This window comes from Legionella donaldsonii (genome assembly GCF_900452385.1).
GTDB classification, from domain to species: domain Bacteria; phylum Pseudomonadota; class Gammaproteobacteria; order Legionellales; family Legionellaceae; genus Tatlockia; species Tatlockia donaldsonii.
Genome location: NZ_UGOA01000001.1, coordinates 471,529 through 562,500 on the forward strand (window position 1 = coordinate 471,529; position 90,972 = coordinate 562,500).

Sequence of the window (90,972 nt, forward strand, 5' to 3'; positions counted from 1 at the left end):
TGCTTCTTATTGTCAAAAGCAAAGTGGATTTGGAGCAGGTCATCCAAATCCTGCAGGCAGAGTTTCCCTATCTGAAAATTTCTTGAAAGACGTTCTAATGGTTTCCTACCCCTCATGAACTATCTATGTCCTTCTGTTTCAGGTCAGGGCTGGAAAACTTGGTGTTGCTACGTCTTGATTGTCTTCCGTTGTGTGTTCAGTAGCGGGTATCTTTCCTGCCACTGCAGATTTTGCTATTGCTACTGGCGCTTTAGTTGTTACTACTTGTTTTTGTTTTACAGGGTAAAGACAATGTTGTCTTGATAGATCTTCGATCTCATCGGCCGCTTTTTCCAACCGATGTGCAAGATCAAAAATAGGGGCTTGCTCCGGGTCACGCTGATAATGCCGGATATTATGCATTCTTATCTCGCTGAGGGGCGTAGTAGCAGGGGCTCTAAATAAGGTTAGGCCTGGTGTATTGCGATAATACCAAGGTTTAAACCCAGTTAGATCCGGTAGCGCCGGGTAGGAGTGCCATGGGTAAAAATCGGTGGTACCTGATGACCAGCTAATCATAACAGTGGGTTTTTCACCCCTAATCAGTTCGACCTTTTCAATAACAAATTTCATATAATAAGACCACAAAAATTAACAAATCTCCAAATTGTACAATAATTGTTAATCTAGGGCAATTTTTCTAGTACTATTTGGGCAAAATGCTCTATTCGAGAAGCAAGAGGGCGATCCATCGTTAAGTGTTTATTAAGAAAAAGCCAATGCAAATAACGAATCGCCAGGGATTCATTTTTACTGCCAGTGGGTTTCTGTTGAGCGGCGAAACATTGATATAGACGATGTTGCTGATACGCTTCGGAGTCAAGTTCATCACGTAATATCTGTTGATAAAAGGTATTCACCCAATCGTCAGCACTACTTTCTTTCAATTGCTGACGGACTGAACGCAAGGTTTGGGTTATTTTTTCATGCCAGTCGTTGATGCAATGGCAGGCATTTACTAATTCCGATTGGGATATTTCTTCGACAGCATAAGCCAGCCAGCAACAAAGCAATAACAAGTTAACATTGAGGCCTTCCTGTTGCTGAAAAGCCAGGCAAGCCTCTTTAACTTGTTCGTCGCGATAAACCTGCAAGGAAAATTGCCAGAAGGGATTATCCAGCGACGTAAACAGCGATTGGGTTATATTGGATTGTGCCATAGATTTTTGTGGATCAGGTTAGCCTTGTCTTAATTCAATGACTGTAACATGTAATGCTTCCTGGCCAATATTTAAATCCTGATGCGCTTCTTTACCCTGAGTAACACTTAGATAAATGGGTTTTTTCGGATGCAATTTTATAAAGGTTTCTTTTCCTGACTGATAAATAACTTTAAGGATGCCGCTTTCTTCCGGGATGACGATTCGAGCAAATTGATGGGTATGGAAAGGTAACTGTTGTTTAGGGCAGATCGTGGTTTTCCAGACTTTGGTTAGCTTATTTTCTATTAACAATTCACGTTTTGTCTCGCAGGTTGAGGTGGCTGCAGACACAAATTGATTCGCCAAAAGCAAAAGTAAAGCGGTTAATCGCACCATTTCTCCACTCCTGTGAGCTGTTCTGAATTTTAAACAAGCCAAAACATAGCATGAATAAATGCTCATTGAAATAGCAGTTAATATTTTATTAATAAAAAAAGATTATATTTGTTGCATACTGTTTTTTTTATGTGCGAATTATTATGGGAAGAAAAGCATACACCACCGCTGTAAGATTTTTGCGTGATGTGACTCAACTTGATTTTTTTGGTTGGGCTGATGATGATTTGCAAGTTGATGCAGTCGCTTATGTCTCCTATAAAGAGTTTGAAAAATGCGCTTTAATCTTAAAAATTCCTGCAAACATTCGCCAAAGGATGTGTCTTGAATTCACCCCTCATTTTTTAAGAATTACCGTTCCTAAAATCAATGTAAAACCGATGAGTACCGAGCTCGGTAAATTCATGCTTGCGACAATCCCTTCGATGACAAAGATAAAAGATCCTTTAACTGAGCAGCGGATTATGCGGGTAGCGACGGTAGCGACACCGACGGGAGGCTTCACTCAACTTGCACCAAGAACGGTTAAAGAACAAGTTGGTCTATTTGCAAGGCATGTGGGCTCAGCCTATAAACTCATGCTTAAGCAAGGAGCCTTGCTTCCTGACGAGGCTGCTATTTGCGTACTACCCGAATTTTATAGTCATTGCAGGAGTGGAGAGACTAGCCGATTGTTCATGCCTTATGATACGCAACAGCAATTGCTTGCCGGGTATTGTGCTGTCAGTAAAGAATTTCCTGAATTGTTAATAATGGTCAATATCACGGCTACTACGAAAGATAATGTGGTGGATGAGTTGGGGAAGTCTCTTGAACACAGGGCCAGACTACAAAAAACAAATATATTGTTTGGCATTAAAAATGGAGAGGTCGTTTATATTAACTACAAAGTCAATAAAGGGCCGGCTGACATTCCTGAGGATGAACGGTTATCGGTCGAATCAGAACGCAATTCTTATTACCATGCAACTGCAGATAGACGGGTTATGAAACTCGATTACCTCAAACAATTTAAGGGGATCACCTTTGCTGGTAGTGTATGCATCGATGCTGCTGAAGGAGTGATCGGAAAATACCTGAGTAAGCAATTCCCTTCGTTTAGTGAAGATGAGTTTGGCCCGGCAGTGCAAATCATTTCCTCCAGCTCAATGACTTTATCACAAGGGTTTAAGAAACGTAGTGATCTTGTTAATTCGGATAATGGCGCCCAACAGATTGTTACCCCTAAAACAGGGCAGGGTATACTCATTCAGGCCGATGGGCACAATACCTTAAAGCGTTCTGGTGTCTGGATAGTTGACGGTGAAAATTTAATTTCTCAAACGCCTGTTGCTACCGGGGTTTTGTCTGATAAAACAGAGATTAGTGCTTATTCAATAGGGGTTAACCTGGTTCATAACAAATTGCATGATGTAGTAGGCATTGATATTGATATTGAGGAAGAAAGTTCAACAGCACTTACTCAGGGGATTGTTGCCCTTGGTGCATAGCTGATCAAACAATTAATTGTCCGATTTATTTTAGGTCCTATGTTGTGATGTAGGTCTCGTTAATAATTCTGCAGAAAAACTAACCTATTTGCTGTGATCATTGCTTCTTGGGTGTCATTGTAGCTTGTTGTTTTTCTGCTTGTTGCTCCTGTGTCAGGCTATCTTTATATTGAGTAATTGAATCAATAAGTTCAATCAAACTAATCGTCTTCTTGTCGTAACTGTAGGCATTGGCAAATACCTTATCGAGTAATTTATCAGAGTTTTTCTTTTCTTCTTTCGGTGTCTGAAATAAATAGGTTTGTCTCGTGGAGTAGGCGTCAATTGATTTTTTCAATGTATCAAAAGAGATATCCTCGGTAGAAAGATTTGATGCCTGCAGAAGAATTGTTTGAATCATTCTGTCCAATATATTTTTAGCAGGATCTTTGAGATTGTTATCTTTAAGTAAACTTATCATTGTATTCATGACGGCATTACTTTCATCATACGCTTTCAAAAAATCATCTTTGTGCCAATAGGCCCTTTCCTGACGATAAACTTTATACATTAATATTAAAGGATGCAGCGTGTTATGATTGAGAGACTCATTATATTCTAAATGTTTGCCAGCAAATTTTAGATGTATATTGATGCCTTCTTTTTCTATTTTTAAAAGCCCCTGTTTTTGCAATTCATCGACAAAGTTGCCAAACTCACTGATCTCTTTTGTGGATAGTTTATTGGGTTGGCTTAAATAAACCATGATTTCTAATAATTGCGCAGCGGGTGGTTTTGCTAAAATGGATTGATAGTGATTAACCATTTCTTCAATACGCGTAAAATATTTTTTATAGTCTAAAGGCTTGTGTAACAGCATTGTAGATCGTCTTGTGAGCGGAGTACGCTTGTGATTTGCGTCAGGCAACAAGTCTGGATCGAGGCCTATCGCTTTCCAATCTTTTTTATTCTCAACCATATCCAGCATCACTAATAGGCCTACCGATGATGGCCCAATCCCTTTGATAAGGATTTGTCCATAGGGTTTACCAGACTCAATGTCTGGTAGTTGAAGCGTATCAAGCATGGTACAAAAGTGGACAATCCCGGGCGCAGACAAAGGATCAACTTCATTCGATTTAAAATAACGAAAATCAGCATCAATCCAGATCCAAAGCTCATCAGACCAATCAATCCCTGTTTTGCCGCGAATAATATCTGCAAATCGCAAAAGGCCATGTCGAGCATAATCAGGCATGGATGAAACAACATCACTATGGTATTTATCATGCGCAAATACACCAAGATAAGTATCTAAAGGGCTATTATGTACCGCACCCGGATCGGGTGTATAAGGATAATATAAAAATGCCAAACGATGGTGACGCTCTCTATACGCTTCTTCAATGTCAGTCATGGATTTGACACCGAACTGCGGCTCTATTGGTATATAATTGTCTACACCATAGCGCAATAGACCAATTGCATTTCGTAAACCGCAAGTTGGGATCAGCAACGGTAACTCATCGCTAATTTTTACGCCATTGAGTTTGTTAAAATGTTCAGCCAATTGATATGGAATTTCTGTCACCGCGGATTCGGCGAGAACATTCCGTGTCAATTTTGCAGTAGAGGATGTAATAACAGTATAAAAGATTTGTTCTGATGGCGGTAATTGCACTACTAAGCGTCGGAACTCTTCATAGGCATTATTTTCATTCACGGATTTTAAACGACCTGGCTGATTTAACAAGGGTAGCAGAAATTTTTTTGCTTCTTCAGTAAACAGCCCATCCTCATCAAGTATTCGATTAATACTGGTAATATAAGGTTGCGGCGATTGAAGCATTTCAACCTCTCCAGAGCGGTTTCTAAATGGCCGCAATCCAGGGCGCTGCCGTTGTGACTGATACAATTCGAGTAAGGTCAGTAATTGTTGGGCTTGCATACCATGACTATAATTTGAGTCATATAAACCAACAACAATTTCGGGAAACGTTGGATCTTTTAAAAATTCTTTTAATTCTGCAAATTGATCGTTATGTCCTGTATCATCAACATTTCTAAGTCCATTGTTAACTAATCGTGCTAATTCTTTGATTTTACTAATATTTACTGATTTATAAATAACATGCTCTTCGTCCTTGATATACTTCTTATGTAATTCAGTGATGCGAAAGAATTGGTCCTTCGTTAATTTAGTCTCTTTATATAACTCATACGCGCATTTGATTGCATTGGGTTGATGTAAAATGGTTTGTACAAGATTAGTATGCAATCGTTTTTTTCTTGCTGCCTCTTCCAGTATTTTTTTGACTTCCTTATCAGAGCGAATATTAGCCATCAATTTGGCTTGCGGTGGAAGATGAGCTGATCCTGCCTGTACTTTTACTTTAGTATCGGTTGACGTTTTTTTACGCCAGAATTGCTGTATTTTTGCAACGGATATTGGAGCTTGTCCACTTCCAGTTGGTGCAACAGGTGCATTATTGTTATTAGTATCCGATGAGCTGCTTTGCTGAGTGACAATGACCTGAAGGCGCGAGTTGATAGGGCCGAAATAAGGATTGCGCTTAAAAAATTCTTCCCAAGTCACTGGGGTGTTACTGCTGGTACCCATAAGACAACCATTTTTTTAAGTCGTGGCTTACTATAGTTGTTAATTATTAAGCAAATCTTAACTATCTATTTTATTATAGCAAATGCCCCCCTCCCTGCAGGGGAGAGATGTAATCGAGTAATATTTACAAGCCTAAAATTGCGCGACCCACTTAGCGAAGCTTTCCATATAGTGACGTAAAAACGCTTCTGTTTTGTCCTGGGTCAGATTGCCCTCTTTATCGAAAAGCGTATTAACGCTGCCTATATAAGCTTCGGGTTGTTGCATGCAGAGGATATTTAAAAATACGAAGGTTTGACGCAGGTGTTGGTTGGCACCAAAGCCGCCGATTGCACCTGGAGAGGCGCTAATCACTGCGCCTGGTTTACCATCCCAAACACTTTTACCGTAGGGTCTTGAGCCTACATCGATGGCATTTTTAAGGGGGGCAGGGATGGAGCGGTTATATTCCGGGGTAACAAATAAAAGACCCTCTACCTTGCTGATTTTTTCCCGAAAAGCGACCCATTCAGCCAAGGGGCTATTTTGATCATCTGGATCCTGGTTATAAAGCGGTAGCTGTCCGATTTCAATGATTTGCAAAGCAAGGGAAGAAGGGGCAAGTTCGATTAAGGTTAAAGCGAGCTTGCGATTCCATGATTCCTTGCGCAGACTACCTACCAGTACGGCAATTTTTTTAACCATCACAACATCCTTATTCAATTACCTTGACTGAATAAAATAATCGGTAAAAGATAGAAATTCAATGCGTTGCAACTATTAATGATTATCCGATATATTTTTTGCCTGAGTCACTGCTTATTCCGCTTCGCAACTTAACACCTTAATCGTCGGTTTCTGCGAAAGGTTTCCAGATAGTTGAAATCCTATTGACTGCGCTTTACCAGGAAGCAAACCGTTACTCGTGTCGGAAGGTTGCGCGCTTAAGGTAAAAATTCCTTCGGACTCTACCAGGGACGCATGATTACCAAGCCAGTGGTTAACAATCATTGGATTGGCAATTTCGTCAGGATTAAAACTCAATTTAAAACTAAAATTACGGATAGGTTCTTGACTGGTATTGGTGATCGTCCCTTGAAATACTGCGCCACCCTCCCAGCGATTTTGTAAAGCTAAATTGACAGTACAGTGTTGATCATTGGAAGTAGTTCCTGCCTGGTAAAAAGCATTAAGCACTATTTCCGAAGGCTTGGCTGGTAATACCAGCTTGTTATCCGTTTTCTCACTGACCAGTGTGTAGGTCTTCTCAAGATAATGAACTGTATTGGGAAGTTCAATGTGATAGGTTTCGATGCCAAAAGTCCCTGTTTTGCTATTGATAGTTTGATTGTAAATCAACGTGGTGCAATGGCCTTGCTCAACGACACAATTGATCGTCTCTTGACGATTGAATGCTGAATGAAATTGAATAGTGGCAGCGACAGTTTGATTATTCACTGGCTTGCCACTTTCATCGAGTAGATTCATTTGATAATCGATCGTTGATGCAGGTTGAGGCCCTGTTTGCTCGCCTTCCAGGGAAATAGTTAGCACATTGTTTTGACCTTCAGTAACCTGAAAAGCGATAGGAGAGGTACTCGATTTAACCCGGTAACTTTGATGAGCCTGATTATCCAATTGATAGCTGTCTGCCAGCAACAGGTGGTAGGTTCCGCCAGCCAGATTGAATGAACATCCTTCATAGCTGCAAGTATACGATTGCCCCGTTTCCTGCAACCTGAGTTCTGCCGCACCAGTTAAGTTGAAGCCAGGATCAGCAAAAGTGATAGACAACTTTCCTTGATCTATTTTCTGGTTAAATAACTGATGTAACAGTTTTTGGGCTTGCAGATCAAGTTTGGCAGAATTGGGATCGATCATGCTGACCGTATCGCCCAAATAGCCTACTGCCCAAAAAAACAGATTATTTTGCAGATTGTTTTTTTCCAGATAAGGAATCAATGCCTTTTGAAAAAAGGCTAATCCTTCGGTGCTTTTCCATGACGCTTCTCCCAAAACTACGGAATAACCCGCTTTTTTTAAGAAGCCCCAACTCCAGTCAAATCGCAATTCACTTGGTTTGCCGGGGGCGGATTCCCAGGTAGCAACCTCGCGCGGGTAAACATGGGGTGAGAAAATCAGATGCGCATGGCTGGCATTTTCATCGCCCATTAACCAGGTTATCGCTGTCTCATTTAAACCCGTTGCCTTCAACTGTTGAATAAATCCTGCTCTGTCAAAACGAGCGTTCCCTTGCCGGGCTGGATTCTTTGCCAATAGCGTTTTGAAATCTTCGCCCCAATTGCCCTTGAACTCCAGGCGCTTGGTATGAGCGATGCAATTCGCTGGATCATTGATAATTGCATAAGCTTCATCAGGGATAAGTTCCTCATTTTTCACACAGATAACGGGTTGATCAGGATCGCCTGAACCGGGCCCAGGGCCTTCAACAAACAAGAGTAAATCAGGATTATTTTGCTGAATGATTTTAGCTGCGGTAGCGATAACTTTTATCCAGGCAGGCTGACTATTATTATTGCGATACCAATGGAGGGCATAGGGTTCATTAAAAATATCGATACCAATGACATTGCTGAGGTCACGGGCTTTAATCTCCGCCAGTATTGATTTTAAATCGGCTTCATATTGATTCAGGTTATACACGGTACCGTCCCGATAGTTATCGCCATAACCATAGCCATGATGAATATCAATGAGGACTTTGACATTATTTTTTTTAAATTCGGCAAGGCTTATCCAAAAGGCCTCTTTGGGTGACACGGCGGCAGCACAGTTTGGGCCTGTACTTGCCCAGGTTTTACAAAAAACACCATTCCCTTTGGTGGGCTGGGCTTTGTTGCTAATGGATTTATTTAAATCGACAGACGACGCCGTATCGTAGAGTACACCTGGTTGAATGGGGACACGAACAGTTTTGAAATTAACGCCTGTGGAATGATCAACCCCACTATCAATAAAATCCCACGGATGTACCAGAGCATCCAGCATCCCATAGGTTTTATTATAAGAGGTTGGGATATCACCGACTGCATAAAAGGGATGGGAGGCTAATCCCTGGAAAATTTTAGAATCTTGAAACCCTGACCAGGAGATCCCATCAATGCTAACCGGCTTGTTATTGTTATCGTAAATCACCGCGTTCTGGGTGTAAAAAGCGTAGCACTGAACCGAAACTAAGAGAGTGAATAAACTGCCTATCAGTTTTTTGACTACCATTCTTTTTCCTCAACGTTAACGGATAGGATTTAATCGGTCGATTGGGCTAATAACGCGCTGATAAGCAATTCATTGTGCCGAGAAGAACCTCTATCAATTGGACTTGTTTTATACATCAAAGGGCAAAATATAACATAAATTTGCCCCTTTAAGTGCATTTTTAGAGCAAATTAGCTTAAAGGAGAGGGCGTTCTAGGTGGGTTCAGACTTCGTTCTGTCGGGTATAGAGACTGCGTTTTCTTTTTAAAAGTCGTCTTTATTCATTTCTAGAACCTGCCATGGCTAATCTCGCAACCCTACCCCTTTCTTCAACAAGACCATATTGAGGGCACTTAAAAGGATTACCATGAAACCAATGATCAGGATTGCAAACCAAATATTGACTTCCTGCTGACCAATCATGGCATAACGTAAGGCGTTGACGATGTATAAGATCGGGTTCAGATGCGAGAGCTTTTCCCAAAAAGGCGGAAGCATACTGGTCGCGTAAAAAACACCCCCTAAATAAATCAATGGTGTCAGAACGAAAGTAGGGATGAGCATCACATCATCGAAATTGCGGGCGACCATCGCATTGGTAAATCCAGCCAGAGAGAACAGGGCCGATGCTAGAAGAACAATAAAAAGTGTCAGCGGTAAACTGTGGAAATCCAGATGGACAAAAAAACAGGACACAAGAAAAACCAGGAGCGCAACGATTAACCCTCGTAATACACCACCCAGTATATAGCCCAACAGGATAATACCATTGTGCATGGGGCTGACTAACATTTCTTCAATACTTTTTTGAAAGCGCACATTAAAGAGCGAGGTCGAAACGTTACTATACGCATTGGTAATGACCGACATCATAATCAAACCGGGTGCAATAAACTCAGAATAACTAGCCCCTTGAATGGGACCAATGCGTTGCCCCATTAAACTGCCGAAAATCATAAAATATAACGCGGTAGTGATGACCGGGGGTAAAAATACCTGCGAGGCGATACGGAACATCCTGACCAGTTCCCGCCTTACCAGCGTATAAAGAGCAATCGTTTGTTGTTTAATGGCCATGTTTAATAAGATCCAGAAAAAGCTCTTCCAAGCGGTTGGTTTTATTACGCATACTATGAATGCGAAGACCGTGCTGCGTTAATACCGAAAAAACCTCATTCAGTGACCAATTATTATCGACGCGTAATTCAAAGGTATAGTTATCAACCAGGTTTGTCACGAAAGGTTCTATCACCGGCAACTCCTCGATGGGGCTTTCTGTATTGAATACAAAGGTTTGATGCCTTAACGTTTTTAAGAGAGCATTCATCGAGGTGTTTTCAACAATGCTGCCCTGGTCAATAATGGCGATATGTTTACAAAGCTGCTCGGCCTCTTCGAGATAATGGGTCGTGAGAATAATCGTTGTTCCCTGTTTATTCGTTTGAGTTAAAAATTCCCACATACTCCGACGAATTTCTATATCCACGCCTGCAGTAGGCTCATCAAGGATTAAAACCTTGGGTTGATGAATCAAGGCTCGGGCAATCATGAGCCGGCGTTTCATCCCACCGGATAAGTGGCGCACAATCGAGTTCCGTTTATCCCATAGGCCAAGTTGTTTCAATAAAGCTTGGGCATGGGGTTTCGCCTGGGCGCGTGTTATTCCATAATAGCCGGCTTGACTGATTAAGATCTGCTCGCAGGTTTCAAAAATATTAAGGTTAAATTCCTGAGGGACTAATCCCAGGCAGGATTTAGCCAACTCGGGTTTTTCATCCAGATCATGACCATAGATATGGATACTGCCCGAGGTTTTTGTCAGTAAGGTGGTTATTAAACCGATGGTGGTCGATTTTCCTGCCCCATTAGCACCCAGCAACGCAAAAAAATCACCGGCCTTGACTCTTAAATCAATGCCTTTTAAGGCTTCGACACCATTCGCATACGTTTTACGCAGCTGGTTAATTTCTAGGGCGTACATAAGAATCTTTGGCAAGCAAATCTCTATTATACACAAGAAGTTGGTTATGAATAATTAGAGAGTAATTTCTTTAGGGATTTTGTTTGAAGATTGGTCCGGATTGCTTCGCTAACCCTTGCAAAGACGGTATTTTCAATGTTGTCCGTACAGGCATTGAATCATTACGTGACTAAGGACATCGACCGTGTCTTCATCCAACCAGTTATGCTATAGCGGGTTTGTCGGGTTGGGCAAACCTCGTGGGGTAGTTCACTGTTAAAACAGACAAACCGGTTCCCACAAGGAAGAATTGACGTGATGAGCTGATCGTTCAGCCCATAAAGGTTTAATTCTCCAGCAAAGGACTCTTGCCAGTCAGCATTAAGATAATAAACACAAGAAATCCGCCGCTCTTTGGTTGTCGCGAATTGATCAACGTGTTTTTTATAGAAAGCCCCCGGTTGGTAAATAGCAAAATGGGTTTCAAAGTCGACCAGGCCTAGAAATAGCGTTTGATTCAGCCTGTCTGCCAGCAGGTTAATTTTATTGAAATAGGCCTTGATGGATTGATTGGCAGACTCTTCATCTAACCAGCAGATTTGGTCGTTACGAATGGCGATGTGATGGCCAGCTCCGAATTGACGGCCTATTTTTGCACTTTTGAATTGGCCCTTCGCGTGCATCTCGTTAGCGATGGCACGCAGCGTTTGATAATCCTCGAGAGGAAGAAAATTATCAATAATATGGAAGCCCTGGGTACAGATCTCATTTTCCAGTTGGTCGGTAATAATCAACGGTTGTCTACAAGCGGTTGAGGGTAGCAAATTTTAATCGATGTTGGCTGAAAAATACACGCCTACCTGTTGGGTGATAGAAATTGATACCTCGTTGATGTTTGTTTTTCTCCGTTTGCCATTTTTAAAAAGCGAACACTTTATGAGGGAATTATGATAAAATTTTGCCCATTTCTATTTAACTCCAATAAGAATTCCCGTGAAAAAGACAATTTCCCTCAAAACAGTTTCGCAGATACACCAAGCCATTCTCAAATCAAATCATATCTCAGAAGCTGAAAATAAACTTGGTGTTAGCGTGGTACTGGCGGCCTTCCTTAGAAAAGCAGCCGATTATAAGGGATTTACCTTGTCTTTTGAGACCTTATCAACACTCAGCATAGAAAAAGCCAAAGAGCTATTTGGTAGTGATTACGATAAACCGGTAATTCTAAAACAAGGATCAGTAAGCGATTATAGTCTGCAAGAGATTCATGTGCTGGCAACGAATGATAAAGATAAAAGTCTATCTTCCCTGGCATTCGAATTAGGATTAGGCCGTGACAGCCTGAAACGAGGCTTGGCTCGTTATCAATACAACGGCCGTGCCCTTACCTTTAATCTTTTAAAGACAATTAGTCTGGAAGAGGCACCAACACTCTTTGGTGACTCTTATACGGTAAAATTTTCAAAACCCAAAAAAGCCTCCGCTCCTACCTGGCGGCAGGTTCATTCTATGCTCGCCGATTGTCGAGCGATTGATGATGCAGTTGTAGCATTAGGTGTCAGCATTCACAGTTTACAAATTTCTTTATCCAAGTTTCGTTACAACGGAGAGAAGCTTCGCTTGATAGACCTCAAAACAATGTCTGTGGGCTCAGCTGAACAGGAAGTATTTAAAGATTTTTATGATAAACCACATACAACGGGTAACAAATTAAACAAAGAAGTGGATTTAGCCACTATGTGGCAGGCTATTCTCAGGAAAAAGACGCTAACCGGGGCAGCAGGGGAAATTGGTATTTATCCTAACTATTTAACCAAGCGTTTAAAGGGGCTGCATGTAGATGGCATAAAACTCACTGTCCAGCTAATTATAGACAACCCAAAATTAATAGATACCCCGCGCTTTATGTTAGAAAACTGTCTGAAATTAGAGCAATATAATGATTTGCAATTAGCTATTTATTCCCCGCAAGCCGCACGAGAAATCCTAAAAGCAGCCATGTCCCTACTCCAATTACAACGGGAACAAATTTGGATAATAGAAACAGCTCCTCAGCCAACTTTAATCATACCCACCTTAAATCCCGCCGAGACTCATGTCATCCTCCTGGAGCATTTTAAACGCAAAGAATTCCTTGCCAATGATGTAGAAGGAATAGAAGAGAGTTCTTTTTCGCCTCCTATATTGGAAACCAGCGAGCAACAAAGCGCTGTGCCGCCTTTTCCTGCTGGTTCACCAGATGCCACCGCAATGTTTTTTTCTCAGGCCCAGGCAAGCCCCGATGGAGAAGCAGGTGCTCCTGATACCGTTGAAACCGAATCAGAATTTCAAACGGTAAGAATAGGCTCTTTTACTCTTCCTGTACTCGAATTGAGAAGGCAATACAGCCCTACTTTCTTCAGCAATCCTAGCCCTTCAGAAAGAGGAGAGGAGCCTTTGGCAGCAGAAGAGCCAGATGCTCCCTTGGAAACTCAAACCAATTATTCCATGATGCAATTATTGGCTGAAAGGTATCGTTCAGGTCATGCAAGAGTAGAAGGATCCTGTTTAATCTTTTCAATCGATGAAAACTTAAGGGAACCAATGTATCGAGCACTTGCCGAGACTCACACGCTGGCGCTTTTTAATTTGACAATCATACCGCAACAAGAAACGGTCATTTTGAAATTAGCAGAGCCTAATGACGATGAAGCCAGAGATATTTTTTCTTGCTTTGGTGAAGTGCTCGCTACTTCCTACATGAGTCAAAACGAAAAACCCAAGAGGGAAAACGAAGAACCCAAAGCATTGCAACCGAAACGTTCGGCTGCAAATAATGAGGATGGTAAAAAGAAGTCCCGCTTGGAAGAGGAAAGTTGCCTGGAAGAGGAGTGTTTCTATGAAAGCTTGCCTCGCCCATTCTAGTTCCCATTCTTAACAATGCTTTAGCTGGTTTATTTGCCTAATTGCTTTGGAGCATTTTATAAAGACTGAGTGCATTTTCTCTGGCTTGATCATGATCAACGATTGGTTTTGGGTACTTCTTGCCAATTAAGCCCGTGACGGGTTGCGGCGCTAACCAGGGTTGATGGATCCATTCGCTTGGCAGTTTTGCAAGTTCTGGCACCCATTGCCGGATATAGTTTCCCTGAGGATCAAATTTTTTACTTTGGAGGATGGGATTAAAAATGCGGAAGTAGGGGGCCGCATCAGCACCGCTTCCCGCTACCCATTGCCAACTGGCAGAGTTATTTGCCAAATCTGCGTCCAGCAGGGTATCTAAAAACCAGGCGGCACCCTGTCGCCAGTCAATCATTAAATCTTTCGTCAGAAAGGAAGCAACAATCATACGGACACGATTATGCATATAGCCCGTTTGCCATAGCTCACGCATCCCGGCATCAATAATGGGATATCCCGTCATGCCCTGCTGCCAGCAATGTAGGCCGCTGTCGTCGATTTGCCAGGGAAAATCGTTAAATTCGGATTTAAAATTGCTATGGGGAAGTTCTGGAAAATGATAAAGCAAATGATAGGAAAATTCCCGCCAACCCAGTTCTGCTAAAAAACGGTCTATTGACGCTGAATCGATATCCTTCGCAAATTGCGCTTGTTTTAATGTTCTCCAGAGATGCCAGGGGCTCATTTCACCAAAATGAAGATGGGGGGATAACCTGGAAGTGCTATCCAGCTCGGGAATATCACGTGAGGTTTGGTAACCGTTTAGGGCGTTATTGAGAAAATGATCCAATCGTTTTTGCGCACCGTCCTCTCCCGGTTGCCAATAGGTATGAAAAGCCGCCGCCCAGTTTGGTTTTTCAGGTAATAAATTCCAGTCTTGCAAGGGTTCGCTATCAAGAGGCGGGGTGGAGGGGTGGCCTTGTTTAATCATGGGCTCTGGGATATTCATTGCTGTGAGGCAATGCCGCCAGAACGGTGTAAACACCTTGAAATACCCCCCGCTTTTGTTTTTGATGGTCCAAGGCTCATTAAGCAGGCTACCATTAGAGCTTAGGACGTTAATCCCTTGCCCGCCCAGCGTTTTCTTGATCAAGCTATCACGCTGGATTGCAGAAGGTTCATAGCATCGATTCCAATAGACTGTATCGACTTGAAACTCCTGGCTTAGCTGAGAAAGGATGTCTATTGCTTTGCCGCGACGAAGCAATAATGTTAGGCCCTGCTTTTGCAGGCTTTCTTCCAGGGCCAGCAAACTATGGTGCAGCCACCATTTTTGAGCGCTGCCCAGGAGGGTTTGGTCATCCAGAATATAAAGCGGAATGACGACAGGGTGATTATTGCAAGCCGAGATAAAGGCGGGATTATCATGACAACGTAAATCCTGTCTAAACCAAATAATTGCTGCAGACATTGATAACCCTTTCATTATTTTATAACGTTACAGATTATCACAGTTGTTAATGCTTTAAACGGTAAGCAATAGGAAAGAATATGAAAAAGCGGATTCTGCTCGGGGTTTCTTCTTGTCTTCTTGGTGAGAAAGTTCGCTTTGATGGGGGACACAAGCGTGATAATTATATCTGTGATCTCCTTTCCCATTATGTTGATTTTCTACCTGTTTGTCCGGAAGTGGCTATTGGTATGGGTATACCCAGACCGGCTATCCGTTTGATTGGCGAGGCTGGTTCTCCGCGCCTGGTGGAGGTCAAAAATCACCAACGCGATTATACGCAGCCGATGCTGGACTTTGCCCATGAGACGATGAAGACACTCACTACGATTAGTGGTTATATTTTAAAGAGCAAGTCACCTACCTGCGGTTTAAAGCGGGTGAAAATTTACCGGGGAAAAGAGCAGGCGCCGCTATTAGGGGAAGGTTTATATGCCAGTGTATTGAAAAAGACATTTCCCTATTTGCCCATTGAAGAAGAAGGGCGATTAAATGACGCGAAGATTCGGGAAAATTTTATCGAAAGGCTTTTTATTTACCATGACTGGCAAGTCACCATGGAGCCTGGTTTTACCGGGAAGGAGTTAATTAACTTTCACACCCGTCATAAGTTAACCTTAATGGCTCATCACCCGCATAAAAGCCGGGAGCTGGGGCGCCTGGTCGGTACACTGGATAAAGAGAATGGCTCGACGTTAATGCTTGAGTACCTGCAAGGTTTGATGACCATTTTAAGCTTTATTGCAACGCCCGCCAAGCATGCCAATGTCCTGCAACACTGTTTGGGGTATTTCAAAAAGGTCTTAAGTGCACAAGATAAACAAGAATTACTGAACACGATTACTAATTATCAACGCGGGCTTTTGCCGTTAATTGTGCCTATCACGTTATTAAAACACCATCTAAGCCACCATCCACAACCCTATCTGGAAATGCAGAGCTATTTGTCTCCTTATCCTGAAGAGCTAATGCTACGCAATCACATCTAAACATCCTGCCCATAGCAACGTATTTGGTAGCCCGGTTGCGCGCAACCGGGTTTCCCGATTTAAAATTCTAATGAACCAACGCATTTTCCACGGCTTGCCGCAGCATCGTCGGCAAAATTGGCTTGATGTAGATATGGTTTGCCCCCAAAGCCAAACACTGTTGCCCCAAGGGTTCGTCGACATGGGCTGAAATGACAATGATAGTGGTATCCTTATGCAAAGGATTCGCACGAATCAATGGCAGGATTTCCTCGCCTCGCTTATCCGGTAATCCCAGGTCCAGAAGGATGCAATTAAAGAATTGGTTGGTCAGTGTTTCCAATGCTTGCTGCGCTGTTTCTGCCAACGTTAATTGATAGTCGTTGCTCAATAATGAACGGTATATTTGCTGGCAAATGAAATTGTCTTCAATGATTAATAATTGTGTCATGATTGTCCTTTTCATAATCTGTTGTAAAAACGGTCATTTAATCCGGTTACGGCGCTTCCTCACGCCGTCCTCTTATTCTCCCGTGCCTCCTTTACGCGAAGGCGGTGAATCTCCGGTTTCCCACCTGCCTTAAGCAGGCGATCCGATTTCCCCATAACGTATACCTTTAGCTATCGCTTCTGCAATGTTTTTACACGCCAGTTTTTGAAAAATGTTATTGCGATGCCACACCACCTGCCGTTCCGACAAGGCAAAAAAGGTGGCAATCTCTTTAATACTTTTCCCTATAGACGATAAATACAAACACTGCTGCTCACGTTTGGTTAAACGTCCATCGATACAAAGCGGCCGCTGCACCCACGCCAGTGACAACAAGGTCTGCACTTCAGCAAGCTGCTTGTTGGTAGGATTTGGATTACCCAAATAATTTAAGTAATCTTTCGCAAAGGCTTTAAAAAACTGGTTTTGTTTCGCTGTATAGTAATGAATAAAATCTTGTTTGTTAATCCTCTTAGGTTCCATGTTTTTCTCCAACGTAGGTTGGGCGTCTCACCCAAAACGTGTCGGGTCAAGACCCGACCTGCATTAAAAAGAACACGAGCAAGAGGCGCGACTGTTCCTACCCGTGCAGTGAGTATTGGAAACAATAGTGTTCGTTTAGCAATTCACCTGCGCAAATAGCTAACAAAACCTAAAGGTCACGTCGAAAAAAGGGGGATTTTATGTCGTTTCTTACGAAGGAAACGTTGAAAAAAGGAATGCAAATGAAATAACATGACATCAGCCATAATTTATCTCCGAATAGATTGTGGTCAGCTGGTAGCGGGGGAGTGCCATCCCTCCTATCAGCGCTTTTAGTGCATTTAAACTTAAAACGCGTTTCAATCTTATTTTATTCCGCGGTGAGTTGCAACTGGAAAATGGATGTGTTTTCAGGGGCTCACTGTGGAAGTCCAAATCCGTTACTTCATGCTAATAAGAACTCTTGGTGTAATACACTGGTCTGGTTTGCTTAAGTGTCATTCTTCTTTGGAGAGTCAATTTAGTAGTTAAAACTATGGATGATAGAGAGGGGCGGTAACTAAAACGGGGAATTAAGCAACTTTGAATAAACTTTTGGGTGTTTGAGGATTGACGGTGCCCGAGGAGGGCACCTAATTTGGTTAAATTTTCATAGTTAAGTCATGACTGGTAATCGATGAGTTAATTCACTGCCGATAGGCCTCTCCGTATCATTAGTAACGCTGATGTCCGAAGCGAGCGTTTTAGATGGCTTATCAAAAAGTCTATAAACTCCGTTTATATCAGATTGTTTTTCGTTTGAGGCGTTTTTCTTATAGGTGCTCTCTATCTGATAAGTCATATACCCAGCTGTGACTAATAAAGCCAGAGGCCATGAAAATGCCGCTATAGTAATGACAAAAGCTGGTCCTGCAGTATTATAAGCCAATCTTTTCCAAAACTCATTGTAGGCTTGACTAGATTGATTTGTCAGCTGCTTCATTAAGCTACGATGCTCGTCACTATCTTCAATAGCACCGTTGGCTATTTCACGTTGAATGGCAATAGTTGATTTCGCATAATTCTTGTATTCATCAGCAGTAGCATAGAGGCCATTACCAAGCATGCTTAAAACAGCAAGTCCCAATCCACCCGAAAGGACAAGTGATGCTCCAAAGCCTGCGACAATAAGGCTTGCAGCCAGGATGTTGGCAGCATAATATGCACTTTGTGCTTCCCACTCGTCATTTAGCATATCAATCTGTCTTTGAACAACAGTAAGTTGTGTAGATTGAGCAGGCAATGTTAATAAATCCCTTTCTTCTACCAACTCTGAGAGGCGATGTTTGTATTTTCGAGCCTCAAACAACCATTGTGCAGTTAGAAGTGCGGCATCAAACGCTAAAAAGACTAAGGTGGCATTATTAGCTGCGGTATCTGAGATATGGAATTGTTTATTATAATTAGTCAGTAAATTGACCGTTCCCCATACGGCATCATTGAGCATGCTAAAGCCACGTTTCTCCATTTCCTGGATAAAGACTTGCTCGCTCGATAACTCATTGCCAAGCTGGGCTTCAACGATATACCTGGTCATTGTGACGAGATCAATCATAAACCGCAGAGCATAGATACCAACACTTAAAACATACAGAACGGGTTGAGGCTTCTCCAGCATTTTTAGAAAATCATTGGGGTTATAGTGAGGCCCTTCCTTGATATTTAATCGGTTTAAATAATCAGCAAAGCCGTTGGCTTGAAGGAAGGCCACCATCTCTTTGACAAGACCGCGACAATAAATCCAATAGATACGATAGGAATTCACAAGAGAAAGATTGCCTCTTAATTGAGAGGAGCTACTTAACGAACTTCTTAATCCATAAAGACTATGAGCCAATTTATTTCCAATAAATGATGACGTAATTGGTGGCACATTGGTTTTACCGGCCTTTGAATTTGGATTTCTAAATGAATCAATTTCTTTTTTCTTGCTTTGGAGGTCGTCTAATTTTTCTCGAACATAATAAATTTGATAGTAAGCAATCATCAAATCACACAATTCAGCCATATACTCTACGGCATCATTGTTGCGATCATTTTCCCACTTCTTTTTATTAGAAATAAACAATTGATACAGCGATGAAAACTCGGCGTCAAGCTCATTTAAACTAAAATCATCTGTTTTAAAATTGAAAGCAGAGTCAGTTTTTTTCTCTTTTTTAAAGAAGTTATTTTTAATTTGCTTTAGCTGAGGAGCCATATAATTACCTTATTTCTAATGAATCGATGGTCTATTAGTTTTATCAATCAATTATTAAGGAATTATTAAAAAATGAGCACAGTGAAGATAATTTTTCTACTTTTTTAAGATTTACTCGCGTCAGCGCATTATTATTGCCATTTTATTATCAAGTTCATGTCAGAAGTGCAAAAACCGAACAGGCCAAACAAAAAGATTGACTAAATTTTTAAATTTCTTTCAGAAGAAGGGGGATATGATCAGGTTGGCAATTGGATGCCAGCAGTTAGTAAACAATTTCAACACTCATTGTGCAGTACCATCTCAGAGAAAACAGGGAACCCCTACCATGTGCCTAAGCGTACTGTAACAAGAAGAGGTATACATGGGGGGCTGTATCACTATCCTTGTTACTATCTAGAATCTTCTATCTAGCTTTTCCTTGTTTATCCTCGTACATTGCTGTATCGGCCTCTTGAAGCATTTCGTCTATTGACTTATCAGTATCATATGAAAAATGAGCGACCCCAGTACTGTATTCAATATTGTAGGGTTTGTGCAAGGTAGTATTCGCATTTTTAATATTTGTCTTAAAACGTTTTAAAATAGTGTTAATTTCATTGTCATCGCAATCGACCAACATAGTGACAAATTCATCCCCGCCGAGTCGAGCTATCACATCACACTCTCGAAAAGACTCAAGCATGATTTGTGCAAACAGTGTTAACACAAAATCACCCTCATGATGTCCATATTTATCGTTGATTATTTTAAATTTGTTCAAATCAAATAATAAGAAAGCCATCGGCTTTTTATGTCTTCGGCAAATTTTCATGGTGTGGTCGGCCAATGTTAAAAATCCCCGCCTGTTAGAAATCATCGTCAACTCATCCAATGTGGCTAATTGTATCGATTTAATTTCTTGCTCTATCATCCCACCTAAATCCTTGAGCAGCTGCTGGTCCTCATCATTCATTTCTCGTGGATTAGAATCTATAAGACATAAAGTGCCTAAAACTATCCCTTGCCTAAGTTTCAAAGGATAGCCTGCATAAAAGCGTATATTTGGGTGATTTATTACTAAGGGGTTATCAATAAAACGGACATCTTCAAGCGTGTTTGGTATGATAAATAAGCCCTCTTGATTAATAGCATGACCACAAAAAGAAATTTCCCTAGACGTTTCAGAAGCATCGATTCCCTGCGCAGATTTAAACCACTGGCGATTTTCGTCGACTAAACTCACTAATGAAATCGAGACGCCAAACAATCTTTTAGCCATTCGTGTAACACGATCAAATCTTTCTTCGTGGGAGCTATCGAGAATTTGTAGTGCTCTTAAGGCATGTAAGCGCTCAGCTTCATTCTTTGGTAATTTAGGCTTTATCATTTAAATATCCTTATATAAATGTCATATTTAAACGCCTATAGCAAAAACTTTAAATCAGCGGGGTAGTAACTGATGATTTATAGTGAAATCAGTTACAAATTTATTGTGCTTCTTTTATCCAAAACAATCAAATTAAGTATACTTAAAAACCTTCAATACAACAAATCACACATCTATACTAGGCATCGTTATATATGGATCCAGGACGGGATGCAAAAAGTAAACGTAGCCTGGGTGGAGGTCTGCAGGGTCGTAAACCGGGTTTCACTTTGTTTCACCCAGGCTACTTGCTATCACCTTCCCAAGCGACTTATTTAAAAATTGCTCATACTTTGGGAGGTTCTTATATATCGCTCGGGAAAATCCCTTAAATAAAGCCAGACTGAGTAAATACGGAATTCACGTTTAGAAAATATCATGCAATGTATGAGTCATTGTGCAAATGGGGGGAGGGCTTGAGTTTTGATTGTTGAATACAAGATTCAAGCCCTGACCCCGGGGTTGGTGTTTTTGGCAAAGACATATTCCTTTTGTTAAAGGAATATATTTATTTTACGATAACTGCAGTTATCACATTTACTCTATCTGCTTTTTGTTTAACGGTTTTTTCATGCGTCATCCTTAGTATTCAATCTTTGTTTTTATGTTGATTTTTTGGCTTAATGTTTTATGTACTGGACAACGATCGGCAATCTGCTCGAGACGTTCTTTCTGTAAATTGGATAAGTTACCTTTAACAGTGACGGTGCGTTTAATTGTTTCCATATAACCTGTAGAGTCATCACACTCATCACAATCCTTTTGATGCAGGCGCGCATGGGAAAGCTCAACCTGGACAGAGTCCAATGGCCATTGGTTTTTATTGGCAACAAGACGAATGGTCATTGCTGTACAAGCACCCAGGGCAGCCAGAAGATGCTCATAAGGATCGGGACCGAGGTTTTGTCCACCGGCTTGTTCTGGTTCATCCGCTAACCACTGGTGATCGTCGCTGTAGACTCGTTGTGTAAACATGTGGTCCTTTTCCTCAACGACAACATGGCCCTCATCAACTGATTTAGACTGTTTTTCTTCCGCTGGCAAGTTAACAAGATATCGGCTTGCCCAGGCAGTGATTACTTTAGCAGCATACTGAGCGTCTTCTTGCCGACCCAATAAATGATCGGCTTTATCCAGACTAATAAAACTTTTAGGGTGAGCGGCTGCTTTATAGAGTTTTTCTGCCTCATCAATGGATACGATTTTATCAATGGGTGAATGCATAATCAGTAAGGCCTTACCTTTAGTGCTTTTAATCGTTTGCTGATATTGATCAATATCCTCAAGAAACTGTTTTTTAATTGAAAACTGCTTTGGGCCCAGGTGGACTTTGGCACTGCCTTTGTTTTCTATTTCAGTCAAATCAGCAGAAAAATGTTCTTTGACATGGTGTGCCGTTGCGGGTGCGCCAATGGTCGCAACCGCCTGGACTTCTTTAATCTGTTTTGCAGCCAGCAAAACCGCAGCGCCACCCAGGCTATGACCTATAAGCATGACGGGTGCTTGATACTCATTCCGTAAAAAATCAGCCGCTGCAACTAAATCGTCTACATTAGACGAAAAGTTTGTTTCAGAAAAATTCCCTTCACTACGCCCAAGGCCAGTAAAATCAAAGCGCAATACGGCAAATCCATTTAGGGCCAGCTCTTTGGAGATGCTTCGTGCTGCTGCTATGTCTTTCCCACAGGTAAAACAGTGTGCGAATAGCACATAGCCGAAGCATTCACTTACAGGTAGCTCAAGCTTACCTTCAAGTTTTATATTGTTACTGTAAAAATAAATAGTTTTTTGCATAGAATTTCCTTATTAAACTTATCTTCCCTGGAGTACTTTTCTGGCTCGATAGATTAATACAAATGCCTTCGTTTATGCTACTTTGAGCATGTCGCATATTTCATCAAAAGACAATTGTTCAAAAGAGGTCATCGAGCTGTATTTCTGAGGATGAAAGCAAATTATAGGCTTTCACGAATTGAAAGCATCATGAACGAATTAATAAACTATCACGGCTTATCAAGTTAGATACCGATGCTATCAACATTACGCGGATAGTTTTTCCCTTTTTTCTGTAAAAACGTAATTATTTTGCTCAAACTGAAATAATCTTTTGCAACGGACCGGGCTGTTTTATAAGATTAGGATTTAAACTTAGGCAAGAGTAACAGGTGACCTTTAAGTTAATTGCTTGATGGATGGTTCACCGATTGTTCTTCCCGCTTACGGCAGGAGAGCGTTAAGCTCAGCATGATTGGGTCTATTGACCGATGTGTTCAATTACGAGATAATATGAATCTTTTATAACCAATCTGGTGTTTTAGTTTCTTTTTTGCCACCTAACGAAAGCCACACCTTTTAGAGCAATTTTGTTAAGAAAATGAAATACGTAATCAATGCAATAAGTATTTGCATTCTTAGCCATAAGTGGAGACATCATGCAATTAAGTCCTGGCGGCCAAACCCTGATTAGAGTGAGTGAGAGTGATATTGTCGATGGTTCTTGTCAAATTCCTGCCGGTATTACAGCCATTGGTAGTGCAGCATTTTATGGGTGTGTCAACTTAAAAGCGCTAAGCCTTCCTGCTGGGATCACAGCAATTAATGCTGCAGCATTTCTTGACTGTATCCACTTAAAAACGATAACCCTTCCTGTTGGGGTCACAGCAATTGGTGCTACAGCATTTGGGGGCTGTAGGAGTTTAGAAGTGATAACACTTCCTGCTGGGGTTACGGCCATTGGTGGTGCGGCATTTTCTGGGTGTGCCAACTTAAAAATGCTAACACTTCCTGCTGGGGTCAGAAGCATTGGTGATAGTGCATTTCTTCGTTGCAACAGCTTAGCCTTAATTATCATCGCTAGCGATGATGAGACTGAGATAGCGCGAATAACTCACTTACTACCTGAAGAATTAAGAAGCAAAGTTATCTCCAAGAGTTTATTGGATGAGATTACTCACTTTCAGGAGCGACAATTAGCCAGGCTTCTATCCACACCCCAAACCAATCGTCTTTATCGTTTCTTTCATGATAATAACCTGTTTATGTCTAAACTTGTGGAAAAAAATGAAGCTGGACAAGTAATAAAGAAAGCGTGTATTAAGTTGCCAGACGATATATTTTGGCATATCAATGAGCAGGCAGTTGGTGCTAATCCTTATTACCAACAGGCACACGTTGCTATTAAGCGTGAACCCCTGCCTAAAACAACACAGGCGTTTGAGCGCTATAAAGAGCGCCTGGACGAGCTAGTCATGCAGTACATTGTAAAAGCCATGGAACAGGCACAGCGTTTCATGCCTAAAACGCCTGGCGGCGCTAACGAAGAGGTTACTGTGTGCGCCCCCGCTGTTTGATTACGTTAGAAGGACTCGCGAAAAAGAGTAGCATTAGCCTAAATTGATGCTTTGAAGAGAGCAGGTTAATGCGCGGCGCTAGCAAACATAATAAGTCGATAATCAGACCTAATGATATAACCGTGTAGAACGTTAGATTAAGGCCATTAATGGCCTATAGGAGGCTGTCTGGGAAAAGGGTTATGATCTGTATTAAGCATAAGTAAGCTGTCAGCTTTATGGCCGTTAGCACACAGTTTCTCACTGATTTTTAGCAGTAAAATACTATGTTTGTTTTTAATAATAACAATTAAGAACTGTAGCATTGAAATAATAGTTGTTGCTGATCTAAGAATATTTGCAACGATAAAAAACAACCCCATCTATAATCCTCGCATCATTAGACCAGATGCGAGGAGCCTATTTAGTATTAACGGTAATTTAATCGTTATCTTCTTTAGAAAGCTTACCGGTTGTTGCATCGATTTTTACCTCAAATTTCTTACCTTGAGCATCTCGGCCTTTAACTTCCCATTGACCATGTTCAAATTCAATTTTTCGGATATTTGTATATCCTGCTTTCTCAGCGGCCGAAAGCGCTTGTTGAATACTTACTTTGGGTTGAGATGAGCTTGCAAAAGCAGCGGAACATAAAAAAGCTATTGATGATAGAAAAATTGTTTTTATTTTCATATTGGATCACGCAATCGTTGGGAATTTAAAAATTAACATTTAATCATTATTCTGTAAATAAAGGTGTTTAGATAAGGTTTATAAATAGTAGTTTAAATGAATACGACGAGCAGCAAGTCCAATAAGAGCAATAACACAAAAGCAAGCCCCCATATAGAATGTAAAAGATGGGCTGGCGTATTCCCACAAAAATCCAGCTAGCATGCTGGCTACCAGCATCATTAACCCACTTGCTAAATTAAAAAATCCATAGGCAGTACCACGTAAATCGATAGGTGAAACATCGGCTATCATCGCAGCCAATAAACCTTGAGTCATGCCCATGTGTATCCCCCAAAGAGAAGCACCTACCATAACAGCTATCCACTGATTAATTGCAAGCAGTATATCGGCAACCATTAAGACCAATAGGCCTATTATTAACAGCCTGGAATGACTCATGTTATCAGCAAGTTTGCCGAATGGATAAGCAGAAACAGCATAAAAGAAACTCATGATAACCATTACAAACGGTGCTGCAGCAATTGACATCCCAACATTCATTGCACGTAACACAAGAAACGCTTCACTAAAGCGGGCAAGGGTGAAAATTGCTCCAATTGCAACAAGCCACCAATAAGCCCTACCTAAACGAGATAAATTTTGACGCTGAAGCGGATTGATGCGCTTTTTATTCGGCTTCTGGATTTTTGGTTCAGTTACCCCAACAATAAGGAGTAAAACAGATAAAACTCCAGGAATGACTGCAATCCAGAATACTGCTCGGAAATGATTAGCAAAAAATACCATCAATCCGCCTGCTAATAAAGGACCCAGTACTGCACCTATTGTATCCAGTGATTGACGAAGCCCAAATGAACTGCCCCTTAGATGACAGGGTGCAATATCAGCAACCAGTGCATCACGAGGAGCACCTCTGATCCCTTTTCCTACTCTATCGAGTACTCGGGCACATAAAACAACACCACTGGTCGGTGCTAAGGCAAACAATGGTTTTGATAAAGCACCCAATGCATAGCCAATAACAGCGAGCGCTTTTCTTTTACCTAAATAATCACTCAATATACCTGAAAAAATTTTCACAATAAGTGCTGTGGATTCTCCTACCCCTTCAATGACACCAATTGTAAAGGTGCTTGCACCTAAGGTAGTTGTTAAAAATAATGGCAATAAGCTATGAATAATTTCTGATGAAATATCCATTAGCATGCTGACAAATCCTAAAATCCAGATGCTTATCGGAATCTGTGATAAAACAGAATTTGATTTATTATTCATGGTGAGTACATGGTTTCAGTTATTTATTTATAACACTCAGCGAAACAAAACGTCGATTTTTTTAGTCGAATCTCGATTTAAGCATGTAACAATCTATTAAAACTTAGCCCCCTTTGGATGTCAGCCACAACTCTATGATAGGAGGGAAGTTTCCCTTCATCGTTTATGCGCTCTCTCTTTTCTGCTATGGGTGTTGAGAAATTAGGTGGTGTTGCTTAATACGCTGCATTATATTTATAACGTTAACAGGGCTGTGACATTACCCAAAATATCTGGGAGATATTATGGAAATTATTTTACCTGATCGAGTGAAGCTTCATTATGATCAAGCAGGTTCTGGCCATCCGACGTTTATTTTTGTACATGGTGGTGGTGCAGATACATCACATCTTGCGCCCCAATTTAATTTTTTTTCTGCTTATGGTACGGCTATCAATATAGATTTAAGAGGATATGGAAAAAGCGATAAACCAAGAAAATATGGGACTATTGAGCAATATGCCGAAGATATAGCACATCTTTGCCAGCATTTGGATATTAAAAACCCCATATTGATTGGCCATAGCATGGGTGGCATGGTCGCTGTAGAATTTGCAGCCAAATATCCATTGCTTCCTTTAGCTATTGTTTTAATCAGTTCTGGAGTATTGTTTCCTAAGGCAGCCTTGGACGACGAAGAAAATGTTCTTCGAGGTCTTAAAAGCCCCACTTATCGTACCGCCATTCAAAAACTGATTGACCAAATTTGCCTACCGTCTGATCAGTTTAAATCTCATATAGAAGACACTTTTTTTGCAATTTCACAAGCTCAATGGATCTCACATTTTGAGACAATGTTTGCTTGGAATAAAATAGCCCCTAATCGTGTAAAAACTTGTAAATTACCCATGTTATACATTGAAGATAGTGGTGGATGCTATAGTGATTTAACTCTTTTTTCAAAGCTTTGCCCTCAACTAATTATCGGCAAGGTTGTGGGTGCAGGCCACTTTCCGACCTTAGAGGTGCCCGACCAAGTGAATAGCATGATAGCGCATTTTGTAAAAATATATATTACGAACAGAGGTCTATTAAAATAGTTAGTCAATTAACAGGATATTGCCTCACGCTGTATACCACACTTGCCAATAATTCACACAAAAGAGCAATATTTCCAGATTAGAAAGGGGGGCAATAAACCCTGGTTGGAAAACGTTGCAAAATTATGCTCGCGCTTGTGGGTTTGAAAGTTCGGTAAAGGTTAACGATTTAAATTCAGAACGCCATAGAACATAAATGACAATTTCTGATTATTATGGAGCAACATTTCATTGAGGGTTAATGGATCTTCGCTGCCAAGCTTCTTTCGATAGCTCCCATACTTCGTGCTCTTTAAAGACAGGATCTACAACTTTAGCTGGTTTGATATATAACAATCGAGCTCCCATTTTATCTTTAATTCGATGAGATGGGCCATTACCTACGGCATTGGTGAAAACCATTTTTTCAAACCCCAGGACGTCAAAAGCGTAGTTTGTAATAGGAACTAACGCTTCTGTCATAATGCCTCGACCCCAAAATTTCTTGCCTAACCAAAATCCACGGTTATCTGGATTCGCTATGCGCCTCAGTTCAATAGCACCTATCAATTCGCCAGGTGATTTTTGGAGAAATATACCCCATAGCCATCTTTCTTTACCTAAATAAGGAATGATTTCTTGGTTTAAATAATCCCGAACACCTTCAGCAGGGTATGGCCATGGCACAGAGGCAGTTAAATATCTTATGACCTCATAATCTATGAAATATTTTTCATAGTTTGGTAAATCCGCCTCAGTCATTTCACGAAGAATCAAGCGCTCAGTTTTAAACGTTGGGATCATGTTACTTTCCAATTAATGATGAGTATAAATAAGCGATAGAGTGTAGCTTGGAAATTTTTAAAACCTGACCAATTTATTCGATTTCGCGCTAAACGCCAAACAACCAAAAGGTCGCCAAGAGGAGCAATTGAATATCTATAAGGAATCTCGAAGACTACTATTTCCTCTTTTAGAAACATACATGTCAGAATCAGCAAGAGCCATCATATCTCCAAGTGTTTGATGCTGTTTGGGATCATATTGGATTACACCCACACTGAATTGGATTGTATAATCGTTTGTTGTTGCAGATTTTAATGAATCTTTTAAGCGTTGAATAATACCAGATACATCTTTTTGGTTTAGTCCGGAACAAAATACACAAAACTCGTCACCACCTAAACGTGCGATTACGTCATAATAGCGAAAGTTTTGGAGAAGACAGTTTGCGAAAATTTTTAATACGTTGTCACCTTCCGCATGCCCGAATTGATCATTGATGGACTTAAATTGATCTAAATCAAAAAATAATAAAGTGAAAAGCTGATTTTGACGTTGGCACTTTTGAAATAAATAGGAAGCTAGCTTTAAAAATCCCCTACGGTTAGATAACCCGGTTAACTCGTCAGTCATAGAGAGCTGTAATTGCTCCAAATCCATTTCGACCATTTGAGCAAGATCGTAAATCACATTAGGGTCAACTTCATTTCTTGCTCTAGGCTTATTATCAATTAAGCAAATCACACCTACATTATATCCTTTGATTTTTAAAGGACAGCCTAAATAAAATCTGAAATTGGGTTTCCCCACGACAAAAGGATTATCATGAAATCGCTCATCTTTGGTTGCATCTTCAACGACCATAATTTCATCTGAAAGAATCACATGGCCACAGAATGATGTCTTTCTCGCGGCTTCTTTTATGTCAAAACCTTGTGTAGATTTCATCCATTGGCGCTCTGCCTCTAGAAATGAGATAACAGAAATGGGAACTTCAAAAAGCTTGCATGCAATACGTGTTATTCTATCGAAGCGTTCCTCTTGTTCAGTATCAAGTATTCGTAATTTATAGAGAGTCGCCAAGCGTTTGGCTTCATTTTCAGGTATGTCTGGAGGAATCATATTGTCTCTGCAAATCAATGTAAAATATCCATATAAAACATTATAGTTGCCCTTTCGGGTATCGACAGGAAAGGGGAAAAATTTTTATTAACACCCGAATATAAATGGGCAGGGCTTGTGTAAAACGGGTTAGGGCTTAAAGCTTGTATTCAATAATCAAAAATTAAGCCCTGCCTGAGATTTTCCTACTTGTACAAAGAACCTATTATGTTTTTTTAGTTGTACCTGCTGGTCTTAAACAGTAAGGTGGAGGATTGGGATTAGTTGTTGAACAATTACCTCCCGCAACTTTATTTAATTCTTTAGTGGATAGTTTTTTACCTTGTTTTAGAGGTTTTTCTGATTTGAGTGATTTTCTATTCATAGCAAACTCCACACGGCAGTTCAAAGACAATATTCAGTTGTTACTGTATAATTTTAGTACATATCAGTATCTTTAACATTATTGGTTTGGTATGAGGGTATATCCATCAGAGGTAGGGCATGACTTGGTAGATAATTAGAATCCTGTCAAGAAAAGCAGGGGATATCTGGAACAAAGATCTCCTCAAAAAGATGAACGACTATTCATTCCACGTTACCGGACATGGTTACAAGACCTAAATATTTATCGGATTTGCGAAAGAGTTTTAAAGCAAGAGTTGGCTTTTTTGCCTGAACACGAAAAATTTGAATTTAATCCACATAAATTAAGGCATACTTTCTTGAAGAAAAGTCACTGATAAACAGGGGGGCACGTTGCCCGGGAATTAAGTGGAAATATGCCCATTAAAGTTAGGCCAAGCCTGAGATGCAGGCGACCATAGAACGTCTTTTCGAAGGTTAAACAGTTGATTAGCTCACAGGAGAGGTAAGATGAGATTTATATGTAATATAGATAAAACAGATCGCATAAACCGGATAATAATTGGTTTAGCACTGTGTATTGCGGCACTGTTTGGAATGGGAAAATATTTTTATATTGCATTAGGACTGGTATTGATCATAGAGGGCATTGTTGGCTGGTGCTCTATCCCCTATCTGCTAGGCAAGGTCAAGCGACTGTTCTTAAGACAATAAAAGAACGAACTCTTGCTGGTCTTGAAGCTGCTCAGGGGGCGGCAAAGAGGGTGTGGGGAAGACTACCATTGTTTAACGAGTCCTAAAGATTGGTAGAACGTCTGTTCGACGCACATTATTGTTAGATAATAAGGAATCATTTAAATGGGTTATCAATTAGAGATTATTACGGACACGTCATTGATGGAGGAGCAGAATAAAGTTGTTCGAGAGGGCATCATTAGTTTCAATGAGCCATTTATAGGCAGTAAACCAAAAAGATTTTCAGTTTATGCTAAAGACAAAAATCAGATAATAGGCGGGGCTATTGTTTATGCTCATGCAACGTCAATTTATATCGATGTCCTGTGGGTAGACAATCACTATCGAGGCTCAGGTATTGGGACAGATTTATTAAATGCTGTCGAACAAGAAGCCTTGAAGAGAAACATTAGCGAATCAACTTTAGACACATTTTCTTTTCAAGCTGAAGAATTTTATTTAAAACAAGGGTATACCCATTTGGGAACTATTAAAGATTACTTAGAAGGTTATGACCGTATTTATTTAAGAAAAAAACTGAGATGAAACCAATGAGAGTGGGTTAATTAAAATAACCATGATGACCTCCAATACTGTTTATATCGTGAACAGGAGCCTTTTTACCAGGATCCCAGTCCGGGGGCAAAGGGGTTCCTCATGATAACTAATGCCCCTTTTAATCAGTTAAACTCCAGTTAGTTACTTTAGGAAGACACTCAAATCCTGGACTTGCAAAATAATAACCTTGCATGAGTGAAATTCCATTTTCTTTAAACCACCGAGCTTCTGCGGCTGTTTCTATACCTTCAGCAATAATTTTTATGTTGAGTAGATTTACAGTTAAAATAATTCCTTTAACCATAGCTTGTGTTACTGGGTTAGAATTAATATTACGAACCAATTTAATATCAATTTTAATGAAATTCGGTTGAAAATCAGAAAGCAACCCAAGACCGGCATATCCCGCACCAAAGTCGTCAATGGCAGTTGCAAAACCCCGGTTTTGATAATACTGAAAAATAGTAAGTAACTTTTTGGGATCATGAATTTGTTCACTTTCAGTCACTTCGAAAATAATTTTTCCTAAGGGAAAATGTGCTTTTTCTGCGGCGGCTATAGTAGTTCTTATACATAGTTCAGGTGAGTAAATTGCATTTGGTAAAAAATTAATTGAAATACATTCCTTCATTCCAAGTTTTTGAGCAAGAAAAATACTTCGTATACGGCATTCTTGATCAAATCGATAACGATTTGTATCGTTAACTTTAGAAAGAATCTCTTCTGCCCCTTCTCCTTTTAATCCTCGAACTAAGGCCTCGTATGCAAAAATTTCTTCTTTATTAACATCAACGATGGGTTGAAAAGCGAAGGTAAAATCAAATTTGAGATTAGTTTCACATAATCCACAGGCAGGATTTAGTTGATCCTTTAAAGTCCTTTTTTTCAAAATTAGTTCCTTTTAGGCCTAGAATTTACGTAGCTTATAGGGTTCTTTGCTTTTTACCACGGCATTTAATTGTTTGAGTCCCTGATTACCAAAATAGGTATGACCCTAATCACTATAATGTCTAAAGAAAAGTTCTGACAGACATTTTACAGGACTTTTTTCGGTTAAAAAAAGTATGGCCAAAAAATCGGCTTTAAAATCGGATATCGTTTCAATTCTGGCTTTATATCCAAAAGCCTAAAGTTTTGAAACTTAATTAGCTGCCTTATTCACCATTCTCAATATAATTCGCTGCAAAATTTGCGATTAATATCTACTTCTGCACCGGGTCGTTATATTGACTAAAAAGCTAATGATTTTTTATCAAAGTCTTGGTCTGATTTTATAAATAACTCTCCTTTTGGCCCTGTGTGTACGTAGACCAAATCCATTGAGTAGAGAAGCTTTGAAAGAGGCGCCTTATTTATGGGATTCCAGTCCAAGCGTATGCTTGTCAAGGGCACAATCGTGACTGTAACATAGAGGACGGCTTCATTCTATTTGTTAAAGACTTATATGGCTTGGATTAAGCTGGATACATCACAAACCAGGGCCGAAGAAATCGGTAATGCCTCAACTCATGCGATTGGAGCATTATTAAGTTTAGTCGCCCTTATTTTATTAACTCTATTTGCTGCCTATCAAAATGACAGCTTGAAAATAGTATCAAGTATTGTTTTTGGTTGTACTTTACTCTTGATGTATGTGTGCTCTACCGTTTATCACAGTATGACGGATCCAAAAATAAAACATTTATTCCGTATCTTGGATCATGCGTCAATCTATTTGCTAATAGCTGGAAGTTACACACCATTTTTGTTAGTGACGCTTAATGGCTCTCTAGGATGGACCATATTCACCATTATGTGGTCTTTCGCTTTAGTTGGAATATTATTCAAATGGTTTTTTGTTCATAAATTTGACCTGCTTTCTACACTAATTTATCTTTTGATGGGTTGGATGGCTTTGATCCTTATAAAACCTCTTTATCAATTATTGCCGCCAGGGGGATTAACCTATATCGTAGCAGGAGGTTTATGTTATACGGTTGGTGTTATTTTCTATATTTGGGAGCGATTGATATTTAGTCACGTGCTTTGGCATTTGTTTGTCTTATCGGGGAGTATTTGCCATTTCTTTGCAGTATTATTTTATGTGATCATTGTTTAGTACATTGTACAATAAATGATAACTACTACATCACCAAGGTAATGTAGTAGTAAAAAATGCCTCTCGTTAAAGAGCCATTATATTCTGTGCTTGAGGACCTTTAGCCCCTTGCGTTACAACGAATTGCACTCGCTGTCCCTCAGTAAGCGTTTTAAAACCAGAACTTACAATCTCTTTAAAGTGGGCAAATACATCTGGGCCAGACTCTTGTTCAATAAAACCAAATCCCTTCGCTTCGTTAAACCACTTCACAATCCCATTTACTGTTGTAGACATGTGTATATCCTTTAATTTTTTATTAAAATGCCTTTAATAGGCGAAAGTAGCTGGAAACAGGTCAGCAATAAAACTACAGTACGAGGGATTAAATGAATAAAACGACGATTTGGAGAATGTAAAAAAGACATTTTTCTAGCTGAGGTAATAGTAGTACTATTTGTGTTAACAAGCTAGCTTTATTTTTTACGACGATTAAATTAAATAGCTTCAAAAGGTGGAGGCGTCAGCAAAGACTTCCTCCTTGATGCAAAATCGACAAAGGTCAAATCGCACAATCAGCTGGATTAGAGAAGGAATACTTATCCTTCTATAAAACACAGAAAATGATACTTGCGGTATATCCACAAAATTTTATTCTGATTCCTTTGTAGAAATTGAGGGCAGGGTAGCCAAAGCCCAATCTACATTTAAACGAACAAATGGATAGGGCTTGCAATGTTAAGTTATTCAGTAACGCTATCATGAGCTATATTCGCCCACTAAGGTTTATTGTCGGGGCTCTCATTGGGTTGTTGTGTTTTAATTTCATCAGGTTGATTGGCAACTTCCTTTTTAATCTCGTCTAATTTGTCCTCACTTGAGGTTCGAAATACACGAAAGTCCCAACTACCAGTCGTTCCTCTTTTGTACAACGCCAGACAAGCAGGAATGATTCCTGCGCTCACAAGAGCTAAACCAAGCTTAGCTAAGATATCCCTCCATTCGCTATAATTTTGTAAGTCGCCTCGTGCCCCAGAAATAGCAACGTCACAGCGTCTCTTAAAAGCACTAGAATTCTTAGGATTAGATAAATAGGCCTTTCTTGCGTCGAGAAGGTTTGTGTGGAGCTTTTCGGTAGCCTCTGAGGCCTTCGTTTGTTTATACTGATCAAATTCTCTTTTCTTAGTTTGCAGATCCACTAGCAGCTGATCAAAACCCCTAAGTTGTTTTTTTAATGTTTCACGGGCATTAACTGCATTTCTTGAGTTATCGCTTAAGTATTCAAGTATATCGCTCAAGTCCTGTTCTGATTTAACCTGATTATGAACCTGTTCGTGGTTAGCTTCATAAACAGTAGTGCGCTGCTCTGGACTTAGGAATTCAAGTATATCACGGAAGTCTTTGGCCGATTTAATCAGTTGAGGAACCAGGTTTTTGCAAGCATTATTAACCTCCGTGCGTTGGTCTGGACTTAAGAATTCAAGCACATTGCGAAAGTCTTCGGCCGATTTAATCAGGTGGGGAGCCTGGTCTTTGCATGCGCTGTAAACCGCAGTACGTTTATCTTGGGTTAAAAGTTTAAGATCCTCAAGGAAGTTATAGCTTGATTCAAACCATTGAGGAAGTTGTTTTTTAACATGCTCACTAGAAAGAACCTCAGTGCACTGCTCCGTGCTTAACATAGTAATTACAATATACAAGTCCTTGGCAGATTTAATCAGTTGAGGAATATGGTCTTTGTAGATCCTATAAATAAGAGGATGTTTCTCTAAAGGTAACTCTTGAAGCACACGATACAAGTCCTGAACTGAATGAATTAGTTGAGGTAATCGTGTTTTTAGCTCCTTATCAGAAAGAACCTCGTTGCACTGGTCCAGGCTAAGGCGAGAAATGGCACGCCTCAAGTCATAATCTGATTTAATCAATCGAGGGATTATGTTTTTGCAATCGTTATAAAGGCTAGTTTGCTGGTCTTCACTTAAGTATGACATTACCTCAAACAATTCATGGACTCTTGTAATCCACTGAGGAAGTTTGGCTTTGAAGGCCTCATAAAGAGCAGAGCGCCTTGTTTCATCTAAGCGTTGAAGAATGATATTAAAGTAAATAGGAAGATTACTATTATCGCTAAGCCGAGATTTCATTGTCTCATTAGAAAGAATTTCAACACACTTCTCTGGGCTTAGGAACTTAAGCAAAGTAAACAAATCCTGGCTTGATTGAATCAGTCCCGGAATTTTGTCTTTATAGACTACTTCATAAACTGGAGTAAATTGCTCTGGACTTAAGCCTTTAAATGCATCAACGAGTTCTTGGGACGATTCAACGGTTGGAAGTTGGCTTTTTAATTTCTCACTAGAAAGAATCTCAGCACATTGCTTAGGATCTAAGCAATGCAGGACCTCAGCGAGGTTTTGGACTGATTTAATCAGTTGGAGGATTTGGTCTTTACAGGCGTCATAAACAGAAATAAATTGCACTGGACCTAAGATTTTAAATACAGCAGCGAAGTCATTAACTGTTTTGATCAGTTGGGGAATTTGATCTTTACAGGCTTCATAAACAGCAGGATGCTGCTCTGGCTCTATGTTTCTAAACAAGCTTCGCAGATCTCTAATTGTCCTGAGAATTCCTGGGAGTTCTTTTTTTAATAGCTCACTAGAAAGAACGATAGTGCTCTGCTCAGGACTTAAACTGCAAATTAAATCACTCAAGCCTTCAACGCGTCGATTTGATTTAGTCATCAGTTGAGGTAATTGGCTATCGAATGCCTTAACAACAATCTGAGAGCGCTCGCTATCTAAGGATATAAGTAAGGAAGCAAAGTCTTGTGGGTGAGTCAATAATTTGGGGCCAATCTTTAGCGCTAGTGCATTGAGCAAGGCTTCTAATTTTGCAGGGGGTGTTTCAATACAAAAAATGACTAATTCCTCAACAGTTTCGAAACAGCCATTGATTTGATTCAAAACATCATCAGTGCAAACCTCCCTAATTTCATTTGGAGTTAAAGTAATAATTAGCGGTAAATCAGCTTTGTTTTTAATGGCTATCTGAATATTTAGTTCCTTAATTAATGCTGCTCCAATCTCTACGTTCTCAGAGCCCTCATAAGGTTTTATTGCCTTTGGAGATGTTAGTTCCCCCTCGGATTTCATCATTCCTTTGAACCCTGTGGCCTCTTTAGAGTCAAGAGCGCTTAGAGCGGAAATAAAGTCACTTCTAGCGGTATTAAATGTTTTTTCGAGGCCCTCGATTAGCTTTGCTTTGCTTTCACCACTAATAGAAATCGCACTTAATTCAATTTCATGACCTCTTATAGCGTTTTCAGATCCTTGCCGGCGGGTAGCCAAACAAGTCTCCAGATTCTCTGTCGCATTGAGGTTTTTTGTCCAATCAGAGGCAAGCTCAAGGAGTTTATCGATTTCTTGCTTAATACTGGCAGGAATCTTCGCTTTCAGTTCGCCGAGGGCATTGTAGTACTCCATGAAACGGGTAATTGCCGCATACGCGCCTTGTCCGGCATTTTCTTCCTTACCAACCCCATGAACACTGTTGAAATAAAGTTGGCGATTGAGTTCACGCAAATGCCCCAACAAATTGCTTTTGTCAGACAAAGCTGTTTCATAGTTTGTTTTGGCCTCAAGCAGTTCTTTTGCTAATGAAGAATGCTCTGCAAAACGATTATATTCTGCAGCAACTACAAGGGTCATGTTTCCAGGGATTTTATAATCATAATAGGGATTGCTTAGAGAGTTGGCGGAACTACTGGATACATCTAGCTCGGTGAGCAAATGCACCGGAAGTAAGTAGAAGCCTTTACCACTAATAATATGTGTTTTCAAAATCTTGTGGATATCAACATCCTGCCATCTTTGAGTAGTAGGATCGTAGGTAGGATATAAATCAGGATAAGTTTCAACCACAGATTCTGTACTTACGGTAGGCATTAACACATGGATAACACCCACCAACTCTATATTTTTTCTAGGTTTGCCAGTGTTGATTTCTGCTGTATTTTTCTCATTAACTACCCAGGTTGCGAGATCACAAAGTAGACGAGTCACGCCACTATCCGGTTGCGCTGTGTAAGGAACAGCTTTTCCCTCATTAATACGTGTCCAGTTTTCTGCAAAAAATTGAGGAAGGGCTTTCATTAGATAATCAGCGCTACTTTCCTGGTCGTTTGCCAAAAGAGTCTCTAATCTTTCGAGAGTTTTTAGGGAGTCAGCATTAATTACTTTATCTTTTAATGAAAGAGAGGCGTCATTGCGAGCTTCAAAGGCTTCCCTTAGAGACTTGATACGCGTGCTTAATTCTTGATGAATAGTGGTTGAATCGAACATAAAATTTCCAAATAGAACACATTGTGTCCATTATTTTATCAATTACAAATCGAAATGACAGAGAATATTAGGAATAGCTTGTTTCCAAAAAGGAATAGCTGTGTAATTTCAACGAAGGTTATCGATGAGCGCGGATTAAGTCTTTTTAGAGGTAAGAACAAAGCTTAATTTTACCGACGATAGAGATTTTTATACTAAGCAATTATGAGAGATGCGTAGTGAAATAATTAGTGCGATGAAAACTTATAACGACGACAAAGTAGCCAGTAAAATGACACCCACTGAGGTGAAAAGCCTTTCCCTCTGAAAATCCTGTGTACGCACCTATTGTTGAGAATTACCCCTCGACGAGGTGAGAAACATAAATAGGGCCAGTGCTTGAATTTTGATTTTCTACAAGCACTGGCTCTATTTATTCTCAATCAAAGGTAATATTGCATCAATGGATTAGAGAATTATCAGTCATAGATAATCAGATTGCTTTAGTAGCCAGTTCGGTTTTCACCCAATTATGGCGGAGACGGGTCTGTAGACGAACTGACAAATTTGTGCGGTAGTTGGTCTATTCAAATTTTGTCGGGCTTGGGTAACTCATCAAATCGTTTCAAGTCTGCTAACTGGTCTTCCCAAGCCGAACGACTGGCAAAATAAATATGGGCAGTTGGCTCCAAAGAGCTATCGTTATCCAGTGATCCTGCAGGTAAAACGACCTGTGAATTGTCTTCCTGTCGAGGAAGCGGGCTTCCACAAAGAGTGCAAAATGCACGTTGCTTCCTTGTTCCCTTCAACGCGAAATAAGTGATATTGTTTTCACCACTTTCCCATACCAATAGAGCGTTGCTAAAGAAAATATTGGCTCCGTGGATGGTACCTGTTTCTTTTCTACATCGACTACAATGACATAAATACATCGCTTTCGGTTTTTCTCCGGTGATGACATACCGACAAGAGCCACACAAACATTCACCTGCATATTGATTCATTATCAAAACTCCCAAATTCTCAAGCAAAAATCCCCTTAAGTATACTTCTCTAAAAGTTAAAAAATAGAGAAACGTGAAGCATTAAAGCCAGCCCCTATGTTCGCCGCTGAGTTCTCTCTTGAGGATGGACTTCTCAACTTGGTCTAAATTTGAGCTATTATTAAAAAAATACCTTCTTTGCTATAGGAAAAAAATATGAAAGAGTCTCCAAAGAATCCTTCTAAAAATAAGAAAATCGTTAAAAACGAGGATTTAAAAAATATTTCTGGAGGGGGTTTAAAAGATGCATTCAATCCACCTGGACACAATGAAGATTTGCCTGATCCTGGTGATGAGCTTCGTCGTAAACTTAAAGAGGCGCTTAACCGTTAATAGCATGAATTATTTTAAATAGGCACAGGAAATTTCGACTATCGCAGCTTCATGGTAAAGGCTTGAGTTTTGTATTTAATCATCAAAACTCAGCCCCTAGTGGAAATCACGATAGCTTAGGCCGTATTTGCAATATCACTGGACACCTTGCAGCATTAGAACTTCATAAAAATGACGTCATTTGAAATCGGTTGGATTTTTAGATATTTACTGCGCTATAAAAAATGCGCATTATAGCTTACTCTTTATTTTTGCAATACAGCCTGAAATACTACCCGTAAATGGATTTTACCCATGCGAAAACCAGTTACAATAACTATTGCACTAGTTATTTTGTTTTTTTTAAACAATGCCTACACAGGTATCCCATTATGGACTGTTATACCTGATCCGAATTACCCGACTAGTCTCTATCTCACTTCTATGAGTAAAGCAAATGTCGTCTATACCATCACCAACAAATCACACAAAACACATACGTTGGCGATGCAACCCATTCGAGGGGTAACCCAAATTACTTCAGGGGATAATTGTTCGAGTGTATTCACTTTAGCGTATCAAAAATCTTGTACACTGAGCTTATTAATTAATGGCAATCTTTTGACAGGTAATATACACGGTGGACCTGTTGTTTGTGAGCAGGGAGGTACATTTGAGTGCTATCAACCCAGTTTTCCCAATGTTTTGAATATTACCTTTATCCCTATTGCAAGGTATCTAATTACGCCTGTAGCAGGTGTAAATGGGGCAATTAATCCTGATAATCCGCAGACAGTACTCGCTGGAAGGAGCTTAACGTTTACTGCCAGGCCAAACTCCGGATATCAGGTTGATCAATGGTTGGTAGATGGCGGTATCGTTCAAAAGGGAGGAAGTACTTTTACCTTGGCGCAGATTGATACCAATCATACCGTAGAAGCGACCTTTACCAGAAGCGGCACACTCTTTGCTGGCACAGCCGGTGGAGACGTTTATTTTTCACTAGATAATGGCTTAAATTGGAATACGGCAACAACTCCCTCACCTGGATTTTCAGTCAACAGTGTCTTTGCAACACCGAATACACTTTATGCAGGTAGTGCGGATGGTAAAGTCTACTACTCGACTAATAATGGCGTTACGTGGAATGCAACTGCAGCCGTTCCAGGTGGAACAGCGGTAAAAAGTGTCTTTATTACCTCCATCGGCAATGTCTTAACTATTTATACCGGCACCCAAGACGGGCATGTGTATTATTCTATTGATGGAATAACCTGGAATGCAACAACTAATCCGGGGGCTGGCGCAGTCAATAGCCTTTTTATTACCCCTGGAAATACGCTCTATGTAGGAAGTAATGATGGTAACGCTTATTATTCTACCGATAACGGTACTAATTGGATTCAAATTACAGGGCCTGAATCCAACTTATCTGTCCCCATCCAAAATATTTTTGCGGTCAATAATCAGCTGTATGTCAATATTCGCAAAATTTCCTCCAACAGTACCTTACCAGCCGGAACGGTTGATTTTGAATACACCTACACAAGTAATAGTTTGACGAATACCAACCCTACATGGAATTTATTATCGCAAATAACGTACACCTTATTTGTCAATGCAGATGCCAGTGCAATTTATGCTGGCACGCAAGATGGCTATATATTCTCATTAACCACAGGCGATGAGCTGGGATTTATTACCTATAGCCCTATCTCCAGCTTATTTTTTATAAGTTAATCCAGGGAACTCTTTCATGACAAAACTTAAATTTTTGTTGCCATTGGGGTTTATTGTTATGACTTCCTTTGCGGCTCAAACAACGACTTTAGTCAGTTTACCTAACCCTGGGGCACAGTTACTTAATAAAGCCCGCTTAATTAAGGGGGCTGCAGCAGACACTCAATTCTCATTGAATGTTTGGTTAAAATTACGTAACAAACAAGACCTGGATCAATTGGTTCAGGATGTTTATGATCCTAAGAGTCCACGTTACCAGCAGTTTTTAACGCGCGCTCTTTTTGAAGAAAAATTTGCACCCGGCCAAGAAGCAGAAGAAAAGGTATCTCATTTTTTTCTGAATCATGGGATGCAGGCCAAAATAGTGAATCACAGTATTCGTGTCACAGGTTCTGCGGCACAAATTGAACAGGCCTTGCATGTGCAAATGAACTACTATCGCTATAAGCATAAAGTTTTTCACGCCAATGTAGGCACCCCGAGACTAATACCCGAGATTGCTCAATATGTGGCTGAAATTACAGGGCTAAATACCATACCCGAATTTCAGGAAAACATCGGTCATGCTAAAACGGAAACTCAAAGTACAACTCATGATTTAAATTTCCTCGAGAATAATTTCATCCCTACCGCACTCCCTACTACTATTTCCTTACAAGGATTTTCTGGTGCCAATCTACGAAAAACGTATAACGTAGGTAATATTCCTAAAATTAATGGAGTACGTTTAAATGGCTCCGGACAAACGTTAATCATTGTCGATAAATGCGGTACCAATGGGCCTGCACAAATCTTAAGTGATGCGAATCAGTATTTTAAGATGAATGACATCGCTCCTTTTATCATTTCTGGCCCTGCAAAAAATTTTGCAATCGTGAATCCTGATGGAAGTCCTTTTACAAATTGTCCAAACGCATCCTCGTTCAGCAGAGAGATTGTCCTGGATATTGAAGCGTCACATACCATCGCCTCAGGAGATAATACCGTTTTGGTTTTAGGTACTGATCAGCGAACTACTTTAATGGATGTCATTAATACCCTAATACAGAATAATTATACTATTGCCGGTTTTACCAATGCGTATGTAATATCGAATAGTTGGAGCAGCCCTGAAAGCTTTGATGCGGCACTTGAATCAAGTTTACAGCTTGCTGCCGCTGCGGGAATTAGTATTAACTTTTCTTCAGGTGACTGTGGTGATAATACCTATACCAATGCAGGCAAATGTAATGGCTCGTGGCCTTCAGCCCCGACTGTCGATTATCCGTCAAGTTCAGCCTATGTTACAGCCGTTGGCGCAACCGCTTTGTTTGTCGACAATCATTACAATTATGCTTTTGAAACCGTTTGGGGAACTGTGGAATCGGTCGGTGGGGTATTATCATACACCGGAGGAACCGGTGGCGGAATTAGTCAATTTTATGGGCCAGTTCCCTGGCAAAGTTCGATTAGCAGTTTTACCGCAGGAGGTTATGGCGTTATAAATAATTTTGGCAACCGTCGTGCTTTGCCAGATGTTGCCATGTTAGGTGATCCTCGTACAGGTTTATTGATTATTGCTAATGGGACACAAGTACAAGATGGCGGTACCAGTTTAGCGTGTCCCTTATTCTCTGCAACGCTGGTATTAGTGAATCAGGCACGCAGCCTTCTCAATAAGGCCACACCCATTGGTCAAGCAGCACCTTATTTATATCAGCAAAATAATCTTTTATTAGCCAACAGGGCAATTAATCTTATTATTCCACCGAGCCTAATGATTAATGGCGCTACTCAACCCCCTTCAACATTAATACATAATACACCCGCTCCCGCTTCGTCATTTACAATTGCTAATGTGACCTTTGGCTGGGATTCGTCTCTAACACTTGAGCCAGAAAATCAATTTTGGAATGATGGAGTAGGCGTGGGCTCGCCGAATATCCCTAATTTTGTAATGGCCATGGCCAATATGTAATGGATTGATAATGTAGAAAGGGCTTGAATTTTGTATTTAACCATCAAAACCAAAGTCCTGTACCCATCGTTTTGAAAAGCATGCAGCAACCTTCCAAATGTGAAGTATATATAACGATAAAATTACCGATGTGATACGGTGCTCCGAGCTTGGGAGTAACAAAATAGGTTGGGTGATAAGGTCGGGCACAGGACCCGACCGATACTGCATCAAGCAAGAATGGCTGTTTTCAGAATTGGACCTTCGTCTACGCTGCTTTTTTCTCTCAGCACTGGCGCATAGAGCAATGAGTAACGGCAGCGCAAAAATCGAGAAGCATGAGAGCCTGGGTTCTCTATATGGGAAGGCTCTTCCTCTTGTGAAGGATTTGATAAGTCCTTAAACACCCTTACTTCCTCATTAAACGCATTTAAAAACTTTAAAAAATTAGCAGAAAATTGACAGGTTTCCGACAATTGACTAATTTTTTCCAGTTCCGCTATGATGAGGCTAATTTGCTCAGGATCAGCATTCTTGTCATTGAATCTTGCTGCACACGCAAATTCAACCTTGAGTTTATATAATCTTGCATAAAGGTTGCTTTCCAAATGCTGCATTTTAATTTGCTTGAAATCCAGAATTTCAAGTTTTTCAATCAGCAGATTGGCACGCTTTAACAAGGAGGTATTTTTTTCGTTGTTCGAAAACCCTTTCAATGTATCAACCAACGCCTCTTTTTCTCGATCTAATTTTCCAAGCTCATGGTTCTCCTTTTCCCAATCAATGACATAATTCTCGTCCATTTCAAACGCTTCCTGATTTCTATCCTTTAGAAAACCTGAAACATTATTGAGCACGGAGTCAGTGAGGGCTTTAATGGAATCTTGCAGTAGTTGCTGACGCATGTTCGGTTGATTAGTGGCGCTGGCACTATTAAGCACTTTGCCAAATTTAACGGGTTTTGCCGGTTTTAATTCGTTATTGGTAGGCTCTAACAATTGACTTCTTTCATAACCGTCGTCGGAATCATAAGGGGCAACGGGCGTTTTCAACCTTTCTCTTAACAAGTCATTAAGTGGCGCGTCAATTTCTTCTGATAGGCGGAAAGTGCTGCGATCATCTTGCAATCGCTTGAAAATGTGCATTATTTTCCGTCCGCCGCCTGTCCTCCTGGTCATTTCTTCGCGCTTCTCATCTTTGCTTTTTAACTCAGATACGGTTTTATTACCATCTTCCAGGAACGTGACATCGCGCTGTATTAGAGGCATGGCAGGAATGACCGCTTGTTGGGCATTGAATATTGGTTTTAAGGCCTGACTGACAAGTAGCTCGTTAGACATTTTGTCCAAGGCGTCCTGACATTCCGGTGATAAACTGGCAAAAGTTTTCTTTAAACGGCCAATTTCGCTGCGTGAAAAAACGGATAAAATAGCATGGCAACCGGAGTAATCTTTGAGCTCGTCAAATAGATAATGGGCTACCCAAATCCAGCGCTCAATGATAATGGCTCTTTCTTCAATTGAATTGGCATCCAAAATAAGCCTTCCCACATAATCAGCCAAATTATTGTATTGGGCAGTATTGGCCACAATGCCGGGGGAACTCTTGAAAGCCCAGGGAGAAAATAATTCCGACGCTCGAATGTTTAAAAATAATTCTTGATCAATCCTTGCGATGGTTTGCGCGTAACGTATGACAACTTGCTTATTTAAATTTCCTACTTTGGCTGCAAAAATAGGGTTTGTTCTGATTTTGCTTTTCACTGCAGGATTCATAAGAAAGTCATTAAACGCTTGAAGGTCTAAGTTATTTGCCTTGAATCGGCTGATTAATTTTTTAAGGAGCTCGACGGGATTATGTTCGTCTTTGATTTGTTTCCTTTTGATGCTTATTTGATCAAATAGAGGTTTGCAATCGGGCGGTGCGGCTTGGAACGCTGCAACAAAACCCCTATTAAATTTTTCAAAAGTTTGCTTGCCCTTTGGGGTGTAATTAGCTTGCTTTAATGTATTATAGGTTTCTGCCATTTCTTTATACATGGCCGCGAGTGCTATTTGTTCCTTTTTAACCCGTTTTTGCAGACTATCTAATTCGTTCAGACTAGAAATTTCGGGAAGTTTTTTGCTGAGGTATGCGTTTAGACTCTCGTATTTTTCCAGGTACTTTGCCTGGTATTCAGAAAGTGCAGTAATATGTCGTTTCATTTGCGTTTTCTTCATCGGCTACCTCTTGTTTTTGTAGTTAAAACTTAATGTATAGTTGTACAGTAAGGTATGGCATGCTCCCTTGCAAAAACCTGCTTGAATTATACTCGATTAATTTATAAAGGGTATCTATCCATGCGAGAATAAAATATTATTTTGGTTGTCTAAATTTCTTTTCCTAAAACCCGTAACCGGGAATACGGCGACTTGTAGCAGAAATCTTTCGAAATTAGAGGCCTGTCAAGTGACAATTGAGAGCAAATGGGGGTAGGGTTTAGACTATTAATCCCGTTAAATAGCTTAAAAAAGCTGAGTCTGGAATAGATAATTTTTCAACCTATCTTGTTCCCATCAGCCGCAGCTTTTCCACATAACCTATGTGATTATTCTACAATTTCTGTTACCTTTTAGCTTGTATTATCCATGTCAATATGGAAAACGATTACTACATTATCAAGTTATTTAAAGGATGAAGAAATTGATAAAAAATAAATATGGGCTTCTCTTGGCTTTCGGATTAACTTCGATTGTAGTCCAATCCAGTATTGCTGGTGTGTCAACAGTAAAAAAGCAGACTGTATGGAAAGATCAAGTGGAAAAAACGGAAAGTAGGGTCTGGAAGCCGCTTGTCGCTTTTTCTGCTGGAGCAGCTTTTAGTAACAAAATAGGTCGTTCAGAATTTATTCCTATTAGAGATCCTATTGAGGATCAATTTTTTAGTTACGCTGCAGACCGTTCAACGCAAGGGAAATTTATTTATGGCGCGTCTTTGGGAATAGAATTCTTATTAAATCCCAAATGGTCTTTACAGACGAATGTGAGTTATTATCAACCTATGAAGTTTCATGCCCATGGTATAGTGACGCAGGGAGTGGATACACTATCAGTCGATTCCTTTTCTTATACGTATGATATCCAGGTGCGACAGGTATTATTTGAAAGCAAACTATTATATAACTGGCTCTACCGCTCAATGTCTTTTTATCCTTATGTTTCAGCCGGTATCGGGGTGGGGTTGAATTCAGCCAGAAATTACAATGTCAATATTGTTCCTCCATTCACTACCTTTAGTAATCAATTCACGAATGAGCGAAATACGTCTTTTTCTTACAAAGTAGGTCTGGGTGTTGATTATGAGGTGGCTAATCATGTTCGAGTAGGTGTTGGCTATCGGTTTGCCGACTTTGGCAGAGTTCAACTTGGAAATGCTTCAATTAATCAAGTTCCGACATTAAATAATTTATCACAGTCTCATTTATATACCAATGAAGTATTGGGACAAATAACCGTGGTGATTTAAACGAATCTGGAAAATTTATTGATTTAATGATGACAGGCTTATTTCCACTTTAGAGATAGGCTTGGTACTGAAATAACGAAATCTCTGTTTCATTTGATAACATAACTAACTCAAAGGATGAGTAATGAAATACAACGCTTGTTTTTATTCGATTGGTTTGGCAGGATTTTTGGTGTCGATGACGAGTCATGCCCTACCTTTCACGATTATTCCTCAAGGGACTTTACCTACATCAGTTAGCCGAGGAGGAAGTGTTGATGCGGCCTATACTGTGACGAATAATACGTTAACAACTCGTGTTAATAATTTTGTGAGATGGTTTCCTCCGAATGTGACTCAAGTGCTTGATCCGACCGATCCAACCGTTTGTACGAGACAGTTTACTTTAGGGCCACATAATTCGGTTAACCAAAGTTGCACCTTAAAGCTAACTATATCGGGTGTGGTAAATGGTAATGATCCTGATCCTACGCATCATTTATTCGTTTGTTTTCCCGGAGGAAAAACCTGTGCGGGCCCGACACCGGCTAATTCATTAAATGTGAGTGAAGCGAGTAATGGCCAAAGTCCCACCCGGCTTTCTACAGCGGTAGGGGGATATCAAGTTGGTGCGGATAACTTTCCTCTTGCGTATACCAGTAGTGACAATGGAGCGACGTGGACTGCCTCAGTGCCTCCTACTACAGGTCTTCTGGGAGTAACTTTCTATTTTGGTGTCGGGTGTAATGGAACGTTTTGTTCAGCAGTTGGTTTTTATGTGGATGGTTCTGGAGTCCAACTTCCGGTTTCCTCTTCAAGTTCAGATAGCGGCGTTACCTGGAGTGATCCCTATTTTCTTTCAGTAAATGGTCTTCCTCCTGCTGGGCCAGGTAGTCAAACTTATACTCCAGCTATTAGTTGCTCTGGCAGTAAATGCTCTGCTGTGGGCTTCTATGAAGAGCTTGGAGGTTCTCATAAGCCACTTACTTATTCCAGCTCTGATAACGGTGTTACCTGGTCACAACCCTATACTCCTTCGACAGCCGGTTTGCCAGCGTTACAAAACCACTTTTTGGGTACTGTCAGCTGTACTGGTACGAATTGCACCGCTGCTGGCTTCTACAATACCGTATTAAATCAACGCCAGCCTTTAGTTTATCGCAGTACTGATAATGGGGTGAGCTGGTCGGCACCAATTATCCCTTCTGTGGCAAGCTTACCGGTTGGTAATAGCAATCCTAAAATACTTGGGATAAGTTGCTCTGGAAATAATTGTACGACTATAGGGCAATTTGATGATCCTGTTAACTCGATTCCATTCACCTATTTAAGCTCTGATGGTGGACTGACCTGGTCTGCTGCGCATGTACTATCTATAGCGGCTCTTCCCGCGGGAAATCAGGGGGCAACACTTAATTCGATCAGTTGTGTAGGAAATAATTGTGTTGCAGTAGGATATTATGTTGATAATGCGACTAACAGACAATCGGTTTATTATACGAGTGCCGATCGAGGGGTGACCTGGTCTCAAGCCTTATTTCCACCCACAACAGATATTCCCCTTACTGCCACAGATACAGCCTTATACAGTACTTCTTGCATTAATAATACTTGCTCTGCAGTAGGTTCTTATAATATAGGTGTTACAACATTTCCTTTAACGTATTATAGCGTTGATAACGGCGCAACATGGACCATTTTTTTACCAAGCTTACCCTCCACTCCTGGCACTATTTCCGGTGGTCTTTTTGGTGTAGGTGGCTCACAAAGTGGTGTTTTACTCACCTAGTGATTATCCATTAGCCGGTTTTCTTCGGTGAGGTCAGGGCTTGAAGGTTGTATCCATGATCAAAGTTCAAGCCCTGATCCCATTGCACTGGAAATCCAATTCCCAAATAAGTTGCCCTGTCCGTTCGATGGCCTGCTGCCCCGCAACTAATAACTTAAAGCCAGCCTTTTTTCCTGGGGCATATCTTCAACGACATTTATAGTATTTTTCAGGGTATTGAATACGTAAATCGCGGTGGGGATGACCATTGAGCATATAAGGGTTGTTGCAATTGGAGTACCTAGCATGGTTGCTACTGCGGTTAACGAGCCTAATTCGATTAAAAAATTTGATGTATCTTTCAAAAAAGATCTAATTCTTGGGTTTTCTTCTAAAAAAGTCCTCAATGAAATCCTGCGTTATAACCTGTGGAAAAGCGCCCAAGAAATAGAGTTTGATAATACCTTACGAATATTAGTAATTTCTTCCTCTGACAAATCCCCATCTTTAATTAACGGAAGAAGAAGTAAATAAGAATCATTTAATTCTTAAAACAATTCTTTCTCACCGTCCTTATCAGGGTGATACTTTAAAGCCGCTTTTTTATACTGGCTTTTCAAATTTTTTAAATCAAAATTTTCAGGACCAAAAAGTTCAATTATTCTTTCAAATTTCTTTGGCATATTGAGTTTATCGCTATCACTTATAAGTAGCACATTATAACCTACAAAAATGATTAGCACAGGCGCAACTAGAGGGTCAGGCCATGAATATCCCGTCAAATCGTTGCATGATCAAAATTTGCCCATCCCATAAACTGTATTGAATCGTAGTTGATAGGGCCACTTGTCCGGCTAACCGTACCGCAACCATAGCCAAAATCAAGCCTTGACCACAGGGTACTGGTTACTGAGCTCACTCTTCTCTGAAATTCTTAATTTTCCCTTAATGATGCCTAGATATAGTGTTCCCTAAAGCAGAGTATCAGGCGAAGTAATTAGTGAAATCATCTAAAGGCATTAACAGGTTAATAAAGCTCGATAAAGACTATAAAGACGAGAAAAAAGCAGAGCGACTAATTTCGAGTTTTTGGCAAGAAGTGGAAAACACCGATTTAAAGGATCAATCTTATTTTCAAAATCAAATTCACGCATTAAAACCTTATTATTTTTCACCCATAAAGCAATCGAATTGCATCATCACAATTAACCAGGAAGGAAAATTTATTAATAAGAAAGGCGAGTTCCTTGATGGCCGATATATTTTTATAGTTAATAAGGATAAGCAAATCATTGGATTGCCAGCCAATCCAAGGTTACATCATTCGTTCCTGGCTAATGGCAAAAGGGTAAGGGGTTCGGGATACATGGTTTTTGAGAATGGAAGTTTAAAGGGCATTGATAATGATAGCGGGCACTATAAACCTACAATTAAACAAATGTATGAGCTTTTATTTTATGTTGCGAAGAAAGTTCACAATCAAGTTACGTTTACCGATTATAGCCATCAAGAGGACAATTTTTTTTATAAATTTAACTTAAAACAGATGATCAGTTCTATCAAAAGAGACGGATATGACTTTGAACTGCTGAAGGATAGTGCTGTAAAAATTAGACCTGATGTAGTTCGGTTAGCTAGAACGGATATAATGAGTGAGCGCCTTGCGTACGTAGAAAAAAATATCGCTCAATTAAGATATAATTTAAATGCACGGCTGAGTGAGAATGACCGTTTCGATGAACCTGTTTATCACTATGTGAGTCTAGCCGAAGACAGTGATAACCAAGCCAGTGATAAAGAAAATTCTGATATTGAAGGTTTGATGGCTATAACCAGTGGGGGAAGGCGTTAATACACTGCTTAATTAGGAGTCGACTGTTCGAATAATGTTCATAGCAGTATGATCGGCCAGCCAGCTTGGCCGTCATTGAGCATTGCGTAATCAAGGTTTACTTAAGACCTATAAAGTATCTTTAAATGTTTCTTTCATGCAAAAAACAACCAGCAACATGACCAGGCCTGAAAACATCAGATAAAAACCAGGTGCTATTATTGTCCCTGTTATTTTGATGAGATAGGTTGCAACGAGTGGCGCAGTGCCGCCAAAAATAGCATTCGATAAATTATAGGGCAAGGACATGGCGGTGTAGCGTATTTTTGTTGAAAACATTTCAACTAAGGCGGCAGGAACAGCCCCGTAACAGAGTGAAATTAATATCGCAAACGCAATTTGAGTCAGCAGAGCAGAATAAAAGGTTCCGCGCGTCATGAGTAAAAATAAGGGATAAGAGAACAGGAAAATGGAAATAGCACCACTTGCCAAAATAGGTCTTCTTCCGAATTTATCCGATAAATGTCCGACCCAAGGGATAACAAATAATATAATAACCATACTAATTGAATTAATAATTAATGCGGTATGAAGGGAAAACCTCATATAAATTGTGAGGTAAGTGGACAAATATACAAAACACAAATAGAAACCCATCGCAGGTAAAAACACAAGTAATGTCGCTTTTAAAAGATTTAATGGATGCTCGCGAAAAGAGTCTAGCAAAGGATGCTTGGCTGTATTGCCCGTTTGTTGAAGTTTTATAAAATTAGGTGTTTCAGGCATTCGTAAACGAAGATATAAACCAACGGCTCCTAATACAACGCTAAACAAAAAAGGAAATCGCCATGCAATTTCTGCGTAGGCTGTGTGTTCGGACAAAATACCCGTCAATGCTGCAACGGTCGATCCTAAAAGTAATCCTGCAAAGGCACTAAACATGACTAGGCTGCCATACATTCCACGTTTCTTGGAAGGAGCGTGCTCCAGAATATAAACAATAGAACCAGAAAACTCTCCGCCTACGGCTAATCCTTGTAATAAGCGACAAGCGCATAAAAGAATGCCGGCCCAAATGCCAATTTGGGCATGAGTGGGCAACAGTCCCATAATGACTGTTGATACGGCCATTAAAATAACCGACGTTGCTAAGGTTTTTTTACGTCCATACCGATCCCCAAAATGGCCGAAAATAATAGCCCCTATAGGACGCATTAAAAATCCAACGGCAAACACTCCGAATGTTTTAATAAAGGCTGTTGTTTGATTATCTGTTGGAAAAAACAGGGCAGAGATTACTGAGGCAAAATAACCATATAAAGAAAAATCATACCATTCAAGAAGATTACCAATCATCCCTGGAATAAGGACTTTATTATTTTTAGACGGTAAATCAACCATATTAGCTCCCTGGCCAAGAAGCATTTTTCGTCTTCATGAGGAGGACAATATTGTTACATCATATTGTATTAAAAGGATATTCTTGTCAAACAGCAGAAAATCTCCTCCAAGCCTACTGTCCTTTGTTTTAAAGAGTAGCGTCAATTTGACTCTCAGTGTTAAATTTCTCTGTTTCGAATTTAATGAGGTTAACTAAGCGTCCTAAAAGATACCAAAATCTGGGGTTATAGCCGCATGTTCTTGTTTTTTTGGATTAACTTTTATTTTGCGAAGGTGTTCCAGGTGACTCTATAGTTTTGTTTGCAGCAGGATGCGGTTATAATTCACCTAGTTGTCCATTTTTTTTGCAAAAAGATAGCTTGTCATATATTATGAGCATAGATATAACCAATTAAGAAGAAGAAATGCCAACGCAACTTTGGGATACTTTTCATGCTAAATTTCCAATATTTGCATACGAGCCAGCAGAAAAAATTAAATTCCCCGCCTATGAAAAATCGTCAATCCAATATAATGATAGCCAAGCGATAAAGAAAGAAGTCATTAAAAATGCTTTTAAGGAGTTAAGCGAGGGTAAGGGTTTGCTAAAACAACGTACCCGGGTATCCGATCAACTATCTGGATTTAAGTTTTTTGCAAATCAACTCAACCTGGAAGAAATCAAGGAAATTTTAGCTCATGCGGCTAAAAACAATAAACTCAATACGGACATTGTTCGCTTTACTTTTTCAAGTAGTTTAATAGAGGTGGCTATTGAAGATCTCAAGAAAGAGAATGTTCTTCAAGACAAGCATATTAAGCGCTTGATTGAATTGAGAGAACAATATAAACCTGAGCAACATGAGTTATTTAAAAGTTTAAACTTTCAAAAAATACATCAATTAGTAAAAATTTTGAGAGAGGGGCAGTTAACTAGCCTGGAATTTAAAGAATTATTCGAAGACCCGCAATTTCCCCATATGGTACTAAAGTTAATGGATTCCAAGTTGGGAAAAGGGATAAACTATTCACAATTATTTACTATGCTTGAATTGCATCAAGCAGTAAACCCTCGAAAATCACAGGGTAAAGAATATAAACAATCATTTAGTGACGACGAGAGTCGCTCCTTACCGATTTATCAAATTTTAGATGAGTCAGGCAATTTTACTCGAGAAGCAAGACAATATTTTCTTCCCGCGCTCACCAGTAAAAAAGGTCCCCCGTTAAATGAAGAGGATTTGAAAGAAATGATTTCAAAATTACCTCGATCAGAGCAAATTTTTTACCGATTAAAGCGGGGTACACAGGGCTCACTGGGTCATGCTATTGATACAGAGGGAGCTTTTTATTATTCGGATAAGAACGATAAGCTTAATTTTATGGAGCCTTCTTGTGGGGTAAGAAATGCTTTAGGCCTACTCCGTTACGGCGCAGATTATGCCCCTGTAATCCCACAACTTGGCCCTAAGACTATGGCTATGGTGCACAATGCTCTTAAAGGGGGGTATCGAGTCGGCCAAATGTGTATTGGCTCCAGTTTAACAAAAGGTTTTTCGCCTGCTGAAGTTCATCTTTCAGAAAATGAAACTTTTTTCACGATATTTAAGCACGATGTTTATCATAGTGAAGTCGTTTCACCGATACCCGAATATTGCCGAAAGGGCTTGCTTAAGATGATCGAGGTTGTTTTTGATGGTGCTAAGTTGCCACAGTCCAGCTGGACAAAACAATTGTGGTATTGGGCGGACGCAGATTATCGATTTTTTAAGATGACCAAAGAAGCTAGAAATTGGCTGAGAGATGTACCGCCAGATCAATTAAGTCCAATGGAACAGTTTTGTGTAATGTTGGATACCCGACAAACGAGTGGAATGAGTACCTATGGGGGCTTGATCGAAAATAATCGATTGGGGTCTACCGAAGGAATTCTCGTTCTATTAGATATGGTTGAGCATCCCAAAAAATGGAAAGAGGAGATTGGATTAGATCCGGATGATTTTCCCGATGGTAGTAGGGAACCATTCAATGTTTTGCATGTTCCTCAAAATTATAAAGAGGTATATCGACGGTTAAAAGATACTGCTATGGCAATTCCTGGTTTTTTTGCCAGGGGCAAAGCGGAACAAGTCTTTTTAATTCAAATCCTGGAAGCTTTTCCTGAATTGGAACATAACTTAGGTAAATTAGCAGCGTTTTCGTCACTACTTCAAAAACAGGATGTATTTAATTACATAAAATTATTACCCACGACCCCAACTGCTGCAATAAAGAAAGACTCAGAGTTGTTGAAAAACAGGAATGGTCTTGTTTTAGCTATAAATGGGCAATATAACGAGCATCAATTAGTTGGGTTAAGAAATCTCTTTATGAACACAATGAATAATCTAAGTGTTCTGGATAATATGAATAAGGCAGAATTATCCCGACAAATAACATTTTATAGAGAGTCACACAATAAAATTACGGATTTTATTAGCAATATAAAAGGTGCAGGGTATTCTGACCCTATACTTAATGGTCTAATAACTCAACAAGAAAAAAATCTAAAAAGTGGAATTCTAGATTATGCTTCTATTATGGAAATTCAACGATATTTGTTAAAAATAACTGAAAAAAAATTGGGTTTTAGCCTATTCAGAGGCAAAAATGAAGTACTTGCTTTAGAGTTCGCCCAGAAATGGCTGCCAGAGATTAACACGCTGATAGAATACCTGAACAGCGCCGCAAGTAATGTTTATTCAGAAACTCATCAATCAGATATTGATATTTCAGGTTTATTCACAAACAAATAATTACCTTGGGCATGCTAATGATTTAGGGGAAGGCCTTCAATCAAAAATTCAAGCCCTGCCCCAAAAAAGAAGATTTTTCAAAGAGTTTTAATTAAGGGTCAATCCCTGCAATTCCTTATCCATAGTATTCAGTTCTTGCTCCTCTGCCGTTATCTCACGTGAGAAGAAGCCGAAGTTGCCTACTAACCGGCTGATAGTATTACAAAGTCGAGTAATAGAGGTGATGTTGGCAAATATTTCTGACCAGCTGGAATTCTCTGCTAATAAAGGTTTTTCCCCTGCACAAGCCCTGTGGCACTTCTGTTTAAATTGCTCCCCGTCTATTATCTTGGCAATAAAAAAATCATGACCTGCTGACAACAAAGCGTCATGCAGTTTGATAGCTCGATCTCTGGCTTCTTTGCCAGTGGTCATATCAATGAGTCTCGTGTTAATTCTAAATAAAACGTCTTTAAATTTTTCTTCTGCAAGTGCTAAAGGAGCAGCTACAGGATTAGTTTCCTGCGCAGGGGTTTCACTCTCATTCCCAAGCTCGTCAGGCAACGCCTCCTCAATTACTTCATTCCCAAGCTCAGCAGCCAATTCCTGAATTACCTCCTCTTCATTGGCAGTGGCATTATGAGCCACATATTTTTTTATACCTTGGATCACCTTCGCATGAGTTTCATAGCATGGTGTCAGAATTAATTTCTCCTCTCTTTTATCTCGAGAGAGTACGCTGATTACAGGAAGACCCCTCAAATATAATTCATCGAACTCATACACATAGCTAAACATTCCATTTTCTGGCCAACATAGTAATTCTTGGCTGGCCAAACGACATCTCAAATCGTAATTGACTTGCTCAGTATCAACAACAACATTGATATGAGTAAGGGGCTGTTTGAAGCAATTTAGCTTATCGACAATTGTTTCAAAACGTTTTAAATCATTGGCTAATGTATGTTCCACATCAACAAGTTCGATATAGGAAACCCTTTTTTCAGCCCTAACCAGCCCGGATTGATTATTCGCTGCGATAGCAGCTAGAAGAATTTCAAAGTTGGGATGATTAATAACGTTAGAATTTAACCGCAACCGCCTTATACCAACGTTTTTCTCAAGAATACGGGCTAAAGTCGTGAAAAACATTTCTGTAGCTTCTAACTGAGATAAATCCAGGCAAATGATACTCGTATTATCTTGCAAAGATACCTCTAATAAAGCCAAATTGCATGGCGGTAAAGAAAGCGTTTGCAACTTGCAACCTTTAACCTTTAAGACTTCTGCTAATCGTTTTATTTGCTCATCGGTTACTGCAGTATCACAACTGAAATTTCTAAGATAAGTAGCAGATGCTGTTTGGGTTGGAGCTTCACTCTTTTTCGCCTTAGCATCGGAGCGGATTTTATCCAGCGCGTTATCAAATAATGCCTCCAAATACAATCTTATAATTTCATCCCTTATGCTAAACAGATCAATTACCTTGGCATTCAGTGGTATTTTACCAATCAATTTTTGTTGAATTTCAACAGGAAGTTCCTCGGGACTAATTAGAAATTGACAACCTCGGGCAGCGGCTTGCTCATCCTCTACCAAACGATAAAGTTGTCTTAACGTAAAATGTTCCAAGAGCAAGTGAGTATTTCTTGCATCAATTAAAAGAATGGTTCCATTTCTAACAATGCTTAAAATGGCTTCAAATACTTTATCATCATGTTTTTTAAATAATGGGATAGCTCGAATAATTAGGGCTTCAAGATCTGCCTTTGAAGCAATGGCGAGCAGGAGATCATGGGGAAGATTGGTTTTTGTCTGTGTTCTTCGGCGATGGAAAGGCATAGGTGCTCGTCTCAGTGTAGGTTTTCCCTCTGAAACGATATTTATCAATTCGTTATTGTTTGATAAGTTTAATGTCCTGATAGAGTGGGCTGATTTGATTAACGGCAGTAACGATTTAACCGGAAGGTCAATTTCACTTAAATCCAGCTCTTCCCAGACCGGATTACCAGATAGTAGCTTTGTCATCCACTCTGCAAATTTAGTAGTATTTTGCGGGGAAGTCACTGCGTAATTGATTTTTAATTTTTTGAACTGTCTTATCTGATGCTGAATAGATGGGTCATCTTTTTCTAGGTCGCTATCTACAATGGTTATCCAACAAAGGCCATCTTTATCTGCCTTTTCCAGGGTTTGAAGGTGTAAGGGCATTGCTTTTCTCTTATTATTGACAACTAATCGTAAGGTGGGCTCACTAATGATTTTTTCAGTTTTCACAAAGTGAGCAACTAAAGAAATTTTAATCCACTGTTGACTATATTAAAACATCATTCTATGCGCAAAAATAGTATTTTCCAGACAATAATGAGGGCCGAAATTAATTTTTACCGTTGCACAAAATTCAAGCCTTGACCCATAGTTCACTTATCATCATTCAAAGCTAACGCTCATCCAGTTCATCCAATAGTTTTGCAAACTCAGGATTCAAATCAATAGAGAAACCTGACCATTCTTTAGGTTCCGGGTATTGTTTTAAATAAGCAGCTTTTTGCTCTTCAGTCAGTGCATACCAAAAAGGACGCCAAACATAGTCCATCCAGGGCTGACCAGCCTCTCGCCAAAAAAAATCAAGGGGGCCGAATTCTGGATAGAGAATCCAGGGTGGTTCAATCATTTCCGTTTCTTTCATATCAATTTATTTAAATGGGGTATCAATTGTAACGGATGAGTGTCTCTTCTTACAGACGGGATAATATGGCTGCCAAAGAAGCGTCCAATTCATTACCCCCGCTCTTATAAAGACATCAGGGGGAGGGATTTTCGCTCCCAGGGGATATGAAGAGTTGAATTAATTTGCAATACAAATTTGAAATTTTGATTTATTCTAAAATCCCTTATCTCCATCTATACTGAAAAAAGAGATAAAATTAAAATGGTATTGTTATGCCTCTAAATAGAAAAGTTAAAGACTTTACAGACTCGACAGAGTCGTTTCAGCGCGTATTGGCAGGGAAAGTGACTGTCCAGGATTTTTTTACCAAGCCGGAATTTGCTGAAGACAAAGAAAAATTCATGAGTATCTATAAAGAAGCTATAGGAGAGCGTTCTACGGATAGCCTTTTTAACGATGAAAGTGTAGCGGCAGCCTGGATTGCCAAGCTCAGATTTAATCAGGAGATGAGTGATGAGCAGTTTACAAAACTCATTAATCGCTCCGAAGAAATTTTTAAAGGCAATTTTGATCATTTAAACTTGACTTCAATTACCCCAGAAGAAAATGATAACTGCGCGATTATGTGGGGCATTGAGGCGTTAAACGGAATTCAAGCCTTTGACTCCGGCGCAACCCGTGTCCGTTTACCAGAAGGAGTCGCGCCTAAAATAGTCAAAGCATTAGAGGATGGCGGTGCCTTTGCCAGGGATAGTACCCATGCGACTGGCACGAAACTGGTCGATAAGGGGTTAGGCAAAGATATCGCGCAAGAATCTATGAGGGCCTTCACTCCCAGGGGAATGGGCGCTCTACTGGTTGTTCCCACTTCCCCAGATGGAAGTGGTACGATGGTCAAAACCCCCGACGCTCGTCTCAGCCCACATATAAAAAAGGGGGATTATGATTTACTTTTAAAACGGGAAGACTATGGTTTCAACGATTCCATCACGCATAGCCTTGTCCATTCAAAAGTTGGTTTTTTAAATCATCTAAGAGAAATCAGAAACCAATATCAAGAAGGAATAGCTCTGATTAGAAAAAAATCAGATCTTGCGAAAGATGCCGAAGCAATCCATGGAAAGGGTCCTCAAATTCATAGAAAAGAGCATTTAAGTGAACTGAAAGGACAGTCCAAGACTTTAATCGATATCCTTGAGGCAGGAAAAGAACAGGGATTATTTAGTGATTTTACAACTAAATGGACTATCCGCATAAAATGGCCTCCTTTTGAGAAAAAAATCGTATCAGCCGATCCGAACAGCCGGAAAGGGGTAGGGGATTTTTTACATCAAATAGCTGAAGCTGAAAAAGAAAATCCCGAATTTAAAGAAAAAAATAAGGAAAACCTGAGCAAAGTCAGAGGGTTATTACAACAAGCGGAAGAATTGCGCTCGGGTCCTTTTGAACGGTGTCGTGAAGGCAACGAAGTATTGGTAAACTGTCAGTCAGGTAAAGCGCTATTAGCTGATCCCATTGCCAAAAGTACCGATAACAAACCTGTTAATAGAGAAAAACTGGTTAAAGTCGGGATGGTATCGGAAACTGATCCTGAACTTAGTATGGAAAAGCAAAAAAGTCTGAGAGATTCGTTGAGGGATTTTAAAGGAGATCAGGAGAAAGTTTCTGATACCCCTCAAAACCGTTTTTAGAACTATTCATACTAATGCGGGGCGGGGCTTGAGTCTTTGTATTCAATAATGCCAACTCAAGCCCTGCTCTATCTATTCAGAGCTTAAAATGAGCAATGATAGGTGACAAAAGGACACAATTCGCTGTTAAAATTGACCATCCATGAGTTTTGTAGCTTATATATTTTGGCCAGATTGAATACCAAAAACGTCACATTTTTCTGTATTATTGCCTAATGAAGACTCCTTCATGGATCAAAGAGCTGGGATACAGGATTACTTCATCGCCTGACTCTAAACCACTCTCTATGACTGCCAGATCCGGATTATGGTGTTTAATCATTATTCTCTTCTTATAAGCTCTGTCCCCTTTCACAACATAAACCGCCCAGTTTTCTTCATCCCTAAATAAAGCACTCATAGGCACCACAGGAGAATGAGCCGACTCAAAAAGAACAATTTCTACATCTACCCGATAACCGTCTCCAAGATTCTTCCATAATTCGTAGGGTGTTGTTATATCAATAATGACATTGACCCGCTGCTCTTCTATTCCAAGCGCTGATATTTTCGTATAACCACTTGGTTCAACAACGCGTACACGGCCTTCCAACGGATAAGCCCCTCCCCACCGTCTTATGATTACTTTTGCATGAGGTGGAATTTGTGCCGCATCCTCGCTTAATATATCGGCGACGATCTCAAGACCTACAACATTAGCAATGTCCATAATTTTTGTACCAGGCTCAACGGTGGTTTCACTTTTTTCGATAACTCTCAAAATTGACCCAGTGACAGGAGAATGAATCTCGACCTTCTCTTGGTGATTCATTGTCTTGATATCGGTTCCCGAAAGTGATGCTTTAACTTTTAAAATGTAATGCTCTGCTGCATGTAACTTACGTAATACGGCATTATATTCTTTCTGTCTCAATTGATATTCCAATTGAGTATGTTCTAATTCTGTTTCCGAAACGAAGCCCTTTTTAGCCAATGGTTCCTTTCTTTTCAAATCCGATTCGGCGGTCTTAAGTGCTGCTTCAGCACGAATCGACTCTGCTTTTGCCTGTTCATATAACGCCTCAGCCGTACCTAACTCTTGCTCTAACTCTTGCCTGGCTCGAATATCAAGCAAAACTGGGATTTTTGGCCTTATAGTAGCAATTACCTCATCCTTTTTTACTTTATCGCCTTCAAGCCAATTGATGCGTATAAGTTCACCTGAAACCGGAGAAACAATCGTGTATATTTTTATCGCGCGTGTTTTTGCATCATCTTCAATATACTGAACAAAGTGATCGTACTTTACTTTTGCTGTTTCAACCGGGATGCCTTTATGAGAAAGGATCCAGAGGATAACACCAAAAACGACAATGATTGCCAGTGAATATCCGATTAGTTTTTTCAAATTCAGGTTCATTATCTTCATTAGTCTGTTACCTTTAAGACAGAGGTCAAATTCAGATGGCTTGCTTTACGCTGAATAATATAAAAACTAATTAAACTGGCAAAAAATATAACCATAATTGAGATAATATAAGTTTTAAGCTCTATAACAAATGGAATCTTAAACCAATCGGTTTGCATTAGGTGCAGTATAGACCAGGACAACAGGTACCCTGTGATTAATCCTAAAGGGATAGCAAGTACCATTTCAAACAGGTGATTTAAAATAAGTAACGTTGATACTTCCCCCTGAGTAAATCCTAAAACTTGTAATGTAGTTAACTCTCTTGCTCTTTCTGCCAGGGTAATACTCGCATTATTATAAACGACGCTAACCGCAATAATAATGGCAAAACCTGCAAGAATAGTTGTAAATACAAGGATATGTTTCGCAAAGGTTTCTTCAAATGTCTTAATGATCGATGTTTTAAAAGTAATGGTGCCTATCTTGGGTATTTCTTTTACCTTTTTATACAAATTTTTGATATTTTTTGTGTCTACAGTAATAGCTGCTGTGTTGATTAACCGATCCTCATTTAATAAATGATTAAGTGCTTCAATTTCCATATAAGCAAACATTCCTACATAGTCATTTATAATTCCTTGTACTTTCAATTGAGTTTTTGCTTTGTTCCCTTCAAGTAGTTCAACCTCAAGCTTATCACCAATAGCCAAATGCAGTCGTTCTGCTAACCCTTCGCTGATTAACAAGGCATGTTTGGGAATATTCATTCGATTAAGATTTTTGTCTAATAATAGTTTCAGTTTGTTATTTTCAGGGATACCAAACACCGAGGACAATTCACTTCGATGTTGGTAGGTTAGTCGAGCAGGTACAACACGATAACCTTCGCTATTGGTGACCCCCACAATTTTGTTCAACTCCATTAAAGCTATTTTATTAACGGGATTAATAAAGCTGACGGCAGCCTGTTCACGTTGCGCCATTATAAATTGAGTATTTATGAGATAACGTATAGCGTCTTGCCAAAATAATCCTAGTATTACGATAGCCATTGCTAATGCAATACCTACGCAGGTCAATATTGTGCGTAAAAAATGGCGGAAAATGTACCGGGAAACCATTTTTATACTACTGGGAAGCCGGGAAAAAAAGTGAAATTTTTCAAGGATAGTTGCTCGATACATCATAGGGGTTGGCGGTTTCATCGCTACAGCAGGCATAAGATTTATTACCTGACGAATTGCTCGCAATGCCCCCAGAATAGCAGCTAAAAAACAAAATAAGACTCCAATGATGGCTGCAAGGTAGGAAAAAACATAGGGGAATTTAGGGAATCTAAAATAGTCGGTATATAGATTGGTCATTAAGTTACCAAACCATGCGCCTAATGACACCCCCCCAAGTGCTCCAATAAAAATAATAATCAGGATTATTTTAATATAATGATAGGCAATAGCTAAATCACGGTAACCTAAAGCCTTTAACGTTGCTATTTGCTCGCGCTCTTTACTTATTAAACGCCCTGTCACTAAATTTAATAAAAATGCTGCCACTATTAAAAAAACAGGGGGGATATAGGTCGCAATAATTTTTTGCTGTTTTATTTCATTCGTTATAAAGCGATCGGATATCTGATCTTTGCGTGTATAGCTAATAGTTAAACCATAAGAATGAAAAATTCTTTCTAATTGAGTTATTACAAATTGTTCTGAGGTATGTGGTGCAAGTTTAATATTAATATCATTAAAAGCATCCTGCATTCCAAATGCAGCACTTAACGCCTTTCGATTCATCCAAAAAACACCAAAATGCCGATTGTCTGGAAGCAAATCCTCCCCTCGGATGGCATATACATACTCGGGTGACAAAACAATACCTACAATTTTTAGCTTTTCTCTATACTCATTTAATAAGGCAATAATACTATCACCAGGTTTTAAATTATGACTCTTTGCAAAACTTTCATTGACTACTATTTCATCCGGACGATTCTTATCTGGCAGCCTTCCCTGGTATAAAAATAATTGATTAAGAGCAGATGTTTTATCAGATATTGATATAAAACGGCCTACAGCCGGTTCAGGCATCCAAGGTAAGTCAAGCACGACATCTTCTACAATCCGGGTTTCCACCTGGGCGACCCCCGAAATTTCTGTTATACGCTTTTCTAAATAGTTCGGTGCTCTTTCCAATGAGGCAAATACATCCGCAAAATGATAATTTGAATAAAAATCCTGTTGCGCGTTTTTCAAAGACACATAGGTATTAACTGATGCGAGTAAGACACTCACTCCACTGCAAACCACCAGGGCGATAGTAATAATTTGACTTTTTAGTTTGATAACATCACGCCATAATTTTTTGTTTAATACCGTTACCATTCTAATTCTTCTGGCTTTCGCTTGGATTTATTTTTTAATATTTTACTGATTGAACCATCGGCTATATGAATGACTCGATCAGCCATCTCACTGATCACGATATTATGAGTAATAATCACTACGGTGGTATTCAGCCTCTTATTAGCTAAGGCAAGGGTTCCTAAAACAATTTTACCGGTTTCACAATCAAGTGCTCCTGTAGGCTCATCGCATAGAAGAACATCTGGATTCTTGGCTATAGCTCGAGCTATTGCAACGCGCTGTTGTTCTCCTCCAGATAATTGCGAAGGGAAATGGTTCATGCGATTTTCCAAACCAAGTAATTTAATTGCGTCTTCAGGATGCATGGGATTATCTGCAATTTCGGTAACAATAGAAACATTCTCTAAAGCAGTCAGGTTGGAAATCAGATTATAAAATTGAAAAACAAATCCTATATGCTCGCGTCGATATCGGGTTAAATCATGTTGACTCGATGAAGTGATAATATGATCTTTGTAAATTACTTCACCAGACGAGGGGACATCCAAGCCCCCTATAATATTTAAGAGCGTAGACTTACCACTGCCAGAGGGCCCTAAAAATACGACCAGTTCTCCTTGATATAAGTCAAGGCTAACGCATCGCAATGCATGGATAACGACTTCACCCATTAAATAGGTTTTAGTTAAATTTCGAATAATAAATGCTGGAATGTGTGACATTAAAAATCCATTTATCAGTGAGTATTCTCTTTAGGGTTCCCTACTAATTGTAAACATTTGTATCAAATTGTTGGTTGTTAATTGCATTTAATTACAATCTGAATAGAGTTTGCAAAATTAGTCAATTATTCAAGGCAAAATGACGATACCTACGACTATATAGAATATACTGCTACGAGTTCAATCCAGTCTATTTGCAGATGGTAAGAGGGCGGTGTTGCCTTAGGTCAATGACCCTATCGGCTTAAACCATAGAGCTGTTTGGTTTTGGAGAATAAATACCCTGATTACACTATGCGCCATCAAGGCTTTGGTGGCGCATAGCCCGCAAACAGCCTCCTTTTTGAAAACTAACAGCCATCCATCTTTTCATTTTTTTTACAAAGTTTACAAATCAGTTGCATTCATTCCTTAATCATTCCTGGTTATTATGTAAAGGATTTTTACTAAATAGGAGTTGATAATGGGTCTGTTGAAAACTGCAAAAGAAGGTTTAAACAGTTTATTAGGCGGTGCTAAAGTTACGCTCGACGAAACTTCAAGCGGCCTAAAAAGTTCCGTTGAAAGTTTTATTGGTGATATCGTAATTAGAAGCACTTTCAATCGCGCAAAAACTGGTATTTTAAGTATCTTGAGTGAAGACAGTCCTTCTCCTGCAAGGCTTGCGAAAAAATCAGAACCTACTACTGATGCTCTTCCCACGGTCCCTGCTGTAACAAGCAGTAATGATTTAATGGCCAGGTTAATGGGTAATTTCTCTGAGCCCTTAGCACAAGCTGCCAAAAAAATGGCTGTGCAATTTGATGACACGCTTACCAATGTAGGTGATGAGATCACCAGGGGTTTAAAGCGTACCATTAAATCAAAGGTTGAAAGCATTCAAGCGGATGATGTAGTGAATGGTCTTTCCCAATTCCTTAACGGTTCTTTACAAAAATTGAGCGGGGAAGAAGGGGTTCAAGATAAAAAAGAAGGTGAAAATTCAACGTTCAATCTCAATGGAACTATCCAAATGTTTGGATGGGTCTTAATGTCTGTCGGAACGTTGTTGCTGGCTGGCGGCTTAAATCAGGGAATTTTAAACCCCGCACCTGTTCAACCTGTACCCGTTCAACCTGAACCCGTTCAAGAAGAAGCGCCAAGATTCTCCTGCTAATTCCACAGGGTCAAGTCCCCCATAAAATGGATTTTAGGTGAAAATAAAAATTATTATTGATTTGACCCTAATTTTTCGAATGAACACTCAGATAAGCCAAAACCAGTTCACTTGATGTTGTCAAGCAAATGCATGTACTCAGTTAATCAATGTTCTGCATACTAGTTCAAATTGATTTGGATTTGCTACAGGTTGTCCTGGCCCTCCGGAACTTGCTCTTTTCACTGCTATAAATCGTTAACTCCAACTCACCTCTCTTTTCATTCCTTCCTATTCTTTTTATGCTCATCGAAGAAACGTATAATATCATCTGGATCAAGTTTAAGGTCGGGAAACCGTTGTGTGCCTCCGGAAATATTCTTTAAATCCTCTTTTTTTACAGTTTCTTTATTTCTATTTTTTGAAGGTTGTTTTGAAGACTTTTTCATGATGTTGTCCTATAAAAAGAAAGGTATTTTTTAATCATAGTCTATATTCAACAAAGGCTGAGGCACTGGCCGCAATCGAGGTGCACCTCTAGCAAGTTTTTGAGGCATTCATCGTTTAAAATAATTCAAAACTCGGGAAGCGAATTTTATAACTTTAAATTCACGGGCTTTAAATACGGGGTCAATAGGCGTTTGGAAGAGATGATTGGTGTAATTGGATAAGGTTTTTGCAGCGATAGCCAGTACAAGGTCAAGAATTTGTTTTTCCTGATACCCGGCATGAATAAATTCTTCCACGCTTTTTGGCGAAGGGTTTCCGCGTGACCATAACATTTCGCGCGTAAACTCAATCAGTGTTTGCATTTTTTGATCAGGGACAGGGTTATCATTTCGTATAGCATCGACTGTGTCCTGGGGAACTTTTGCCTGAAATTCGGCAGCAGTGGAATGGGCAGCGACACAATAATCACAGCCATTTTCATAACTGATGACCAAAAAAATAATTTGTTGTTCAGCGGCTGAAAAACCTGAATGCCTGGTGAAATTATTATAAGCGTCCAAATAGGTTTGTAAAATTTCAGGGGCATTGGCCATCGCCCTGAATAAATTGGGAATCATTTTTGCCTCAGTTTGAGAGCGCTCAAAAAGATCCTTAACCCAATCGGAAGAGGCTTTTTCAACGAGGGTTGCTTTCATGGTGTATTTTTCTGTCATATCCATTCCCTTATTTAAGACACAAAAACCTGAAATTTATTAGCAAGGAAGGCAGACTACTCTATTATCATGCCTGAAAGGGGTGATAATATTATCACCTCCCACACTCTCTATATTTAATGATAGCGTATCCTAACTGAGAGATAATGACATGGATGACAAAATTGTTCTAACCGGGTTGATTGGTTTAGTTGCGGCTGTTTTGGTTGGTACTGGAGAATTCTTACTTCACTTTACCAATCAGGGCTATGATTCCAAAATTCCTTATCATTTTATGCTGGATATTTCTCGCAATCGCTTAACGGTCGGCCATTTTATTGCTGTATTAGCGGCGCCGTTGTATTTGGTTGGGTTTTGGCATCTTTATAAAATGCTGGAGCCTGCGGGCGGTAATTTACCTTTAATTACGACCATGGTTATTGGTTATGGCTTTATAATGGGAATAATCTGGATAGGTTCACGGGCAATGATTGGCTCTATTATTCAATCTAAAATTGGCCCATCCGATTTAGCTGCCCTCATTCAATCGTATCAACTCTATGATGAATCCTTACTGCAAATTATTCGTTTTACCACCTTACTGGGGTCAGCAGGCTTTATTTACCTGGTCTTGAATGGCAATACCGCTTATCCGAACTGGATGTGGGTTTTTAATCCCATCTTCTTATTAGTATCGGTCTTTTTAATTTATTTGATTATACCTGCGGTTGGAAAGTACATCATGCCTATTGCTATGAACGTGACCTACACCATTTTTTTCGCACTTTCAACCTACATTGCGTTTAGACTCAGATAACAAAATCGAATGGATTCTGAACCAGATGATTCAGAATCCATTGCATATAGAAGACAAAAGGATGTAAAAATTATTACATGGGAGACTCAGCCATCTCAAACTTAATCGTGCTGTTTATTGCAGGTGCTGAAATAATTTTTTCCTTGCCATTCATGTAATTTACCGTGAGCGACTCAACTTGTTGTTCGTTACCCAAACCAAAGAAAATTTGATTTCCCTGATAAGCGCATAAGCCTTGGGTAGGCACAAAAAACCGTGTTAACGTTTTGCCGTTTGTTAGTTTTAATTTTAAAACTGCCCCAAGTGCCTCTGGTGCATTAGGCATAATAACCTTGATATAATTATTATTTCCGCCCTGGTTAATAAATGCTTTCAAGGGACCCGCTAAATTGGTATAAACCAGATCAGCATAGCCGTTTCCACTGAAATCAGTACTCAATGGTGAAATGGCATAATAAGGATCTTCAGCGTTTGCCTGTTTTTCAATGGATGCATAGGTGTTATTGGGCAATTCCTTTAAAACGCGTCCGGGTAAGCGGAAAATCCAGTGTAGAGGAAACTGGACATAATTTTGGGCGATTACCAAATCTTGTTTGCCGTCGTTGGCGAAATCCTGAAAGAGAACGCCCCAGCCAAATTCGTAATCGGCAGTTTTAGTTTGTTTGGCCACGTCTTCAAATTGAAAATTGCCGCGATTCGCCAGAAAAATATTGTCCCTTAATAAGTACTGATTTTTGTTCAAATCGCCGCGTACAATGAAATTTGGAGGGGTTGAACCGATATTCCACCAATAAAAAGGACCTATGTTACTAAAGAACAAATCGGGAAGCCCGTTGTTGTCATAATCGCCCACTGCAATACCCATGGGATAGGAGTAGACAGCCGAGGTGGGGTTGGGCATATTCTTAAAGGTTAAATTACCCATATTTTTATAAGTCCTGACTTGGCCGGTATCGTGTGCAACCACCAGGTCAAGTTCATTATCCCCATCTAAATCAACAAAGACGCCCTGAAACGTATTATGAATATAATCAAGTCCGGCTGCATCGGTTATATCGGTAAATGTATTGTCGCCATTGTTTTTTAAAAGCAGGCTTTTAGCGCCATAGTTTTTCTTATTAAATATCGTTTGACCTTCTACATAAGCCGGTTTCAGGTACATTGCAATGTAAAGATCAACCGTTCCTTTTTTCTGTAAATCGGCATGTGCAATAGAGATAGGAGCGAATCGTTCATCAATCGCGATATCAAGCTTCTTAACAGTAAAGACTCCTTGATTATTTTCATAAAAATAAATACCGCTGTCTCTGGCTACAAAGAGGTCGGGTAATTGATTCCCCGTTGCATCGACGGCGACGACGGCGTAGGTGGTATCATTGGCTGGTTTGGTTAATCCGGCTTCGTTCGATACATCGATAAACTGGTTATTTCGATAAACAAACAATTTATCGGGCTGATTATAGCCGCCGCCTGCAAACAAATATTGTTCTCCCTTGCCAAGAAGATCGAAAATAGCTGCTCCCATAAATGGAAGGGAGTGATTCTTGTCATATTGATGAGTAAAACCCACATCCACTTCCTTAAAGTGAGGAGTAGATTCGGTATAGGTTTGCTCCGGGTAGGGGTTGGTAGGCCAGGTAATTTTACGGAAAGTAATGGCGAGAACAAGAATGATTAGGAGAGTGAAAATAATTTTCAAGATCATTTCAAGATCCTTCTACTTAGATCTAACTATGTAAATCTTAGTATTTAATGGAAAAAAATCAAATCAATAATCGTTGGCAATCTGGAGAATAACCCAGGGTAGTTTAGTTGTGGAAATGAATAGCTTGATTACGCTATGCTTCAGCAAGGCTTTGGGTGGACACGATGAAAATTTTGGAGGAGGGCTTGAATTTTCCGCCCCGATTCAAGCTTTGTCCCCCTGATTTGTTCGATTAGGGATGGGGTACTTTCATCAAGAGGTTCTCGTTATACTCCCCATCAGAACTCTTATGCGTGCTACTCACTAATCCCTTCCAAACTACGATCAAAACGACTCCCCAGAAAACAATATTTAAAACCCCAGCTTCACCCGCCATATAAATGTAATAAGGGTTTTTCACATTGAATTGATAGGAACAGATTTGCCAAGTGGCATTAGAGGCCGAGTGGAATAGGACGCACGGCCATAGGCTTTGGCTTTTCCAGCGGATCCAGCCTATTGCAAAGGACATTAGTACTATTGTGACTGTAAACAGTAAGGTGTTTATCAATAAATTGCCTTCTTCGTAATAGGTGCCAGGAAAGATAAAGATAAAATGCCAAACAGCCCAGGTGATTCCAGTAAGAAAGAGGCCAGGTCGTAAGCCAAATAAGTTGATGAGCTTTGGTTGTAAAAACCCTCTCCACCCTATCTCTTCAGTCATTGCCCAAAGCAGAGGCCACATGAACATGAATAAAAAGGTGTGATAAATGACAGTATATGCGGGTAGTTTTAAATCCAATGAGAAATACCCTAAACGAGTTGCCAGTAGATAACTGGTTACAATCGCGGCAGCGGGTAAACTAATAGCAATGAGGTACCATTGCACGTTACCCAAGTTAAAAAGACCTAGCTCTTTAAATCCCACCATTTTCTGTCTAGACAAGAGAATCAGGCCTAGTACTACTACGGCAGGGGCAGCTTGTGAAAGCGCATTCGCTAAAATAGAGTTTGAACTGGTTAATAAAAAAGTTAATACGAAGGTCGTTACCGTAAAAGCGCTTATAATTTTTAGTTGATTCATGAATTCTCCGGACTCACATTCGATTAATTCAAGCTAAGAGAGCAAGGATTAACGCTCTGTAGTGATTCCTGAAAACAGTGGCTTTTTCCGGATAATCACCGCAAAGTAATAAGATTATTGAGCATTTTTGGGGTTTTTAAATGCACGTTATAAGTGCTGATAGAAGGAACGGCAATCAACTACCAGCTGACTACAATTAAACTGCGCTCATACTAGACGATTTCGCGTCTATTTTTCAATGGCTAGTTGGCAAGAAAACTCGTTATTTCCTCTGTGTTATCCCCATGCTTGCAGTTTGGGTGCGAATTTCTTGCATCAGTAACCGACGTTCATACGATTGATTTTTAGCAAAAAAAGTATACAAAGAGGCATTATTTGCTTTATCGGCCGAGGTAGTTACTACAAAATCATGCAAGAAACCAATATCGCGCTCACTCCTACACCATGCACCGACTGGCATATCGGGCACCAGTAAATTTAAACCATTCGCAATTAATATCTTCATGGTTTGCTCGGTATACTCTGTTTTCCTTAAAGAAAAAAGGGGGGGTAATCCTTTCCTATTGGGGCTATTAAGGTAGGGGCGCATTAGTTTATGTCCCAATAGCTCCGGAACGTGTAATTGTTTAGATGCAAGGACATGATGCATGATAGTGTCACCAAATGTATTGATGCAGGCAAGCGGTAAATGCTTGCCTTGTACGCTATTGAGCAGAGCAATTAAAATATCAGGACTATTAATACAAGTTAAACTGGATTCGTTATATTTTTCTGGATCATAGGCAAATACGTCACATCCCTCACTAATGAGGTAATTGAGTGTTGAATAATCGTAGTGTTTATCATAACTACTCTTGATAAGCCATTGATCTCCAATACGGTAGCCGTAGGGCGCTTGATAGACAACTAATCGATGATTAATTTGTAATTTAAGTAATAGTGTTTCTATAGTCGGCGGTTCTTTGTTTGCGACAAAAAATAGAAGTGCCAGCAAAATATCAACGTGAGTTTTGAATGGATCAAATGACTCCGGTGTTGGAAACAAAATTTTTAAGGCAAGCCACTGTTTCTCAATTAATTGAGGTGAACTATTTGTATTAGTCGTTAGCAAGCAGGGCCCTAACAACCCTTTTTGTAAGAGCGTTTGACGGACTTCCGAACTATTGATTAAGGCGCTGATATCGCGATCATCGCGATACAAAAGAAACTCATCAATTAACGCTCTACACCATACATCGCTTTCATGACGATTTTGGATAAGCTTGGCTATCTTATTAATTGGCTCCTTTTTGACTACCTCTTTTATTTTATTTTTGTCGTATGGTGTTAATTCATCTTTTCCAAACATTATCATTCCATGAATAAAACAGGCATTATAGAAAGTTGGCTGGTGAATAGAAACGGCAGGACTAACTCTCATGGATACAATAATGAAAACAGTAAATTGGTAGAGGGAGTAACAATGAGATTAACAGGCAAAGATGTCATGCATGCCAATACCACGCAATAACTCATCTTTTACCTACTGGCATTATATAAAGAGGGGTTTCTTCTTTAGGAAGTGCAAGTATTGCTCTAAAAGCGGGCTCATCCAAAGCCCCTATGATAACGGTTCCAAGCCCTAGAGCGGTGACTTGTAAGCACACGTTTTGTGCCGCATGTCCAATTTCCATATGCACATATTGCTTGCCGCGATTGCCATATTTCTTTGTAGTTCTGGCATACACAGCAGTCATTACTAGATTAACTGGTGCAAATTTTATCGCATTTTGCTGCAGAGCGGCTGCTGTTAACGCGGTTCGCTTATCGCCTTTGACCATGAGTTGTAGCGCATGTTCTGCTGGTAAATAATGATAGACCCCCGTCGGTAAACCACGAACGTTGCCACTAACCAAGTAAATTTCCAAGGGGTACAATGCACCTGCGGAAGGTGCTGTACGAAATCCCTCTGGCGAAGTGATACCTTGTGCCGCCCAGAGTAATTGTGATACTTGCTGCAACGTTATAGCATCCTCTTTATATTGTCTTATCGACCGGCGCTGTTTGAGTGCTTGTTCAAGGGAGGTGGTACTGTCATAAAGGGGGGCGGGCAATTTTATTTTGGTCTCAGCGGTCACTCGTGAGGAAGGACTTGGTTTATTAATCTCTGGTATAAACAGACTTAAAATCATCATTCCCGCAATGACAAAGAATAGTATCCAAAGCTTTTTCCTTGAACTATTAGTCCAGTGCATATCTATTTCCCTTAGATGATGTTGTCAGCAAAATCTGAAATATTATTGCCTTGACTTATTTTTGACAGACGACTGACCAATTAACCGCCTGTAAAACACGCCCTCGTGTTCACAAACTCACATGATTTTCTTGCGCTAACCATTCTTTGATTTCACGCTGAGAATCGTTAATCACCTGAATTAATTGATGGTATAATTGTTCTAGCTTGTGAGTGTGGCCCGCTTTATGATAACGCTCTAAATACTGACAAGCATATTTAAGTCGAATTGTTCCACAATAAACTGCGCCGCTTTTAAGCTTATGGGCTAAATCTTCAATCTTATCCCAGTTTTGCTCATTATAGGCGCTTTGAATTTTTAGTGAATCTCCAGGAAGTTCCTGATTTAACATCAATGAAAGCAACTCTCGAAGTACATCTTCATTACCAAGATTAGTTATACCTGTTTCCAGATCAAACAGTGGATAATGATCTAGAAGAAAGAGTTCGTCTTCTGTTTCAGGCAAATCGACGCCTAACGTTTTAGTTTTTTGTATGTTGCATGATTTAATAAATTGATTGATTACCGTTTGTAATGTTGCTAATTGAATTGGTTTACTGATGACCATATTCATGCCTGCCTGTAAGGATTCTGGCTTGGCAGCTATTAAGCCATGTGCGGTTAAGCCGACAATAGGGATAGAGGGTAGACTATTGTCAGTTTCCCACTTGCGGATGGCTCGAGCTAACTCGTTACCTGACATGCCAGGTAAGCCAATATCCGTAAGAATTAAATCAAAATGTTGAGAGGTAGCTAGTTTAAAGGCTTTTTCACCATCCGTCGCTGAAACAAAGCGACAACCCGTTTGTTGCGTAATGGTTTCTACAATTTTCAAAGCAATTAAATTGTCTTCTACCAATAAGAGGTAAGGCGAGTCGCTATCAGCGGGCAGCTCTAAACTAGAGTTTGAGGGTTGAATGTTGATCGGTTCTTTTGAAGAGGAGGTATTGGCAGGTTGAATAGGCTCAGAAATAACGGCATCTTCTTTTTTTCCGATAGCCATCGATAAGGTGAAATAAAAGGTAGTTCCCTTTCCTTCCTCGCTTTCTAATTGAATTTTGCCGCCTAGAAGAGAAACGTACTTTTCAACAATGTGTAATCCCACGCCATGGCCATGATATTCTCCTTTATAAGAAGGGGAGATGCGATAAAATCGTTCAAAAACCTTGGATTGTAATTCTTTAGGAATACCAGTGCCTGTATCCGTGATTCTAAAATCAAGCTCTATGCGTTCATTAGTCTTTGAACGCTGGGAAATGCCTATTAGGACGCGTCCATTTTCTGTAAATTTTATTGCGTTACCCACTAAGTTAAGTAGAATCCGGTGTAATTTAAACCGATCTGAGACAAGAAACTGAGGGATTTGTTGATCAATTTTCACCTCTAAATTTAAGTTTTTCTGGTAGATCATAGGCTGTTCCAGCCGAACAATACCTTCAATACTTTGGCGAAGATCGAACGTTTCCTGATGGATATCTTCTTCACTGACCTGTTCAGCAGAAACGACATCTAAAACGCCATTAAGTAATTTTAATAATTGCTCACCACTTTCATTAACCCAACGTGCATACTGTTTTTCTTGAGGATTACCGGCACCTTCTTCCAGGAACTTGGACATCCCAATAATACCACTTAAGGGTGTACGGATATCATGACTCATGTTTGCTATAAATTCTGTTTTTGCCTGATTAGCCGTCTCGGCTAATAGTCTCGCTTCTTTTAAAGCCGTGATATCGACCGAAATTCCTGCAACCCCCACTACTTTACCTGTATTATCTCGCAGTGGGACGCGACTTGTTAAAAGGTTTAACACGGTATTGTTAATATGAGGAATAGGGGGATCTTCAATACCAAAAATGGGCTGACCTGTCGTCATAACGTGTAGATCATCATTTTTTAATTTTTCAGCAAGACCATTAGGCCAATTGCATAACACTGCAAGCTCCTCATAGGATTTTCCTTTGAACTGCTCACGAGTCATGTTTAGCATAGATAATACATTTTGGTTGCAGCCTAACATTAAGCAATCTTTATCCATCCAGTAAACATTACACGGCATATTCTCAATAAGGGTTTCCAAGCGAAATATTTCGTTATGCTGTTTTTTAATTTCATAATTAGTTGTTTGCAAAATTAGGAAATTGGTATCATTAATTTTGATTCGCTCAATAAGCCATGTCAGACTGAGTTCCTCTCCTGCATTCGCGGGAATGGAGTGAATTAAGTTCGCGCCCAAAAAACGCTGCCAGTCCTGTTTGGAAAAACAATTTTTAGTAGATTGAAGACAGAATTCATTAAACGATTTACCTAGCGCTTCCGCTGCTGGGCAATTAAATAATTTTTCAGCTATGGGATTATAAATCACAATCCTCGATTCATGGTCTAAAAGAATGATGGCTTCCTGACTATGCGCCACGAGAAACTGCGCGAGTTGATTATGAATAATTAAGTCGTTGTGATCGATTTTCACGCTAGTATGTTATCCTTATGCCATTTTGGTAAGTAACAAAGTAATAAGTACTCGGAGTTTTCCTGGTAATCAATTTATTGTATTTCTTTTGAATTATATACCATTGAGGATCCTAATATGGAGATAACCACCTGCCTTATTGGTGAAGATAGTTTAGTTATTCAGTGTGGTGATCAACTTTTATCTCGCAATCATCGCATACACTTGGTTATTTCGCCACTGCACAGTGTTCAAGAGTGGGCTGAAGAACATGGAATTTCCTGGATCGCCAGTATTGATAAGCTTGCAAATATCGAGCCTTTTCAGGTTGATTATTTGTTCAGTATTGTGAATAGTCGCATTTTATCAAAATCAATTCGAAATTTAGCCCGCTGTTATGCCATTAACTATCATGATTCACTTTTACCTAAATTTGCAGGTCTGAATTCTACCTCCTGGGCACTTGTTCACAACGAAAAAGAGCATGGTGTCACCTGGCATATCATGAATGACAAGATTGATGAGGGGGAGATTGTTTATCAACAGTCCTTGCCAATCCATCCTAATGATACGGTGCTTACATTAAATTTGCGTTGTTATGAAAATGCGATTTCATCCTTTACTCAGATGATTAAGCTTATCGAAGCCGGTTTGCTTGCACCTAGAAAGCAAGTGCTTGATAAGCGGAGTTATTTTGCTGCAAATCATCATTTACCGTGTTTTGGATTTATTGATTGGCGGCTTTTTTCAGCCAAAACGATTGAGCGCATCACGCGAGCTTTATCCATTCAAAAATATAGTAATCATGTTGGCACCTTAAAATTACTGGCAGACAGGGACTACGCGATTGTTTCCCAGGTTGAACTGGTAAGCGCTCCCAACACCGCTGAGAATAAATTAGGTACAATCCTGGCTATTGAAGAAAACGGCCTTGTAGTTAGCACAGTAGGTCAACCCATTAAATTTGTTGAATTACTCTCCTTGGCAGGTGAGCCAATTTCAATTAAAGATTGGGTCAATAGTCATGGCCTGCAAGTTGGGCAAGTCTTACCTTACTACAGGGTAAAAGATATAGAAGCGCAAAGGAAATACCACAGCTCTGCATTAGCTAACGAGCGCTATTGGATTAGTAAAATAAAAGCGATATCTGAGCATAATACTTTTAATCTACAGCGTCTCAAACAATCGATGGAATTTGAACGTTTGGAAACATCCATTAGCTTAAATGACATCTTCCCCAGCAAACAATTTGATAACAAGGTAGAACTGCTATTAACAGCCATATTAATCTATTTGTATCGCCTAAATAACCAGGAACAGCTATCAATTTCAATTGTTCAGCCTGAGTATAATCATCTTCAAGAGCAATTCGGCCCTTTATTTTCAGGGTTTTTACCGTTGCTTTTCCATAAAGAAAATGATTTTTCATTTCAAGAGGCACTTGAGTCGGTAACCAAATCATTGGTCGAACTCGATAAGCGCTCTGTATTTCTGAGTGATATTGCTGCAAGACACCCTGAGTTGAAAGGAAGTCAAATGGAATCAGGGATTGTTATTAATCTTTCAGGGGCTAATAAAGAGTATCCTTGCCAAACGGAAACGGTGCTTTATTTTAATTTGGATCCGGATAGAGGTAAAATTGAGATTCTGCATCGTATGGAGCTAAACAGAGATGATTCGTTACTGAAAGAACTCATGTCGCATTGTACCCAGCATCTCGTTAATATTCTTATCCAGTTAATTAATCACCCTTTTGTTAGTGCAAGAAAGTTTTGCTTTTTGACACAAGCTGAACGTTACAACTTATTGCAGGTATGGGGAAAAGGAAAGACGAGATACCTGCCTGAAAAATCACTGGTAATGCTTTTTGAAACCCAAGTGGCAAACAATCCAGACAAGGTAGCTGTTTATTTCAATCATTTATCAGTCACTTACTTGGAGCTGAATGAACTCGCTGAGCGGGTTGCCAATCGCATACGGCAGCGACAACTTCCTCCACAACACTTTATCGGATTGTACCTTCAGCGAAGTATAGAGATGCTTGCTGTGATACTAGGGATTTTAAAGGCCAATTGTGCCTATGTTCCTCTGGATACCAAATATCCTTTACTGAAAATAGAACAAATTGTTGAAGATGCTAATCTTTCTTGCCTTTTTATCCAGCAAAAATCAGTGGAACAATTTAACGATTTTTTCAAGCAAAAAGAGAAAAAGGTTGAGTTGTTAACCGTCGAGGCTATTTTATCGACTCCGCAAAAGGCCTGCGAGCAGGTACCAGACGGTTTAACCATAACAAACAAGATTGCTTATATTATGTTTACTTCGGGTACAACAGGAAGGCCAAAGGGGGTTGTTGTCACCCATAAAAACATTATTAATTATTGCAAGTGGTTCACTGAGACAACCCATTTTGATGAAAAATGTACTATTGATTTCTCGTCATCCATTGCGTTTGATCTCTCGGTGCCTTGTACCCTTGCTCCTTTATTAGTGGGGGGGGCCATTGCTATAGCCACTGATGCCCAAAAAACAAATCCACAACTTTACCTGACCCATCTTAAAAAGCACCTGGTCACTCATGCGGAGTTAACCCCTGGTTATCTTGAAATGTTGCTGAATTACCCTCAGGAAGTAATTGATTTGGTTCATTTACGTTATTTGTTACTCGGGGCTGATGTGGTTTTAAGTACTGATGTGAAACGATGGTTATCGTTATGCCCTCACCATCAGGTCATCAATGAATATGGTCCTACAGAAACGACGGTGTCAGTCACTTCTTATTTTGTGAATAAGGATGAGTTGGATAATGGAACCTCAGTTCCGATTGGCCAACCGGCTTTTAATTCGACCGGTTATGTTCTCGATCAATACAAAAATCTCTGTCCTTTTGGTGTAAAAGGAGAGCTATATATTGGTGGAGCTCAAGTAACCAAAGGTTATCTGAATCGGCCTGACCTAACACAAGAGAAGTTTATCCATGTGGATTTCACCAAGCCCAATGAAGTGCTTTATCGTACAGGCGATATGGTGTGTTGGTTGCCAGGTGGAAGTTTGCAGTTTTTTGGAAGAAATGATCACCAAGTCAAAATTCAGGGTTACCGTATCGAATTACCGGCTATTGAATCGATTTTGGTTAAATTTCCTGGAATTCATCAAGCAGTGGTTGTCGTGATGCGAGGAAAATCAAAAGAAGCTTATTTGCGAGCCTATTTGGTGACTGATAAAAAGCCAAAAACCAGCAACGAATTAAGGGAGTATTTGGCTGACTATCTGCCTGGCTATATGATACCGCGCGAATTTTGTGTCATAAAATCAATTCCTTTAAAAGAGAATGAAAAAATAGATTTTACTTCATTAGAACGGCAAGGATTTCAACTTTTACGATTTAATGAACAAGATACAATTGATGCATTAACACCCCACGAAAAGGAAATCAAAGGAATTTGGGAGCAAATTTTTCACAGGAAGGTCCATTCTGCCCAGGAGGATTTTTTTGCCATGGGGGGCGATTCACTCACGGCTTTGCAGCTCATATCCACTTTAAAAACGCATTACAATTTAAATTTGCCCCTGCAATTAGTGTTTGAGTATCCAACTATTTCAAGTTTAGCGACCAAAATTGATGAGTTTTTAGCGAGTAAACGTTCAGAAAAGCATTTTTCTATCAAAGCAAACCCTTTAATTAAATTGGCAACCGGTAAAGACGAGCCGCCTTTGTTTTTAGTGCACCCCGTGGGTGGTTCAGTCTTTTGGTATAAGCAATTAGCTTCATATTTGCATGGTAAATACACTGTTTATGGTATTCAGGATCCTAATCTGGATGGAATGCTTCTTCGCTTTAACGCTTTGGAGGAGATGGCCAGTTTTTATTTGCAGGAAATAAAAAAAGTGTATTCAGGTGATCAATACTGCCTGGGAGGAGCCTCATTCGGCGCTACAGTTGCTTTTGAAATGGCAAAACAACTCGTCAATGAAAAAAAATCCATTCAATTTCTAGGGTTGTTCGATGGGTGGGCTCATTATCCTCATGACTTAATGCAGGAAGATACATCCATATTCTTAAGCCAGACAGAAGATAATCAATCCACGATCAATAACAAGACAAAAGAGTCTTTATATGAATTGGAACAATATCGAAAGACGTTATTACTCAATTATAAACTCTCTTCCTTGAAGGCGGATGTGACCTTATTTAAGGCAAGTGAATTATGGCCTTCATTTAAACTCATTGATGACTTTAATAATGGTTGGCGTCCTTATGTTGAGGGTGAAATTAAGCAGTATGCGATATCTGGGAATCATGAAACCATGTTTTTTGAGCCCTATGTCCAGCGATTAGTAGAATGTCTTTCCATGAAAATATAATGGCTTACCTGGCTAATGAGGATTAATTAATCTCAGGTCACTGGTTAATAAACGTCCATTATTGAGTGTTGCCTTAAAGCAGGTCTGGACAAATTCTTGGATAGGTTTTACCGCCAAAATTAATTCAGGTGCCCAGGGTTCTCAGGATGAACTCACCATGGGGTTTTCCAGCTGTTTTTGATAGTCGCGCCACTGGGGCATAAATCGGGTCATTAACGCATGGAAACGCTTATTGTGGCTAGCTTCCAATAGATGAACCATTTCATGAACTAAAACATATTCCAGGCAAACCAAGGGTTTTTTAATCAGATTAAGATTCAGCCAGATTCGTTGCGCACGGACGTTGCAAGAGCCCCAGCGGGTTTTCATTAGTTTGATTCCCCAGCTGTTCACGTTTACCCCGATTATTGGTTCCCATTTCTGTAGTAGTTGGGGTAAAACTGCTTTCATTTGTTCTCTGTACCAGCTTTTTAACAGGACTTCTCTAATGGTTACCGTTGAATCAGCTTTGGTAAAACAGTGGATAAAGCGGTCATCGATAACGATTTTTGCCTGTTGACTATTCTCGTGAATAACGAATGCAAATGATTTACCTAAAAAATAATGATGTTCGCCTGATTCAAAACGAGGGCTGGGTTGGGGGGGATTTTGAGTTAAACGGGCTCGCTGGGCATGAATCCAGGCGCTTTTGGCTTCCAGCTGCCGGTGAATCAGGGCCATAGAAAATCTTAATGGTACGCTGACCCTGACCTCACCATGAGGCGGATATATACGTAGATGTATGTTTTTTATCGGTTTTCTTATGATGTTTATAACAATCCCATCAATTTCAAGTTGATTGTGCGACATAGAAGCAAGTAATAAAAAACAAGAAAGGGTAGTTATAAATTGATGAGGGTAGATAGTCAATTGATTAGTGGACCTTATGGTCTTTAGCTTGGGAAATAGGAAGCGATGAATCAGGACTTACGAAAAAAGTCGAGACAAAATTTTAACGAAGAGATCGGAGTTTTTCGTAAGTTCTGTGAATCTATCAGAAGCGCTCATCAGGGACACAAGGACTATCGACATATTCACCGTTTATTTTCAATACCATATTCACGCTGGCACGATGGTAGCGAACTAATTGTTCGTATTGGGCGGGGGTCAGATAGCCATAACTGTTACCACAATAAACCAGTGAATGGGCGGCGCGCGAAGATTTAACTTGTATGGGGATATCACAATCCCAACGAAAGCGTGTCAAATCACAGTTAGCAAAGGCTGTGCTCAATGGCAGTATAAACAGAAGCGACGCTAGATTGATTGTTTTCATAGACTAACACTCCGTTGTTCTATTCTAATATTATCGGCTATTACGCAGAATTCTGATAGTGAAGCATGCTTGAACTATGCCAAGTTAGTAAACGATTCCTTCATGGCGTAGTAGATCTGTTTTGTAATGCAGAGCGGTAGTTTGCCCCATATAGCCGCCACAGTTGGTTTTGCCAACTACACGATGGCAAGGAATAAACAAGGCTAAAGGATTACTTTTACAAGCCTGGCCAATAGCACGGGGACTTGATTGCAATGTCTTTGCCAATTCACCATAGGTAAAGGTGCGGCCTACGGGAATAACCAGTAAAGCATTCCAAACCCGCTGCTGATAGAGAGTACCTTGTGGTTTTAATGGCAATTGAAAACGATAGTGAGGGTTTTGGAAATAATGATCGATTTCCATCGCAATGGTGTTGGTCAGTTGATTAACTAGCTTGCTGGAAGTGGGCGATTCAGTAAAATTTGCGCGGTGGATATAATGCTCATCGTACTCAACTTCAAGCCAACCAACAGGTGTACTGAATTCGGTGACGATGAGCATTTTGGTCCGCAATTAACTTTCTTTTTTGCTAGTCAATTTTTCTTTGATACGTGCTGCACGGCCAGCTAAATCACGCAGATAATATAGCTTGGCACGACGAACATCACCACGACGCTTAACAGTAATGCTGTCTACAACAGGACTGTAAGTTTGGAATACGCGCTCAACACCAACGCTGTGAGAAATTTTTCGAACCGTGAACGCAGAATTTAAACCGCGGTTGCGTTTAGCAATGACAATACCTTCGAAGGCCTGTAAACGCTCGCGTGTACCTTCTTTTACTTTTACTTGTACTAAAACGGTATCACCTGGACTGAAATCAGGAATATTTTTGCCTTGCATTTGTTCGGCATTTAATTGGTCAATAATGTTCGTCATGGTCACTCCTCAAATGGGTATTCCTTTTAATCAGGAACCACCGTGTTCGCGTTTAAACTCGACAAGCAACTGCTTGTCCGTATCACTTAACTGTATTTTCTCTAATAAATCCGGACGTTTCAGCCAGGTTTTACCCAGCATTTGTTTTCTACGCCAGCGCTCAATATCTCGATGATGGCCACCTAATAATACTGGCGGAACATCTAAACCGTTAATAGTAGCTGGTCTAGTGTAATGTGGACAATCCAGCAAACCATTCATAAATGAATCTTGTTCTGCAGAGCCCAAATGGCCAAGACTGCCAGGCAGAAGGCGTATAATCGCATCGATAAACACCATGGCTGCCAATTCACCACCACTTAAAACAAAATCTCCTAGCGACCATTCTTCATCAACATCATGTGTAATGATCCGCTCATCAATTCCTTCATAGCGTCCTGCTATAAAAAGCAGGGGCCGTTTGCTTGCTGCCACTTCATTCAAATCAAACTGGCGAACTACTTTCCCTTGTGGACTCAAATAGATGGTCTTACAAGAGGTCGGCAACTGAGTCTTTGCATGCTTAATTGCTGCATGTAAGGGCTCATACATCATGACCATACCCGGACCACCGCCATAGGGTTTATCATCCACCTGACGATAGGGCCTTGTCGCCCACTCACGGGGATTCCAACAGTCTACCTTCGCTAACCCTTGCTCAAGAGCCCGTCCCACTACACCGTGGTGCAAGCCATCAAACATCTCGGGCATCAGTGTTATCACACCTAAATGCAGCATTATCTAAAAATCCGCATCCCAGTCAACTCTTATAAGATTTTGGCCAGGATTGATGTCCATAATAAACTGATCCGGTAAATAGGGAATCAAATATCGCTTTGTTCCTTCTACAACCAAAACATCATTGGCTCCAGTCGGCATTACTTCTTTTACCTTGCCAAAGGAGATTCCTTGCAGATTAACAACCTCCATTCCAACAAGTTCATGCCAGTAATATTCGCCTGGTTTAAGTGAAGGAAGTTGAGTGCGACTAATCGCGATATCACTATTAGTCAGGTTAGCCGCCTGCTCTCGTTCGCTATAACCTTCAATCTGGGCAAGAATCAATTTATCGTTGACTTCTATGTGCAATACGCTAAGTGGTTGCCATTGTTTGCCTATATAGGCATGCCAATCTGTATAACGCAGGATATTATCACGAGGCTCGGTGAATGAATGAACAATAACGAGCCCTTTAATTCCATGCGCACGACCAAAACGACCAACAACAACCCAATCAGTAACCTTGTCCACGTTATTCAGCAGCAGCGCTCTTCTTGCTATATTCTTTGATTAAGGCACGAACGCGATCAGATAACTGAGCGCCACTATTTTGCCAATGAGTTAATTTGTCCATTTCAATCTGCAGGCGAACTTCTTGACCACGCGCAACAGGGTTGAAATAACCAATTCGCTCAATATAGTTACCATCACGACGTCGGCGACTGTCAGTGACAACCATATTGTAAAAAGGACGCTTCTTTGCGCCAGCTCTTGATAAACGTATAACGACCATTGTTTTCCTCTACTTAGAGTGGTTACGTAAAAATGCCGTGTATTGTACGAAAATTAATTCGGCATGGGAAGTGATTACAGGAATTATTTCATATCATCGGGAAACAGCCCCTTTAAACCAGTCATGCCGCCCATCCCGCGCATTATTTGTTTCATGCCGCCTGGCTTGGTGAATTTCTTCATCATTTTTTGCATTTGTTCAAATTGTTTCAGCAGACGGTTAACATCCTGAATTTGAGTACCTGAACCAGCTGCGATGCGTTTTTTTCGTGAGCCGACAATAATTTTAGGAATACGGCGCTCTTTGGGGGTCATGGAATTTATAATAGCGACAGTTTGTGCCATGGCCTTGTCATTGACTTGGCTTATTGCTTGTTGTGGCAATTGACTCATGCCAGGCAATTTACTCATCATACTGGCAATACCACCCATATTGTTCATTTGGAGTAGCTGTTGTTTAAAGTCCTCCAAGTCAAACCCTTTTCCTTTTTTAAGCTTTTTGGCCAGTTTTTCGCTGGCTTGCTTATCTGCTTTACGCTCGACTTCCTCAATCAGGGTAAGAATATCTCCCATACCTAGAATACGTGAGGCTATTCGATCTGGATGAAAAGGTTCTAGCGGATCAATTTTTTCACCGCTACCCAAAAATTTGATGGGTTGGCCGGTAATGTGTTTAACCGAAAGTGCTGCTCCTCCGCGGGCATCACCATCTGTTTTGGTGAGAATGACACCGGTCAAAGGCAAGGCTTCATGGAAGGCTTTGGCTGTATTCGCAGCATCCTGGCCCGTCATGCTATCTACAACGAATAAAGTTTCTACCGGATTGACTGCTTTATGGAGTGCCTTGATCTCCGCCATCATCTCGGCATCAACATGTAAACGGCCTGCTGTATCAAAAATGACTACATCCATATATTGTTTTTTGGCGCTGTCCAAAGCTCTTTGGGCAATATCTAAAGGCTGTTGATGTGCTTCTGATGGAAAGAAAGTAACATCAAGTTGAGCAGCTAAAACTTTAAGTTGTTCAATGGCAGCGGGTCGGTATACGTCCAAACTCACTAACATGACTTTCTTATTTTCTGTTTCTTTTAGGTAGCGGGCTAATTTTGCACTACTGGTTGTTTTACCAGAGCCTTGCAAGCCTGCCATCAGGAATACTGCAGGAGGTTGGGTTTTAAAATTAAGCTCAGCGCGAGTATCACCTAAAATATGCACTAATTCATCATGAACAATTTTAACCAGCGCTTGATCGGGTTTTAAGCTCCCCTGGACTTCCTGACCAAGTGCCTTTTGTTTTACCTGCTCAATAAACTCTTTAATGACAGGTAAGGCCACGTCTGCTTCAAGCAACGACATACGCACTTCGCGTAGAGCATGTTGCATATTTTCTGGAGTAAAGCGACTTTGACCGCTAATCGTTTTAAAGGCTTGCGTTAAGCGTTCGGTTAAATTCTCAAACATGGTAATTACCTAATGCAAAAATTCTAACTATAGCACAGTGGCCAGGTTGCCAAAACTTTTATTGGCCAGGAAAGGCAGGATTGATTAATAAATTAGTCTCTTACTAATTTTTTTCATGCTTTTTAAGGGAATTGGCTATAGATCTTGTCTTTTTGATATGATGAACTAATTTTCTTTGCAATTACTTGGGGATATGTAGTGCATTTTTCTTTTTCTTTACCCACGCTTCTAATTGCTTTAGTGCTGCTGGTTTTATTATCAGCTTTTTTTTCTGGTGCAGAAATTGGCATGATGTCTTTAAACCGTTACCGTTTGCGCCATTTAGTCAAAAAAAATGATAAACAGGCTATACGTGTTAACCAAATGCTGGCTCGCCCCGACAAACTACTTAGTGTCGTGTTAATTGGTAATACGTTGGCGAATATAGTCGCCTCAACGCTAGCAACGCTTGTTGGCCAGCGTTTATATGGGGATGCTGGTGTAGCCATAGCGACTCTGATCCTAACATTGGTCATTCTCGTGTTTTCTGAAATGACGCCCAAGACCTTGGCCGCTTTGCATCCACAACAGGTTGCTTTTACTTCGTCTTTTCCGTTGCAAATTTTGCAAATTATTCTTGCTCCTTTGGTTCAAACAATCACATGGATCACCAATACTATTTTGCGTTTATTTGGCGTCACCCTTGATAAGGTACAAAAAGAAGCTTTATCCGGAGAGGAATTACGTTCAGTAGTCCATGAGGCAGGGGGGCTTTTACCTGTTGAGCATAAAAGTATGTTGATCAGTTTGCTTGATTTGGAGCAAGCAACTGTTGAAGACATCATGATTCCGACAGCGGATATTATTGGTCTTGATTTGGAGCAATCCTGGCATGACTTACTTGAGCAGTTAGAAACGGCACAGCATACCCGGCTTCCTCTTTATCGCGATACGATTGATAATCTGGTCGGTATGGTCCATGTGCGAAGTGTACTGAATTTGGCTTTAGAAGAACGTCTTGATATGGATAATTTATTAAAAATCGCCGATGCGCCTTATTTTATTCCAGAAGCAACCCCTCTTAATGTGCAGATTTTAAATTTCCAGAAAATGAAAAAACGCAGTTGTTTTGTGGTGGATGAATATGGTGAATTGTTGGGGTTGGTGACAATGGAGGATATTCTTGAGGAAGTCGTTGGCGAATTTACAACTGATATTGCAGCCTTGAGCAAGGACATTACCCAGCAAGAGGATGGGTCTGTTATTGTTGATGCCAGTATTACTTTACGCCATTTAAAGCGCTTACTGAACTGGCAGTTACCTTCCTTGGGACCGCGCACGTTGAGTGGTTTAATCATTGAGCATTTGGGCTATATCCCTCCACCGGATTGTTGTCTGCAAATCGAGAGTTTTCAAATTGAAATACTCATGGTCAGCGATAATATGATTAAAACAGTGCGTATGCTTAAGGTGAATAAGAAGAGGAAATAATAGGGCAGGTTACATTTCTACTATCTTGGAGCTTATGGTGCGATTTTCTGCGCTTCGCTGCTCACATACTGGTGCGTATGCTCTGCTGCGATGCTTGAATATCGCACCATAAGCACTCAAGCATAGCGAAATGTAAACAGCCTGACGTTAGTTATTTTATTTCTTCGTTTTCTTTGACAGCTAATACCCGTGCAGTAAATAAATAACCGCCATTTCTAATGGTTTTAATCAGGGCTGGTTTTTTGGCGTTGGGTTCAATTTTTTGCCTTAAGCGGCTAATTTGGACATCAATGCGCCGATCAAAAGGGGTCAAATCCGTATTTTTTGTGAGTTGAAGTAAAAATTCGCGGCCTAAAACACGTTGTGGTTGTCGTACAAAAGCCAGCAACAATTCATACTCACCTACGCTCAGTGGTAACTCTTGATTTTTATTATCAAAGAGTTGCCGTGAAGCGGGATAAAGTCGCCAGTTGGCAAAAAGAAAAACATTTTTTTCAGACTCTGCTTCTTGCGAAGAGCGTTGTACTCGTCTACTAATGGCAGAAATCCGGGCATGGAGTTCACGAGGATGAATGGGTTTGATCAAAAAGTCATCGGCACCGGCCTCTAGCATGCGCACACATATATTTTCGTTTGCTTGTTCGCTAATAATAATTAAAGGCACCTGAAAACGATGATATAAATTATCGATCTGGGCTGGATCTTCTTGAATAAGAGCCCAATTGATTAGCAATGCCTCAGGTTGACTAATATTCCCACTGAGTTGTGAGAGATCAGTTTGTTGTTCAATCTGATAATCAAATTTAGCAAAATATTCTAAAAGACGCCCATCTGGTGGAGCATTATCAATGATGAGCAGATATTTGCGATGCATGAATCATTCTCCGTCATGAATGCAAATCAATTCTATACTTGGCAGGATTATATACTGTTTATTATCAAATTTGTGATTTTTTAGTTGATTGCCTTTATTTTAATTGCAAGAATTTTTTTCCTCTGGCTATAACTATCACGCCTTCTGTTGTTTTCAACAGTCATTGCTAGTAATCACTGTTTCTAATTTGTAGAATAGAGCGCGTTTGTATACAGCGAATACTCATTATCAAATTTATAGCTTGAGGGGAAAAGCATGAATAAAATTATTGGCTTGTGTGGTTTAATAGTCTCTTTATTGTTGAGCAGCTGCTCGAAGGACATCGCGCCTGGTGATTACGATGTCAGTGAGGTTGGACGGTTAAAGAAAGTTGCTTCTGGTACAATCATTTCAAAACGGGCTGTTAAGTTTCATAGCAGAGATACTGCGAATAAAAAAACGGAGAAAGCACCTGGCAGTGAATACATTGATGGTGGCCGTGGCTATGTTTACGTGATTAAATTAAATAGTGGCGCCATTGTTTCTGTAGCTCAGGCAGAAGACTTAAACCTAAAAGTAAAACAACATGTTCTAGTTGTTTATGGTAAGAATACACGCGTACTGCCAGATAGCGGCACCGATAGTTAATTTTAGGGACTACAGCTGCCGAGAGGTATTTTGATGTACCTCTCGCTTACTAATTCTGGAATGATTTAAAGATAATCGTTTGTATTCGGGGCAGCTGTCATTTACCGACTCAATGAATCAATTACTTTGCTAAGGTGGTTGGGTAATCTTCAAGCGTGATTGAGTTGGCAGCACTATTAATTCGGTTTGTTCTCGCTAAATAAAAAATTCGATAAGATGACCTCGAAGTAGATGCATTAATTGTCCCGTTAGCCATGTGAATGAATTTTTTTCTTGTGGGCGTTAGGTTTGCATTGCTCTAAGACTGATGAAGGTCAGGAATAGGCCTCATTTATTTAGTTGATATCCAATAGATTTGGTTTAAGTTTTGATTTTGGATAAGAGGCGAGCTCATTTTTATAAAATTGCAGGAGCTGTTTTAACATTTCTGGAGCAGGAGAGGTTTGGGCAAATGATGAATCCAGGCTATCAGTCCATTTATCATCGCTTAGACGTAAAATCACAGTAATATATTGGAAGTCATCCGGGTATAAAGCAACAATCCAGTCATCATCAAGAATTGCGTATAGCTTCAGGGCATCTAATATGGCCAGTTTATCTTTACGTATTTGCAATTGCCCATTTTCTGGATTAACTCTATACAATAGTTTTCCTAATTTTCTGGCTTTTTCTCTTGAGACAATCTGATTAGGTAGTTCACCACTTTCCAGCATAAATACACGGTTATCAGGAGGCAGTTCGTGGTGAGTAAGCGCATTGAGTAATGAAATGCCATCAAAATTTTTCTTTAAAGGCAAATTTAAGAAGCTATAGATTGTTGGGGCTATATCAATCAAAGCCACCCGCCTGTCTATTTTGCCGGGAACAGTTATTAACTGTCCCTGATTAAAAATTTTAAAACCCAGCAGACAAAAAAATTGTGCCGGGCTAAGTAAATCTGAACCGTGTCCTGCACTCATTTCTAATGTTGTGGAAGTCTTGCGCTTGAAATAATCGCTTAATTTGTTTTCTTGCTTACCTTGATAGTTTGCGAGAGTAAGAGGGCGTGATCCTGGTTCGTAGAGGGCTTCCCCATGATCGCTGAGAACAATGATCAAACTATTTTGTAACAGATCAGCCTGTTGTAATGCAGTCAAGAACTTACCAATTTGTTCGTCTGCTTTATAAACGGCGTCTAGATACAGTTGTCCCCGTTCTTGCACAGAGTATTCATTTTTTACTTGGGCAGGGGAAGAAGCTGCCCAGGCGTAGGGCCAGTGAGGCAAGGTAAAGTGCACTGCCATAAAAAGAGGTGTTTGTGGGTTATGCTGTTTTATGAATTGATGTAGGACTCTATCAAAAGTACTCGGGTAATAAGAAAAATGACTGGAACGGTTAAGGTAATTATAAGGAAACAACCAGTGACTGATAGGAAGATTAATCAGTAAGTTACTTAAAGGAAAATCATTAAAAGTGCCTAAGAGCACATCATTGACACCCAGTTTAGGCCCTATCACTTTTTCAAAACCAAAATCGTTACTGATACTGCTAAACCGTCTATCATCAGTGGCAAAAACGGTTTGATAACCCAGGCTCTGCATAGTCCAGACAATGCTTTCCTTGCTTTTTACAAGGTCCGCTGGCATCAAATTATAACGGGCCTGGTGGTGCAGGGGATACATCCCTGTCAGGATACTTGCCCAGGCCGAATAGGTACGCGCCAGAGGGCTAACAGTTTCCTTGAATACGATACTCTGTTGTATAAATTGATCGAGATTGGGTGTATTGTGAGCACTCACTCGTTCAGGACTTAACGAATCAATACCAATCAGAAAAATATTCGGTGTGTTGGACGCAATCCCGTCGTGCTTTATTTGAGCTTTTTCATAACCAAGAAAAAATAATGTGCTTACACAAACTAGAAAAATACAGATGAAAATTATAGGGCGACGATGCCAAGCTTGCCATAAAGTATTTAAAATCAACAGGCCCAGTATCAGCAACGATAGGTAAAAGGTCATTTTGAGTAAAAGTGGCGGTAGCCCGGGTAAAAATAAACGACTGAAAGCGCTTAAAGGAAAGAAATAGCAATTAGCCGTCAGCAGGGCAGTCAGTGAGAGGCAAAAAACAATCACTTGCCAGCGCTCAAGCGCTTTTTTTGTGGGTAGATATTCTGCGATTCCCCAGAGCATGGCAGTTTGTAGGAGAGTTAAGAGCACATAAAGCAGAACTTGAATGATAAGCGCTGTTGCCAACTCGATATAAACACTGATAGGCAAGGGAATAGCTTTTAGAAAACTGCCTCCCTGGGCAAGGATATAAGCGAATTGTAAAACTAAAAAAACTAAATTGAATAAGGCGAAATTGGTACAGTAATCGCCTATACCCTCTCTTCTTTTCACGGCTGTGTGACTACTGTACTGTTTAGGTGCCAATTATAAACGTAACCATTGATCGTATTGATATGCTTAAGTTGGCTCAGTAGTGGTTCTTTGGCAAATTGTTTAATATGATTGATCACATCACGTTTTGTGCCACCGAAGTCTTCATTAAACCAATCATAGATCTTGGATACAATGAGCTTACCTTCAATAACCTGTACGCCTCGGAGTGAATTAATGTAGCCTCTGGCTGCCTCATTTAATTCTTGCTCAATTGTGGCACCATGATAGGCTTGCTTATTTAGATTGGCAGAGCCTATTGCTGCATTATTTATTGCATAGAGGGTTCTTGGATCATTCCAGATAGGGCGAATAATACGGTTTTGTATTTCATCAAGTGACAAAGGGGTATGATTGATCGTGATTAGCTTGGCTCCCCAAGGACCGATACTAAATAAACCGGGTGAAATATTGATTTCTTCGATACTTCCTACAGGATAGTAGTCCGCTACGATTTGGATAGTAAGGGCATTGTAGAGATTGAGCCAAAAAGCAAGTTGCTCATTTCGGTTATAGGCATCAATATCGATTTTAGCCATTTTTTCAATATAGGATTTTAGTAAATCGTAATCCGCTTCAGTGAGATTAGGATAGTCAACCAGATTAATGCCTTCTTCGTTGGTAATAATTCGTTTACTCAAAAATGTTTGCCAATCGTCATGTGCAATTGTTTCTGTTGATAAAGGGTTATTTACTTCCCAAATTGGCCAAAGGTTTTTGTGAAAAGTAGCGCTCATTCCATTGTTCATCAGGAATAAACAGACTAGCAGGCTAAAAACTTGTGTAAACGGCTTGATCTTAAACATTCACTCTGGCCCGATTTCTAAGTGCGCTACCGATGGTATTGCCGTCCAAAAACTCTAACTCGCCTCCAGAGGGGATCCCATGAGCTAATTGGCTCACCTGGACTGGGTGATCGCGCAGTAATTCGTGTATAAAATGAACGGTTGTCTGGCCTTCTATGGTGGGGCTTAAAGCAAGAATGACTTCTTTGATTTCTTCTTTAACAACCAATTCGCGCAATTTGGGTAATCCTATGTCATCTGGCCCCATGCCATCAAGGGGAGAAATTCTTCCCATCAGTACATAGTAACTGCCAGTAAACGCATTGCTTTGTTCAACTGCGAGCACATCAGCAGGATTTTCTACTATGCAGAGTGTCTTCAGATCCCTTGCGGGGTTTTGACAGAGTTTACAAAAATCCTGTTCGGTATAATTATTACAACGCTTACAATGATGGATAATATTCATTGCTTCTTCTAAGCAGGAAGCAAGGTGCAAGCCGCGCTGGCGTTGATGTTGCAATAAATGAAACACCATGCGCTGCGCGGATTTCGGTCCAACTCCGGGCAGACAACGCAAAGCGTCCACTAGGCGGCTTAGTGTGTCCATTATCCCTCTTATTCCTTATCTTCTTCCTTCAGGAAGTCAGTAGGAATATTGAGTCCTGCAGTTAACTGACTAATTTTTTCTTTCGATGCTTTTTCTACTTTTCGCACTGCATCATTAATCGCTGCTGCAACTAAATCTTCCATCATTTCAACCTCTTCGTCCATTAATGAAGGATTGATTTTGACTTCAGTAACATCATGACGGCCATTCATTTTTACTTTGATCATGCCACCACCTGCTTCACCATCAACGAGCAACTGACTCAGTTGTTGTTGGGCTTCTTGCATACGTTGCTGCATTTTTTGGGCTTCTTTCATCAAGTTGCCAAGATTTTGATTAATATCCATCTCTATTCTCTCGCTAGTTAAATGTAATAATTATAATCCATCTTTACTGGGTTCAATAGAATTTTGAACTAATTCGGCCGAAAATTCCTCTTTCAACTGGTGAAGGAATGGGTCATTTTGCAGGGCTATTTCTGCTTCTTGTTGACGCAAGCCTTGAGCAATCTGTTTTTTCTGGGCCGGCGATGATTGTACAGCTTCACCAGTACTTAGTACAATTTTAATCGATTCCTTATAATAGGTACCTAAAGCCTGTTCTAAACGACTTGTAACCGCGGGAGTAAATAAGGATTGGTGGCCTCTAGCAACCCGCAGCGTTATTTCACGCCCAGTTTTTGCTATTAGTTCAGCATTTTCAGCTGCATTGAGCGTTAGACCTGTCAACTTCAGTTGAGTTACGATCACACTCCAATCGTCAGATATCGTTAAGACAGATTCTTGCACAACAGGCTGCTGCAATGGTGTAGGTGGTTCTGGTTCTATTGTGCTTCTATTGTTTGCTTCAATAATAACCGGCTCTGCCTGCTTATCCGATTTAATCAACGGCAGACTGGAATTTTCCTCAAGCACCAGGGGTTTTTTAGCGGCTACTTCATAGGCTAGTGGTGGTGTATTCGCTTTTCCCGCTGGCTTGAATGTCAACATACGCAGCATGATCATTTCAAAACCAACAGCCAAGGTTGGGGCCAGATACATTTCTTCAGAGCCTTTAAGACCAATGTGATAAAATAATTGCACATCTTCCGGGCTAAAATGCTTGGCTAATACTTTGACTTCCAACTGGGTAGCTATGAGTGGATTTCCATCAGACAAAGTCTGTGTGACAGTGATTTGGTGCAGGTAATCCAATAAGGAGTCGAGCACATAGCGGAAATGTCCTCCTTCAACCGCAATTTGTCTGCTGACCTGAATAAGTTGTTGAGCGTCGAGTGCTGCCAGAGCATTTAAAAGTTGAATAGCATAGTCTTGTTGCGTATACCCCAGGATTGATTTTACTACCCGCGTTTGTAAGCAATCATCACTACTGGCAATTGCTTGATCGAGGAGACTCAAGGCATCGCGCATGCTTCCTTTAGCTACTTTGGCTAAAAGCTCTATAGCCTCTATTTCAAAGGGTAGCTGTTCTTCATTGAGAATATGTTGCAAATGCTGACTAATCAATTCTGAGGGTAAATGCTTGAGACTAAACTGCAGGCAGCGCGAAAGGACTGTAACAGGTAATTTTTGTGGATCAGTCGTAGCCAATAGGAATTTGACATGAGCTGGTGGTTCTTCCAGCGTTTTTAACAACGCATTGAAACTATGTTGAGAGAGCATATGTACTTCATCAATCAAGTAGATTTTGAAGCGACCGTTAGTTGGTGAGTACTGGACATTTTCCAATAGTTCGCGCGTATCTTCCACCCGTGTTCTGGAGGCGCCGTCAATTTCGATTAAATCGATGA

General features: G+C 40.0%; 77 protein-coding genes (2 of these 77 cut by a window edge). 23 read left to right on the plus strand and 54 right to left on the minus strand.

Annotated elements, in window-relative coordinates; genetic code table 11:
• Window positions 1–86, plus strand: partial view of an arginine repressor gene (locus DYC89_RS02240; protein WP_115222626.1) — the end only. The gene continues 373 nt to the left of window position 1, outside the view; the window shows 86 of its 459 coding nt (coding positions 374–459); its start codon lies off the left edge, out of view; it ends in the stop codon at window positions 84–86.
• Between the two features lie 52 nt (window positions 87–138).
• Here the strand turns inward: DYC89_RS02240 and DYC89_RS02245 are convergent, their stop codons facing one another.
• From DYC89_RS02245 to DYC89_RS02255, 3 genes are read right to left on the minus strand one after another with little or no spacing between them, the layout of a single operon-like run.
• Window positions 139–612 carry a hypothetical protein gene (locus DYC89_RS02245; protein ID WP_115220306.1) on the minus strand — a complete coding sequence of 158 codons (474 nt, stop codon included), beginning with the start codon at window positions 610–612 and terminating at the stop codon, window positions 139–141.
• A gap of 53 nt (window positions 613–665) precedes the next feature.
• Complete coding sequence (locus tag DYC89_RS02250; RefSeq protein WP_115220307.1) at window positions 666–1,199, minus strand: TIGR02444 family protein; 534 nt, start codon at window positions 1,197–1,199, stop codon at window positions 666–668.
• A gap of 18 nt (window positions 1,200–1,217) precedes the next feature.
• Window positions 1,218–1,577 carry a hypothetical protein gene (locus DYC89_RS02255; protein ID WP_115220308.1) on the minus strand — a complete coding sequence of 120 codons (360 nt, stop codon included), beginning with the start codon at window positions 1,575–1,577 and terminating at the stop codon, window positions 1,218–1,220.
• A gap of 143 nt (window positions 1,578–1,720) precedes the next feature.
• Between DYC89_RS02255 and DYC89_RS02260 the strand changes: the two genes are divergently transcribed.
• Window positions 1,721–3,067 (plus strand): hypothetical protein, encoded by a 1,347-nt coding sequence (locus DYC89_RS02260; RefSeq protein WP_115220309.1) that lies wholly within the window; start codon window positions 1,721–1,723, stop codon window positions 3,065–3,067.
• Between the two features lie 97 nt (window positions 3,068–3,164).
• Here the strand turns inward: DYC89_RS02260 and DYC89_RS02265 are convergent, their stop codons facing one another.
• From DYC89_RS02265 to DYC89_RS02290, 6 genes are all read right to left on the minus strand, one after another.
• Entirely contained in the window at window positions 3,165–5,666 is a 2,502-nt protein-coding gene (locus DYC89_RS02265; RefSeq protein WP_115220310.1) for a hypothetical protein, read from the minus strand.
• Between the two features lie 132 nt (window positions 5,667–5,798).
• Complete coding sequence (locus tag DYC89_RS02270; protein WP_115220311.1) at window positions 5,799–6,350, minus strand: NADPH-dependent FMN reductase; 552 nt, start codon at window positions 6,348–6,350, stop codon at window positions 5,799–5,801.
• A 114-nt stretch (window positions 6,351–6,464) separates the two neighbouring features.
• Window positions 6,465–8,882, minus strand: coding sequence for a cellulase family glycosylhydrolase (locus DYC89_RS02275; RefSeq protein ID WP_115220312.1), 2,418 nt, complete (start codon window positions 8,880–8,882; stop codon window positions 6,465–6,467).
• A 282-nt stretch (window positions 8,883–9,164) separates the two neighbouring features.
• Entirely contained in the window at window positions 9,165–9,938 is a 774-nt protein-coding gene (locus tag DYC89_RS02280) for an ABC transporter permease (RefSeq protein ID WP_115220313.1), read from the minus strand.
• Window positions 9,928–10,842 (minus strand): ABC transporter ATP-binding protein, encoded by a 915-nt coding sequence (locus tag DYC89_RS02285; RefSeq protein WP_115220314.1) that lies wholly within the window; start codon window positions 10,840–10,842, stop codon window positions 9,928–9,930. The genes DYC89_RS02280 and DYC89_RS02285 overlap by 11 nt, the downstream gene beginning before the upstream one ends.
• 161 nt (window positions 10,843–11,003) lie before the next feature.
• Complete coding sequence (locus DYC89_RS02290) at window positions 11,004–11,615, minus strand: 2OG-Fe(II) oxygenase (protein WP_115222627.1); 612 nt, start codon at window positions 11,613–11,615, stop codon at window positions 11,004–11,006.
• Between the two features lie 199 nt (window positions 11,616–11,814).
• On the opposite strand from DYC89_RS02290, the gene DYC89_RS02295 reads away from it, so the two are divergent.
• Window positions 11,815–13,725 carry a hypothetical protein gene (locus DYC89_RS02295; protein WP_115220315.1) on the plus strand — a complete coding sequence of 637 codons (1,911 nt, stop codon included), beginning with the start codon at window positions 11,815–11,817 and terminating at the stop codon, window positions 13,723–13,725.
• A gap of 37 nt (window positions 13,726–13,762) precedes the next feature.
• Here the strand turns inward: DYC89_RS02295 and DYC89_RS02300 are convergent, their stop codons facing one another.
• Entirely contained in the window at window positions 13,763–15,172 is a 1,410-nt protein-coding gene (locus DYC89_RS02300; protein WP_115220316.1) for a cryptochrome/photolyase family protein, read from the minus strand.
• A gap of 80 nt (window positions 15,173–15,252) precedes the next feature.
• Between DYC89_RS02300 and DYC89_RS02305 the strand changes: the two genes are divergently transcribed.
• Window positions 15,253–16,200: a YbgA family protein gene (locus DYC89_RS02305; RefSeq protein WP_115220317.1), complete on the plus strand. Its 948-nt coding sequence runs from the start codon at window positions 15,253–15,255 to the stop codon at window positions 16,198–16,200.
• 67 nt (window positions 16,201–16,267) lie between these two features.
• Here DYC89_RS02305 and DYC89_RS02310 read toward each other — a convergent pair whose 3' ends face one another.
• The 5 genes from DYC89_RS02310 to DYC89_RS02335 form a co-directional block, all read right to left on the minus strand.
• Window positions 16,268–16,630 carry a response regulator gene (locus tag DYC89_RS02310; RefSeq protein ID WP_115220318.1) on the minus strand — a complete coding sequence of 121 codons (363 nt, stop codon included), beginning with the start codon at window positions 16,628–16,630 and terminating at the stop codon, window positions 16,268–16,270.
• 129 nt (window positions 16,631–16,759) lie between these two features.
• Complete coding sequence (locus tag DYC89_RS02315) at window positions 16,760–17,152, minus strand: helix-turn-helix domain-containing protein (protein ID WP_115220319.1); 393 nt, start codon at window positions 17,150–17,152, stop codon at window positions 16,760–16,762.
• A 655-nt stretch (window positions 17,153–17,807) separates the two neighbouring features.
• Window positions 17,808–19,391, minus strand: coding sequence for a hypothetical protein (locus tag DYC89_RS02320; RefSeq protein WP_115220320.1), 1,584 nt, complete (start codon window positions 19,389–19,391; stop codon window positions 17,808–17,810).
• A gap of 406 nt (window positions 19,392–19,797) precedes the next feature.
• Window positions 19,798–20,760, minus strand: a complete 963-nt coding sequence (locus DYC89_RS02330; RefSeq protein ID WP_115220321.1) for a sensor domain-containing diguanylate cyclase — start codon at window positions 20,758–20,760, stop codon at window positions 19,798–19,800.
• 621 nt (window positions 20,761–21,381) lie between these two features.
• The gene (locus DYC89_RS02335; RefSeq protein WP_115220322.1) at window positions 21,382–22,593 is read right to left on the minus strand and encodes a bifunctional alpha/beta hydrolase/OsmC family protein; all 1,212 of its coding nucleotides are present in this window, start codon (window positions 22,591–22,593) and stop codon (window positions 21,382–21,384) included.
• Between the two features lie 638 nt (window positions 22,594–23,231).
• Here DYC89_RS02335 and DYC89_RS02340 point away from each other — a divergent pair.
• Window positions 23,232–24,149 (plus strand): leucine-rich repeat domain-containing protein, encoded by a 918-nt coding sequence (locus tag DYC89_RS02340; protein ID WP_115220323.1) that lies wholly within the window; start codon window positions 23,232–23,234, stop codon window positions 24,147–24,149.
• A 146-nt stretch (window positions 24,150–24,295) separates the two neighbouring features.
• Here the strand turns inward: DYC89_RS02340 and DYC89_RS16915 are convergent, their stop codons facing one another.
• The 3 genes from DYC89_RS16915 to DYC89_RS02355 form a co-directional block, all read right to left on the minus strand.
• Window positions 24,296–24,511 carry a DUF4389 domain-containing protein gene (locus tag DYC89_RS16915; protein ID WP_115220324.1) on the minus strand — a complete coding sequence of 72 codons (216 nt, stop codon included), beginning with the start codon at window positions 24,509–24,511 and terminating at the stop codon, window positions 24,296–24,298.
• A gap of 58 nt (window positions 24,512–24,569) precedes the next feature.
• Window positions 24,570–24,821, minus strand: coding sequence for a PepSY domain-containing protein (locus DYC89_RS02350; RefSeq protein ID WP_115220325.1), 252 nt, complete (start codon window positions 24,819–24,821; stop codon window positions 24,570–24,572).
• Window positions 24,822–24,899: 78 nt separating this feature from the next.
• Window positions 24,900–26,030, minus strand: coding sequence for an MFS transporter (locus DYC89_RS02355; protein WP_245953933.1), 1,131 nt, complete (start codon window positions 26,028–26,030; stop codon window positions 24,900–24,902).
• Window positions 26,031–26,383: 353 nt separating this feature from the next.
• Between DYC89_RS02355 and DYC89_RS02360 the strand changes: the two genes are divergently transcribed.
• Window positions 26,384–27,178, plus strand: a complete 795-nt coding sequence (locus DYC89_RS02360; protein ID WP_115220327.1) for an alpha/beta fold hydrolase — start codon at window positions 26,384–26,386, stop codon at window positions 27,176–27,178.
• A gap of 228 nt (window positions 27,179–27,406) precedes the next feature.
• On the opposite strand, the gene DYC89_RS02370 is transcribed toward DYC89_RS02360, so the two are convergent.
• From DYC89_RS02370 to DYC89_RS02380, 3 genes are all read right to left on the minus strand, one after another.
• Window positions 27,407–27,961, minus strand: coding sequence for a GNAT family N-acetyltransferase (locus DYC89_RS02370; RefSeq protein ID WP_115220328.1), 555 nt, complete (start codon window positions 27,959–27,961; stop codon window positions 27,407–27,409).
• Window positions 27,962–28,096: 135 nt separating this feature from the next.
• On the minus strand, window positions 28,097–29,062 hold the full coding sequence (locus DYC89_RS02375) for a sensor domain-containing diguanylate cyclase (protein ID WP_115220329.1): 966 nt from the start codon (window positions 29,060–29,062) through the stop codon (window positions 28,097–28,099).
• A gap of 205 nt (window positions 29,063–29,267) precedes the next feature.
• Complete coding sequence (locus DYC89_RS02380; RefSeq protein WP_115220330.1) at window positions 29,268–29,426, minus strand: bacteriocin; 159 nt, start codon at window positions 29,424–29,426, stop codon at window positions 29,268–29,270.
• A 491-nt stretch (window positions 29,427–29,917) separates the two neighbouring features.
• On the opposite strand from DYC89_RS02380, the gene DYC89_RS02385 reads away from it, so the two are divergent.
• Both DYC89_RS02385 and DYC89_RS02390 read left to right on the plus strand, forming a co-directional pair.
• Entirely contained in the window at window positions 29,918–30,121 is a 204-nt protein-coding gene (locus tag DYC89_RS02385; RefSeq protein ID WP_115220331.1) for a YgaP family membrane protein, read from the plus strand.
• A gap of 144 nt (window positions 30,122–30,265) precedes the next feature.
• On the plus strand, window positions 30,266–30,688 hold the full coding sequence (locus DYC89_RS02390) for a GNAT family N-acetyltransferase (protein WP_115220332.1): 423 nt from the start codon (window positions 30,266–30,268) through the stop codon (window positions 30,686–30,688).
• 130 nt (window positions 30,689–30,818) lie between these two features.
• Here DYC89_RS02390 and DYC89_RS02395 read toward each other — a convergent pair whose 3' ends face one another.
• Window positions 30,819–31,589, minus strand: coding sequence for an EAL domain-containing protein (locus DYC89_RS02395; RefSeq protein WP_115220333.1), 771 nt, complete (start codon window positions 31,587–31,589; stop codon window positions 30,819–30,821).
• A 555-nt stretch (window positions 31,590–32,144) separates the two neighbouring features.
• On the opposite strand from DYC89_RS02395, the gene trhA reads away from it, so the two are divergent.
• Window positions 32,145–32,798, plus strand: a complete 654-nt coding sequence (gene trhA, locus DYC89_RS02400; protein WP_115220334.1) for a PAQR family membrane homeostasis protein TrhA — start codon at window positions 32,145–32,147, stop codon at window positions 32,796–32,798.
• 66 nt (window positions 32,799–32,864) lie between these two features.
• Here the strand turns inward: trhA and DYC89_RS02405 are convergent, their stop codons facing one another.
• From DYC89_RS02405 to DYC89_RS02415, 3 genes are all read right to left on the minus strand, one after another.
• Window positions 32,865–33,074, minus strand: coding sequence for a cold-shock protein (locus DYC89_RS02405; RefSeq protein ID WP_115220335.1), 210 nt, complete (start codon window positions 33,072–33,074; stop codon window positions 32,865–32,867).
• A gap of 482 nt (window positions 33,075–33,556) precedes the next feature.
• Window positions 33,557–37,120: a hypothetical protein gene (locus tag DYC89_RS02410; RefSeq protein WP_115220336.1), complete on the minus strand. Its 3,564-nt coding sequence runs from the start codon at window positions 37,118–37,120 to the stop codon at window positions 33,557–33,559.
• Window positions 37,121–37,686: 566 nt separating this feature from the next.
• Entirely contained in the window at window positions 37,687–38,103 is a 417-nt protein-coding gene (locus DYC89_RS02415; RefSeq protein ID WP_115220337.1) for a GFA family protein, read from the minus strand.
• 195 nt (window positions 38,104–38,298) lie between these two features.
• Here DYC89_RS02415 and DYC89_RS16425 point away from each other — a divergent pair, with 195 nt between their 5' ends.
• The 3 genes from DYC89_RS16425 (at window position 38,299) to DYC89_RS02425 (ending at window position 42,151) form a co-directional block, all read left to right on the plus strand.
• On the plus strand, window positions 38,299–38,475 hold the full coding sequence (locus DYC89_RS16425) for a hypothetical protein (protein WP_181879303.1): 177 nt from the start codon (window positions 38,299–38,301) through the stop codon (window positions 38,473–38,475).
• 294 nt (window positions 38,476–38,769) lie between these two features.
• The gene (locus DYC89_RS02420; RefSeq protein ID WP_115220338.1) at window positions 38,770–40,194 is read left to right on the plus strand and encodes an InlB B-repeat-containing protein; all 1,425 of its coding nucleotides are present in this window, start codon (window positions 38,770–38,772) and stop codon (window positions 40,192–40,194) included.
• A 16-nt stretch (window positions 40,195–40,210) separates the two neighbouring features.
• A complete protein-coding gene (locus DYC89_RS02425) occupies window positions 40,211–42,151 on the plus strand; it encodes a S53 family peptidase (protein WP_115220339.1) in 1,941 nt (646 codons plus the stop codon).
• Between the two features lie 209 nt (window positions 42,152–42,360).
• Here the strand turns inward: DYC89_RS02425 and DYC89_RS02430 are convergent, their stop codons facing one another.
• Window positions 42,361–44,349: a RasGEF domain-containing protein gene (locus DYC89_RS02430; protein WP_115220340.1), complete on the minus strand. Its 1,989-nt coding sequence runs from the start codon at window positions 44,347–44,349 to the stop codon at window positions 42,361–42,363.
• Between the two features lie 454 nt (window positions 44,350–44,803).
• Between DYC89_RS02430 and DYC89_RS02435 the strand changes: the two genes are divergently transcribed.
• From DYC89_RS02435 to DYC89_RS02445, 3 genes are all read left to right on the plus strand, one after another.
• The gene (locus tag DYC89_RS02435) at window positions 44,804–45,634 is read left to right on the plus strand and encodes an outer membrane protein (RefSeq protein WP_115220341.1); all 831 of its coding nucleotides are present in this window, start codon (window positions 44,804–44,806) and stop codon (window positions 45,632–45,634) included.
• 124 nt (window positions 45,635–45,758) lie between these two features.
• A complete protein-coding gene (locus DYC89_RS02440) occupies window positions 45,759–47,402 on the plus strand; it encodes a sialidase family protein (protein WP_115220342.1) in 1,644 nt (547 codons plus the stop codon).
• A 240-nt stretch (window positions 47,403–47,642) separates the two neighbouring features.
• Window positions 47,643–47,915, plus strand: coding sequence for a hypothetical protein (locus DYC89_RS02445; protein WP_147285465.1), 273 nt, complete (start codon window positions 47,643–47,645; stop codon window positions 47,913–47,915).
• Between the two features lie 14 nt (window positions 47,916–47,929).
• Here the strand turns inward: DYC89_RS02445 and DYC89_RS16430 are convergent, their stop codons facing one another.
• Window positions 47,930–48,097: a hypothetical protein gene (locus tag DYC89_RS16430; RefSeq protein ID WP_181879304.1), complete on the minus strand. Its 168-nt coding sequence runs from the start codon at window positions 48,095–48,097 to the stop codon at window positions 47,930–47,932.
• Window positions 48,098–48,381: 284 nt separating this feature from the next.
• Here DYC89_RS16430 and DYC89_RS02455 point away from each other — a divergent pair, with 284 nt between their 5' ends.
• Window positions 48,382–49,233 (plus strand): hypothetical protein, encoded by an 852-nt coding sequence (locus DYC89_RS02455; RefSeq protein ID WP_115220345.1) that lies wholly within the window; start codon window positions 48,382–48,384, stop codon window positions 49,231–49,233.
• A 108-nt stretch (window positions 49,234–49,341) separates the two neighbouring features.
• Here the strand turns inward: DYC89_RS02455 and DYC89_RS02460 are convergent, their stop codons facing one another.
• Window positions 49,342–50,613 carry an MFS transporter gene (locus tag DYC89_RS02460; RefSeq protein WP_181879305.1) on the minus strand — a complete coding sequence of 424 codons (1,272 nt, stop codon included), beginning with the start codon at window positions 50,611–50,613 and terminating at the stop codon, window positions 49,342–49,344.
• A gap of 404 nt (window positions 50,614–51,017) precedes the next feature.
• Between DYC89_RS02460 and DYC89_RS02465 the strand changes: the two genes are divergently transcribed.
• Window positions 51,018–53,387 (plus strand): hypothetical protein, encoded by a 2,370-nt coding sequence (locus tag DYC89_RS02465; RefSeq protein WP_115220347.1) that lies wholly within the window; start codon window positions 51,018–51,020, stop codon window positions 53,385–53,387.
• A gap of 87 nt (window positions 53,388–53,474) precedes the next feature.
• Here the strand turns inward: DYC89_RS02465 and DYC89_RS02470 are convergent, their stop codons facing one another.
• Complete coding sequence (locus DYC89_RS02470) at window positions 53,475–55,577, minus strand: hypothetical protein (protein ID WP_147285466.1); 2,103 nt, start codon at window positions 55,575–55,577, stop codon at window positions 53,475–53,477.
• Between the two features lie 229 nt (window positions 55,578–55,806).
• Window positions 55,807–56,040 (minus strand): hypothetical protein, encoded by a 234-nt coding sequence (locus DYC89_RS02475; protein ID WP_115220349.1) that lies wholly within the window; start codon window positions 56,038–56,040, stop codon window positions 55,807–55,809.
• Between the two features lie 269 nt (window positions 56,041–56,309).
• On the opposite strand from DYC89_RS02475, the gene DYC89_RS02480 reads away from it, so the two are divergent.
• The gene (locus tag DYC89_RS02480; protein ID WP_115220350.1) at window positions 56,310–57,728 is read left to right on the plus strand and encodes a hypothetical protein; all 1,419 of its coding nucleotides are present in this window, start codon (window positions 56,310–56,312) and stop codon (window positions 57,726–57,728) included.
• 205 nt (window positions 57,729–57,933) lie between these two features.
• Here the strand turns inward: DYC89_RS02480 and DYC89_RS02485 are convergent, their stop codons facing one another.
• From DYC89_RS02485 to DYC89_RS02495, 3 genes are read right to left on the minus strand one after another with little or no spacing between them, the layout of a single operon-like run.
• Window positions 57,934–59,136, minus strand: a complete 1,203-nt coding sequence (locus tag DYC89_RS02485) for an efflux RND transporter periplasmic adaptor subunit (RefSeq protein WP_115220351.1) — start codon at window positions 59,134–59,136, stop codon at window positions 57,934–57,936.
• A complete protein-coding gene (locus tag DYC89_RS02490; protein ID WP_115220352.1) occupies window positions 59,136–61,499 on the minus strand; it encodes an ABC transporter permease in 2,364 nt (787 codons plus the stop codon). Before DYC89_RS02490 ends, DYC89_RS02485 begins: the two co-directional genes overlap by 1 nt.
• Window positions 61,493–62,203, minus strand: coding sequence for an ABC transporter ATP-binding protein (locus DYC89_RS02495; RefSeq protein ID WP_115220353.1), 711 nt, complete (start codon window positions 62,201–62,203; stop codon window positions 61,493–61,495). The genes DYC89_RS02490 and DYC89_RS02495 overlap by 7 nt, the downstream gene beginning before the upstream one ends.
• A 463-nt stretch (window positions 62,204–62,666) precedes the next feature.
• Here DYC89_RS02495 and DYC89_RS02500 point away from each other — a divergent pair, with 463 nt between their 5' ends.
• Window positions 62,667–63,359, plus strand: a complete 693-nt coding sequence (locus DYC89_RS02500; RefSeq protein ID WP_115220354.1) for a hypothetical protein — start codon at window positions 62,667–62,669, stop codon at window positions 63,357–63,359.
• 260 nt (window positions 63,360–63,619) lie between these two features.
• On the opposite strand, the gene DYC89_RS16435 is transcribed toward DYC89_RS02500, so the two are convergent.
• Together DYC89_RS16435 and DYC89_RS02505 are read right to left on the minus strand one after the other, a co-directional pair.
• A complete protein-coding gene (locus DYC89_RS16435) occupies window positions 63,620–63,787 on the minus strand; it encodes a hypothetical protein (RefSeq protein WP_181879306.1) in 168 nt (55 codons plus the stop codon).
• Window positions 63,788–63,895: 108 nt separating this feature from the next.
• A complete protein-coding gene (locus DYC89_RS02505) occupies window positions 63,896–64,501 on the minus strand; it encodes a carboxymuconolactone decarboxylase family protein (protein ID WP_115220355.1) in 606 nt (201 codons plus the stop codon).
• Between the two features lie 151 nt (window positions 64,502–64,652).
• Here DYC89_RS02505 and DYC89_RS02510 point away from each other — a divergent pair, with 151 nt between their 5' ends.
• The gene (locus DYC89_RS02510; RefSeq protein ID WP_115220356.1) at window positions 64,653–65,297 is read left to right on the plus strand and encodes a DUF6796 family protein; all 645 of its coding nucleotides are present in this window, start codon (window positions 64,653–64,655) and stop codon (window positions 65,295–65,297) included.
• A gap of 73 nt (window positions 65,298–65,370) precedes the next feature.
• Here DYC89_RS02510 and DYC89_RS02515 read toward each other — a convergent pair whose 3' ends face one another.
• From DYC89_RS02515 to DYC89_RS02535, 5 genes are all read right to left on the minus strand, one after another.
• On the minus strand, window positions 65,371–67,002 hold the full coding sequence (locus tag DYC89_RS02515) for an FG-GAP repeat domain-containing protein (RefSeq protein WP_115220357.1): 1,632 nt from the start codon (window positions 67,000–67,002) through the stop codon (window positions 65,371–65,373).
• Window positions 67,003–67,234: 232 nt separating this feature from the next.
• The gene (locus DYC89_RS02520; protein WP_115220358.1) at window positions 67,235–68,065 is read right to left on the minus strand and encodes a CPBP family intramembrane glutamic endopeptidase; all 831 of its coding nucleotides are present in this window, start codon (window positions 68,063–68,065) and stop codon (window positions 67,235–67,237) included.
• 262 nt (window positions 68,066–68,327) lie between these two features.
• Window positions 68,328–69,413 (minus strand): hypothetical protein, encoded by a 1,086-nt coding sequence (locus DYC89_RS02525; RefSeq protein ID WP_115220359.1) that lies wholly within the window; start codon window positions 69,411–69,413, stop codon window positions 68,328–68,330.
• A gap of 163 nt (window positions 69,414–69,576) precedes the next feature.
• Window positions 69,577–70,299: a SagB/ThcOx family dehydrogenase gene (locus tag DYC89_RS02530; RefSeq protein ID WP_115220360.1), complete on the minus strand. Its 723-nt coding sequence runs from the start codon at window positions 70,297–70,299 to the stop codon at window positions 69,577–69,579.
• A gap of 109 nt (window positions 70,300–70,408) precedes the next feature.
• Window positions 70,409–72,808: an ATP-binding protein gene (locus tag DYC89_RS02535; protein ID WP_115220361.1), complete on the minus strand. Its 2,400-nt coding sequence runs from the start codon at window positions 72,806–72,808 to the stop codon at window positions 70,409–70,411.
• Between the two features lie 117 nt (window positions 72,809–72,925).
• On the opposite strand from DYC89_RS02535, the gene DYC89_RS02540 reads away from it, so the two are divergent.
• Window positions 72,926–77,152, plus strand: a complete 4,227-nt coding sequence (locus DYC89_RS02540) for an amino acid adenylation domain-containing protein (RefSeq protein ID WP_115220362.1) — start codon at window positions 72,926–72,928, stop codon at window positions 77,150–77,152.
• Window positions 77,153–77,293: 141 nt separating this feature from the next.
• On the opposite strand, the gene DYC89_RS02545 is transcribed toward DYC89_RS02540, so the two are convergent.
• From DYC89_RS02545 to ffh, 8 genes are all read right to left on the minus strand, one after another.
• Window positions 77,294–78,001 carry a M48 family metallopeptidase gene (locus DYC89_RS02545; RefSeq protein WP_115220363.1) on the minus strand — a complete coding sequence of 236 codons (708 nt, stop codon included), beginning with the start codon at window positions 77,999–78,001 and terminating at the stop codon, window positions 77,294–77,296.
• Between the two features lie 184 nt (window positions 78,002–78,185).
• Window positions 78,186–78,467 carry a hypothetical protein gene (locus DYC89_RS02550; protein ID WP_058443911.1) on the minus strand — a complete coding sequence of 94 codons (282 nt, stop codon included), beginning with the start codon at window positions 78,465–78,467 and terminating at the stop codon, window positions 78,186–78,188.
• An 84-nt stretch (window positions 78,468–78,551) separates the two neighbouring features.
• The gene (locus DYC89_RS02555; RefSeq protein WP_115222628.1) at window positions 78,552–79,010 is read right to left on the minus strand and encodes a methylated-DNA--[protein]-cysteine S-methyltransferase; all 459 of its coding nucleotides are present in this window, start codon (window positions 79,008–79,010) and stop codon (window positions 78,552–78,554) included.
• A gap of 12 nt (window positions 79,011–79,022) precedes the next feature.
• Window positions 79,023–79,388, minus strand: coding sequence for a 50S ribosomal protein L19 (rplS, locus tag DYC89_RS02560; RefSeq protein WP_115220364.1), 366 nt, complete (start codon window positions 79,386–79,388; stop codon window positions 79,023–79,025).
• A 30-nt stretch (window positions 79,389–79,418) separates the two neighbouring features.
• Window positions 79,419–80,168, minus strand: a complete 750-nt coding sequence (gene trmD / locus DYC89_RS02565; RefSeq protein ID WP_181879438.1) for a tRNA (guanosine(37)-N1)-methyltransferase TrmD — start codon at window positions 80,166–80,168, stop codon at window positions 79,419–79,421.
• Window positions 80,169–80,678 (minus strand): ribosome maturation factor RimM, encoded by a 510-nt coding sequence (rimM, locus tag DYC89_RS02570; protein WP_115220366.1) that lies wholly within the window; start codon window positions 80,676–80,678, stop codon window positions 80,169–80,171.
• Window position 80,679: 1 nt separating this feature from the next.
• Entirely contained in the window at window positions 80,680–80,940 is a 261-nt protein-coding gene (gene rpsP / locus DYC89_RS02575) for a 30S ribosomal protein S16 (RefSeq protein ID WP_115220367.1), read from the minus strand.
• An 83-nt stretch (window positions 80,941–81,023) separates the two neighbouring features.
• Window positions 81,024–82,400, minus strand: coding sequence for a signal recognition particle protein (gene ffh / locus DYC89_RS02580; protein ID WP_115220368.1), 1,377 nt, complete (start codon window positions 82,398–82,400; stop codon window positions 81,024–81,026).
• Window positions 82,401–82,598: 198 nt separating this feature from the next.
• Here ffh and DYC89_RS02585 point away from each other — a divergent pair, with 198 nt between their 5' ends.
• On the plus strand, window positions 82,599–83,870 hold the full coding sequence (locus DYC89_RS02585; RefSeq protein ID WP_115220369.1) for an HlyC/CorC family transporter: 1,272 nt from the start codon (window positions 82,599–82,601) through the stop codon (window positions 83,868–83,870).
• 151 nt (window positions 83,871–84,021) lie between these two features.
• On the opposite strand, the gene DYC89_RS02590 is transcribed toward DYC89_RS02585, so the two are convergent.
• Window positions 84,022–84,744: a winged helix-turn-helix domain-containing protein gene (locus DYC89_RS02590; protein ID WP_115220370.1), complete on the minus strand. Its 723-nt coding sequence runs from the start codon at window positions 84,742–84,744 to the stop codon at window positions 84,022–84,024.
• Window positions 84,745–84,999: 255 nt separating this feature from the next.
• On the opposite strand from DYC89_RS02590, the gene DYC89_RS02595 reads away from it, so the two are divergent.
• A complete protein-coding gene (locus DYC89_RS02595) occupies window positions 85,000–85,371 on the plus strand; it encodes a hypothetical protein (protein ID WP_115220371.1) in 372 nt (123 codons plus the stop codon).
• Between the two features lie 335 nt (window positions 85,372–85,706).
• Here DYC89_RS02595 and DYC89_RS02600 read toward each other — a convergent pair whose 3' ends face one another.
• The 5 genes in view from DYC89_RS02600 to dnaX are tightly spaced (at most 30 nt apart) and all read right to left on the minus strand, a layout consistent with a single transcriptional unit that may run on beyond the window.
• Complete coding sequence (locus DYC89_RS02600) at window positions 85,707–87,752, minus strand: sulfatase-like hydrolase/transferase (RefSeq protein WP_115220372.1); 2,046 nt, start codon at window positions 87,750–87,752, stop codon at window positions 85,707–85,709.
• Window positions 87,749–88,597 carry a DUF547 domain-containing protein gene (locus DYC89_RS02605; protein WP_115220373.1) on the minus strand — a complete coding sequence of 283 codons (849 nt, stop codon included), beginning with the start codon at window positions 88,595–88,597 and terminating at the stop codon, window positions 87,749–87,751. The genes DYC89_RS02600 and DYC89_RS02605 overlap by 4 nt, the downstream gene beginning before the upstream one ends.
• Window positions 88,590–89,183, minus strand: a complete 594-nt coding sequence (recR, locus tag DYC89_RS02610; RefSeq protein WP_115220374.1) for a recombination mediator RecR — start codon at window positions 89,181–89,183, stop codon at window positions 88,590–88,592. The genes DYC89_RS02605 and recR overlap by 8 nt, the downstream gene beginning before the upstream one ends.
• 8 nt (window positions 89,184–89,191) lie before the next feature.
• Window positions 89,192–89,530, minus strand: coding sequence for a YbaB/EbfC family nucleoid-associated protein (locus DYC89_RS02615; protein ID WP_058443935.1), 339 nt, complete (start codon window positions 89,528–89,530; stop codon window positions 89,192–89,194).
• A gap of 30 nt (window positions 89,531–89,560) precedes the next feature.
• Window positions 89,561–90,972 carry the 3' portion of a DNA polymerase III subunit gamma/tau gene (dnaX, locus tag DYC89_RS02620; RefSeq protein WP_115220375.1) on the minus strand. The gene runs 259 nt beyond the window's last position, so 1,412 of the gene's 1,671 nt are visible here — the last part of the coding sequence; its start codon lies beyond the right edge, outside the window; it ends in the stop codon at window positions 89,561–89,563.

What these genes read in the sequence shown, in the direction of transcription:
- DYC89_RS02385 (WP_115220331.1), top strand. Translation starts at nt 29,918, where the DNA reads ATGAGATTTATATGTAATATAGATAAAACAGATCGCATAAACCGGATA.
- DYC89_RS02520 (WP_115220358.1), bottom strand. Translation starts at nt 68,065, where the DNA reads ATGAATCAACTAAAAATTATAAGCGCTTTTACGGTAACGACCTTCGTA.
- DYC89_RS02265 (WP_115220310.1), bottom strand. Translation starts at nt 5,666, where the DNA reads ATGGGTACCAGCAGTAACACCCCAGTGACTTGGGAAGAATTTTTTAAG.
- DYC89_RS02405 (WP_115220335.1), bottom strand. Translation starts at nt 33,074, where the DNA reads ATGTCTACAACAGTAAATGGGATTGTGAAGTGGTTTAACGAAGCGAAG.
- DYC89_RS02460 (WP_181879305.1), bottom strand. Translation starts at nt 50,613, where the DNA reads ATGGTTGATTTACCGTCTAAAAATAATAAAGTCCTTATTCCAGGGATG.
- DYC89_RS02335 (WP_115220322.1), bottom strand. Translation starts at nt 22,593, where the DNA reads ATGCAAAAAACTATTTATTTTTACAGTAACAATATAAAACTTGAAGGT.
- DYC89_RS02550 (WP_058443911.1), bottom strand. Translation starts at nt 78,467, where the DNA reads ATGAAAACAATCAATCTAGCGTCGCTTCTGTTTATACTGCCATTGAGC.
- rpsP (WP_115220367.1), bottom strand. Translation starts at nt 80,940, where the DNA reads ATGGTCGTTATACGTTTATCAAGAGCTGGCGCAAAGAAGCGTCCTTTT.
- trhA (WP_115220334.1), top strand. Translation starts at nt 32,145, where the DNA reads ATGGCTTGGATTAAGCTGGATACATCACAAACCAGGGCCGAAGAAATC.
- DYC89_RS02490 (WP_115220352.1), bottom strand. Translation starts at nt 61,499, where the DNA reads ATGGTAACGGTATTAAACAAAAAATTATGGCGTGATGTTATCAAACTA.
- DYC89_RS02355 (WP_245953933.1), bottom strand. Translation starts at nt 26,030, where the DNA reads ATGCTAATGGATATTTCATCAGAAATTATTCATAGCTTATTGCCATTA.
- DYC89_RS02350 (WP_115220325.1), bottom strand. Translation starts at nt 24,821, where the DNA reads ATGAAAATAAAAACAATTTTTCTATCATCAATAGCTTTTTTATGTTCC.
- DYC89_RS02525 (WP_115220359.1), bottom strand. Translation starts at nt 69,413, where the DNA reads ATGTTTGGAAAAGATGAATTAACACCATACGACAAAAATAAAATAAAA.
- DYC89_RS02530 (WP_115220360.1), bottom strand. Translation starts at nt 70,299, where the DNA reads ATGCACTGGACTAATAGTTCAAGGAAAAAGCTTTGGATACTATTCTTT.
- DYC89_RS16425 (WP_181879303.1), top strand. Translation starts at nt 38,299, where the DNA reads ATGAAAGAGTCTCCAAAGAATCCTTCTAAAAATAAGAAAATCGTTAAA.
- DYC89_RS02360 (WP_115220327.1), top strand. Translation starts at nt 26,384, where the DNA reads ATGGAAATTATTTTACCTGATCGAGTGAAGCTTCATTATGATCAAGCA.
- DYC89_RS02310 (WP_115220318.1), bottom strand. Translation starts at nt 16,630, where the DNA reads ATGACACAATTATTAATCATTGAAGACAATTTCATTTGCCAGCAAATA.
- DYC89_RS02305 (WP_115220317.1), top strand. Translation starts at nt 15,253, where the DNA reads ATGAAAAAGCGGATTCTGCTCGGGGTTTCTTCTTGTCTTCTTGGTGAG.
- DYC89_RS02255 (WP_115220308.1), bottom strand. Translation starts at nt 1,577, where the DNA reads ATGGTGCGATTAACCGCTTTACTTTTGCTTTTGGCGAATCAATTTGTG.
- DYC89_RS02435 (WP_115220341.1), top strand. Translation starts at nt 44,804, where the DNA reads ATGAAGAAATTGATAAAAAATAAATATGGGCTTCTCTTGGCTTTCGGA.
- DYC89_RS02330 (WP_115220321.1), bottom strand. Translation starts at nt 20,760, where the DNA reads ATGATAAAGCCTAAATTACCAAAGAATGAAGCTGAGCGCTTACATGCC.
- recR (WP_115220374.1), bottom strand. Translation starts at nt 89,183, where the DNA reads ATGGACACACTAAGCCGCCTAGTGGACGCTTTGCGTTGTCTGCCCGGA.
- DYC89_RS02475 (WP_115220349.1), bottom strand. Translation starts at nt 56,040, where the DNA reads ATGATTGAACCACCCTGGATTCTCTATCCAGAATTCGGCCCCCTTGAT.
- DYC89_RS02260 (WP_115220309.1), top strand. Translation starts at nt 1,721, where the DNA reads ATGGGAAGAAAAGCATACACCACCGCTGTAAGATTTTTGCGTGATGTG.
- DYC89_RS02465 (WP_115220347.1), top strand. Translation starts at nt 51,018, where the DNA reads ATGCCAACGCAACTTTGGGATACTTTTCATGCTAAATTTCCAATATTT.
- DYC89_RS02615 (WP_058443935.1), bottom strand. Translation starts at nt 89,530, where the DNA reads ATGGATATTAATCAAAATCTTGGCAACTTGATGAAAGAAGCCCAAAAA.
- DYC89_RS16915 (WP_115220324.1), bottom strand. Translation starts at nt 24,511, where the DNA reads ATGGGGTTGTTTTTTATCGTTGCAAATATTCTTAGATCAGCAACAACT.
- DYC89_RS02245 (WP_115220306.1), bottom strand. Translation starts at nt 612, where the DNA reads ATGAAATTTGTTATTGAAAAGGTCGAACTGATTAGGGGTGAAAAACCC.
- DYC89_RS02370 (WP_115220328.1), bottom strand. Translation starts at nt 27,961, where the DNA reads ATGATCCCAACGTTTAAAACTGAGCGCTTGATTCTTCGTGAAATGACT.
- DYC89_RS02555 (WP_115222628.1), bottom strand. Translation starts at nt 79,010, where the DNA reads ATGCTCATCGTCACCGAATTCAGTACACCTGTTGGTTGGCTTGAAGTT.
- DYC89_RS02280 (WP_115220313.1), bottom strand. Translation starts at nt 9,938, where the DNA reads ATGGCCATTAAACAACAAACGATTGCTCTTTATACGCTGGTAAGGCGG.
- DYC89_RS02485 (WP_115220351.1), bottom strand. Translation starts at nt 59,136, where the DNA reads ATGAAGATAATGAACCTGAATTTGAAAAAACTAATCGGATATTCACTG.
- DYC89_RS02410 (WP_115220336.1), bottom strand. Translation starts at nt 37,120, where the DNA reads ATGTTCGATTCAACCACTATTCATCAAGAATTAAGCACGCGTATCAAG.
- DYC89_RS02495 (WP_115220353.1), bottom strand. Translation starts at nt 62,203, where the DNA reads ATGTCACACATTCCAGCATTTATTATTCGAAATTTAACTAAAACCTAT.
- DYC89_RS02480 (WP_115220350.1), top strand. Translation starts at nt 56,310, where the DNA reads ATGCCTCTAAATAGAAAAGTTAAAGACTTTACAGACTCGACAGAGTCG.
- DYC89_RS02545 (WP_115220363.1), bottom strand. Translation starts at nt 78,001, where the DNA reads ATGTCGCACAATCAACTTGAAATTGATGGGATTGTTATAAACATCATA.
- DYC89_RS02470 (WP_147285466.1), bottom strand. Translation starts at nt 55,577, where the DNA reads ATGCCCTTACACCTTCAAACCCTGGAAAAGGCAGATAAAGATGGCCTT.
- DYC89_RS02320 (WP_115220320.1), bottom strand. Translation starts at nt 19,391, where the DNA reads ATGGCTCCTCAGCTAAAGCAAATTAAAAATAACTTCTTTAAAAAAGAG.
- ffh (WP_115220368.1), bottom strand. Translation starts at nt 82,400, where the DNA reads ATGTTTGAGAATTTAACCGAACGCTTAACGCAAGCCTTTAAAACGATT.
- DYC89_RS02500 (WP_115220354.1), top strand. Translation starts at nt 62,667, where the DNA reads ATGGGTCTGTTGAAAACTGCAAAAGAAGGTTTAAACAGTTTATTAGGC.
- DYC89_RS02595 (WP_115220371.1), top strand. Translation starts at nt 85,000, where the DNA reads ATGAATAAAATTATTGGCTTGTGTGGTTTAATAGTCTCTTTATTGTTG.
- DYC89_RS16435 (WP_181879306.1), bottom strand. Translation starts at nt 63,787, where the DNA reads ATGAAAAAGTCTTCAAAACAACCTTCAAAAAATAGAAATAAAGAAACT.
- DYC89_RS02375 (WP_115220329.1), bottom strand. Translation starts at nt 29,062, where the DNA reads ATGATTCCTCCAGACATACCTGAAAATGAAGCCAAACGCTTGGCGACT.
- DYC89_RS02300 (WP_115220316.1), bottom strand. Translation starts at nt 15,172, where the DNA reads ATGTCTGCAGCAATTATTTGGTTTAGACAGGATTTACGTTGTCATGAT.
- DYC89_RS02590 (WP_115220370.1), bottom strand. Translation starts at nt 84,744, where the DNA reads ATGCATCGCAAATATCTGCTCATCATTGATAATGCTCCACCAGATGGG.
- DYC89_RS02380 (WP_115220330.1), bottom strand. Translation starts at nt 29,426, where the DNA reads ATGAATAGAAAATCACTCAAATCAGAAAAACCTCTAAAACAAGGTAAA.
- DYC89_RS02390 (WP_115220332.1), top strand. Translation starts at nt 30,266, where the DNA reads ATGGGTTATCAATTAGAGATTATTACGGACACGTCATTGATGGAGGAG.
- DYC89_RS02425 (WP_115220339.1), top strand. Translation starts at nt 40,211, where the DNA reads ATGACAAAACTTAAATTTTTGTTGCCATTGGGGTTTATTGTTATGACT.
- DYC89_RS02250 (WP_115220307.1), bottom strand. Translation starts at nt 1,199, where the DNA reads ATGGCACAATCCAATATAACCCAATCGCTGTTTACGTCGCTGGATAAT.
- DYC89_RS02420 (WP_115220338.1), top strand. Translation starts at nt 38,770, where the DNA reads ATGCGAAAACCAGTTACAATAACTATTGCACTAGTTATTTTGTTTTTT.
- DYC89_RS02445 (WP_147285465.1), top strand. Translation starts at nt 47,643, where the DNA reads ATGACCATTGAGCATATAAGGGTTGTTGCAATTGGAGTACCTAGCATG.
- DYC89_RS02415 (WP_115220337.1), bottom strand. Translation starts at nt 38,103, where the DNA reads ATGAATCAATATGCAGGTGAATGTTTGTGTGGCTCTTGTCGGTATGTC.
- DYC89_RS02275 (WP_115220312.1), bottom strand. Translation starts at nt 8,882, where the DNA reads ATGGTAGTCAAAAAACTGATAGGCAGTTTATTCACTCTCTTAGTTTCG.
- DYC89_RS02540 (WP_115220362.1), top strand. Translation starts at nt 72,926, where the DNA reads ATGGAGATAACCACCTGCCTTATTGGTGAAGATAGTTTAGTTATTCAG.
- DYC89_RS02270 (WP_115220311.1), bottom strand. Translation starts at nt 6,350, where the DNA reads ATGGTTAAAAAAATTGCCGTACTGGTAGGTAGTCTGCGCAAGGAATCA.
- DYC89_RS02505 (WP_115220355.1), bottom strand. Translation starts at nt 64,501, where the DNA reads ATGACAGAAAAATACACCATGAAAGCAACCCTCGTTGAAAAAGCCTCT.
- DYC89_RS02430 (WP_115220340.1), bottom strand. Translation starts at nt 44,349, where the DNA reads ATGAAGAAAACGCAAATGAAACGACATATTACTGCACTTTCTGAATAC.
- DYC89_RS02605 (WP_115220373.1), bottom strand. Translation starts at nt 88,597, where the DNA reads ATGTTTAAGATCAAGCCGTTTACACAAGTTTTTAGCCTGCTAGTCTGT.
- DYC89_RS02340 (WP_115220323.1), top strand. Translation starts at nt 23,232, where the DNA reads ATGCAATTAAGTCCTGGCGGCCAAACCCTGATTAGAGTGAGTGAGAGT.
- DYC89_RS02510 (WP_115220356.1), top strand. Translation starts at nt 64,653, where the DNA reads ATGGATGACAAAATTGTTCTAACCGGGTTGATTGGTTTAGTTGCGGCT.
- DYC89_RS02315 (WP_115220319.1), bottom strand. Translation starts at nt 17,152, where the DNA reads ATGGAACCTAAGAGGATTAACAAACAAGATTTTATTCATTACTATACA.
- DYC89_RS02440 (WP_115220342.1), top strand. Translation starts at nt 45,759, where the DNA reads ATGAAATACAACGCTTGTTTTTATTCGATTGGTTTGGCAGGATTTTTG.
- rplS (WP_115220364.1), bottom strand. Translation starts at nt 79,388, where the DNA reads ATGACGAACATTATTGACCAATTAAATGCCGAACAAATGCAAGGCAAA.
- DYC89_RS02285 (WP_115220314.1), bottom strand. Translation starts at nt 10,842, where the DNA reads ATGTACGCCCTAGAAATTAACCAGCTGCGTAAAACGTATGCGAATGGT.
- DYC89_RS02515 (WP_115220357.1), bottom strand. Translation starts at nt 67,002, where the DNA reads ATGATCTTGAAAATTATTTTCACTCTCCTAATCATTCTTGTTCTCGCC.